The organism is Enterobacter cloacae complex sp. Mu1197, from assembly GCF_040059225.1.
Classification (GTDB): Bacteria; Pseudomonadota; Gammaproteobacteria; order Enterobacterales; family Enterobacteriaceae; genus Enterobacter; species Enterobacter quasiroggenkampii.
Window position 1 is genome coordinate 3,721,811 of the sequence record NZ_CP157375.1, and the last position, 115,343, is coordinate 3,837,153.

General features: G+C 56.1%; 100 protein-coding genes, 4 tRNA genes and 2 pseudogenes (2 of these 106 running past the window's edge). 36 read left to right on the forward strand and 70 right to left on the reverse strand.

Annotated features, from left to right (window positions below; all coding sequences use genetic code 11):
* The 4 genes in view from cysC to cysG are tightly spaced (at most 9 nt apart) and all read right to left on the reverse strand, a layout consistent with a single transcriptional unit that may run on beyond the window.
* Positions 1-374, reverse strand: the 5' portion of a protein-coding gene (cysC, locus tag ABFV38_RS17455; protein WP_021241908.1) for an adenylyl-sulfate kinase. It extends 232 nt beyond the left edge of the window; the window shows 374 of its 606 coding nt (coding positions 1-374); it begins with the start codon at positions 372-374; its stop codon lies beyond the left edge, outside the window.
* On the reverse strand, positions 374-1,798 hold the full coding sequence (cysN, locus tag ABFV38_RS17460; RefSeq protein ID WP_048029217.1) for a sulfate adenylyltransferase subunit CysN: 1,425 nt from the start codon (positions 1,796-1,798) through the stop codon (positions 374-376). Before cysN ends, cysC begins: the two co-directional genes overlap by 1 nt.
* Positions 1,799-1,807: 9 nt before the next feature.
* Positions 1,808-2,716: a sulfate adenylyltransferase subunit CysD gene (cysD, locus tag ABFV38_RS17465; RefSeq protein ID WP_006811770.1), complete on the reverse strand. Its 909-nt coding sequence runs from the start codon at positions 2,714-2,716 to the stop codon at positions 1,808-1,810.
* Positions 2,717-2,725: 9 nt separating this feature from the next.
* Positions 2,726-4,075: a siroheme synthase CysG gene (cysG, locus tag ABFV38_RS17470; RefSeq protein ID WP_348959431.1), complete on the reverse strand. Its 1,350-nt coding sequence runs from the start codon at positions 4,073-4,075 to the stop codon at positions 2,726-2,728.
* Between the two features lie 246 nt (positions 4,076-4,321).
* On the opposite strand from cysG, the gene ABFV38_RS17475 reads away from it, so the two are divergent.
* Entirely contained in the window at positions 4,322-5,365 is a 1,044-nt protein-coding gene (locus tag ABFV38_RS17475; protein WP_048029216.1) for an aminopeptidase, read from the forward strand.
* 98 nt (positions 5,366-5,463) lie between these two features.
* Here ABFV38_RS17475 and cysH read toward each other — a convergent pair whose 3' ends face one another.
* Genes cysH through cysJ form a run of 3 tightly spaced genes read right to left on the reverse strand, consistent with a single transcriptional unit; the run spans position 5,464 to position 9,731 of the window.
* Positions 5,464-6,198, reverse strand: a complete 735-nt coding sequence (gene cysH / locus ABFV38_RS17480; RefSeq protein ID WP_045908483.1) for a phosphoadenosine phosphosulfate reductase — start codon at positions 6,196-6,198, stop codon at positions 5,464-5,466.
* A gap of 15 nt (positions 6,199-6,213) precedes the next feature.
* Positions 6,214-7,926: an assimilatory sulfite reductase (NADPH) hemoprotein subunit gene (cysI, locus tag ABFV38_RS17485; protein ID WP_008499617.1), complete on the reverse strand. Its 1,713-nt coding sequence runs from the start codon at positions 7,924-7,926 to the stop codon at positions 6,214-6,216.
* Entirely contained in the window at positions 7,926-9,731 is a 1,806-nt protein-coding gene (cysJ, locus tag ABFV38_RS17490; protein WP_348957652.1) for an NADPH-dependent assimilatory sulfite reductase flavoprotein subunit, read from the reverse strand. Before cysJ ends, cysI begins: the two co-directional genes overlap by 1 nt.
* A 306-nt stretch (positions 9,732-10,037) precedes the next feature.
* On the opposite strand from cysJ, the gene queD reads away from it, so the two are divergent.
* A complete protein-coding gene (queD, locus tag ABFV38_RS17495) occupies positions 10,038-10,400 on the forward strand; it encodes a 6-carboxytetrahydropterin synthase QueD (RefSeq protein WP_023294450.1) in 363 nt (120 codons plus the stop codon).
* Between the two features lie 87 nt (positions 10,401-10,487).
* Here queD and queE read toward each other — a convergent pair whose 3' ends face one another.
* From queE to ABFV38_RS17510, 3 genes are all read right to left on the reverse strand, one after another.
* The gene (queE, locus tag ABFV38_RS17500) at positions 10,488-11,159 is read right to left on the reverse strand and encodes a 7-carboxy-7-deazaguanine synthase QueE (RefSeq protein ID WP_021241905.1); all 672 of its coding nucleotides are present in this window, start codon (positions 11,157-11,159) and stop codon (positions 10,488-10,490) included.
* 72 nt (positions 11,160-11,231) lie between these two features.
* Positions 11,232-11,921, reverse strand: a complete 690-nt coding sequence (locus tag ABFV38_RS17505; protein ID WP_348957653.1) for an N-acetylmannosamine-6-phosphate 2-epimerase — start codon at positions 11,919-11,921, stop codon at positions 11,232-11,234.
* A complete protein-coding gene (locus ABFV38_RS17510) occupies positions 11,921-13,480 on the reverse strand; it encodes a PTS transporter subunit EIIC (protein ID WP_048029207.1) in 1,560 nt (519 codons plus the stop codon). The genes ABFV38_RS17505 and ABFV38_RS17510 overlap by 1 nt, the downstream gene beginning before the upstream one ends.
* A gap of 165 nt (positions 13,481-13,645) precedes the next feature.
* Between ABFV38_RS17510 and ABFV38_RS17515 the strand changes: the two genes are divergently transcribed.
* Both ABFV38_RS17515 and ABFV38_RS17520 read left to right on the forward strand, forming a co-directional pair.
* Positions 13,646-14,470 carry a MurR/RpiR family transcriptional regulator gene (locus ABFV38_RS17515; RefSeq protein ID WP_032675434.1) on the forward strand — a complete coding sequence of 275 codons (825 nt, stop codon included), beginning with the start codon at positions 13,646-13,648 and terminating at the stop codon, positions 14,468-14,470.
* A 357-nt stretch (positions 14,471-14,827) separates the two neighbouring features.
* Positions 14,828-15,937, forward strand: a complete 1,110-nt coding sequence (locus ABFV38_RS17520; protein ID WP_348957654.1) for an SDR family oxidoreductase — start codon at positions 14,828-14,830, stop codon at positions 15,935-15,937.
* Between the two features lie 53 nt (positions 15,938-15,990).
* Here the strand turns inward: ABFV38_RS17520 and eno are convergent, their stop codons facing one another.
* From eno to rlmD, 5 genes are all read right to left on the reverse strand, one after another.
* Positions 15,991-17,289: a phosphopyruvate hydratase gene (gene eno, locus ABFV38_RS17525; RefSeq protein ID WP_024909267.1), complete on the reverse strand. Its 1,299-nt coding sequence runs from the start codon at positions 17,287-17,289 to the stop codon at positions 15,991-15,993.
* 82 nt (positions 17,290-17,371) lie between these two features.
* Positions 17,372-19,009 carry a glutamine hydrolyzing CTP synthase gene (gene pyrG, locus ABFV38_RS17530; protein ID WP_032648095.1) on the reverse strand — a complete coding sequence of 546 codons (1,638 nt, stop codon included), beginning with the start codon at positions 19,007-19,009 and terminating at the stop codon, positions 17,372-17,374.
* Between the two features lie 223 nt (positions 19,010-19,232).
* Entirely contained in the window at positions 19,233-20,024 is a 792-nt protein-coding gene (mazG, locus tag ABFV38_RS17535) for a nucleoside triphosphate pyrophosphohydrolase (protein ID WP_348957655.1), read from the reverse strand.
* A gap of 66 nt (positions 20,025-20,090) precedes the next feature.
* Positions 20,091-22,322, reverse strand: coding sequence for a GTP diphosphokinase (gene relA / locus ABFV38_RS17540; protein WP_008499628.1), 2,232 nt, complete (start codon positions 22,320-22,322; stop codon positions 20,091-20,093).
* Between the two features lie 51 nt (positions 22,323-22,373).
* Entirely contained in the window at positions 22,374-23,672 is a 1,299-nt protein-coding gene (rlmD, locus tag ABFV38_RS17545; protein WP_235400393.1) for a 23S rRNA (uracil(1939)-C(5))-methyltransferase RlmD, read from the reverse strand.
* Between the two features lie 57 nt (positions 23,673-23,729).
* On the opposite strand from rlmD, the gene barA reads away from it, so the two are divergent.
* A complete protein-coding gene (gene barA / locus ABFV38_RS17550) occupies positions 23,730-26,489 on the forward strand; it encodes a two-component sensor histidine kinase BarA (protein ID WP_048029196.1) in 2,760 nt (919 codons plus the stop codon).
* Positions 26,490-26,578: 89 nt separating this feature from the next.
* Here barA and ABFV38_RS17555 read toward each other — a convergent pair whose 3' ends face one another.
* The 8 genes from ABFV38_RS17555 to syd form a co-directional block, all read right to left on the reverse strand.
* Positions 26,579-27,718: a glycerate kinase gene (locus ABFV38_RS17555; RefSeq protein WP_348957656.1), complete on the reverse strand. Its 1,140-nt coding sequence runs from the start codon at positions 27,716-27,718 to the stop codon at positions 26,579-26,581.
* A gap of 77 nt (positions 27,719-27,795) precedes the next feature.
* A complete protein-coding gene (gudD, locus tag ABFV38_RS17560; protein WP_348957657.1) occupies positions 27,796-29,136 on the reverse strand; it encodes a glucarate dehydratase in 1,341 nt (446 codons plus the stop codon).
* Positions 29,137-29,148: 12 nt separating this feature from the next.
* Positions 29,149-30,489, reverse strand: coding sequence for an enolase C-terminal domain-like protein (locus ABFV38_RS17565; RefSeq protein WP_348957658.1), 1,341 nt, complete (start codon positions 30,487-30,489; stop codon positions 29,149-29,151).
* Complete coding sequence (gene gudP / locus ABFV38_RS17570; protein WP_032675441.1) at positions 30,489-31,844, reverse strand: galactarate/glucarate/glycerate transporter GudP; 1,356 nt, start codon at positions 31,842-31,844, stop codon at positions 30,489-30,491. The genes ABFV38_RS17565 and gudP overlap by 1 nt, the downstream gene beginning before the upstream one ends.
* Before the next feature lie 333 nt (positions 31,845-32,177).
* On the reverse strand, positions 32,178-32,627 hold the full coding sequence (locus ABFV38_RS17575) for a flavodoxin (RefSeq protein ID WP_023294459.1): 450 nt from the start codon (positions 32,625-32,627) through the stop codon (positions 32,178-32,180).
* Between the two features lie 24 nt (positions 32,628-32,651).
* Complete coding sequence (gene truC, locus ABFV38_RS17580) at positions 32,652-33,428, reverse strand: tRNA pseudouridine(65) synthase TruC (protein WP_045908468.1); 777 nt, start codon at positions 33,426-33,428, stop codon at positions 32,652-32,654.
* Entirely contained in the window at positions 33,425-33,754 is a 330-nt protein-coding gene (locus ABFV38_RS17585; RefSeq protein ID WP_023309024.1) for a YqcC family protein, read from the reverse strand. Before ABFV38_RS17585 ends, truC begins: the two co-directional genes overlap by 4 nt.
* Positions 33,755-34,386: 632 nt before the next feature.
* Positions 34,387-34,932 (reverse strand): SecY-interacting protein, encoded by a 546-nt coding sequence (syd, locus tag ABFV38_RS17590; protein WP_045908467.1) that lies wholly within the window; start codon positions 34,930-34,932, stop codon positions 34,387-34,389.
* A gap of 69 nt (positions 34,933-35,001) precedes the next feature.
* On the opposite strand from syd, the gene queF reads away from it, so the two are divergent.
* The 5 genes from queF (at position 35,002) to xni (ending at position 41,437) form a co-directional block, all read left to right on the forward strand.
* Positions 35,002-35,844 (forward strand): NADPH-dependent 7-cyano-7-deazaguanine reductase QueF, encoded by an 843-nt coding sequence (gene queF / locus ABFV38_RS17595; RefSeq protein ID WP_021241894.1) that lies wholly within the window; start codon positions 35,002-35,004, stop codon positions 35,842-35,844.
* A 116-nt stretch (positions 35,845-35,960) separates the two neighbouring features.
* A complete protein-coding gene (gene ppnN, locus ABFV38_RS17600; protein ID WP_008499641.1) occupies positions 35,961-37,325 on the forward strand; it encodes a nucleotide 5'-monophosphate nucleosidase PpnN in 1,365 nt (454 codons plus the stop codon).
* Between the two features lie 515 nt (positions 37,326-37,840).
* Positions 37,841-39,136 (forward strand): HAAAP family serine/threonine permease, encoded by a 1,296-nt coding sequence (locus tag ABFV38_RS17605; protein ID WP_045404160.1) that lies wholly within the window; start codon positions 37,841-37,843, stop codon positions 39,134-39,136.
* Positions 39,137-39,201: 65 nt separating this feature from the next.
* Positions 39,202-40,569, forward strand: a complete 1,368-nt coding sequence (gene sdaB, locus ABFV38_RS17610; protein WP_008499643.1) for an L-serine ammonia-lyase II — start codon at positions 39,202-39,204, stop codon at positions 40,567-40,569.
* Between the two features lie 112 nt (positions 40,570-40,681).
* Entirely contained in the window at positions 40,682-41,437 is a 756-nt protein-coding gene (xni, locus tag ABFV38_RS17615; protein WP_021241892.1) for a flap endonuclease Xni, read from the forward strand.
* Between the two features lie 62 nt (positions 41,438-41,499).
* Here xni and rlmM read toward each other — a convergent pair whose 3' ends face one another.
* The 4 genes from rlmM to ABFV38_RS17635 all read right to left on the reverse strand — a co-directional run bounded on the left by rlmM (position 41,500) and on the right by ABFV38_RS17635 (position 44,522).
* On the reverse strand, positions 41,500-42,600 hold the full coding sequence (gene rlmM / locus ABFV38_RS17620) for a 23S rRNA (cytidine(2498)-2'-O)-methyltransferase RlmM (protein WP_048029185.1): 1,101 nt from the start codon (positions 42,598-42,600) through the stop codon (positions 41,500-41,502).
* Positions 42,593-42,988, reverse strand: a complete 396-nt coding sequence (locus tag ABFV38_RS17625; protein ID WP_008499646.1) for a DUF423 domain-containing protein — start codon at positions 42,986-42,988, stop codon at positions 42,593-42,595. The genes rlmM and ABFV38_RS17625 overlap by 8 nt, the downstream gene beginning before the upstream one ends.
* A gap of 39 nt (positions 42,989-43,027) precedes the next feature.
* Positions 43,028-43,945 (reverse strand): glycine cleavage system transcriptional regulator GcvA, encoded by a 918-nt coding sequence (gene gcvA / locus ABFV38_RS17630; RefSeq protein WP_008499647.1) that lies wholly within the window; start codon positions 43,943-43,945, stop codon positions 43,028-43,030.
* Positions 43,946-44,294: 349 nt separating this feature from the next.
* Positions 44,295-44,522, reverse strand: coding sequence for a YgdI/YgdR family lipoprotein (locus ABFV38_RS17635; protein ID WP_008499648.1), 228 nt, complete (start codon positions 44,520-44,522; stop codon positions 44,295-44,297).
* A 192-nt stretch (positions 44,523-44,714) separates the two neighbouring features.
* Here ABFV38_RS17635 and csdA point away from each other — a divergent pair, with 192 nt between their 5' ends.
* Positions 44,715-45,920, forward strand: coding sequence for a cysteine desulfurase CsdA (gene csdA, locus ABFV38_RS17640; protein ID WP_348957659.1), 1,206 nt, complete (start codon positions 44,715-44,717; stop codon positions 45,918-45,920).
* On the forward strand, positions 45,920-46,366 hold the full coding sequence (gene csdE / locus ABFV38_RS17645) for a cysteine desulfurase sulfur acceptor subunit CsdE (protein WP_348957660.1): 447 nt from the start codon (positions 45,920-45,922) through the stop codon (positions 46,364-46,366). The genes csdA and csdE overlap by 1 nt, the downstream gene beginning before the upstream one ends.
* Here the strand turns inward: csdE and tcdA are convergent.
* Together tcdA and mltA are read right to left on the reverse strand one after the other, a co-directional pair.
* Positions 46,357-47,163 (reverse strand): tRNA cyclic N6-threonylcarbamoyladenosine(37) synthase TcdA, encoded by an 807-nt coding sequence (gene tcdA, locus ABFV38_RS17650; RefSeq protein ID WP_227442712.1) that lies wholly within the window; start codon positions 47,161-47,163, stop codon positions 46,357-46,359. The two genes, csdE and tcdA, sit on opposite strands and share 10 nt — an antisense overlap.
* Positions 47,164-47,238: 75 nt before the next feature.
* Entirely contained in the window at positions 47,239-48,336 is a 1,098-nt protein-coding gene (mltA, locus tag ABFV38_RS17655) for a murein transglycosylase A (protein WP_021241890.1), read from the reverse strand.
* A 208-nt stretch (positions 48,337-48,544) separates the two neighbouring features.
* Here mltA and ABFV38_RS17660 point away from each other — a divergent pair.
* The 3 genes from ABFV38_RS17660 (at position 48,545) to ABFV38_RS17670 (ending at position 48,863) form a co-directional block, all read left to right on the forward strand.
* A tRNA-Met gene (locus ABFV38_RS17660) sits at positions 48,545-48,621 on the forward strand.
* A gap of 44 nt (positions 48,622-48,665) precedes the next feature.
* Positions 48,666-48,742, forward strand: a tRNA-Met gene (locus ABFV38_RS17665).
* A 44-nt stretch (positions 48,743-48,786) separates the two neighbouring features.
* Positions 48,787-48,863 (forward strand) — tRNA-Met (locus ABFV38_RS17670).
* 87 nt (positions 48,864-48,950) lie between these two features.
* On the opposite strand, the gene amiC is transcribed toward ABFV38_RS17670, so the two are convergent.
* Positions 48,951-50,204, reverse strand: a complete 1,254-nt coding sequence (gene amiC / locus ABFV38_RS17675; protein ID WP_021242006.1) for an N-acetylmuramoyl-L-alanine amidase AmiC — start codon at positions 50,202-50,204, stop codon at positions 48,951-48,953.
* Positions 50,205-50,431: 227 nt separating this feature from the next.
* Here amiC and argA point away from each other — a divergent pair, with 227 nt between their 5' ends.
* Entirely contained in the window at positions 50,432-51,763 is a 1,332-nt protein-coding gene (argA, locus tag ABFV38_RS17680) for an amino-acid N-acetyltransferase (protein ID WP_069720011.1), read from the forward strand.
* A gap of 34 nt (positions 51,764-51,797) precedes the next feature.
* Here the strand turns inward: argA and recD are convergent, their stop codons facing one another.
* The 12 genes from recD to rppH form a co-directional block, all read right to left on the reverse strand.
* Entirely contained in the window at positions 51,798-53,618 is a 1,821-nt protein-coding gene (recD, locus tag ABFV38_RS17685; protein ID WP_348957661.1) for an exodeoxyribonuclease V subunit alpha, read from the reverse strand.
* On the reverse strand, positions 53,615-57,157 hold the full coding sequence (gene recB, locus ABFV38_RS17690; RefSeq protein ID WP_348957662.1) for an exodeoxyribonuclease V subunit beta: 3,543 nt from the start codon (positions 57,155-57,157) through the stop codon (positions 53,615-53,617). Before recB ends, recD begins: the two co-directional genes overlap by 4 nt.
* On the reverse strand, positions 57,154-60,036 hold the full coding sequence (gene ptrA, locus ABFV38_RS17695) for a pitrilysin (RefSeq protein ID WP_348957663.1): 2,883 nt from the start codon (positions 60,034-60,036) through the stop codon (positions 57,154-57,156). Before ptrA ends, recB begins: the two co-directional genes overlap by 4 nt.
* A 139-nt stretch (positions 60,037-60,175) precedes the next feature.
* Positions 60,176-63,550 carry an exodeoxyribonuclease V subunit gamma gene (gene recC, locus ABFV38_RS17700; protein ID WP_348957664.1) on the reverse strand — a complete coding sequence of 1,125 codons (3,375 nt, stop codon included), beginning with the start codon at positions 63,548-63,550 and terminating at the stop codon, positions 60,176-60,178.
* Between the two features lie 12 nt (positions 63,551-63,562).
* On the reverse strand, positions 63,563-63,886 hold the full coding sequence (locus ABFV38_RS17705; protein ID WP_045909886.1) for a prepilin-type N-terminal cleavage/methylation domain-containing protein: 324 nt from the start codon (positions 63,884-63,886) through the stop codon (positions 63,563-63,565).
* Entirely contained in the window at positions 63,871-64,272 is a 402-nt protein-coding gene (locus ABFV38_RS17710; RefSeq protein ID WP_348957665.1) for a DUF2509 family protein, read from the reverse strand. Before ABFV38_RS17710 ends, ABFV38_RS17705 begins: the two co-directional genes overlap by 16 nt.
* Positions 64,269-64,829 (reverse strand): prepilin peptidase-dependent protein, encoded by a 561-nt coding sequence (locus ABFV38_RS17715; RefSeq protein WP_333487651.1) that lies wholly within the window; start codon positions 64,827-64,829, stop codon positions 64,269-64,271. Before ABFV38_RS17715 ends, ABFV38_RS17710 begins: the two co-directional genes overlap by 4 nt.
* A complete protein-coding gene (locus ABFV38_RS17720) occupies positions 64,823-65,284 on the reverse strand; it encodes a prepilin peptidase-dependent protein (RefSeq protein ID WP_348959432.1) in 462 nt (153 codons plus the stop codon). The genes ABFV38_RS17715 and ABFV38_RS17720 overlap by 7 nt, the downstream gene beginning before the upstream one ends.
* Positions 65,285-65,468: 184 nt before the next feature.
* On the reverse strand, positions 65,469-66,263 hold the full coding sequence (gene thyA, locus ABFV38_RS17725) for a thymidylate synthase (protein WP_048224703.1): 795 nt from the start codon (positions 66,261-66,263) through the stop codon (positions 65,469-65,471).
* A 6-nt stretch (positions 66,264-66,269) separates the two neighbouring features.
* The gene (lgt, locus tag ABFV38_RS17730) at positions 66,270-67,145 is read right to left on the reverse strand and encodes a prolipoprotein diacylglyceryl transferase (protein WP_048224706.1); all 876 of its coding nucleotides are present in this window, start codon (positions 67,143-67,145) and stop codon (positions 66,270-66,272) included.
* 204 nt (positions 67,146-67,349) lie between these two features.
* Entirely contained in the window at positions 67,350-69,596 is a 2,247-nt protein-coding gene (ptsP, locus tag ABFV38_RS17735) for a phosphoenolpyruvate--protein phosphotransferase (RefSeq protein WP_032643187.1), read from the reverse strand.
* A 12-nt stretch (positions 69,597-69,608) separates the two neighbouring features.
* Entirely contained in the window at positions 69,609-70,139 is a 531-nt protein-coding gene (gene rppH, locus ABFV38_RS17740; protein ID WP_013098553.1) for an RNA pyrophosphohydrolase, read from the reverse strand.
* Between the two features lie 683 nt (positions 70,140-70,822).
* Between rppH and mutH the strand changes: the two genes are divergently transcribed.
* From mutH to ABFV38_RS17755, 3 genes are all read left to right on the forward strand, one after another.
* Positions 70,823-71,515, forward strand: coding sequence for a DNA mismatch repair endonuclease MutH (gene mutH, locus ABFV38_RS17745; RefSeq protein ID WP_348957666.1), 693 nt, complete (start codon positions 70,823-70,825; stop codon positions 71,513-71,515).
* A 128-nt stretch (positions 71,516-71,643) separates the two neighbouring features.
* Entirely contained in the window at positions 71,644-71,862 is a 219-nt protein-coding gene (locus ABFV38_RS17750) for a YgdI/YgdR family lipoprotein (protein WP_008499668.1), read from the forward strand.
* A 131-nt stretch (positions 71,863-71,993) separates the two neighbouring features.
* A complete protein-coding gene (locus ABFV38_RS17755; protein WP_023309049.1) occupies positions 71,994-73,034 on the forward strand; it encodes an NADP(H)-dependent aldo-keto reductase in 1,041 nt (346 codons plus the stop codon).
* Positions 73,035-73,126: 92 nt separating this feature from the next.
* Here ABFV38_RS17755 and lplT read toward each other — a convergent pair whose 3' ends face one another.
* Together lplT and aas are read right to left on the reverse strand one after the other, a co-directional pair.
* Positions 73,127-74,320 (reverse strand): lysophospholipid transporter LplT, encoded by a 1,194-nt coding sequence (gene lplT, locus ABFV38_RS17760; protein ID WP_348957667.1) that lies wholly within the window; start codon positions 74,318-74,320, stop codon positions 73,127-73,129.
* Positions 74,313-76,472: a bifunctional acyl-ACP--phospholipid O-acyltransferase/long-chain-fatty-acid--ACP ligase gene (gene aas, locus ABFV38_RS17765; RefSeq protein WP_348957668.1), complete on the reverse strand. Its 2,160-nt coding sequence runs from the start codon at positions 76,470-76,472 to the stop codon at positions 74,313-74,315. The genes lplT and aas overlap by 8 nt, the downstream gene beginning before the upstream one ends.
* Before the next feature lie 425 nt (positions 76,473-76,897).
* On the opposite strand from aas, the gene galR reads away from it, so the two are divergent.
* Positions 76,898-77,914 (forward strand): HTH-type transcriptional regulator GalR, encoded by a 1,017-nt coding sequence (gene galR / locus ABFV38_RS17770; protein WP_021242019.1) that lies wholly within the window; start codon positions 76,898-76,900, stop codon positions 77,912-77,914.
* Here galR and ABFV38_RS17775 read toward each other — a convergent pair.
* Positions 77,875-78,360, reverse strand: a complete 486-nt coding sequence (locus tag ABFV38_RS17775) for a GNAT family N-acetyltransferase (RefSeq protein ID WP_128301373.1) — start codon at positions 78,358-78,360, stop codon at positions 77,875-77,877. The genes galR and ABFV38_RS17775 overlap by 40 nt on opposite strands.
* A gap of 220 nt (positions 78,361-78,580) precedes the next feature.
* On the opposite strand from ABFV38_RS17775, the gene ABFV38_RS17780 reads away from it, so the two are divergent.
* On the forward strand, positions 78,581-79,618 hold the full coding sequence (locus ABFV38_RS17780) for a LacI family DNA-binding transcriptional regulator (RefSeq protein ID WP_167213621.1): 1,038 nt from the start codon (positions 78,581-78,583) through the stop codon (positions 79,616-79,618).
* Here the strand turns inward: ABFV38_RS17780 and lysA are convergent.
* The gene (gene lysA / locus ABFV38_RS17785; protein ID WP_348957669.1) at positions 79,588-80,850 is read right to left on the reverse strand and encodes a diaminopimelate decarboxylase; all 1,263 of its coding nucleotides are present in this window, start codon (positions 80,848-80,850) and stop codon (positions 79,588-79,590) included. The two genes, ABFV38_RS17780 and lysA, sit on opposite strands and share 31 nt — an antisense overlap.
* Before the next feature lie 121 nt (positions 80,851-80,971).
* On the opposite strand from lysA, the gene ABFV38_RS17790 reads away from it, so the two are divergent.
* Positions 80,972-81,898, forward strand: coding sequence for a LysR family transcriptional regulator (locus tag ABFV38_RS17790; protein ID WP_348957670.1), 927 nt, complete (start codon positions 80,972-80,974; stop codon positions 81,896-81,898).
* Here the strand turns inward: ABFV38_RS17790 and ABFV38_RS17795 are convergent.
* The 6 genes from ABFV38_RS17795 to ABFV38_RS17820 form a co-directional block, all read right to left on the reverse strand.
* The gene (locus ABFV38_RS17795) at positions 81,893-82,585 is read right to left on the reverse strand and encodes an aspartate/glutamate racemase (protein ID WP_235404742.1); all 693 of its coding nucleotides are present in this window, start codon (positions 82,583-82,585) and stop codon (positions 81,893-81,895) included. The two genes, ABFV38_RS17790 and ABFV38_RS17795, sit on opposite strands and share 6 nt — an antisense overlap.
* A gap of 133 nt (positions 82,586-82,718) precedes the next feature.
* Entirely contained in the window at positions 82,719-84,134 is a 1,416-nt protein-coding gene (locus ABFV38_RS17800) for a sugar porter family MFS transporter (protein ID WP_045909900.1), read from the reverse strand.
* Positions 84,135-84,448: 314 nt separating this feature from the next.
* Positions 84,449-85,210, reverse strand: a complete 762-nt coding sequence (gene kduD / locus ABFV38_RS17805) for a 2-dehydro-3-deoxy-D-gluconate 5-dehydrogenase KduD (RefSeq protein WP_048224726.1) — start codon at positions 85,208-85,210, stop codon at positions 84,449-84,451.
* A 63-nt stretch (positions 85,211-85,273) separates the two neighbouring features.
* Positions 85,274-86,110, reverse strand: coding sequence for a 5-dehydro-4-deoxy-D-glucuronate isomerase (kduI, locus tag ABFV38_RS17810; protein ID WP_045909902.1), 837 nt, complete (start codon positions 86,108-86,110; stop codon positions 85,274-85,276).
* Between the two features lie 235 nt (positions 86,111-86,345).
* On the reverse strand, positions 86,346-87,524 hold the full coding sequence (locus ABFV38_RS17815; RefSeq protein WP_235404737.1) for an acetyl-CoA C-acetyltransferase: 1,179 nt from the start codon (positions 87,522-87,524) through the stop codon (positions 86,346-86,348).
* Between the two features lie 93 nt (positions 87,525-87,617).
* Positions 87,618-88,484 (reverse strand): LysR family transcriptional regulator, encoded by an 867-nt coding sequence (locus tag ABFV38_RS17820; RefSeq protein WP_045909903.1) that lies wholly within the window; start codon positions 88,482-88,484, stop codon positions 87,618-87,620.
* Positions 88,485-88,589: 105 nt separating this feature from the next.
* On the opposite strand from ABFV38_RS17820, the gene ABFV38_RS17825 reads away from it, so the two are divergent.
* Both ABFV38_RS17825 and ABFV38_RS17830 read left to right on the forward strand, forming a co-directional pair.
* Positions 88,590-89,051, forward strand: a complete 462-nt coding sequence (locus ABFV38_RS17825; protein ID WP_023333288.1) for a multidrug/biocide efflux PACE transporter — start codon at positions 88,590-88,592, stop codon at positions 89,049-89,051.
* Between the two features lie 119 nt (positions 89,052-89,170).
* Positions 89,171-90,400, forward strand: a complete 1,230-nt coding sequence (locus ABFV38_RS17830; RefSeq protein ID WP_348957671.1) for an amino acid permease — start codon at positions 89,171-89,173, stop codon at positions 90,398-90,400.
* Between the two features lie 38 nt (positions 90,401-90,438).
* On the opposite strand, the gene ABFV38_RS17835 is transcribed toward ABFV38_RS17830, so the two are convergent.
* Entirely contained in the window at positions 90,439-90,909 is a 471-nt protein-coding gene (locus ABFV38_RS17835; RefSeq protein ID WP_008499685.1) for an Lrp/AsnC family transcriptional regulator, read from the reverse strand.
* A gap of 115 nt (positions 90,910-91,024) precedes the next feature.
* Here ABFV38_RS17835 and ABFV38_RS17840 point away from each other — a divergent pair, with 115 nt between their 5' ends.
* Positions 91,025-91,636, forward strand: a complete 612-nt coding sequence (locus ABFV38_RS17840; RefSeq protein WP_048029141.1) for a LysE family translocator — start codon at positions 91,025-91,027, stop codon at positions 91,634-91,636.
* A gap of 27 nt (positions 91,637-91,663) precedes the next feature.
* On the opposite strand, the gene ABFV38_RS17845 is transcribed toward ABFV38_RS17840, so the two are convergent.
* Positions 91,664-91,936, reverse strand: a complete 273-nt coding sequence (locus ABFV38_RS17845) for a GNAT family N-acetyltransferase (RefSeq protein ID WP_008499687.1) — start codon at positions 91,934-91,936, stop codon at positions 91,664-91,666.
* 10 nt (positions 91,937-91,946) lie between these two features.
* Positions 91,947-92,177 carry a 4Fe-4S mono-cluster protein YjdI gene (gene yjdI, locus ABFV38_RS17850; protein ID WP_008499689.1) on the reverse strand — a complete coding sequence of 77 codons (231 nt, stop codon included), beginning with the start codon at positions 92,175-92,177 and terminating at the stop codon, positions 91,947-91,949.
* A 176-nt stretch (positions 92,178-92,353) separates the two neighbouring features.
* Here yjdI and ABFV38_RS17855 point away from each other — a divergent pair, with 176 nt between their 5' ends.
* The 5 genes from ABFV38_RS17855 (at position 92,354) to ABFV38_RS17875 (ending at position 98,843) form a co-directional block, all read left to right on the forward strand.
* On the forward strand, positions 92,354-93,994 hold the full coding sequence (locus ABFV38_RS17855; protein ID WP_045909905.1) for a sensor histidine kinase: 1,641 nt from the start codon (positions 92,354-92,356) through the stop codon (positions 93,992-93,994).
* The gene (locus ABFV38_RS17860; protein ID WP_032638033.1) at positions 93,978-94,673 is read left to right on the forward strand and encodes a response regulator; all 696 of its coding nucleotides are present in this window, start codon (positions 93,978-93,980) and stop codon (positions 94,671-94,673) included. Before ABFV38_RS17855 ends, ABFV38_RS17860 begins: the two co-directional genes overlap by 17 nt.
* A 168-nt stretch (positions 94,674-94,841) precedes the next feature.
* Positions 94,842-95,930, forward strand: a complete 1,089-nt coding sequence (locus ABFV38_RS17865) for an ABC transporter substrate-binding protein (RefSeq protein ID WP_048224731.1) — start codon at positions 94,842-94,844, stop codon at positions 95,928-95,930.
* A gap of 80 nt (positions 95,931-96,010) precedes the next feature.
* A complete protein-coding gene (locus ABFV38_RS17870; RefSeq protein ID WP_023294491.1) occupies positions 96,011-97,780 on the forward strand; it encodes an iron ABC transporter permease in 1,770 nt (589 codons plus the stop codon).
* The gene (locus ABFV38_RS17875; protein WP_039265500.1) at positions 97,773-98,843 is read left to right on the forward strand and encodes an ABC transporter ATP-binding protein; all 1,071 of its coding nucleotides are present in this window, start codon (positions 97,773-97,775) and stop codon (positions 98,841-98,843) included. The genes ABFV38_RS17870 and ABFV38_RS17875 overlap by 8 nt, the downstream gene beginning before the upstream one ends.
* A 192-nt stretch (positions 98,844-99,035) precedes the next feature.
* Here ABFV38_RS17875 and ABFV38_RS17880 read toward each other — a convergent pair.
* The 4 genes and pseudogenes from ABFV38_RS17880 to ABFV38_RS17895 form a co-directional block, all read right to left on the reverse strand.
* Positions 99,036-99,217 (reverse strand): annotated as a pseudogene (locus ABFV38_RS17880) (integrase); the annotation flags it as partial.
* Positions 99,218-99,736: 519 nt separating this feature from the next.
* On the reverse strand, positions 99,737-100,111 hold the full coding sequence (locus tag ABFV38_RS17885) for a hypothetical protein (protein WP_348957672.1): 375 nt from the start codon (positions 100,109-100,111) through the stop codon (positions 99,737-99,739).
* 3 nt (positions 100,112-100,114) lie between these two features.
* Positions 100,115-100,480, reverse strand: coding sequence for a DUF6864 domain-containing function (locus ABFV38_RS17890; RefSeq protein ID WP_044597694.1), 366 nt, complete (start codon positions 100,478-100,480; stop codon positions 100,115-100,117).
* A 344-nt stretch (positions 100,481-100,824) separates the two neighbouring features.
* Positions 100,825-101,021 (reverse strand): annotated as a pseudogene (locus ABFV38_RS17895) (ISNCY family transposase); the annotation flags it as partial.
* A 407-nt stretch (positions 101,022-101,428) separates the two neighbouring features.
* On the opposite strand from ABFV38_RS17895, the gene ABFV38_RS17900 reads away from it, so the two are divergent.
* Positions 101,429-102,235, forward strand: a complete 807-nt coding sequence (locus ABFV38_RS17900) for a DUF4225 domain-containing protein (RefSeq protein ID WP_348957674.1) — start codon at positions 101,429-101,431, stop codon at positions 102,233-102,235.
* Here ABFV38_RS17900 and ABFV38_RS17905 read toward each other — a convergent pair.
* From ABFV38_RS17905 to actS, 3 genes are all read right to left on the reverse strand, one after another.
* Positions 102,232-102,546, reverse strand: coding sequence for a hypothetical protein (locus ABFV38_RS17905; RefSeq protein ID WP_047039252.1), 315 nt, complete (start codon positions 102,544-102,546; stop codon positions 102,232-102,234). The two genes, ABFV38_RS17900 and ABFV38_RS17905, sit on opposite strands and share 4 nt — an antisense overlap.
* A gap of 598 nt (positions 102,547-103,144) precedes the next feature.
* A tRNA-Gly gene (locus ABFV38_RS17910) sits at positions 103,145-103,218 on the reverse strand.
* 80 nt (positions 103,219-103,298) lie between these two features.
* On the reverse strand, positions 103,299-104,042 hold the full coding sequence (actS, locus tag ABFV38_RS17915; RefSeq protein WP_045335243.1) for an amidase activator ActS: 744 nt from the start codon (positions 104,040-104,042) through the stop codon (positions 103,299-103,301).
* Positions 104,043-104,205: 163 nt separating this feature from the next.
* On the opposite strand from actS, the gene idi reads away from it, so the two are divergent.
* On the forward strand, positions 104,206-104,748 hold the full coding sequence (gene idi, locus ABFV38_RS17920; RefSeq protein WP_069719995.1) for an isopentenyl-diphosphate Delta-isomerase: 543 nt from the start codon (positions 104,206-104,208) through the stop codon (positions 104,746-104,748).
* Between the two features lie 38 nt (positions 104,749-104,786).
* Here idi and lysS read toward each other — a convergent pair whose 3' ends face one another.
* The 5 genes from lysS to xerD form a co-directional block, all read right to left on the reverse strand.
* Positions 104,787-106,304, reverse strand: a complete 1,518-nt coding sequence (gene lysS / locus ABFV38_RS17925; protein WP_021242046.1) for a lysine--tRNA ligase — start codon at positions 106,302-106,304, stop codon at positions 104,787-104,789.
* Positions 106,305-106,313: 9 nt separating this feature from the next.
* A protein-coding gene (gene prfB, locus ABFV38_RS17930; RefSeq protein ID WP_095908218.1) for a peptide chain release factor 2 occupies positions 106,314-107,412 on the reverse strand; the annotation gives its coding sequence in 2 pieces (ribosomal slippage) (positions 106,314-107,336 and positions 107,338-107,412; 1,098 coding nt in all).
* A gap of 90 nt (positions 107,413-107,502) precedes the next feature.
* Positions 107,503-109,236, reverse strand: coding sequence for a single-stranded-DNA-specific exonuclease RecJ (gene recJ / locus ABFV38_RS17935; RefSeq protein ID WP_348957677.1), 1,734 nt, complete (start codon positions 109,234-109,236; stop codon positions 107,503-107,505).
* A 5-nt stretch (positions 109,237-109,241) separates the two neighbouring features.
* Positions 109,242-109,955 carry a bifunctional protein-disulfide isomerase/oxidoreductase DsbC gene (dsbC, locus tag ABFV38_RS17940; RefSeq protein ID WP_023333302.1) on the reverse strand — a complete coding sequence of 238 codons (714 nt, stop codon included), beginning with the start codon at positions 109,953-109,955 and terminating at the stop codon, positions 109,242-109,244.
* Between the two features lie 28 nt (positions 109,956-109,983).
* The gene (gene xerD, locus ABFV38_RS17945) at positions 109,984-110,880 is read right to left on the reverse strand and encodes a site-specific tyrosine recombinase XerD (RefSeq protein WP_008499709.1); all 897 of its coding nucleotides are present in this window, start codon (positions 110,878-110,880) and stop codon (positions 109,984-109,986) included.
* 101 nt (positions 110,881-110,981) lie between these two features.
* Between xerD and fldB the strand changes: the two genes are divergently transcribed.
* Complete coding sequence (gene fldB / locus ABFV38_RS17950; RefSeq protein WP_025757760.1) at positions 110,982-111,503, forward strand: flavodoxin FldB; 522 nt, start codon at positions 110,982-110,984, stop codon at positions 111,501-111,503.
* 6 nt (positions 111,504-111,509) lie between these two features.
* Here the strand turns inward: fldB and ABFV38_RS17955 are convergent, their stop codons facing one another.
* Positions 111,510-111,920 (reverse strand): protein YgfX, encoded by a 411-nt coding sequence (locus ABFV38_RS17955; RefSeq protein ID WP_021242050.1) that lies wholly within the window; start codon positions 111,918-111,920, stop codon positions 111,510-111,512.
* On the reverse strand, positions 111,901-112,167 hold the full coding sequence (sdhE, locus tag ABFV38_RS17960) for an FAD assembly factor SdhE (RefSeq protein ID WP_149367670.1): 267 nt from the start codon (positions 112,165-112,167) through the stop codon (positions 111,901-111,903). The genes ABFV38_RS17955 and sdhE overlap by 20 nt, the downstream gene beginning before the upstream one ends.
* Before the next feature lie 294 nt (positions 112,168-112,461).
* Between sdhE and ygfZ the strand changes: the two genes are divergently transcribed.
* Entirely contained in the window at positions 112,462-113,442 is a 981-nt protein-coding gene (ygfZ, locus tag ABFV38_RS17965) for a tRNA-modifying protein YgfZ (RefSeq protein ID WP_045909913.1), read from the forward strand.
* Between the two features lie 84 nt (positions 113,443-113,526).
* On the opposite strand, the gene ABFV38_RS17970 is transcribed toward ygfZ, so the two are convergent.
* On the reverse strand, positions 113,527-114,186 hold the full coding sequence (locus tag ABFV38_RS17970; protein WP_045335239.1) for a hemolysin III family protein: 660 nt from the start codon (positions 114,184-114,186) through the stop codon (positions 113,527-113,529).
* 265 nt (positions 114,187-114,451) lie between these two features.
* On the opposite strand from ABFV38_RS17970, the gene ABFV38_RS17975 reads away from it, so the two are divergent.
* Together ABFV38_RS17975 and bglA are read left to right on the forward strand one after the other, a co-directional pair.
* Positions 114,452-115,183, forward strand: a complete 732-nt coding sequence (locus tag ABFV38_RS17975; protein ID WP_235401181.1) for a MurR/RpiR family transcriptional regulator — start codon at positions 114,452-114,454, stop codon at positions 115,181-115,183.
* Between the two features lie 116 nt (positions 115,184-115,299).
* Positions 115,300-115,343, forward strand: partial view of a 6-phospho-beta-glucosidase BglA gene (gene bglA / locus ABFV38_RS17980; RefSeq protein ID WP_045329218.1) — the start only. Its footprint extends 1,390 nt past the window's final position; 44 of the gene's 1,434 nt are visible here — the first part of the coding sequence; its start codon is at positions 115,300-115,302; the stop codon falls past the right edge of the window.

The following is a 115,343-nucleotide window of genomic DNA, read 5'->3' on the forward strand; positions in this document are numbered from 1 at the left end:
TCCTGACCGACGCGTTCGCGCACCATCTGGCGCTCGGCGCGGTGGGGAGAGATAAACGCGGTCAGCACCACCAGCCCGGCGTCGGCCATCAGGCTGGCGACTTCCCCGACCCGGCGGATGTTCTCTTTGCGGTCGTCGTCGCTGAACCCTAAATCGCTACACAGGCCATGGCGCACGTTGTCGCCATCCAGCAGGTACGTGCTTACGCCCTGCTGATGCAATGCCTCTTCCAGCGCGCCCGCCACCGTCGATTTACCCGAGCCGGACAGCCCGGTAAACCACAGCACAACCCCACGGTGACCGTGGAGCTGTTCGCGCTGGGCGACGGTGACCGGATGAGGATGCCAGACGACGTTCTCATCATGCGCGGCCATTACTTGCCTCCCAGCAGATCGCGCGCGCCCCAGTGCGGGAAGTGTTTACGCACCAGCGCATTCAGTTCCAGCTCAAAAGCGCTGAATTCAGAGGCCACAGCAGCCTGTTTAATCGGTTCACGTACCATACCGGCACCGACGGTAACGTTGGTCAGCCTGTCGATAAAGATAAGCCCGCCCGTCACCGGGTTCTGCTGATACGGATCCAGCACCAGCGGTTCGTCGAAGGTCAGATCGACCAGACCAATACCGTTCAGCGGCAGCTCGGTAACTTCGCGCTGGGTCAGATTGTTGATGTCCACCTGGAACTGAATACCGTCCACGCGGGCGCGGGTCTTCTTGCCGGCAATTTTGATGTCGTAGCTCTGGCCCGGCGTCAGCGGTTGCTCCGCCATCCACACCACATCCACGGAAGCCCCCTGTACGGCGGCCAGGGTTTCCTGGGCATCCACCAGCAGATCGCCCCGGCTGATATCAATCTCGTCTTTCAGCACCAGCGTAACCGCTTCACCGGCGCCCGCCTCCTGCAGATCACCGTCGAAGGTGACGATACGGGCGATGGTCGATTCCACGCCGGATGGCAGCACCTTGACGCGCTGACCGACCTTCACGGAGCCTGACGCAAGGGTGCCGGAGAAACCGCGGAAGTCGAGGTTAGGACGGTTGACGTACTGCACCGGGAAGCGCATCGGCTGGGTGTCGACCACGCGCTGGATTTCAACCGTTTCCAGCACTTCCAGCAGCGTCGGGCCGCTGTACCACGGCATGTTCGCGCTCTGGGAGGCGACGTTATCCCCTTCCAGCGCCGAGAGCGGCACAAAGCGGATATCCAGGTTGCCCGGCAGCTGTTCGGCAAAGGTCAGATAGCTCTGGCGGATCTCCTCGAACTTCTCTTCGCTGAAGTTCACCAGATCCATCTTGTTGACCGCCACCACCAGGTGTTTGATCCCCAGCAGCGTGGAGATAAAGCTGTGGCGACGGGTCTGATCCAGCACGCCTTTACGCGCGTCGATCAGCAGGATCGCCAGGTCGCAGGTCGACGCGCCGGTCGCCATATTACGGGTGTACTGTTCGTGCCCCGGGGTGTCGGCGATAATAAATTTGCGTTTCTCGGTAGAGAAATAGCGGTAGGCCACGTCGATAGTGATGCCCTGCTCGCGCTCCGCCTGCAGGCCATCCACCAGCAGCGCCAGATCCAGCTTTTCACCCTGGGTACCGTGACGCTTACTGTCATTATGCAGGGAAGAGAGCTGATCTTCGTAAATCTGGCGCGTATCGTGCAGCAGGCGGCCAATCAGGGTGCTTTTCCCGTCATCCACGCTGCCGCAGGTCAGAAAACGCAGCAGACTTTTGTGTTGTTGCGCATGCAGATACGCTTCCACGCCACCTTCTTTGGCAATTTGTTGAGCAATAGTGGTGTTCATGGCGGCTCCTTAGAAATAACCCTGACGTTTCTTCAGCTCCATGGAGCCTGCCTGGTCGCGGTCAATCACGCGCCCCTGTCGCTCGCTGGTGGTCGATACCAGCATCTCTTCGATGATCTCCGGCAGCGTCTGCGCGCTGGATTCCACCGCGCCGGTCAGCGGCCAGCAGCCGAGGGTGCGGAAACGGACCATCTGTTTTTTGATCACTTCGCCCGGCTGCAGGTCGATGCGATCGTCGTCGATCATCATCAGCATGCCGTCGCGCTCCAGCACAGGGCGCTCGGCAGCCAGATACAGCGGAACGATTTCGATGTTTTCCAGATAGATGTACTGCCAGATATCCAGCTCGGTCCAGTTAGAGAGCGGGAAGACGCGAATGCTTTCGCCTTTGTTAATCTGACCGTTGTAGTTGTGCCACAGCTCCGGACGCTGGTTTTTGGGGTCCCAGCGGTGGAAGCGGTCGCGGAAGGAGTAGATACGCTCTTTAGCGCGTGATTTCTCTTCGTCACGACGCGCGCCGCCGAAGGCCGCATCAAAACCGTATTTGTTCAGCGCCTGCTTCAGCCCTTCGGTCTTCATGATATCGGTGTGTTTGGCGCTGCCGTGCACGAACGGGTTAATGCCCATCGCCACCCCTTCCGGGTTTTTATGCACCAGCAGCTCGCAGCCGTAGGCTTTCGCGGTACGATCGCGGAACTCGTACATCTCGCGGAATTTCCAGCCGGTATCCACGTGCAGCAGCGGGAACGGCAGCGTACCTGGATAAAACGCTTTACGCGCCAGATGCAGCATGACGCTGGAATCTTTACCGATGGAGTACATCATCACCGGGTTAGAAAACTCGGCGGCCACTTCGCGGATGATATGGATACTTTCCGCTTCGAGCTGCCGCAGGTGTGTAAGACGTTTTTGGTCCATAACCGTTCCTTAAGCCAAATTTACAACAGAAGAACCAAAGCCTTCTGTATCGGTTGTGTGCTGAAACCAGGCGAGCGTGCTGTGCAGCTGCACCACTTCCCCCACCACGATCAGGGCGGGCATAGGGGCGTCTTTCGCCAGGGTTGCAAGATGTTCCAGGGTGCCCGTCGCAACGTGCTGATCGACGCGCGTGCCGCGAGAAATGACGGCAACGGGCGTCGTCGCCTCGCGACCGTGCTGAATAAGCTGTTCGCTGATGTCCGCCGCCTTCATCGTGCCCATGTATATCGCCAGCGTCTGGCGGCTCTGGGCGAGATGCGACCAGTCAAACGGCGTGCTGTCCGCCTTATAGTGGCCGGTCACAAAGGTGACGCTCTGGGCGTAATCGCGGTGGGTCAACGGGATACCGGCGTAAGCCGTCACCGCAGAGGCCGCCGTGATGCCGGGCACCACCTGGAACGGTATGCCCGCTTCGGCCGCCGCCTGCAGCTCTTCGCCGCCGCGACCGAAGATAAACGGATCGCCCCCCTTCAGGCGCACCACGGTTTTGCCCGCTTTGGCGGCGTCAACCAGCATCTGGTTGGTATCGTGCTGCGGCACAGAGTGCTCGCCTGCCCGTTTGCCGACGCAGATTTGCTCCGCGTCACGACGGATCAGCTCGCGCACGCCGTCGGTGACCAGATGGTCGTAGAACACCACGTCCGCGTCCTGCAGCACCTGCAGGCCGCGCAGCGTCAGAAGCCCGGCATCGCCCGGCCCCGCGCCCACCAGAATGATCTCCCCGCCGGTGCTGCCGGGGTTATCCAGTTCGTCTTCAAGAATTTTCTGCGCCGCTGTCTCATTACCGGCATGCATCAGGCTGGCAAAGCGGCCGCGAAACACGCGCTCCCAGAAGCGACGGCGTTCCGTCACGCTGGTCAGGCGGGTTTTCAGATGGTTGCGCCAGTAGCTGGCTTTCTCAGCCATCCGCCCGAGGCTGGTCGGCAGTAGCGCTTCGATTTTTTCCCGCAGCACGCGCGCCAGCACCGGTGCGGTCCCGCCGGAGGAGATCGCCACCAGCAGCGGCGAGCGGTCAACGATCGACGGGAAAATAAACGAGCATAAAGGCTGGTCGTCCACCACGTTCACCAGGCGGTAACGGGCCTGAGCGGCGTCGGAGATCCGCCGGTTGAGGTCACGATCTTCGGTCGCCGCAATCACCAGCACGACGCTATCGATTTGTGACTCGCGAAAATCTGCCTCTGCAACGACCTGCACCTGCGCCCCTGCGCGCTGCAGAAACGCAATTTTGCGATCGGCGATTTCACCCGTGCCAACAACCAGCACCGGTTTCTCTTTAATCGCAGCAAATAAGGGCAGATAGTCCACAAGCAACAACTCACTAACAACGAGGAATAGAGGGACTATAGGGGGCGGCTTAGACCGAATGAAATTACGAATTGGAATGAGTAGTTACTCAATGGAATAACGCGATGAAAATGCTAATACCAAAAAGTGCTTAACACGCGATATTTCGGGCATTTAAGAGCAATTCAAATTGTGTATGGACGATCACAGTTTCATACTAGGCGGGTGACTATTTTGCTCTGTTTTTAAGGACTCACTATGTTTTCCGCAACGCGCCACCGTATTGCTGCCCTGGCGCTCGGCGTTTGCTTTATTCTTCCCGCTCAGGCAAAAAACCAACCTTATGGTGAAATCGCCAATATGCAGGCGCGGCATATTGCCACCGTTTTCCCCGGTCGCATGACCGGATCGCCTGCGGAAATGCTCTCTGCAGACTATCTTCGCCAGCAGTTTGCCGACATGGGTTATCAGAGCGATATCCGGTCGTTTCACAGCCGCTACGTCTATACCTCCCGAAATAAAACGAAAAACTGGCATAACGTGACCGGCAGTACGGTGATTGCGGCCCACGAAGGCACCGCAAAAGAGCAAATTATTATTATGGCGCACCTTGATACCTACGCCCCGATGAGTGACGCCGATACGGATAATAATCTTGGCGGGCTGACGCTGCAGGGCATGGACGACAATGCCGCAGGCCTCGGCGTGATGCTCGAACTGGCCGAGCGGATGAAAGATATTCCCACCCAATATGGCATTCGTTTTGTTGCCACCAGCGGCGAAGAAGAGGGCAAACTCGGCGCTGAGAATCTCCTTAAGCGCATGAGCGCTGAGGAGAAGAAAAATACGCTGCTGGTGATTAACCTCGACAACCTGATCGTCGGCGACAAGCTCTATTTCAACAGCGGGCAGAGTACGCCGGGTACCGTGCGGAAACTGACGCGCGACCGGGCCCTGGCGATAGCCCGCAGCCATGGTGTTTATGCCACCAGCAACCCTGGCGGTAACCCGGATTATCCACGAGGCACAGGCTGCTGCAACGACGGGGAAGTGTTCGATAAGGCGGGCATTCCGGTGCTGTACGTGGAAGCGACAAACTGGGCGCTGGGCAAAAAAGATGGCTACCAGCAGCGGGCTAAATCGAAGGCCTTCCCGGACGGGACGAGCTGGCACAACGTGATGCTGGACAATCAGCAGCACATCGATCGCGCGCTGCCGCAGCGGATTGAGCACCGCAGTCGTGATGTGGTGAAGGTGATGCTGCCGCTGGTGAAAGAGCTGGCGAAAGCGGGGAAAGCCTGAGGCCGTTAAGCCCGGTGGCGGCTACGCCTTACCGGGCCTACATAGGGAACGAGCCTTTGTTGGCCCGGTAAGCGCAGCGCCACCGGGCAAAAAGGTTATCACCCTTCGTGCAACCCGCACTCGCGCTTCAGCCCGAAGAATCGCGTCTCTTCTTCCGCCATTCCCGGTTCCCACTTACGCGTGGTGTGGGTATCGCCCACCGACAGATAGCCCTGGTCCCACAGCGGATGGTATTTCAGCCCGTGCTTTTGCAGGTACTGATACACCGTCCGGTTATCCCAGTCGATAATCGGCAGCACTTTAAAGACCCCGCGCTGGACCGCCAGTACCGGTAAGGTTGCCCGGCTACCGGACTGCTCGCGGCGCAGACCCGCAAACCACGTCTGCGCATTAAGCTCTTTCAGCGCCCGGTTCATCGGCTCAACTTTGTTAATCTCATTGTACTTCTCAATGCCCTCAACGCCCTGCTCCCACAGCTTGCCGTAGCGCGCCTCCTGCCAGGCCGCGCTCTCCGTCGCGCGGTAAACTTTGAGGTTCAGCCCGAGCTTGTCCGTCAGCTCATCAATGAACTGGTAGGTTTCCGGGAACAGGTAGCCGGTGTCGGTGAGGATCACCGGAATGTCCGGACGGATCTGATTCACCAGATGCAGACTGACCGCAGCCTGAATACCAAAGCTCGACGAGAGCACATACTCTCCCGGCAGGTTTTCCAGCGCCCATGCCACGCGCCCTTCGGCGTCCAGCTTTTCAAGGTGGGCATTGGTTTCTGCCAGCGCCAGAATGCGTTCGACTTTTGGCAGGTCATTTAGGGCGTTTAGATCGAGTACGGACATAATTACCTCTCGTGTTTACTCCCAGAAATCCCTGGCGGGATCGAGCACCGGGCGAATGATGCCCGCACGCACCGTAAAGTCGCCGAAGCCTTCACCCGCTTCGCGCTCTTTCGCCCAGCGCCCGACAAGCTCGTCGATGGAATCAAGAATTTCCGGCTCGGTGATGTTCTCGCGGAACATACGTGGGATGCGCGTACCGATACGGTTACCGCCCAGGTGCAGGTTGTAACGACCCGGCGCTTTCCCCACCAGTCCGAGCTCGGCCAGCATCGCGCGACCGCAGCCGTTCGGACACCCGGTGACGCGCATAACAATATGCTCGTCCGGAATGCCGTGTTTTTCCAGAATCGCTTCCACTTTGTCGGTAAACGACGGCAGGAAACGTTCCGCTTCCGCCATCGCCAGCGGACAGGTCGGGAACGACACGCAGGCCATTGAGTTTTCGCGCTGCGGCTTCACCGCATCCATCAACCCATGTTCGCGCGCCAGCTTCTCGATCTTCGCCTTCTGGCTTTCCGGCACGCCGGCAATGATCAGGTTCTGGTTAGCCGTAATGCGGAACTCGCCCTTATGGATCTTCGCAATTTCCAGCAGACCGGTTTTCAGCGGACGCCCCGGATAATCCAGAATACGGCCGTTTTCGATAAACAGCGTCAGGTGCCATTTGTTGTCGATACCCTTCACCCAGCCAATGCGATCGCCGCGCCCGGTGAATTCGTAAGGGCGGATCGGCTCAAACTTGATGCCCGCGCGACGCTCCACTTCCGCTTTGAACGTCTCCACGCCCACGCGCTCCAGGGTGTATTTGGTTTTCGCGTTTTTACGGTCGGTACGGTTACCCCAGTCGCGCTGGGTCGTCACCACCGCTTCCGCCACGGCCAGCGTATGCTCCAGCGGCAGGAAGCCGAACTCGCTGGCGGTACGGGCGTAGGTTTTCTTGTTACCGTGTTCGATGGACAGGCCGCCCCCCACCAGCAGGTTAAAGCCCACCAGCTTGCCGTTTTCGGCAATCGCCACGAAGTTCATGTCGTTGGCGTGCAGGTCGATATCGTTCTGCGGTGGAATAACGACCGTGGTTTTAAACTTACGCGGCAGGTAGGTCTGACCGAGGATCGGCTCTTCGTCGGTGGTCGCGACTTTTTCCTGATCGAGCCAGATCTCTGCATAGGCGCGCGTGCGCGGCAGGAGGTGCTCGGAGATCTTCTTCGCCCACTCGTACGCTTCGGCGTGCAGCTCGGACTCATAAGGATTCGAGGTGCAGAGCACGTTACGGTTCATATCGTTGGCGGTCGCCAGCGCGTCCAGCCCAACGGAGTGCAGCATCTGGTGCACCGGCTTGACGTTCTTCTTCAGAATGCCGTGGAACTGGAAGGTCTGACGGTTGGTCAGACGGATGCTGCCGTAGATCGTGTTTTCACCGGCAAACTTGTCGATCGCCTGCCACTGTTTGGTGGTAATCACCCCGCCCGGCAAACGGCAGCGCAGCAGCATCGCGTGACGCGGCTCCAGCTTCTGCTCTGCACGCTCGGCGCGGATGTCGCGGTCGTCCTGCTGGTACATGCCGTGGAAACGGATCAGCAGGAAGTTGTCGCCTTTGAAACCGCCGGTGAGACCGTCATTCAGATCTTCAGCAATGGTGCCACGCAGATAGTTGCTTTCCAGCTTCATGCGCTCGGCGTCTGTCAGTTTACCTTCGACCACCAGTGGCCCTGGATGTTTTTCGCTCATTAGTAGACATCTCGCTGATAACGGCGCTCAACGCGCAGCTCACTTAAAAATTCGTCCGCCGCTTCGGCATCCATACCGCCGAATTCGGCAATCACTTCCAGCAAAGTCTGCTCAACGTCTTTCGCCATGCGATTGGCGTCGCCGCAGACATAAATGTGGGCACCGTCATTGATCCAGCGCCACAGCTCTGCACCCTGTTCGCGCAGTTTGTCTTGTACGTATACTTTTTCTTTCTGGTCGCGAGACCAGGCCAGATCGATGCGGGTCAGTACGCCTTCTTTCACATAGCGCTGCCACTCGACCTGGTAGAGGAAATCTTCGGTAAAGTGCGGATTGCCAAAGAACAGCCAGTTTTTACCCGGCGCGCCGTCTGCCGCGCGCTGCTGCATAAAGGCGCGGAACGGCGCAATGCCGGTGCCCGGGCCAATCATAATGACCGGCGTTTCCGGGTTTGCCGGCAGGCGGAAGTTATCGTTGTGCTCGATAAAGACGCGCACTTCGCCCTCTTCTTCCACGCGATCCGCCAGGAAGCCTGATGCCCCACCCGTGCGGGCGCGGCCTTCGATATCGTAACGCACCACGCCGACGGTAATATGCACTTCACTCTCCACTTCAGCCTGCGAAGAGGCGATGGAGTACAGGCGCGGGGTGAGCGGGCGCAGCAGGCCGATCAGCGCATCGGCATCCAGCTGAGCCGGAGAGAAGCGCACCATATCGACAATCGGCGTCGTCGCGGCGTAATGCTGCAGCTTCGCCTTGTCGCCCACCAGCGGCAGCAGTGATTCGCTGCGCGTCAAGGTGGCATAATTTTCGACGATATTCGGGGTGTTCACCGTCAGCTCAAAATGCCCCTGCAACGCTTCAGAAAGTGGCTGCGTTTTACCGTCAACGGTGACAGGCTCGTCGCCTTTCAGCCACAGCAGCTCAACCAGCTCTTTCACCAGCGCCGGATCGTTCTGATACCAGACGCCCAGCGCATCGCCAGGCTGATAGCGCAGGCCCGAGTCGCCCAGATCGATTTCGATATGGCGCACATCTTTTTCTGAATCGCGGCCGGTAATTTTCTGGTTCACCGACAGGCTCGCCGTCAGCGGCGCCTCTTTGGTGTACGGGCTGGTGTGGATGTCGTTAACTGCACCCGTCGCGGTGAATGCGGCCTGCGCCGACGTCTCTTTCGGCACGCGCGCTTTTAGCACCTCAACGATGCGTTCACGCCATTCGGCGGCGGCGGCCTGGTATTCAACATCCGCGTCAACGCGGTCCAGCAGGCGCTCCGCGCCCAGCTCCGCCAGCTTGCTGTCGAAGTCTTTGCCGGACTGGCAGAAGAATTCATAGGAGGTATCGCCCAGGCCAAAGACGGCAAACGCCGTGCCATCCAGCTTCGGCGCTTTTTTCGAGAACAGGAACTTATGCAGCGCCACCGCTTCTTCAGCGGGTTCACCTTCACCCTGCGTAGAGGCAACCACCACCAGCAGTTTTTCTGACGCGATTTGCTTAAATTTGTAATCCCCGGCGTTGACCAGGTTCACGTTCAGTTTCGCGGCCAGCAGGTCGTCGCGCAGTGCTTCGGCCACGCGGCGGGCATTGCCCGTCTGCGAGGCGGAAATCAGGGTAATGGCCGGAATTTCAACGGCCGTGGCCGGAGCACCCGCCACAGCGCCAGGCTGCTGATTGAGCATTCCCCAGAAATAACCGGAGACCCAGGCAAGCTGAGTGGGAGAAAAATCAGAGGTGGCAGCCTGAAGGCGCGCCAGTTGCTCCGGGTTCAGGGGAAGCAAATTTGAAGGTGGGGCCTGTGTTGTCATGCGTCGTTATGTTCCAGTAGCCAAGCGGACTTTAAGCGAATAAATCCAAACTGAAGATAAGGTTAACGGCGAGGATAATAACAATTAAAGAAGGGATGGAAATAATAAATAACCAAATGGACTAACCTGTTTTGGTTGTCATGCTTAGCGATAAAACCGATTAAATAACCTTATGAAATAAAAGAACAAAAACCGATAAACACACTGAATACGAGGCGGTTGCCGCTCAGAGCCGTTTTAGTTAATGCTAAAAATTGTGCTTTCCGGTACTATGCGGCGGTTTTTTCCGCATTACTGAGAGCGATCATGTCCACCACACTGTTTAAAGATTTCACCTTCGAAGCCGCCCACCACCTTCCGCATGTCCCTGAAGGGCATAAATGTGGCCGTCTGCACGGGCATTCGTTCATGGTGCGTCTTGAGATCACCGGTGAAGTTGATCCGCATACCGGTTGGATCATGGATTTTGCCGAGCTGAAGGCGGCGTTTAAGCCGACCTACGATCGTCTGGATCACTACTACCTGAATGAGATCCCGGGCCTTGAAAACCCGACCAGCGAAGTGCTGGCAAAATGGATTTGGGATCAGATGAAACCGCGGGTACCGCTGCTGAGCGCGGTGATGATCAAAGAGACCTGCACCGCGGGCTGCATCTATCGCGGGGAGTGATGCTTGCCGGGTGGCGCTGACGCTTACCCGGCCTACAAGCGCCTCGAACCGTAGGCCCGGTAAGCGTTCGCGCCACCGGGCTTTTTTTCAGGCAATATTCAGATATTTGTGCGTCTGCATCGACAGGCGCCAGTTGCGCGCAATACAGGTTTCAATGCACAGGCGCGTTGCATCGTCTTTCTGGCTGATAGGCTGCAGGGCAATCACCCGCTGCTTTTCATCCGTCAGGGTGGCCAGCAGTTCATCCAGCGCTTCGATATCACGCACGCGCCCTACCGGGTGCTTAATCTCATCCGCGCGCTCCAGCGCCTGAGACAGCACGTCGTACCCGCCGCGCATATTCACTTTTGGCGATACCGTCACCCAGGTGGTGTGCGAGCAGCGCACTTCATGGGTACCGCTGGTTTCGATCTGGCAGCTGTAGCCGTTCTTTTCGAGCAGCTCGGTCAGCGGGGTCAGATCGTGGATGCAGGGTTCACCGCCGGTGATCACGACGTGGCGCGCCGTCCAGCCCTGACGGCCAATAATGGCCAGCAGATCTTCGGCACTGCCCGCGCCCCACTTATCGCTCTCTTTGGTTTTCGCCAGAATGCTAAACAGCGACACTTCCCGATCTGCGAGCTTATCCCACGTATGTTTGGTGTCACACCAGGCACAGCCAACCGGGCATCCCTGTAAACGAATGAAAATAGCGGGAACGCCGGTAAAGTAACCCTCGCCTTGCAGGGTCTGGAACATCTCGTTAATCGGGTACTGCATAGTCATCTCAGTAAAGGGGATAAACGATAAGTATCGCAGATCCCCGCCGGATGGTCATGCTCCATCGGTGCTTTACGCGCCAATCGCCGCCATAAACCGTTCCGTGATTTGCTGTGGACGGGTGATCGCGCCGCCGACCACCACCGTATGCGCGCCCAGCGCCAGGCACCTGGCCGCACGTTCAGGCGTATCCACGTTGCCTTCGGCAACCACGGGCACCGTCACGGCCGCCAGCACCGCTTTCAGGAACGCGCAGTCGTTGTCAGGCAACGTATGGCCCGCGGTTTCCGCCGTGTAGCCGTAAAGCGTGGTGCCGACGCAGTCGAAGCCCAGCGCCTGCGCCGTCACGGCTTCGTCCACGGAGGAGATATCCGCCATCAGCAGCACCGCGGGATAGCATGAGCGGATGCGCGAGACCAGTGTTTCCAGAGATTCGCCGCCAGGACGTTCCCGCGCCGTCGCATCAAGCGCAATGATGTCCGGCGAGACGCTCATGAGCTCATCCACCTCTTTCATTGTCGCAGTGATAAACACCTCGCTTTCGGGATAATCCCGTTTGATGATGCCGATGACCGGCAAAGACACCTGCTGCTTTATGGCCTCAATATCCGCCACGCTGTTGGCGCGAATAGCCGCGGCCCCGCCCTGTGCCGCCGCCAGCGCCATTCTCGACATAATAAACGGGCTGTGCAGCGGTTCATTTTCCAGCGCCTGACAGGAGACGACCAGTTTTCCCTTGAGGGTATCCAGTACAGTTTTCATTACGATAAGATCTCTTCCACTTCGTTTTTGATAATCGTGACGTGCGGGCCATAGATGACCTGAACGCCGTTGCCGCGCACGATAACGCCGCGCGCCCCGGTGGCTTTCAGCGCCGCGTCATTCACTTTGCTGCCGTCTTTAACCGTCACGCGAAGACGCGTGGCGCAGCAGTCCACCTCGTCCAGATTGTCTTTTCCGCCTAATCCGGCGATCACCGCAGCAGCGCGTTCGTTTTGCGGCAGACTGACTTCGTCAGCCATCGCCTCCTTTTCCCGACCCGGCGTCGCGAAATCAAAGCGGTTAATCAGATAGCGGAAGGTAAAGTAGTACAGGAAGAACCACGGTACGCCGACCAGCGGAACGAACATCCAGTTGGTTTTGGCCTCTCCCTGCAAAATGCCGAACAGCACGAAGTCGATGAAACCGCCGGAGAAGGTTTGCCCAATGGTGATATGCAGCATGTGCGCGAGCATGAATGCCAGCCCGTCAAACAGCGCATGGATGACGTAGAGCACCGGCGCAATAAACAGGAACGAGAATTCGATAGGCTCGGTAATCCCTGTCAGGAACGAGGTTAACGCCGCAGAAAGCAGCAGTCCGGCAACGCGTTTTTTGTTCTCGGGTTTTGCCGTGTGGTACATCGCCAGGCACGCCCCGAGCAGGCCAAACATCATCGTGATAAAGCGCCCGGACATGAAGCGTGACGTGCCTTCGTAAAACTGACGCGTGGTCGGATCGGCCAGCTGGGCGAAGAAGATCCGCTGCGTGCCTTCCACGAGGTGTCCGTTGACGATTTCACTCCCGCCAAGCGCGGTGGTCCAGAAAGGCAGATAGAAGATGTGGTGCAGACCGAACGGGCCCAGCATGCGAAGAATAAAGCCGTACAGCAGGGTGCCCAGATAGCCGGTCGCATCCACCAGCCCGCCCAGACCAAAAATCAGCTTCTGGAAATGCGGCCAGACCACGGTCATGAGCGCACCGACGAGTATCGCCGCCAGCGAGCTGATAATAGGAACAAAGCGCGAGCCGCCAAAAAAGCCCAGGAACTGCGGAAGCGCAATTTTATTAAACCGATGATGGAGCGCGCAGGTCACCAGTCCAATCACCACGCCGCCAAACACGCCGGTTTCCAGCGTCTGAATACCCAGCGTCATGCCCTGCCCCACGGCCCCCGGGTTCTCATGCGCCAGTTTGCCGGTGAGGATCAGCAGCGCGTTGATGGTGGCATTCATCACCAGAAACGCGAGTAACGCCGCCAGCCCGGCCGTGCCCTTATCGCTTTTTGCCAGCCCGACGGCCACCCCAACGGCAAACAGCACCGAGAGGTTCGCAAACACGATGGATCCTGCGCTGCTCATGATGGTGAAAATGGCCTGCAGCCAGCTCACGTCTAAAAACGGATAGGCTGCCAGCGTGTTGGGATTCGATAACGCGCCGCCTATCCCCAGCAGCAGACCCGCCGCAGGCAACACGGCAATCGGCAACATAAAGGATTTGCCAAAGCGCTGCGCTTTTTCAAACCATCCTCCTGAAGAAGCCCCACTGAATATTTGCATCATTTTTTCATCCCCTCATTAAACGATGAAAATTTTTACCATATAAATATTTAATAGTGAAAATTACCATCACAAACCAGGACGACGATCATACTTTTTCAAAATGACTGGCATCTTTCCCCCGCTTTCCGCCACACTAGTCGCAGAGAAACGCATTAAGGATCGAGCATGTCAGACCATGAAAACCTGCTGCTGAAGCTACGCCAGGAGGCTTCCGGGTACAGCCCAACACAACAAAAACTCGGTGAGTTTGTCCTCAGCGATCCAGCCCGGGTGCTCTACCTGACGATCACCGAGCTGGCGCGCGAGAGCCACACCAGCGAGGCCAGCGTAACGCGTCTTTGCCGGACGCTGGGCTGCAAGGGCTATAACGAATTTAAAATGGCGCTTGCGCTGGATATTCAGCAGGGCCAGCCCGCGCGTCAGGCGGGGGATGAGATTGATAACGTGGTGGATGAGTCGGTGCAGGCATTGCAGGATACCGCCAGGCTTCTTGACCGCGCGCTGCTTGAAAAGGCCGCGCTAGCGCTGCATCAGGCGCAGTCGGTGCAGATTTATGGCGTTGCGGCCAGCGCGATCCTCGGGGAGTATCTCCACTACAAGCTGTTGCGTCTGGGGAAACCCGCACAGCTGTTTAGCGATATGCACCGCGCGGCCATGAATGCGACAACGCTTTCAAAAGAGACCCTGGTGGTGGCTATCTCCAGCTCGGGTTCAACGCGGGATTTACTCCACGTGGTGAAGCTTGCCCGCAAACGTGGCGTTAAGGTACTGGCTCTCAGCAATACGCCCCGCAGCCCGCTGGCGTCCCTGAGCGACATGCAGCTGGTGGCCGCCAAGCCAGAGGGGCCGCTTAGCGCGGGCGCGCTCAATGCTAAGGTTGGGGTCATGCTGCTGGTCGAGCTGCTGACTACGTCCCTGATTGCGCTGGATGGTCATTACGGCGACGTTAGCCAGCAAACAGCCAGCGCCACGCTTCCCCTTTTGCTCTGAAAATCATTCGCAGGCTAAATAAAACAGCCTGCGTCTTGTGTCGTCTGATTTACGTTAAGGGGGGGTGAATCATTTATCCGGCAAATGTTTGGTGTAACAAAGTATTATATTTATTACATTTTGAATTAAGCTAATCATCTGGTGGTGCGGAAATAAAAAACATAAAAATCAAAATTTTAAAATATTAATTTTAATAAATTGAATTTTTATCCAACCTGTAATGTCCAATATCTCCACCTGATTTCCTTTCCTTAAAATAAGCTTAAGACGCCATTGATTTCGGCGTTTTATTATTTAAATGCCGTTTACTTTTGCCCGCCTACAATCCGCCTCATCAATCATAATGAGACGGTATTAATGAAGATGTTATTGATTACAGGCGTGACCGGATTTCTGGGCGGTGCAGTACTGGAAAAAATACTCACCAGCGATCAACCCGTAAAACTGCTTTTGCTCGCGCGTGCCAGCGATCCGCAGAGCGGGCTGAAGCGCGTGCTGGAGAACATGCGCAAGTTCAACGTTCCTGAGGACAAACTGGCCTCTCTGAATGTGGATAATATCCTGATTGGCGACCTCAGCCAGCCTGAAGCCTTCCTGAACGATCCCCGTCTGGATCGGGTCACGCATGTCGTGAACTGTGCGGCTGTCGCCTCATTTGGTAACAACCCGCTCATCTGGAAGGTCAACGTTGAAGGAACGCTGGCGCTGGCGCGCCGTATGGAGCAGGTCTCAGGACTTCAGCGTTTCCTCCACGTAGGCACGGCAATGTCATGCACACCGGAGCAGGATTCCCTGGTCGCCGAAAGCGCGGAATTCAGAGAGAATGCTGAACACCTGGTGGAATACACTTATTCGAAGTCAACCATCGAACAGCTGATGCGCCAGGAATGTCCGAACCTGCCGCTGCTCATCGCGCGTCCGTCCATCGTTGTCGGCCATACCCGCCACGGCTGCACACCGTCGAGCAGCATTTTCTGGGTCTTTAGCATGGGCCTGATGCTGCAGAAGTTTATGTGCTCCATGGAAGACAGGATCGACGTTGTTCCGGTGGATTATTGCGCCGACGCGCTGTTAATGCTGCTGGACAGCAACGCGCGTCCGGGGGAAGTGGTACACATTTCTGCCGGTGAAGAGAATAGCGTTCGCTTTGCGGATATCGATCAGGCGATGGCGCAGGCGCTGGAGAAAGCCCCCGTCGGGGATAAATATGCGCAGGTTAGCTACGAAACGCTGGTCAGAATGCGCCGCGAGTTGAAAACGATTTTTGGCCCGTGCAACGAACGTCTGATGCTAAAAGCCATGCGGTTATACGGTGCGTTTGCCACGCTTAACGTGCGCTTCAGCAACGATAAGCTGCTGAGCATGGGGATGCCGAAGCCACCCCGGTTTACGGATTATATCGCCCGCTGCGTGCAAACCACCCAGGGGCTGACGATCCCGGAGCAAATGGCGGTTGATTTTAAATAGCCAAAAAAAATGCCAGTCATGCGACTGGCATTTTCATTTTAAGGCTTAGGCGATTATGCCTGGCCTTTGATCTCTTTACGACCGTTGTATGGTGCTTTTTCGCCCAGCGCTTCTTCGATACGAATCAGCTGGTTGTATTTAGCAACACGGTCAGAACGGCTCATAGAACCGGTTTTGATCTGGCCTGCAGCGGTACCTACAGCCAGGTCGGCAATGGTAGCGTCTTCAGTTTCGCCAGAACGGTGAGAGATAACCGCGGTGTAGCCAGCGTCTTTCGCCATTTTGATCGCAGCCAGCGTTTCGGTCAGGGAACCGATCTGGTTGAATTTGATCAGGATGGAGTTAACGATGCCTTTCTCGATACCTTCTTTCAGGATCTTGGTGTTGGTTACGAACAGGTCGTCACCCACCAGCTGGATTTTGTCGCCCAGTACTTTAGTCTGGTATGCGAAGCCAGCCCAGTCAGACTCGTCCAGACCGTCTTCGATAGACACGATTGGGTACTGTTTGGTCAGGTCTTCCAGGAAGTGAGTGAACTCTTCGGAGGTGAACGCTTTGTTGCCTTCGCCAGCCAGAACGTATTTACCGTCTTTGTAGAATTCAGATGCTGCACAGTCCATCGCCAGGGTGATGTCTTTGCCCAGCTCGTAGCCAGCAGCTTTTACTGCTTCTGCGATAACAGCCAGAGCTTCTGCGTTAGAACCCAGGTTTGGCGCATAGCCACCTTCGTCACCAACAGCCGTGTTCATGCCTTTAGCTTTCAGAACTTTAGCCAGGTTGTGGAACACTTCAGAACCCATACGTACCGCTTCTTTCAGGGATTTCGCGCCAACTGGCTGAATCATGAATTCCTGAATATCAACGTTGTTGTCTGCGTGCTCACCACCGTTGATGATGTTCATCATTGGTACAGGCATGGAGTATTTGCCTGGGGTGCCGTTCAGTTCAGCGATGTGCTCGAACAGTGGCATACCTTTCGCAGCCGCAGCCGCTTTGGCGTTTGCCAGAGAAACAGCCAGGATTGCGTTCGCACCGAAGTTAGATTTGTTTTCAGTACCGTCCAGATCGATCATGATCTTGTCGATGCCAGCCTGGTCTTTGGCGTCTTTGCCAATGATTGCCTGAGCAATAGGACCGTTTACAGCGCCAACCGCTTTCAGTACGCCTTTACCCAGGAAGCGAGATTTGTCGCCATCGCGCAGTTCCAGCGCTTCGCGGGAACCGGTAGAAGCACCTGATGGAGCAGCAGCCATACCAACGAAACCACCTTCCAGGTGAACTTCGGCTTCAACGGTCGGGTTACCACGGGAGTCGATGATTTCACGACCGATGACTTTAACGATTTTGGACATTAGATTTTCCTCAGTACAAGTTAAACTAAAACTCCAGACAAACAACGCGTACCAAAGGTACGCGTTGCCGTTCTAACTTTTTTTACTTCGCCTGACGCTTCTGGTAGTCGCTGGCGGCCTTCACAAAGCCTGCAAACAGCGGATGCCCGTCACGTGGCGTTGAAGTAAATTCCGGGTGGAACTGGCAGGCGACAAACCACGGATGGTTTGGCACTTCAATGATCTCGACTAACTGATCATCCCCGGAGCGTCCCGCAACACGCAGGCCCGCGGCTTCAATAGGTTTCAACAACATGTTGTTGACTTCATAGCGGTGACGATGGCGCTCGGTGATGACCGGCTCGCCATACAGCTTGCGAACCACGCTATCGTCAGTCAGCTGGCAGGCCTGTGCGCCAAGACGCATGGTGCCACCCAGATCGCTCTTCTCGGTACGGACTTCGACGTTACCTTCTTCGTCACGCCATTCGGTGATAAGCGCCACAACAGGGTACTTACAGTCTGGCACAAATTCCGTAGAGTTCGCGTTTTCCATTCCCGCTACGTTGCGCGCAAATTCGATCAGCGCAACCTGCATACCCAGACAGATGCCGAGGTATGGAATATTGTTTTCACGCGCATAGCGCGCGGTGGCGATCTTGCCTTCTACACCACGGTAGCCGAAGCCGCCTGGGATAAGAATAGCATCCAGATCTTTCAGGATTTCAACGCCACGCGTTTCAACATCCTGCGAATCAATCAGCTTGATGTTCACGGAGACACGGTTCTTCAGACCACCGTGTTTCAGCGCTTCGATCACGGACTTATAGGCATCCGGCAGCTCGATGTACTTGCCGACCATACCGATAGTCACTTCGCCTGCCGGATTGGCTTCTTCGTAAATAACCTGTTCCCATTCAGACAGGTTAGCTTCCGGACAGTTCAAGCTGAATCGTTTACAAATATAATCGTCCAGGCCCTGAGATTTCAACAGGCCCGGGATTTTATAAATGGAATCGACATCTTTCATTGAAATAACGGCTTTTTCAGGCACGTTACAGAACAATGCAATTTTCGCACGTTCGTTCGCCGGCACCGCACGATCGGAACGGCAAACCAGGATGTCTGGCTGAATACCAATGGAGAGCAGCTCTTTAACAGAGTGCTGAGTCGGTTTGGTTTTCACTTCACCTGCAGCGGCCATGTACGGCACCAGCGTCAGGTGCATGAACAGCGCGTGTTCACGGCCAATGTCTACCGCCAGCTGACGAATCGCTTCCAGGAATGGCAGGGATTCGATATCACCCACGGTACCGCCGATTTCAACCAGCACCACGTCGTGGCCTTCGCCACCCGCAACAATGCGTTCTTTGATGGCGTTAGTGATGTGCGGGATAACCTGAACGGTGGCACCCAGATAATCACCACGGCGCTCTTTACGAAGAACGTCGGAGTAGATGCGGCCGGTCGTGAAGTTGTTACGACGGGTCATTTTGGTGCGGATGAAACGCTCGTAGTGGCCAAGATCCAGATCGGTTTCAGCGCCGTCTTCAGTAACGAACACTTCCCCGTGTTGGATTGGGCTCATGGTGCCCGGATCGACGTTGATGTACGGATCCAGTTTCATCATGGTCACATTGAGGCCACGGGCTTCAAGAATGGCTGCGAGGGAGGCTGCGGCAATGCCTTTACCCAGAGAGGATACGACCCCGCCGGTCACAAAAATATAGTTCGTTGTCATGCTGAACCTGAGAAGTTAGGGTGAAACGATGGAATAACCAGGACGGGAAAGTAGTATACCCGAACACGGCGAGCGCCACAAACTTTCATTCTCCGTCTCCATTCCAGGCCATGACAAACATAAGGAGTGAGAAAATAGCCCCTTTTGGGTAAATGTTTTTGACGCAAATCAAGCGCTTGTCATTTAAAAAATCACACAAATTGCGCTTGATCGCAAAATTTCGTTAGAGATCAGATTCCTGGCGCTTTACTTCCTGCCAGACTTCTTCCATTGCCTCGAGGTCAATACCGGTCATTTCCAGGCCTCGCGAGGCGACAATCCGCTCCACTTCGCGAAAGCGGCGTTCGAATTTCAGGTTGGCTTTTTGCAGTGCCGTTTCCGCTTTTACACCCAGGTGGCGAGAAAGGTTGACGGTCGCAAACAGCAGATCGCCCATCTCTTCCTCAAGCTTTGCTTCATCCACCACCGCCTGCTGCGCTTCGTGCATGACTTCGTCAATCTCTTCGTGCACTTTATCCAGCACCGGACCGAGGGAGGTCCAGTCAAACCCCACCGCGGAGCAACGTTTCTGGATTTTGTGCGCGCGCATCAGCGCGGGCAGGCTCAGCGGGATATCATCCAGCGCGGAGTGCAGGGATTTTTCTGCCCGCTCGGCGCTTTTGATCTGCTCCCAGCGGGCCAGCACTTCGGTGCTGTTTTCTGCGGTGGCGTCACCGAAAATATGGGGATGACGGCGCTCAAGCTTGTCGCTGATGGCAGCGCAAATATCGTCAAAGTTAAAGCGCCCTTCTTCCTGCGCCATCTGCGCGTAGAACACCACCTGGAACAGCAGATCGCCCAACTCGCCGCGCAGGTCGTCAAAATCTTCACGGGAAATGGCGTCCAGCACCTCGTAGGTCTCTTCAAGGGTGTACGGGGCGATGGTGGCGAAAGTCTGCTCTTTGTCCCACGGGCAGCCGTTTTCCGGGTCGCGCAGGCGTTTCATGATGCCGAGCAGGCGGTCGATTTGAGTCATAGTTCTGTCCTGATGATAAAATGCCGGGTGGCGGCGTTGCCTTACCCGGCCTACGGAAGAGGATGTTTAGCCGCCGTGCAGACGACGCGCGTCAATCACATCCGGCACCTGGTTCAGCTTGCCGAGCACGCGGCCCAGCACCTGCAGGTTGTAGATTTCGATAGTCATATCGATGGTGGCAAGCTGCTCGCGGGTATCGCTGCGGCTGGCGACGCCCAGCACGTTGACCTTCTCGTTGGCGAGAATGGTCGTAATGTCGCGCAGCAGGCCGCTGCGGTCGTTGGCGGTAACGCGCACCACCAGCGAGTAGCCAGCAGAATAGCTTTCCCCCCAGACCGCTTCCACGATGCGCTCCGGCGCATGGGACTGAAGCTCGGCAAGCTGGTCGCAGTCGGAACGGTGAATCGAAATTCCGCGCCCCTGGGTGATAAAGCCGACGATATCATCCCCTGGGATTGGCTGGCAGCAGCGGGCGATGTGGTGCATCAGGTTACCGACACCTTCGACCACCACGCGGCCGTTGTCCTTGCTGCGCTGCTGCGGCGCGTAGGTTTTCTGCTGCAGCTGCTTCAGCGCCGCCGCGTCCTGCTCTTCCGCGCTTGGCTTATTGAACTGCGCCTGCAGGAAGTTCACCATCTGATTCAGACGAATATCACCGCCGCCAATGGCCGCTAACAGCTCATCAAGCTCGTTGAAGTTGTAGCGCGGCAGCAGGAATTTCTCCGCCTCTTTCAGGCTGATTCCGATATGCTCCAGCTCGTCGTCGAGGATCTGACGACCGGCCAGGATATTCTTGTCACGATCCTGTTTACGGAACCAGGCGTGAATTTTCGAGCGTCCGCGGCTGGTGGTGACATACCCCAGGTTCGGGTTAAGCCAGTCCCGGCTCGGGTTCGGCTGCTTCTGGGTAATGATTTCAATCTGGTCACCCATCTGCAGCTGATAGGTGAACGGTACGATACGCCCGCCAATTTTCGCCCCGATGCAGCGGTGCCCCACATCGCTATGGATGTGGTAGGCAAAATCGAGCGGCGTAGAGCCGGCCGGCAGGTCAACAACGTCCCCTTTCGGCGTAAAGACATACACCCGATCGTCAAAGACCTGGCTGCGCACTTCGTCGAGCATCTCGCCGGAATCGGCCATCTCTTCCTGCCACGCAATCAGCTTACGCAGCCAGGCAATGCGGTCTTCGTGGCCTGAACGCGCCCCGCCGGACGTGCCTTCTTTGTATTTCCAGTGCGCGGCAACGCCCAGTTCGGCATCTTCATGCATCTGCTTGGTGCGGATCTGAATCTCGACCGTTTTACCGCCCGGGCCAAGCACCACGGTATGAATAGACTGATAGCCGTTCGGTTTGGGGTTGGCGACATAGTCATCGAACTCATCCGGCAGATGACGGAAGTGCGTGTGCACTATCCCCAGCGCAGCGTAGCAGTCCTGCAGACGCTCCGCCACGATACGCACGGCGCGCACGTCAAACAGCTCGTCAAAGGCGAGGTGTTTCTTCTGCATTTTGCGCCAGATGCTGTAGATGTGTTTTGGTCGACCGTAGACTTCGGCGCGCACGTTCTCTTCTTTCATCGCCTGACGCAGGCCACCGACAAACTCCTCGATGTAGTGCTCGCGATCGATACGGCGCTCGTGCAGGAGTTTGGCAATCCGTTTATATTCCGCCGGGTGCAGATAGCGGAAGCAGTAATCTTCCAGCTCCCATTTCAGCTGACCAATCCCCAAGCGGTTCGCCAGCGGCGCATAGATGTTTGTACACTCTTTGGCGGCCAGCACGCGCTCGTCTTCCGGCGCATCCTTCACCTCTCGCAGGTGGGCAATACGCTCGGCCAGCTTGATGACCACGCAGCGGAAATCATCCACCATGGCCAGCAGCATCCGGCGAACGTTATCGACCTGCTCTGAGGAGACGGAATCGGTGTGCGCGGCTTTAAGCTGACGGATGGCCGCCATATCGCGTACGCCGTGGATCAGCGCGACGACGGATTTCCCGACGCTGTCGCGCAGCACGTCTTCGCTGACCACGTCCGCATCCGCGAGGGGGAAGAGCAGCGCGGCCTGCAGCGTTTCGATGTCCATGTTCAGCATGGACAGGATTTCAACCATCTCCACGCCGCGCCACAGGAGAAGATCGGCGTCGGGATGCCCCTGCGTGGTGCGCAGACAATAGGCCCAGGTTTCGGTTAAGCGTTCACACGACTGCTGGCTGGAAATTCCCAGACTTGCGATCCATTTTTGTGGGTCAAACTCCCCAGCTTTATTGAGATGTGCACTTCTTACCGCAACCATTGTCCTCTCCTTTAGGGACCAGGGCCTGTCGAAGTCGACAAGCCAAACAAATTAGATGTGCTCGAACAACACCATCGATTCCAGATGCCCAGTGTGCGGGAACATGTCCAGCATTGCCAGACGCTGAATCTGGTAACCCGCGCTGAGTAATGCCTCGCTGTCCCGGGCAAGCGTTGCCGGGTTACAGGAAACATAGACCACACGCTTCGGCGCGAGTTTAATAATATGTGCCATCACGCCCGGGGCACCGGCACGTGCCGGGTCGAGCAAAATTTTATCGAAGCCCTGCTTTGCCCACGGCTGTTGGGTGACATCTTCCTCAAGATTTTGATGAAAGAATGTCACATTTTGCAAGCCGTTCTGCCGCGCGTTCTCCTGCCCTTTCGCCACCAGCGCCTCAACGCCTTCCACGCCGACGACGCTGGCCGCTTCTCGCGCCAGCGGCAGCGTGAAGTTGCCCATTCCGCAGAACAGATCGAGCACCCGGTCGCTTTTCTGAACATCCAGCCACGCCAGCGCTTTCGCCACCATCTGCTGGTTAACGCCATCATTGACCTGAATGAAATCTCGCGGACTGAACGTTAAGCGTAGCCCGTTTGACGCATACCAGGGCGCCTCACCGGTAACCTGTTCAAGTATCTCGCTTTGTGGTGCAAGGAAAAGCGCCAGGTCGTGGGAATGCGAAAAGCGTTCCAGTTTTTCGCGATCTTTTTTCGACAACGGCGCGGTATGGCGCAGCACCATCAGCGGGCCATTGTTTGCCATGACCAGTTCGACATGCCCAAGATGGCGAACGCCGTCCAGCCCGGAGAGGCAGATGCGCACTTCCGGAAGCAATGCCTCAAGATGGGGCACCAAAATGGGGCACTGCTTCACGTCAACGATGTCGCTGGAGCCGGCCTTGCGAAACCCCATCTCCAGCCGCTCCGTTTTTGGCTGATAGCTGAGGCTCAGGCGCGCGCGACGACGATAGCCCCAGGGCTCATCGGCAAGAATTTCGTTAACGTCATGTTTAAGCAGACGCGACAGCGCGCGGCTTTTGCTTTTTTGCTGTAATTCTGTGCTCGCGTGCTGTTGCTGGCAGCCGCCACACACGCCAAAATGAGGACAGCGGGGCGCCACACGCTCCGGGCTATCGTTGAGTCGACGCTTAACCTGCCCGCGCGCAAACTGGCGTTTATCTTCCGTCAGCGTAATTTCTGCTCGTTCTGCTGGCAGTAAACCTGTTATAAACAGAGCCTTACCATTGTGGCGTGCCACTCCCTGACCAAACGGATCAAGGTCCGTGGCCTCAACAGTGATGATTTGACGCGTCGTCACGCGTCGCTTTGCAGAGTAGAATTGCGCCATCGCCGAGATTTTTCTCACATAAACATAATTATCTTAATTGTCCCATAACGGAACGCCATGACCAACTACAGCCTGCGCGCGCGCATGATGATTTTGATCCTCGCCCCCACCGTTCTCATCGGTTTGCTGCTGAGTATCTTCTTTGTGGTGCACCGCTATAACGATTTGCAGCGACAGCTGGAGGATGCAGGCGCCAGCATTATCGAACCGCTTGCCGTCTCCAGCGAGTACGGCATGAACCTGCAAAACCGCGAATCCATTGGGCAGTTAATCAGCGTACTCCACCGCCGCCACTCGGACATCGTACGCGCCATTTCCGTTTACGACGAACATAACCGCCTGTTTGTCACCTCGAATTTTCATCTCGATCCGGCGGCCCTGAAGATCCCGGACGGTACGCCGTTCCCGCGCCACCTCACCGTATTGCGGCGCGGCGATATCATGATCCTGCGCACGCCGATCGTATCGGAAAGCTATTCCCCCGATGAGTCTGCGCAGTCCGACGCCAAATCCAGCAATAATATGCTGGGATATGTGGCGCTGGAGCTGGATCTCAAGTCGGTCCGGCTACAGCAGTACAAAGAGATTTTCATCTCCGGCGTGATGATGCTGTTCTGCATCGGCATTGCGCTGATCTTCGGCTGGCGCCTGATGCGCGACGTGACGGGTCCCATCCGCAACATGGTTAACACGGTTGACCGCATCCGCCGGGGACAGCTCGACAGCCGTGTGGAAGGGTTTATGCTGGGCGAGCTGGATATGCTGAAAAACGGCATCAACTCGATGGCGATGTCGCTGGCGGCCTATCACGAAGAGATGCAGCACAACGTTGACCAGGCGACGTCCGACCTGCGCGAAACGCTGGAGCAGATGGAGATCCAGAACGTTGAGCTGGATCTGGCGAAAAAGCGCGCTCAGGAAGCGGCACGTATCAAATCGGAATTCCTTGCCAATATGTCGCACGAGCTGCGCACGCCGCTCAATGGCGTGATCGGCTTTACCCGTCTGACCCTGAAAAGCGAGCTGAATCCTACTCAGCGCGATCACCTGCACACCATTGAACGCTCGGCCAACAACCTGCTGGCGATCATCAATGACGTGCTGGACTTCTCCAAGCTGGAAGCGGGCAAGCTGATCCTCGAGAGTATTCCCTTCCCGCTGCGCAGCACGCTCGATGAAGTGGTGACGCTGCTCGCGCACTCGTCGCACGACAAAGGCCTTGAGCTGACGCTTAATATTAAAAACGACGTGCCGGATAACGTCATTGGCGATCCGCTGCGCCTGCAGCAGGTCATTACCAACCTTGTCGGGAATGCCATTAAATTCACCGAAAGCGGTAATATCGACGTCCTGGTAGAGAAACGCTCGATCAGCAGCAATAAGGTCCAGATTGAAGTCCAGATCCGCGATACCGGCATCGGCATTCCGGAGCGCGACCAGTCGCGTCTGTTCCAGGCGTTCCGTCAGGCGGATGCCAGCATCTCCCGCCGTCATGGCGGCACCGGTCTGGGGCTGGTGATCACCCAGCGTCTGGTTAACGAGATGGGCGGCGATATCTCTTTCCACAGCCAGCCAAATCGCGGTTCGACTTTCTGGTTCCACATTAATCTGGACCTCAATCCGAACGTGCTGACCGATGGCCCAGTGACGGACTGCCTGAAAGGCAAGCGTCTGGCCTACGTTGAACCTAACGCTGCGGCGGCGCAGTGTGCGCTCGACATCTTAAGCACCACGCCGCTGGAGGTGGTCTATAGCCCAACCTTCTCCGCTCTGGCCGTTGAGCATTATGACATCCTGCTGATGGGGATCCCGGTCACCTTCACCGGCGAGCTGACCATGCAGCAGGAGCGGCTGGCGAAAGCCGCGTCGATGACCGACTACCTGCTGCTGGCGCTGCCTTGCCACGCGCAGCTGAATGCAGAAGAGTTGAAAAATGACGGGGCCGCCGCCTGCTTGCTTAAACCGCTCACTGCGACCCGCCTGCTGCCCGCGCTCACGGAATATTGCCGTCTTAGCCAGCATGCCCTTCCGCTGATTAACGATGAGCAAAAATTGCCGATGAGCGTGATGGCGGTGGATGATAATCCGGCCAACCTGAAGCTCATTGGCGCATTGCTTGAAGACCAGGTTCAGCATGTTGAGCTGTGCACCAGCGGCGCGCAGGCGGTTGAACAGGCTAAGCAGATGCAGTTCGATTTAATCCTGATGGATATTCAGATGCCGGGCATGGACGGCATTCGGGCCTGCGAGCTGATCCACCAGCTGCCGCATCAGCAGCAAACGCCGGTTATTGCTGTCACCGCGCACGCGATGGCAGGCCAGAAGGAGAAGCTGCTGAGCGCCGGGATGAACGATTACCTGGCAAAGCCCATCGATGAAGAGAAACTTCATAGCCTGCTGTTGCGCTACAAGCCGGGTCATATTGGCGGAACGTACACGGTTTCCAGCGAGCAGGCTGAGATAAGCGTTAATCAGAACGCCACCTTTGACTGGCAGCTTGCGCTGCGCCAGGCGGCAGGTAAACCCGATCTCGCCCGCGACATGCTGCAAATGCTGGTCGCGTTTCTGCCGGAAATTCGCAATAAGGTGGAAGAGCAGCTGGTGGGTGAAAATCCGGAAGATCTGCTGGACGCAATCCACAAGCTGCACGGCAGCTGCGGGTACAGCGGCGTACCGCGGCTGAAAAACCTCTGCCAGCTGCTGGAGCAGCAGCTGCGTGCGGGCACGCCGGAATCGGAGCTTGAACCGGAGTTCCTGGAGCTGCTGGATGAAATGGATAACGTGACGCGCGAAGCGATGAAGGTGTTGGGGAGCTGAGGTAGAAGCCCGGTGGCGCTACGCTTACCGGGCCTACAGGTGCACTAACGTAGGCCGGGTAAGGCGAAGCCGCCACCCGGCAATCACAGCTAAAATGCCTGCCCCACTTTCAGCACCGCCGCGATATTTCTTGCGGCCATCCTGACGTTCTCGCCGGCATTTTCCAGCGCGTCTTCCAGCGAGCAGATGGTGTAGATCACGCTAAACACCGCATCAATGCCGTGATCGTGTACCACGCCAACGTCCGCCGTCAGGCTGCCCGCAATGCCGATAACGGGTTTGTTAAAGCGTTTCGCCACCTTCGCCACGCCCACCGGGACTTTGCCGTGGATCGTCTGGCTGTCAATGCGGCCTTCACCGGTGATCACCAAATCCGCATCGGCCACCTGGTCGGCCAGGTGTAGCGCATCGGTCACGATCTCAATGCCCTGGCGCAGCTGCGCGCCGCAAAAGGCGTAGAGCGCCGCACCCATGCCCCCCGCCGCGCCGCCGCCAGCAAGGTTTAGCACATCAATATCCAGGTCCCGGGCAATCACGCTCGCATAGTGCGCAAGCGCGTTGTCCAGGGTGACGATCATCTCGGGTGTGGCCCCCTTCTGCGGGCCAAATACGGCTGACGCGCCGTCCTTCCCGGTAAGCGGATTGGTTACATCGCAGGCCACCTCAATCCGGCACTCCGCCAGACGTCTGTCCAGCCCGCTCAGGTCGATACGCGCGAGTTTTCCCAGCTCGCCCCCGCCCAGCCCAAGAGGCTGTTCATTGTCGTCCAGCAGCTTCGCCCCCAGCGCCTGCACCATGCCTGCGCCGCCGTCATTGGTGGCGCTGCCGCCAATGCCAATAATGATATGCTTAACGCCCGCATCCAGCGCGTGACGAATCAGTTCGCCCGTGCCCCATGAGGTAGTTTTCAGCGGATTACGCAGCGAAGGTGCAACCAACTCCAGGCCGCTTGCCGCCGCCATTTCAATAAAGGCGCTCTGCTTATCTCCGGACAAGCCATAGAACCCCTCAACGCGCTCGCCCAGCGGGCCGGTCACCGGAACATGCACAATGCTTCCCTGCGTTGCTGCGATCATCGCCTCAACCGTCCCTTCGCCACCGTCCGCGACCGGCAGTTTCACATAAACCGCCTCGGGAAAGATCTCGCGAAAACCACGTTCTATCGCTGTCGCAACCTCAAGCGCACTCAAACTTTCCTTATACGAGTCCGGTGCGATAACAATTTTCATAAGCCATCCTTACGCATAGTCGTTACGTTAAGCATACACCACGTAAAAGACCGCTCGTGGGAGCGGTCCCAATGCGTTTATCGTACCATGCACGGACGTTTATTGTCGAATGTCCAGTCCGGGATCAAATACTGCATCGCCATCGCATCGTCGCGCGCGCCCAGACCGTGTTTCTGATACAACTCATGGGCCTTCATGACCTGATCCATATCCAGCTCAACCCCCAACCCCGGCGTGGAAGGCACCTGCACCATGCCGCCTTTGATCTCAAACGGCTGCTTAGTCAGACGCTGATTACCTTCCTGCCAGATCCAGTGGGTGTCGATAGCGGTGATGGTGCCCGGCGCGGCGGCGGCGACGTGCGTGAACATCGCCAGAGAGATATCAAAGTGGTTGTTGGAGTGCGAACCCCAGGTCAGGCCAAACTCATGGCACATCTGCGCCACACGCACCGAGCCCTGCATCGTCCAAAAGTGCGGGTCAGCCAGCGGAATGTCGACTGACTGGAGGGATAAGGTATGCCCCATCTGACGCCAGTCGGTAGCAATCATATTGGTCGCGGTTGGCAGCCCCGTAGCACGACGGAATTCCGCCATCACTTCACGGCCAGAGAAGCCTTGTTCAGCGCCGCATGGATCTTCCGCATACGCCAGCACGCCTTTCAGCTGCTTGCCGATCGCGATCGCTTCATCAAGCGACCAGGCGCCGTTCGGATCCAGCGTCACGCGCGCCTGCGGGAAGCGTTTTGCCAGCGCGGTGATGGCTTCCGCCTCTTCTTCCCCGGCCAGCACGCCGCCCTTCAGTTTAAAATCGTTGAAGCCATATTTCTCGTAAGCGGCTTCCGCCAGGCGCACCACCGCATCCGGGGTCATTGCCTCGTCGTGGCGAAGCCGGTACCAGTCGCACTGTTCTTCGGGCTGGCTCTGGTACGGCAGTGGCGTCAGCTTGCGGTCGCCGACAAAGAACAGATAGCCCAGCATTTCCACTTCGCTGCGCTGCTGCCCCTCGCCCAGCAGCGACGCAACGTTAACGCCCAGATGCTGGCCCAGCAGATCCAGCATCGCGGCTTCAATTCCGGTCACCACGTGGATAGTGGTGCGCAGATCGAAGGTCTGCAGGCCCCGGCCCCCGGCATCGCGATCGGCAAAAGTATTGCGCACGGTGTTGAGGACATTTTTGTATTCGCCCAGCGTTTTGCCCACCACTAGCGGAATGGCCTCTTCCAGGGTTTTGCGGATCTTCTCCCCGCCCGGAATTTCGCCCACGCCGGTATGGCCAGCATTGTCTTTGATAATGACAATGTTGCGGGTAAAGAACGGCGCGTGCGCGCCGCTCAGGTTCAACAGCATGCTGTCATGGCCCGCAACCGGAACGATCTGCATGGCGGTGACGACAGGGGTAGAAAAAGTACTCATCATTCAATCCTTTTATCAGTGACGTCCGAAAACAGGGCGCTTACGGTCAAATGTCCAGCCGGGAATAAGGTACTGCATCGGGCCCGCGTCGTTACGCGCGCCGCCCGGCAATTTTTTATACGCCTCATGGGCTTTCTGGATCCGATCCCAGTCCAGCTCCACGCCCAGGCCCGGCGCATCCGGTACGGCAATTTTGCCCTCTGTGATTTCCAGCGGATTTTTCGTCAGGCGGGCTTCCCCTTCCTGCCAAATCCAGTGGGTGTCGATGGCGGTCGGGTTACCCGGCGCTGCGGCGCCAACGTGAGTAAACATCGCCAGCGAAATATCAAAGTGATTGTTCGAGTGACAGCCCCAGGTGAGCCCCCAGTCATCGCACAGCTGGGCCACGCGCACTGCGCCGGAGAGCGTCCAGAAGTGCGGGTCCGCCAGCGGTATGTCGACGGCGTTCAGCATCACCGCATGCCCCATTTCGCGCCAGTTCGTGGCGATCATATTGGTCGCCACCGGCAGCCCGGTGGCACGACGGAACTCGGCCATCACTTCGCGGCCCGAGAAGCCCTGCTCCGCGCCGCAGGGGTCTTCCGCATAGGTCAGGACATCCCCCAGCCCTTTGCACAGGCTAATGGCTTCATCCAGCAGCCATGCGCCGTTCGGATCGACGGTGATCCGTGCATCCGGGAAGCACCGTTTCAGCGCCCGGGCCGTCTCAATCTCCTGCTCGCCGGGCAGCACGCCGCCCTTCAGCTTGAAGTCCTTAAAGCCGTAGCGATCCTGCGCCGCCTCGGCCAGCCGCACCACCGCGTCGCTGGAGAGCGCTTCCTGGTGGCGCAACTGATACCAGTCGTGGTCGCCCGCGGTTCGGGCCAGATAGGGGAGGTCGGTTTTATTGCGATCGCCAACGTAGAACAGATAGCCCAGCACGGTGACTGCATCGCGCTGTTTGCCGGGCCCCAGCAGTTCGCAGACCGGGACATTGAGCGCCTTCCCCAGTAAATCAAGGAGAGCCGCTTCCAGGGCAGCAACCGCGTTGACGCGCAGTTCAAACGTCCAGGCACCTTTACCGAACGTCTCAAAGTCAGCCGACTGATTGCCCTTATGCACCCGCTGAACCACCTTGTTCAGGCGGGCAATCTCCTGCCCCACGACCTGCGGAATGGCATCGACCAGCGTCTGGTAAATCACCTCTCCGCCTGGCGCCTCGCCCACGCCGGTATTTCCTGCGCTGTCTTTCAGCACGACGATATTACGGGTAAACCAGGCGTTATGCGCACCGCCAATATTGAGCAGCATGCTGTCCTGCCCGGCCACCGGGATGACCTTCATCTCAGTGATGGTTGGGCTCGATTGCGTTGTCATCAGCCACGCTCCGCAACAGGTTTAAGTTCGACGCGTTTGATATCCCCCACCAGCACCAGGTAACTCAGCACCGCCACCAGCGCATGCACACCCACGTAGATTAGCGCACCGTTAAACGATCCGGTGGTGCCGACGATGTAGCCGATAGCGATGGGCGTAACAATCCCGGAGATATTGCCAAACATGTTGAACAGACCGCCGCTCAGGCCGCTGATCTCTTTCGGGGCCGTATCCGCCATCACCGCCCAGCCCAGCGCGCCAATGCCTTTGCCGAAGAAGGCCATCGCCATAAAGCCGATAATCATCCACTCGGCATTGACGTAGTTACAAAACACCATGGTCATGGAGAGCAGCATGCCGAGCACGATAGGCGTTTTACGCGCGATGTTCAGTGAACCCGTGCGGCGCATCAGCCAGTCGGAAATGACCCCGCCGAGCACGCCCCCCACGAAGCCGCAGATAGCCGGAACCGAGGCGACAAACCCCGCTTTCAGAATCGACATGCCGCGTGCCTGCACCAGGTAAACCGGGAACCAGGTGATGAAAAAGTAGGTCAAGGCGTTGATACAGTACTGGCCCAGATAGATCCCGATCATCATACGCGAACCGACGAGCTGCCTGATCTGCGCCCATTTCTGGCTGAACGGGACCTTCGCCGTCGAGGATTTCTGATCCATGTTGATCAGCGCACCGCCTTCTGCAATGTACTCCAGCTCTTTTTTGTTTACGCCAGGGTGCTGGTTGGGTTCGTGGATCACTTTCAGCCAGATAAAGCTGATGACGATCCCGAGTCCGCCCATAAAGAAGAACACGTGCGACCAGCCCACCTCATGAGTCAGCCAGCCCATAATGGGCGCAAAGATCACCGTCGCGAAGTACTGTGCGGAGTTAAAAATCGCCACCGCCGTTCCCCTCTCCTGCGCCGGGAACCAGGCCGCCACAATGCGGCTGTTGCCCGGGAAGGAAGGCGCTTCCGCTAACCCCACCAGGAAGCGCAGCGTGAAGAGCGCCACGATAATGCCGAAGCCGCTGAAGATATCGACGAAGCCCTGCAGCAGGGTAAAGGCAGACCAGATGAAGATGGACCAGAAATAGACCCGTTTAGAGCCAAAGCGGTCCAGCAGCCAGCCGCCAGGAATTTGCCCGATGACGTAGGCCCACGAGAAGGCGGAGAAAACGTAACCCATGCCCACGGGATCGAGGCCGATATCTTTTGCCATTTCCGAGCCGGCAATCGACAGCGTGGCGCGGTCACCATAGTTAAAGGACGTGACGATAAACAGCATCACCACTATCCAGTAGCGGGCATTGGTGCGCTTTTCAGCGCTGCTCGCTGCGTGGCTTAATGAACTCATTGTTGCACTCCTGAAACATAGCTTTCGCCTGGTTCATTCTGTACAGCACCGGTAGGGTAAGCAGAATGAGATTGATTTTGTCGTTTTGGTACGGCCTGAAGCCGTTTTATCGTGACCGGAAAAGTATATGAAGGAGTGCCTCTTCACCTCACCGTGCAAAAACACAGTATTAAAGGGTGTGAGGGAGGTTGTTTAGGGCATAAGCCCAGAGGAGTGGAAGGTGGTTCACGGAAATGGCGTTTGGGGCGGGGGGTAATGCCGGGTGGCGGCTACGCCTGACCCGGCCTGGAAAACCCGTAGGCCCGCGCAAGCGAAGCGCCGCCGGGCAGAGTGTTATTTGAGAAGTGAAGCCCAGTTCTCCACCCACGGGTTTGATTCGCTTTCTGGCTCCGGGTGCTCACCCGCATCAATCAGCAGCATCTCGCCCACGCGCTGGGCGCTCTGCTCCTGCAGGAGCGCATCGAACTGCTTGCCGCCTCCGCAGAAGTTTGCGTAAGAGCTATCGCCGAGGGCGATGATGCCGTAGTGAACATCTGGCTGATAGCCAAGCTGGTCTTTAATGCCCTGGAACAGCGGCACGATGCTGTCCGGCAGATCGCCCTGCCCGGTGGTGGAGGTCACCACCAGAATGTATTTATCTTTATACTTTTCCCAGTCCGCCAGTTCCGGATCTTCATAGACCGTGGCTTTATGGCCCTGGCTTGCCAGAATCGCCTCCGCCTCTTCCGCGACCAGCAGCGAGTTGCCGTACATTGTGCCGACAAAAATGCCTACTTCAGCCATGCTATTTTCCCATATTGAATGCGCTTACTCTTCATCCTGAACGTTGCCCGATACAAACTCAACCCTTTCATTTTCGGGGAGTTGTCCGAGCCAGCCAAACTGTGACAGCGCCTGCATCCAGACGTCGTCCAGCCCCGCGCGGATAGTCAGCGGCTCGCCGGTAAACGGGTGCGTCAGGCTGAGCTCGCTTGCGTGTAACATCAGACGATGGCAGCCAAAGTGCTCGGCCGCGCTGCGGTTCTGGCGCAAATCACCGTGTTTGCTGTCGCCAATAATCGGGTGGCGCAGATGCGCAAGATGGCGTCGCAGCTGGTGCTTACGCCCGGTTTTGGGCAGAAGCTCAACCAGGCTGTAGCGTGTGGTCGGAAATTTGCTGGTAGCCACCGGCATTTCCGTCGTCGCCATGCCGCGATAATCCGTCACGGCGGGCTGCGGTCCTTTGTCATCCCGGGCAAATTTATCGGCGATTTTGTCCAGTTCCTCCACCAGCGGGTAGTCCAGGGTGGCAGACTCGGTCAGCCAGCCACGCACGACCGCGTGGTAGCGCTTCTGGATCTGGTGCTGTTCGAACTGCTGCGCCAGCAGACGGCCAGCTTCGCTGGAAAGACCCATCAGCAGCACGCCGGAGGTCGGCCGGTCGAGGCGATGGGCGGTAAATACATGCTGACCAATCTGGTCGCGAACGGTCTGCATCACCACCACTTTCTCGTCGCGATCCAGCCAGCTGCGGTGCACCAGCCAGCCTGACGGTTTATTCACCGCCACCAGCCACTCGTCCTGATAGAGGATCTCAAGCGTCATGCATCTTCACCGGCAAACAGGGCATCCAGTTTTTCCAGTTCGACCAGCATGACGTCGCGCGCAGGGTGCGTCGCTTCGAGCGCCATTTCATAATAGGGAGAGACAGCAAACGCCTGCGGCAAGGGGTGCCCCCCCTCAAGCAGGGCGTGCATGCGCGGAATTAACACCCACTGCAGCCACTCGAAAGGCGCCAGCGTATCCAGGCAGAAGGGCTGGGTGCTGGCGAACGCTTCTGGCTGCGGCGCGGTCTCCTGCCACAGCTGATGTTGGCGCAAAAGGGCTTCGATGGCGTGCAACTGAGCACGAACGCTATCGTGTTGCGTCATAGTAACCTCAACTGAAAATGTGAACGGCGCGCAGCATAGCATTGCGAAAGGTAGAAATAAAAAAAGGGAGCACTGTAAAAACAGTGCTCCCGGTTCGTTCCGCAGCATTCCAGCTACAATTCGTGCTCCCTGCTCATCCGTGACAACTTTTCCTGAAGCCCGAAGGCCTGGTCATCCGTCTACCTTTCGCATCCTGCACACATCTTCCTGACGTGTTTGTTTCATCCTGAAACGTCCTGGCCTTCCTGACCCACCGACCATCCTGACCGGCTCTCGTTCTCCTTCCTGGAGGTGTCCCTTACGCATCCTGCGTTATCCACTTTGCTTCATCCTGAAGCCTTCCTGCAGCGCCATCCTGACGAGTCCTGTGTGAGAAACGCCATCATCCTGATGTTCGTTTCTCGTGTCGGCTTCCTGTCGACGGAGATAGAATCCGCTATTCCGCTTCGTCTTACAACCCACTCAGTCAGCGTTGTAAGACGCCGGGACTCCCTAAAAATAATAGGACGAACAACTAATTCATTGAAAAATAGAGTGATATTAATCTGAATTTAATGAGGTAATACTGAATGTTCCAGCGATCTCTCACAAACCTTGTAAGAGATCTCTCACACGCGCTGTAGCAGCATGGATTACAGAAGGGGCTCAAGTCGGGTGAGGAAATCCGCAAGAGAGGGGGCGAGAGTCTCGCGATTGCGGGTACCGATAGTCTCTTTAATCACTTCACCTGACAGGTTACAGACGGAGATTACGTCCAGCTCGCTGTCCAGCGTGGCGATAAAGAGCGTCGGAGAAAGCTTAAGGCGCTTTTGCGTGACCAGATGACCAATCAGGTTTTCCTGAACACGCTGCAGATCGTCTTCGCTCCAGGTCTGCAACAGCGTCAGCGTCATGTCCGCAAAGCGCGCAGGCATATCCCCTGCAAACTGCGTGGCATAAAACGCATGAACCGCTGGTTGTACCACAATGTCCATTGCCCGTTCAACCGCATTTACATTCTGCTCGCCGGTATTCGGCTTCGGCTGCCAGATCACGTAATCATCAAGCGAAGAGATAATGCACGGCGAAGGGACGCCATATAAATCAGCGCTTTGCGGCCACGTGCCCTGCTTTTCATGCCATGCGTCGCAGTAGCGGGTCGTAAAGGTAGTGAGGGCATTTGCAGTTTCGATGTCCACCGATTTCTCTCTTCTTGTCAGACAGGATAAACTCAGGCCATAAGTGTACCTGTAAAGTGGCTATGAAACATGTCTTACGAAAATCATCAGGCGTTAACCGGCTTAACGCTGGGTAAATCGACCGATTACCGCGATACCTACGATGCAAGCCTGCTGCAGGGCGTGCCGCGTAGCCTGAACCGCGATCCTCTGGGACTGCACGCGGACGCGCTGCCGTTCGTGGGTGGCGATATCTGGACGCTGTACGAACTCTCGTGGCTCAACGCGCGCGGCCTGCCGCAGGTGGCGGTGGGCCACGTTGAGCTGGACTACGCCAGCGTGAATCTCGTCGAGTCGAAAAGCTTTAAGCTCTATCTCAACAGTTTTAACCAGACCAAATTCAACAGCTGGGACGACGTTCAGCACACCCTGGAACGTGATTTAAGTGCCTGCGCGCAGGGCAAGGTGAGCGTCTCACTGTATCGCCTGCACGAGCTGGAAGGCCAGCCGGTCGCCCACTTCAACGGAACCTGCATCGACGATCAGGACATTGAGGTGGAGAATTATGAATTCAGCGCGGACTATCTCGAAAACGCGGCGAGCGGCAAGGTGGTCGAAGAGACGCTGGTCAGCCATCTGCTGAAATCCAACTGTCTGATCACGCATCAGCCGGACTGGGGCTCGGTGCAGATCCAGTACCGCGGCCCGAAAATTGACCGGGAGAAGCTGCTGCGCTATCTGGTGTCGTTCCGCCATCACAATGAATTCCACGAGCAGTGCGTGGAGCGCATTTTTAGCGATATTCAGCGCTTCTGCCAGCCAGAAAAATTGAGCGTTTACGCGCGCTACACCCGCCGCGGCGGTCTGGACATTAACCCGTGGCGCACCAATACCGATTTTGTGCCGGCGACGGGCCGGCTGGTGCGTCAGTAATATAAATATTTTCACAATATGCGCGGTATCTTCCGCGCTTTAGGTTGTGAAACGTCACGCGCCAGGGCTATTGTAATCAACAGGGAAAGACGATAATCGTCCCGTAAGGAGCTCACTTGATTACACATATTAGCCCGCTTGGCTCAATGGATATGTTGTCGCAGCTGGAAGTGGACATGCTTAAACGCACGGCCAGCAGCGATCTTTATCAACTGTTTCGTAACTGTTCACTTGCCGTTCTGAACTCCGGAAGCCTGACAGATAACAGTAAAGAACTGCTGTCCCGCTTCGAAAGCTTTGATATCAACGTGCTGCGCCGCGAGCGTGGCGTGAAGCTTGAAGTCATCAACCCGCCGGAAGAGGCGTTTGTCGACGGACGCATCATTCGATCACTTCAGGCTAACCTGTTTGCCGTGCTGCGTGACATCCTGTTTGTTAACGGGCAGATCCACAACGCAGGCCGTTTCCAGCATCTCGATCTGGAAAGCTCGGTCCATATCACCAACCTGGTGTTCTCCATTTTGCGCAACGCCCGTGCCCTGCACGTGGGTGAAGCGCCGAACATGGTTGTCTGCTGGGGCGGTCACTCCATTAACGAAACCGAATACCTTTATGCACGTCGGGTGGGCACCCAGCTTGGCCTGCGCGAGCTGAATATCTGTACCGGCTGTGGTCCGGGTGCGATGGAAGCGCCAATGAAAGGTGCCGCAGTGGGTCACGCGCAGCAGCGCTACAAAGAGGGACGGTTTATCGGTATGACCGAGCCGTCCATCATCGCCGCAGAGCCACCTAACCCGCTGGTTAATGAACTGATTATCATGCCGGATATCGAGAAACGTCTTGAAGCGTTTGTCCGTATCGCCCACGGCATCATCATCTTCCCGGGCGGCGTGGGGACAGCGGAAGAGCTGCTCTATCTGCTGGGTATTCTGATGAACCCGGCCAACAAAGATCAGGTTCTGCCGCTGATCCTGACCGGACCAAAAGAGAGCGCCGACTACTTCCGCGTGCTGGACGAGTTTATCGTGCACACGCTGGGTGAAGCCGCGCGTCGTCACTATCGCATCATCATCGACGATGCTGCGGAAGTGGCGCGCCAGATGAAAAAAGCGATGCCGCTGGTGAAAGAGAACCGTCGCGATACCGGGGATGCCTACAGCTTTAACTGGTCAATCCGCATTGCACCGGATCTGCAGATCCCGTTCGAGCCTTCACACGAGAACATGGCGAACCTGAAACTTTACCCGGATCAGCCGGTGGAAGTCCTGGCCGCCGATCTGCGTCGCGCCTTCTCCGGGATTGTGGCGGGCAACGTCAAAGAGGTCGGTATCCGCGCCATTGAGCAGTACGGTCCGTACAAGATCCACGGCGATCCGGAGATGATGCGCCGTATGGATGACATGCTTCAGGGCTTTGTCGCCCAGCACCGCATGAAGCTGCCGGGCTCTGCCTATATTCCTTGCTACGAAATCTGCACCTAACGCTTAGCGATATCTCATCAAAGCCGGGTCGCCCTGTTGCGCGTCCCGGCTTTTTTTATTCCTGATGTAATTCATAGGCATCACTTATATCTTTTACAAAATTGTCACATACGCAAACGATTACCTGCATTTTGCAACCGTAAATTATCAGCCTTAATCCAAATTACCTGCCAGAAAATACTAAAAACCCATTTCTTTACAGCGAAAGACACCTATATCACGGGGCGGTCTTTCAGCGCACATGTCGTTGGTGGTAGCCTTCGCGCCCGTAAATTCTCTTTGATGTTTTTTTAACAGATAAATGGTCTAAAGATGCCCACATCATAAGTGGATTATTGCATTTGGGATCACGATCACTGATAGATTCATAACTAGAATGTATCTTTCCGCCCGCCAATAGTTACGGGCAAAAATTATTAAAAAACCGTCACTGAACGAATTTCATATTACCGTCAGGCACTTTTTCATCGGATTTGACTAAAAACCTGACAATTCGCTTCCTCCAGGAGATACAGATGGAAACCACTCAAACCAGCACCGTTGCTTCGATTGAATCCCGAAGTGGTTGGCGCAAAACGGATACCATGTGGATGCTTGGCCTTTACGGCACGGCAATCGGCGCTGGTGTACTGTTCCTTCCTATCAACGCAGGCGTCGGCGGTCTGATCCCGCTGATCATTATGGCTATCATTGCTTTCCCGATGACCTTCTTTGCACACCGCGGTCTGACCCGCTTCGTGCTGTCCGGTAAAAACCCGGGTGAAGACATCACTGAAGTGGTTGAAGAGCATTTCGGCGTGGGCGCAGGTAAACTGATTACCCTGCTCTACTTCTTCGCGATTTACCCTATCCTGCTGGTTTACAGCGTGGCGATCACCAACACCGTTGAAAGCTTCATGCTGCACCAGCTGCACATGACGCCGCCACCGCGTGCCATCCTGTCTCTGATCCTGATTGTCGGCATGATGACCATCGTGCGCTTCGGTGAGCAGATGATTGTGAAAGCGATGAGCGTACTGGTGTTCCCGTTTGTGGCCGCACTGATGCTGCTGGCCTGCTACCTGATCCCACAGTGGAACGGTGCAGCGCTGGAAACCCTGTCCCTGAGCAGCGCGTCTGCGACCGGTAACGGCCTGCTGATGACCCTGTGGCTGGCGATCCCGGTTATGGTCTTCTCCTTCAACCACTCTCCTATCATCTCCTCTTTCGCCGTGGCGAAACGTGAAGAGTACGGCAATGGTGCAGAGAAGAAGTGCTCCAGCATTCTGGCACGCGCTCACGTCATGATGGTGCTGACCGTTATGTTCTTCGTCTTCAGCTGCGTACTGAGCCTCTCCCCGGCGGACCTGGCGGCAGCGAAAGAGCAGAACATCTCTATTCTGTCTTACCTGGCGAACCACTTTAACGCACCGCTGATTGCGTGGATGGCACCGATCATCGCGATGATCGCCATCACCAAATCCTTCCTGGGCCACTACCTGGGCGCACGTGAAGGCTTCAACGGTATGGTGATTAAATCTCTGCGCGGTAAAGGCAAGAGCATTGAAATCAACAAGCTGAACAAAATCACTGCACTGTTCATGCTGCTCACCACCTGGGCGGTAGCGACGCTGAACCCAAGCATCCTGGGCATGATTGAAACCCTGGGCGGCCCGGTCATCGCGATGATTCTGTTCCTGATGCCGATGTACGCGATTCAGAAAGTCCCGGCTATGCGTAAGTACAGCGGTCATGTCAGCAACGTCTTTGTGGTTATCATGGGGCTTATCGCTATCTCTGCGATCTTCTACTCCCTGTACACCATGTTCTGATTCTCACCCGCGCCGTCCCCGGACGGCGCACTCCCTCCTCTCTGACTGAAAGCAATGGACGCATCATGATTAGCGTATTCGATATTTTCAAAATCGGTATTGGTCCTTCCAGCTCTCACACCGTCGGACCGATGAAAGCCGGTAAGCAGTTCACGGATGACTTGATTGCACGCGGCATCTTGCACGACATCACCCGCGTGGTTGTCGATGTATACGGCTCGCTTTCCCTGACCGGGAAAGGCCACCACACCGATATCGCCATTATCATGGGCCTGGCGGGAAACCTGCCGGACACCGTTGATATTGATGCGATCCCTGGCTTTATCCAGGACGTGAACACCCACGGGCGCCTGCTGCTGGCGAACGGCGAGCACGAGGTTGAATTCCCGGTTGACCATTGCATGAATTTCCATGCGGACAACCTGTCGCTGCACGAAAACGGTATGCGCATCACCGCGCTGGCCGGCGACAAAGCGGTATACAGCCAGACTTATTACTCTATCGGCGGCGGTTTTATCGTCGACGAAGACCACTTTGGTCAAACCAGTACTTCCTCTGTCGAGGTGCCGTATCCGTACAAAACGGCGGCAGACCTCCAGCGCCACTGCCAGGAGACGGGCCTTTCCCTCTCCGGTCTGATGATGAAAAACGAGCTGGCGCTGCACAGCAAAGAGGAGCTGGAACAGCACTTCGCTAACGTCTGGGACGTGATGCGCGGCGGTATTGAGCGCGGGATCACCACCGAAGGCGTTCTGCCGGGCAAGCTTCGCGTACCGCGTCGTGCGGCAGCGCTACGCCGTATGCTGGTGAGCACCGACAAAACGACAACGGACCCGATGGCCGTGGTGGACTGGATCAACATGTTTGCCCTGGCGGTAAACGAAGAAAACGCCGCTGGGGGCCGTGTGGTCACCGCACCGACCAACGGTGCCTGCGGCATCGTTCCGGCGGTACTGGCGTACTACGACAAGTTTATCCGTGAAGTGAATGCGAACTCGCTGGCGCGCTACCTGCTGGTGGCCAGTGCGATTGGTTCTCTGTATAAGATGAACGCCTCCATTTCCGGTGCGGAAGTGGGCTGTCAGGGTGAAGTCGGCGTGGCGTGCTCCATGGCGGCAGCGGGTCTGGCGGAGCTCTTGGGCGCAAGCCCGGCGCAGGTGTGCATTGCTGCGGAAATCGGCATGGAACACAACCTGGGGCTGACCTGTGACCCGGTTGCCGGCCAGGTACAGGTTCCGTGTATCGAGCGTAACGCGATTGCCTCCGTGAAGGCGGTGAACGCGGCGCGTATGGCGCTGCGCCGCACCAGCGAACCGCGCGTCTGTCTCGATAAGGTTATCGAGACCATGTACGAAACCGGTAAAGATATGAATGCCAAATACCGCGAAACCTCTCGCGGCGGCCTGGCGATGAAGATCGTAACCTGCGATTAAGCCTCTCAGGAAGCCTCGTTTTGCGAGGCTTCTTCCTGTTTTCCCCACCATTCATAGTTTCATGCTGCCGACAGTGTTACCCTTCATGCATTAGATAGAAGGGAGATTATCTGTGGCCGTTCATTTACTTATCGTCGATGCACTTAACCTGATTCGCCGTATCCATGCGGTACAGGGGACGCCTTGTAAAGACACCTGCCTGCACGCGCTGGAACAGCTTATCCGCCACAGTGAACCCACCCATGCGGTCGCGGTATTTGATGACGAAGCCCGCAATACGGGCTGGCGGCACCAGCGTCTGCCCGACTACAAAGCCGGACGCGCACCGATGCCGGACGATCTTCACGCCGAATTGCCCATGCTGCGCGCCGCATTTGAACAGCGGGGCGTCCCCTGCTGGGGCGCACAGGGAAATGAAGCCGACGATCTCGCGGCCACCCTGGCCGTAAAGGTGGCGAGTGCCGGGCATCAGGCCACGATCGTTTCAACGGACAAAGGCTACTGCCAGCTGCTCTCCCCCACTATCCGCATTCGCGACTATTTTCAAAAACGCTGGCTGGATGCGCCGTTTATTGCCAGCGAGTTTGGCGTATCGCCTGAGCAACTGCCGGATTACTGGGGCCTGGCTGGCATCAGCAGTTCTAAAGTTCCGGGAGTGGCCGGGATTGGGCCGAAGAGCGCCGCGCAGTTGCTGACCGATTTTCAGAGTCTGGAAGGCATTTACGCCCGTCTGGACGAGGTGCCCGAAAAATGGCGCAAGAAGCTGGAGGCGCATAAAGAGATGGCGTTTATCTGCCGGGAAATCGCAACGCTACAGACGGATTTACAGCTGGACGGGAATTTACAGCAGTTAAGGTTAGAACGTTAAAACGACGACACGGTTTTGTAGGCCCGGTGAGCGCAGCGCCACCGGGCAAAACAAAGCACTTATTAGCGCTCGTCGCGACGCCCGCCTACGGCCGCCCACCAGCGACGAATATGCACCGTCACCTCTTCGCGGTCGTGATACAGCTGACGCGCCTGGATCTCCACGTTAATCCCGTGTTCGTCCATCTGCTCCTGAATGTAGGCCAGGTTCTGCGACACTTCCTCATAGCGCTTTTTCATCGGCAGCTTGAGGTTGAAAATGGTCTCGCGACACCAGCCGTTTACCAGCCAGGAGGCCATCAGCGCGGCCACTTTCGCCGGTTTCTCAACCATGTCGCACACCATCCATGAGATGTTGTTACGGTTCGGGCGATAGCGGAAGCCGTCTTCACGCAGCCAGGTGACCTGCCCGGTGTCCATCAGGCTTTGCGCCATCGGACCGTTATCGACGGACGATACCCACATATTGCGTTTCACCAGCTGATAGGTCCAGCCGCCCGGGCACGCGCCGAGATCGACGGCGTACATGCCGTTTGCCAGACGCTCATCCCACTCATCCGCCGGGATAAAGACGTGGAACGCCTCTTCCAGCTTGAGCGTGGAACGGCTTGGCGCATCGGCCGGGAAGCGCAGACGCGGGATGCCCATAAAGAAAGGAGAGTTGTTGGTGGTGTACGAATAGCCCGTATAGCAGCAGCCCGGTGCGATAAAGAAGATATGCACCACCGGACGCTTCGGCGTTTCGTAGTTCGTCAGCACGCCCGCATCACGCAGCGCCGCACGCAGCGGAACGGTGAACTTACGGCAGAACTTCATCAGCTCTTTACTTTCGTTGGTATCCGCCACTTCAACGCGCAGATCGCCGCCCTTCTCCACCACGCCCTGCAGCATGCCGACAATGGGGGTGATGCGGTCTTCCGGGGGAAGATCCTTCAGCAGCTCACCCGCGACAAACATCTGGCGCGCAAAGATCAGCGAGCTGAACGGCAGCTCGCGTGCCAGCTTATCCGCATCTTCAGGCTGATAGCATTCAAAAACCACGTAGCCCGCGTTTTCTTTTACGCGAGCAAAGCCGAAGATTTCGCGCTTCGCCGCTTTATCGGTAATTTCCGCGGCGCACTCTTTCTCAAACCCCGGGCGACAATATAAAACAACCTTATTCATGAACAACGCCCTTGCGTTTCAGACGGATAGCTCCGATAAACATTAATACCCAACCCGCCAGGAAGCTGACGCCGCCGACAGGTGTTACAAACGCCCACAGGCGTAAATGCGAAAGTGCCAGACAGTAGAGGCTGCCGCTAAAAAGCACCGTGCCCAGCGCCAGGAAGACGCTGCTCCAGTAAAACCAGATGCTGATACGGCGCTGCATCGCTACCGCCAGCCCAAAGATCGCCAGCGTATGGAACGCCTGATATTCAAGGCCGGTCTGGATCCAGCCCATCTCTACGGCGCCCAACGACTTGCTTAAGACATGTGCGCCGAAGGCGCCCAGTGCAACAAAAATAAAGCCACTCACCGCGGCAAAAATCAGCATGAATCGGCTGGTCATGTTTAAGTCCTGAATTAATGCGTGCCCGGCACACAAACGTTATTGTTCATACCTGAAGCGGAATTTTTCTTGCTCGCTTGCCGCTTTCGCCAGTATCCACTGCCGGAAGGCGGCTATTTTACCCAGTTCTGCCTGACTGTCATGACAAACCAGATAAAACGCATTCTTGCTGACCAGTACATCATTAAAAGGGCAGACCAGGCGACCTGCCTCAATTTCGGACTGCGCCATAACGTTGTTCGCCAACGCCACGCCCTGCCCGTGAATGGCAGCCTGTAACACCATCGCACTGTGGCTAAAGATGGGTCCCTGCTGCACGTTTATATGAGTAAGACCTAATTGACGGGTATAAGTTTGCCAGTCGCGTCGAGAGGCATCATGTAAAAGCGTATGCTGCGCCAGGTCAGCGGGAGATTTCAGCGCCTTGTCGCCCGTTAACAGCAGGGGAGAACAGACCGGCAGGAGATATTCTGCGTATAATTTCTCAACACGCAAGCCCGGCCAGTTACCGCGACCATAAAAAATCGCGACATCCACGTCATCGGCCAGCTTGTCTTCCTGACGATCCACGGCCTGGATTCGAACGTCTATCCCCGGATAAGCTGAGTTAAAGCTTGAGAGTCTTGGCACCAGCCACTGAATGGCAAAACTGGGCAATAAACTGACAGTCAGGGCACCTTTTGCACTGCGGGCCTGTAGCTTACGCGTGGCTTCAGTGAGCTGCGAAAAAATCTCTTTAATATCCTGAAAATAGCTCTGCCCCTCTTCGGTCAACAGCAACGAGCGGTTGCGTCGACGAAACAGCTTAAGGCCCAGAAAATCCTCCAGAGACTTGATTTGGTGACTTACTGCGGCCTGTGTCACAAAAAGCTCATCGGCTGCGCGGGTGAAGCTCAGGTGACGTGCTGCTGCATCAAAAACACGTAATGCGTTGAGGGGGGGCAATCGCTTTGACATGGTTATCTGGCTTAGATGTTAACGGAATTTAACAAATAGGAAACAACGTTTAACCTATTAGTTTTTTTTATCTGAGCCATTATAATTTGTCCGTTGAGGAACTACCAGCAAATACCTATAGTGGCGGCACTTCCTGAGCCGGAACGAAGAGCTTTTTTCGGAATGCGTGTTCTGAAGGGCTTTTGGCTTACGGTTGTGATGTTGTGTTGTTGTGTTTGCAATTGGTCTGCGATTCAGACCACGGTAGCAACGCTACCAATTTTTCACTTCCTGTACATTTACCCTGTCTGTCCATAGTGATTAATGTAGCACCGCCAATTTGCGGTGCTTTTTTTTCGCCTGCGATCGGTTAATGCTCGATCTCTTTCATCTCTTTCACGTCCGTGCGGTTGATCTGCTGCTTGTTCCCGTTAGCATCTTTGTACGAAATCATCCCGGTATCGTTATCGGTTGTCGGTTTCCCTTCCGAAACGATGGAACGACCATCGTTGGTGTGCATCACGTAGTTGTTACCGGAACAGGCGCTCAGGGCAAAAGTAAACGCACAGGCAGAGATGATTGCAGCTGTCTTATTCATGATTATTCTCCTTTAGCAATTAATGCTATTCAAACCTCGATTTATAACAGGCTAAAACATCCGCCTAACACTATTTAGCATAACCTGCTTTTTTGGGGTCATCAGGATAAGCAGACAATTCCGATAGATATCAACCTCCTTGCCCTGCCGCTGAAATTGCGCGACGATCGTGATATTGAAATGAGGAATCCCATGAACGCTTTCAGTCCTGCGCAGTTCCGCGCACAGTTTCCGGCGCTGGCCGATGCCGGTATTTATCTGGACAGTGCCGCCACCGCCCTCAAGCCACAGGCGGTCATTGACGCCACGCAGCAGTTCTACAGCCTGAGCGCCGGGAACGTGCATCGCAGCCAGTTTGCCGAAGCGCAGCGATTAACCGCGCGCTATGAAGCGGCGCGCGATCGGGTTGCGCACCTGATCAATGCCGAAAGCGGGAAGAGCATCGTCTGGACGCGCGGCACCACCGAGGCCATCAATATGGTGGCCCAGTGCTACGCGCGCCCGCTACTTCAACCGGGCGATGAGATCGTCGTCAGCGAGGCGGAACATCACGCCAACCTGGTGCCGTGGCTGATGATGGCCGAACAAACGGGTGCACGCGTGGTGAAGCTTCCGCTTGGCGCAGACCTTCTGCCCGATGTGGCCCGTCTCCCCGAGTTGATTACCCCCCGCAGCCGCATTCTGGCGCTCGGGCAGATGTCCAACGTTACCGGTGGTTGCCCGGACCTGGCTCAGGCTATTCGGATAGCCCATGCCAGCGGGATGGTGGTGATGGTCGACGGCGCGCAGGGCGTGGTGCACTTCCCCGCCGACGTGCAGGCGCTGGATATCGACTTCTATGCCTTCTCAGGGCACAAGCTCTACGGACCAACCGGTATAGGGGCGTTGTACGGCAAGCCGGAACTGCTGGCAAAAATGACGCCGTGGCTCGGGGGCGGCAAGATGATCACGGAAGTGACTTTTGACGGTTTCAAAACGCAGGATGTACCTTATCGCCTGGAAGCCGGTACGCCGAACGTGGCGGGTGTCATTGGCCTAAGCGCGGCGCTGGAGTGGCTGGCAGAAACAGACGTTGTTCAGGCTGAAAGCTGGAGCCGGGGACTGGCGACGCTGGCAGAGGAAGAACTGAAGAAGCGCCCGGGTTTCCGCTCGTTCCGCGTTCAGGACTCAAGCCTGCTCGCCTTTGATTTTACGGGCGTGCATCACAGCGACATGGTGACGCTGCTGGCCGGGTATGGCATCGCCCTGCGCGCCGGGCAGCACTGCGCGCAGCCGCTGCTGGCGGCGCTCGGCGTGAGCGGTACGCTGCGTGCCTCGTTCGCGCCCTATAACACACAAAGCGATGTTGACGCGCTGGTCGCTGCCGTTGACCGCGCGCTTGAAATACTGGTGGATTAATGACTCACGCTGCTTTAGCCGGACATCCGTTTGGCACCGTCATCACTGAAGAGACGTTAAAACAGACCTTTGCCCCGCTTTCACAGTGGGAAGATAAATATCGCCAGCTGATTCTTCTTGGTAAGCAATTACCGACCCTCTCTGACGATCTCAAGACGCAGGCGAAAGAGATCGCTGGCTGTGAAAACCGCGTCTGGCTGGGCGTAAGCGTGTCCGGCGAGAAGCTGCACTTCTTCGGCGACAGCGAAGGCCGCATCGTCCGGGGCCTGCTGGCCGTATTGTTGACGGCAGTGGAAGGGAAAAGCGCGGCGGAACTGCTGGCACATTCGCCGCTGGCGTTATTTGATGAGCTGGGGCTGCGCGCGCAGCTCAGCGCCTCGCGCGGTCAGGGGTTGATCGCGCTCAGCGACGCGGTACTGGACGCCGCCCGTCAGGCTCAGGCCTGACGTTCCGCCTTCGCCATCATCTTCTTCAGGGCGTGAGACACCGCCACAAAGCCGAAGGAAGCGGTCACCATGGTGGCCGCGCCAAAGCCTGAGGCACAATCCATTCTTTTTGGCCCTTCCGCCGTGCTTTTCATCGCACACACGGAGCCATCCGCCTGCGGATAGACCAGCGCTTCGGTCGAGAACACGCAGTCAACGCCCAGCTTGCCCTTGCTGTTCTTTACCACTTTAAAGTCGCTTTTCAGGCGTTCACGCAACTTGGCGGCAAGAGGATCCTGAATGGTTTTCGCCAGATCGGCCACCTGGATCTGCGTCGGATCGATTTGTCCGCCCGCGCCGCCGGTCGTCACCAGGGGGACCTTGTAACGACGACAGTAGGCGATCAGCGCGGCTTTTGGACGCACGCTGTCGATGGCGTCAATCACATAGCTGTAGCCTTTGCTCATGTACTCCGCGACGTTATCTGCCGTCACAAAGTCGTCGATCACCGTCACGCGGCACTCCGGGTTGATCAAACGGATGCGCTCCGCCATGACCTCAGATTTTGCCAGGCCGACGTTATCACGCAGGGCGTGGATTTGACGGTTGGTGTTGGTGACGCACACGTCATCCATATCAATCAGCGTGATTGCGCCAATACCGGTTCTCGCCAGCGCTTCTGCGGCCCACGACCCCACACCACCAATGCCCACGACGCAGACATGCGCATCCGCAAACAGCTGCAGGGCTTTTTCACCATAGAGACGTGCCGTGCCGCCAAAACGCTGGCGCCAGGCATCGCTGATTACCACAGACATAACACCTCAGATGTAAAAAGGGTGAGGTTCTCCTCACCCTGAACAGTAATCCGTATTGCGCTCAGAATACCACAATCAGCCGCTGAATACGTTTCCGGCACCCGGTGCGGCCTTCAGTACCCACACGCGTCCGTAGTGGTTATACCAGCCTGCACGGTGGCCTGCATCCGGGCCAATGCCCTGATAGATATCGAAGTGCTGACCTTTGATCGCGCCGCCGACGTCCAGCGCCACCATCAGACGCAGCTCATATTGGCCGTTGAACTTGCCGTTGTTGTCCAGCAGCGGGACCTCTGCCAGCAGCGTGGTGCCCGCAGGAATAATCGAACGATCCGATGCCACCGAAGCACGGCCAATCAGCGGTACCGCACTCGCCCCTTTCACCGGCGCGAAGTTTTGCGGTTTAAAGAAGACGAACGACGGGTTCTGCTCCAGCAGCTCACGCACCTCGGCCTCGCTGTGCTTTTCGCCCCACTCGCGGATCGCCTGCATCGACATGTCTTCTTTCTTTACTTCGCCGCGGTCGATCAGCACCTTGCCAATACTGCGATAGGCGTGGCCGTTTTTACCGGAATAGCTGAAGAAGTTAAGCGGTGAACCGTCGCCAAAATCAATGTAGCCGCTGCCCTGAACGTCCATGATGAAGTTATCCATCAGGGAGTTGCTGTAGGCCAGAACGTAATTTTCACTCAGCGCACCGGCGTAGATTTCGGCGCGCGACGGCAGACGACCGCGTTTTGGCGGCATACGGTAGATAGGGTACTGGAATTCGCCCTGACGCGTGTGTCGCGCCTGGATAACCGGGGTGTAGTAGCCGGTAAACTGAACGTTGCCGTAGTTATCGGCCCCTTCCATCTGCCAGGCGTCGATACCAAACTGGCGCATGTTGCGCGTATCGCCGCCCGCCCGCAGCCAGTCCTGTACCGCACTATAAACGTTATTCTGTGCGCTATATAAACGCGGTGACGCGTTGCGGATCTGGTAGACCTGCTCGGAGAAATCACCGGCATTAATCGGTGCGCCGACAGCATCAGGCTGATTAACTAAAGAGAAAGGCTGGGATAACTTCCCGTCTTTATACTGTTGACCGCGATCGGTCGGTTTGGAAGAACAGGCCGCAAGAATCGCTACCATTGCGCCCGCCATCAGATACTTCGCCCAACGTCCTTTCATTCTGTCTCGTCTTTAAGTTGCCCATTTCCGCGTGATGAAGATAACAAACCGCCAGGGCTAATGAAATGCGATCGCATGCCCTTTGGCAAATTTTGCGCAAAAAATAGTCCAAACAGCGCCATGTCGTTCAATTTGCATACAAAATCATGATAAATGTGAAAAAGGGGTTGCATCACAAACCTATCCGAGTATAGTGCGCATCCACGGACGCGGGGTGGAGCAGCCTGGTAGCTCGTCGGGCTCATAACCCGAAGGTCGTCGGTTCAAATCCGGCCCCCGCAACCAATTAAAATTTGATGAAGTATCTTCTACGACAGTAGAAAGACGGACGCGGGGTGGAGCAGCCTGGTAGCTCGTCGGGCTCATAACCCGAAGGTCGTCGGTTCAAATCCGGCCCCCGCAACCAATCAAATTTGAAGAAGTAAGCTTCTACAAGAGTAGAAAGACGGACGCGGGGTGGAGCAGCCTGGTAGCTCGTCGGGCTCATAACCCGAAGGTCGTCGGTTCAAATCCGGCCCCCGCAACCAACACTTCTAAAACAATAAACACCCTTAAGGGTGTTTTTTTGTATCTGTCGTTTGTGAATTTGCCGGGCGTAAACCCGGCCAAAAGATCTACCCGCGCCGCGCCAGCGTCGCCCCGTCAGAGAAATACGCACGAATCCCTGCCAGAATCGACTCCGCCACTTCCTGCTGGAATTTTGCCGTCTTGAGCTTACGCTCCTCTTCCACGTTACTGATAAACGCGGTTTCAACGAGGATGGACGGGATATCCGGCGCCTTGAGTACCGCAAATCCGGCCTGTTCAACGCTGTTCTTATGCAGCTTATTGATGTTGCCCAGCTTGCCCAGCACCGCTTTACCAAACTTCAGGCTGTCGTTAATGGTCAGCGACTGCACCATATCGAACATGGTGTGGTCGACGTAGCGATCGCCGCTTTTGCTCACGCCACCGATCAGATCCGAGGCGTTCTGAGTGTCCGCCAGGTATCGCGCGGCGGTACTGGTTGCGCCTTTGGTTGAGAGCGCAAACACCGACGAGCCGCTTGGCTGACGGCTGGTAAACGCATCCGCATGGATCGAGACGAACAAATCTGCACGCTGCTTCTGCGCTTTCGCCACCCGGACCTTCAGCGGGATAAAGACGTCTTCATTGCGCGTCATATAGGCGCGCATATTGCCTTCTTTATCAATCAGCGCCTTCAGACGACGGGCAATTTGCAGAACCACGTCTTTTTCACGCGTGCGGTATTTCCCCACCGCACCGGAGTCTTCGCCGCCGTGGCCTGGATCGAGCATGATCACAATCGGACGATCGCGCCCTGCTTTCCCCGGCTGCGGACCGCTTTGCGCTGGCGGAACCTGACGCTGCAGATCGCCCTTGTTGTAGTCCTCCAGCAGAGCGAGAAGCGGATCCTGAATATCCGTCGCATTGGCCGGGTAGAGATCCATGACCAGGCGCTCTTTGAACGTCGCGACAGGCGCCAGGGCAAACAGCTGCGGCTTCACGTTCTGCTTCAGTTCAAACACCATGCGCACGGTTTGCGGATCGAACTGCCCGACGCGTGCCGATTTAATAAACGGATCGTCGCCGCGGATCTGCGCCGCCATCCCTTTCAGCACGGAGTTGAGGTTAACGCCTTCGAGATCCACCACCACACGTTCCGGGTTGCTGAGGGCAAATTGCTTATATTTCAGCACGCGATTGGATTCGACCGTCACGCGCGTATAGGTCGACGATGGCCAGACGCGCACCGCCACGACCTGACTGGTGGCGGCAAGACCGACCTGACTGACGCTAAGCAACCACATTGCCCCGGCCCCTTTTAACAAACGGCGGCGGCTTATTGCTGAATTGGATCCCGACATGCTTCTCCCGAGCAAGAACACTGACTGATATACAAAATGTCCAGATTGACCGAAAACTTTAACGAATGACGCATAAACTGTCATCTATAAAAGGGTAAACAATCATACGCTAACGCACGGATTACTTATCATTTTCTGTGGGTCGTGGAAAATTTGCGCTTGCACACGCGACCACAATCGAATAAAAATACAGAAATTGCGAATAAACATTCATTAAGGGTTGTGCCATGGTGAAGGAACGTAGAACCGAACTGGTCCAGGGATTCCGCCATTCTGTTCCCTATATCAACGCCCATCGGGGAAAAACGTTTGTCATCATGCTTGGCGGCGAAGCCATTGAGCATGAAAATTTTTCCAGCATCGTCAATGACATTGGCCTGCTGCACAGCCTGGGGATCCGCCTGGTGGTGGTCTATGGCGCGCGCCCGCAGATCGACGCCAACCTGGCCGCTCACCAGCACGAGCCGATTTACCACAAACATACCCGCGTCACGGATGCCAAAACCCTTGAGCTGGTGAAGCAGGCGGCAGGTCTGCTGCAGCTGGATATTACCGCTCGCCTGTCCATGAGCCTGAACAACACGCCGCTGCAGGGCGCGCATATCAATGTCGTGAGCGGCAACTTCATCATTGCCCAGCCGCTCGGCGTGGACGATGGCGTGGATTACTGCCACAGCGGCCGCATTCGTCGTATTGATGAAGAAGCCATACACCGCCAGCTGGACAGCGGAGCCATCGTCCTGATGGGCCCGGTCGCCGTTTCGGTGACCGGCGAAAGCTTTAACCTCACCTCAGAAGAGATCGCCACGCAGCTGGCGATCAAGCTGAAGGCGGAAAAAATGATTGGGTTCTGCTCCTCCCAGGGCGTCGTGAACGATGAAGGAACGATCGTGCCGGAACTCTTCCCGAATGAAGCCCAGGCCCGCGTGGAGGCGCTGGAAGCCGAAGGCGATTACTACTCCGGCACCGTCCGCTTCCTGCGTGGTGCCGTGAAGGCCTGCCGCAGCGGCGTGCGCCGTAGCCACCTGATCAGCTATCAGGAAGATGGCGCCCTGCTGCAGGAGTTGTTCTCCCGCGACGGTATTGGTACGCAGATTGTCATGGAGAGCGCGGAGCAGATACGCCGCGCCACCATCAACGATATCGGCGGTATTCTGGAACTGATCCGCCCGCTGGAACAACAGGGTATTCTGGTGCGTCGTTCACGCGAGCAGCTGGAGATGGAGATCGACAAATTCACCATTATTCAGCGCGATAACCTGACCATCGCCTGCGCCGCGCTCTATCCGTTCCCGGAAGAGAAGATCGGTGAAATGGCCTGCGTGGCGGTGCACCCTGATTACCGTAGCTCTTCACGCGGTGAAATGCTGCTTGAGCGCGTGGCGGCACAGGCGCGCCAGATGGGGCTGAGCAAGCTGTTCGTCCTGACGACGCGCAGCATTCACTGGTTCCAGGAGCGCGGGTTCACGCCAGTGGATATCGACTCCCTGCCGGAAACGAAGAAAGAGATGTACAACTATCAGCGCCGTTCAAAAGTGCTGATGGCGGACCTGGGATGATACGACGCCCTCACCGTCCGGCGAGGGCGTTCGTTCAGAGGGACTCAAATATCGCGCCCAGCCCGCTTCGGCGTTCCGTGCGGGTGGCAATCGCCTGCACCAGCACGCGTTCATCGGTATACAACGACAGGCGCTGACGCGCGCGCGTAATGGCGGTATAGATCAGCTCGCGGGTAATGACGGGGGAAAGCTGCGTGGGCAGGACCAGCGCCGCGTGGTTAAACTCGGAGCCCTGGGATTTATGCACCGTCATCGCCCAGGCGGTTTCATGCTCGGGCAAACGGCTGGGCTGGAAAGACTTCACGTTCCCGTCCGGCATCTGGAACCAGACGCGCAGGCCCTGGCCGCAGTCGAGCGCAATCCCGATGTCCCCGTTAAAGAGCCCCAGCGCGCTGTCGTTGCGGGAAATCATCACCGGCCGCCCTTCATACCAGCGCGAGTGCGGGGTACGGTTAATTTTGCGTTTTTGCGCCAGCAGCTGTTCCAGCCTGTCGTTCAGGCCCCGGACGCCAAAGGGACCTTCCCTCAGCGCACAGAGCAGCTGATATTCACCAAACGCGGCAATGACCTGCTCCGGCGTACTTTGCTGTTGAACGCCCGTCAGAAAGTGCTGATACCCCTGCAGGGCGTCATCCAGCATCGCCTGATACGCCTCCACGCTTTCCAGCGATTTTTTTTCAATATCCGTAAAGGTTCCGGCAAACACCGCGGAGGTAGCGTGCCTGTCTCCCCGGTTTACGGCTGCCGCAAGCTGGCCGATGCCGGAATCACTGCCGAAACGGTAGCTTTTCTGCAGCAGACACAGGCTGTCGCGCAGCGCGCCCGCAAGCGAGTGGCTTTCAGAGGTGAGCGTACATCCGGTGAGACGGGCGAGCTCCTGGGCGCGTTCAGCGGTATACCCCAGGCTGGCATAGGTGCAGATATCGCCCAGTACGGCCCCCGCCTCCACGGAGGCAAGCTGGTCGCGATCGCCGAGAAAAATGACGCGCGCGTGCGGCGGTAGCGCATCAATCAAACGCGACATCATCGTCAGGTCAATCATCGACGCTTCATCCACCACCAGCACGTCAAGGTGCAGCGGATTACCGGCATGATAGCGCAGACGCTGGCTACCCGGCTGAGCGCCAAGCAAACGGTGTAGCGTGCTGGCTTCGTTGGGGAAAAGCGCAAGCTGCTCCCGGGTAAGCGGCAGCTTTTGCAGCGCGCCGCCTAACGACTCCGTCAGACGCGCCGCCGCTTTACCGGTGGGGGCCGCCAGGCGAATACGGCACTTTTGCTCGCCCGATAACTGAATCAGCGCGGCAAGCAGTTTTGCCACGGTGGTCGTTTTCCCGGTGCCCGGACCGCCAGAAATCACCGAGATCCGACGCGTTAAGGCCACTGCAGCCGCCACTTTTTGCCAGTCTGTCGCGTCGTCAGAGGTAAACAGCGCATCCAGCGTTTGCCGGAGCCGCGTTTCATCACAGGGAAGCGGGGCGTTGGTCTCGCTGAAGAAGCGCGCCACCGTCAGTTCGTTACGCCACAGCCGGTTAAGATACAAACGCTCGCCGACCAGAATCATTGGCGTCCCGGTATCGGCTCCGCTTACGGCAGGCGAACGGCGTAGTATCGCCTGCCAGTCCACGGCGTCACCCAGCAGCGCGAAACACGCCTGTAAAGCCGGAGGCATTTTCTCATCCACCGCCAGACGCGACAGCGGCAGACATACGTGCCCCTCCCCCGCGTCTTTGCTCAGAATGGCGGCGGCAAGCATGACGGCAGGCTCCTCGCCTGCCACCATCATGGCAAACTGCACGTCCAGGTGGCGCAGTAACCGTTGTTCAACCGCGTCCAGCAGTAGCGCCTGCATCGTCATGCCACCTCCTCCGTGCCTGCAGCAAACAGGTTATCCATTTTTTCAATCAGTTCCACAGCCGGACGCGTGCTAAAGACGCCGGAACGCGGGTCGTTGGCATCCACGCCGCGCAGGAACAGGTAAATCACGCCGCCAAAATGCGCGTCGTAACGGTAATCGGCAATACGATGGCGCAGGTAACGGTGCAGCGCCAGGGTATAAAGCTGGTACTGCAGATCGTAGCGATGCATTTGCATAGCCGACGCCATCGCCTGTTGGGTATAGGCTTCGCTGTTTTCGCCCAGCCAGTTCGATTTGTAATCCAGCAGGTAGTAGCGCCCTTCGTGGCGGAAAACAAGGTCGATAAAGCCTTTTAGCATCCCCTGCACCTGGCGGAAGTTCAGCGGCGGGCATCCGGCGGATAACGGATCGTACTCGCGGATCAACGCATCAAGCGCCTCGGCCCTGAGCGGGCTGGCGATGGGGAGGTAAAACTCCATCTCCACCTGCTTATCTTTGGCGGTCAACTGGCTAAGCGAGATCCCCTGCGCGGTGAGCGGAGTATGCAGAACCGCGCGGATCCAGTCGGTGAGAACCGGCTCCCATTGCGCGTCGTAACCACCGCTCTGTAACATCTTTAGCACCCACTCTTCGGAAACCGGCTGGGTAAAATCCAGTTCTTCATACAGGCTGTGCAAAAACGTGCCCGGCGAGGCGCCGCGCGGGAACTGGTGCGGCGTCAGCACCGGCTCAACGGGTACGCTACCGGCGCCTGCGGCATCCACGTCCAGTTTTGGCATCAGATCCTGCGCAATACTCTGCCCGTGCTGCTGTAAGCCAGAGTAGCTGGTCACGCGCCAGTCGTCGGCAATCGTGCGTACCACCCGACGGGCATGGAGATCTGACTCGTGCGGCTCCGGCATGTGCCAGCGGCTGTTGTCGGGCAGCGAAGGAATATGCAGGGCAACATGCTCAGAGCAAAGGGATTCGATGCACTGGCGCAGGCCCGCCGCGTCTTTGGGTTCACCCTGCTGAATAAGCCGCCCCAGCGCACTCAGATGAAAATCGCTCTCCCCGCTCTTTTCGCCCCGACGCCGGAACAGCGGCGCAACGCCCAGGCTGCAGTGCCAGACCGAGCGGGTTAGCGCCACGTAGAGCAGGCGTAAATCTTCCGCCAGACGTTCGGCCTCTGCCAGCTCAACGCTGGACTCCGCGTTGCTGAGATCGAGCACCGCCTCAAAAGACTCGCGATCGTGGTAAAAAGCCTGATCCTGCACACGGTAATTGGCGATAAACGGCAGCCAGACCAGCGGATATTCCAGGCCTTTCGACTTGTGGATGGTGACGATCTGCACCAGATGTTTATCACTCTCGAGGCGCATCTGCTGGCTGGAGGAATTGCTGTTCGGATCGGCAATCTGCTGCGCCAGCCAGCGCACCAGGGCATGCTCGCTCTCCAGTTGCGTACCCGCTTCCTGCAAGAGTTCGCTGATGTGTAAAATATCGGTCAAACGCCGCTCGCCACCCGCGGTAGCCAGCATATTCTCCGCAATGTGGCGCTGAGCCATGAGCTCGCGCACCATCGCCATCACGCCGCGCTTCTGCCATCTTTCCCGGTAGTGGACAAATTCCTCCACCACGGAATCCCACGCGGCTTCGTCATTGTTGAGGGTATCAATATCGCGCGCGTTCAGTCCGAGCATCGCGCTGGCTAATGCGCTGCGCAATGTACTTTCCCGCTCCGGGGCCAGCACGGCCTGCAGCAGCCATAACATCTCCTGCGCCTCAAGCGTTTCAAAGACGCTGTCACGGTTCGAGAGGTAGACGGAGGGGATATTCAGTAACGTCAGGGCGTCACGGATTAATGCGGCCTCCTGACGACTGCGTACCAGCACCGTAATATCCGATGCCTTTACCGGGGTGGGGTTATCCCCCTTCCACAGCAGCGCCTCGCCCCGCGCCCCGGCACTGAGCCAGTCACGGATTTGCGCGGCACAGTGCTGGGCCATGGCATTTTGATAGTCGGCAACGCCGCAGCCTTCCCCCTCCAGCAGCCAGAAGTTCATGGCAGGCTGCGTCACGCCGTTAAACTCGAAGCGCAACGAGGCATTTTTCGGGGCAAATTTTACCGGCTGAAACGGGATCTCCCGGAACATAAACGCCGTATCCATACGGCTAAACAACGCGTTGACGCTTTCCACCATGCCGGGAGAGGAGCGCCAGTTAGTATCGAGCGTGTAGTGCGCGTCAACTTCGCTGCGGGCTTTCATATAGGTGAAAATATCCGCGCCGCGGAAGGCGTAGATGGCCTGTTTCGGATCGCCGATTAACAGCAGCGCGGTGTCGGGCTGCTGGCGCCAGATACGGCGGAAAATGCGGTACTGCTGAGGGTCGGTGTCCTGAAATTCGTCAATCATCGCGACCGGGAAGCGGGTGCGAATCGCGGCGGCAAGCGCTTCGCCATTCTCACTGCACAGCGCCGCATCCAGGCGGCTCAGCATATCGTCGAAACCCAGCTCGCCACGGCGGCGCTTTTCGCGCGCCACGGCTTCACGAATTTCGGTCATGGCGCGGGTGATCATCAGATCGTTGAGCGTGAGGGGCTCCGCCAGCAGGGTTTCAATCGCCACAAACAGGGGATGCTCAGGCACAATGCCGTCGGCTTTGGTCCGCTCAGCCAGGAAACGTTGGGAGAATTTCTCCAGCGCATCCGGGAGTTGATAGCCCCGCGTCTCTTCCTGCGCCCAGGCGCTGACCTTGTCGATCCATTTTGCCTGATTGCCACGGTTGAACTTGCGACGGTCAATCCCGGAATTTTCGATAATGGCGTCAATCTCGCCGACTGACTCCATCCATTTTTGCTTGATGTCCGCAATTTTCGCGATGATTTTTTCATGCCGTGAGGCCAGAGTTTCATCTGCCGGCGGCGGGGATTTAATGACCGGCGCTTCCCCCTGCAGATAACGATCGATCGCGCGCAGCAGCGCTTCCGGGCCTTTCCATAACGCATGTACCGCTTCGGCGATATCACGCTGTAAGGGGTAGCAGTGGCGACGCCAGAAATCCGCGCAGGCCTGATAGCGAAGCACGGATTCATCTTCAATGAGCTGCTGTTCGAACAGCATACCGGACTCGAACGCATTCAGGCTCAGCATGCGCTGGCAAAAACCGTGAATGGTAAAGACGGACGCTTCATCCATCTGCCGTTCAGCGAGCAGCAGCCACTGGGCGGCCTGTTGCTTATCGGCAATCTCTTCCAGAAGGCTCGCGTAGAGGGGGTTATCCGTGCTCTGACGCAGACAGGCGATGCGCAGCTCGTGGATATTGGTACGAATACGGCCCCGCAGCTCCGCGGTAGCGGCCTCGGTGAAGGTGACCACCAGCAGCTCTTCCACGCTCAAAGGGCGTGGAAAAGCGGCGTTGCCGCCAAGCCCTAACAGCAGGCGCAGATAGAGGGCGGCAATGGTGAAGGTTTTTCCCGTTCCCGCTGAGGCTTCAATCAATCGTTCACCCTGCAGAGGTAAACGTAAGGGATCAAGGGACTCAGCGGTATCGGTCATTCTTTCTTACTCCAGGGCATAGATTGCTGCAGCGCGCTGACGCTCTTCCAGACTTTCCAGCCTTTCGGGTTTACGTACTCCGTTTTCCCGTTCTGGCTACCGGAAACCTGAGACAGGATGGTAATACCCTGCGGCTTAATGACCGCCTGATGGAAGAAGTCGGCAACCTTCTGCGGCGTCAGCTGTTTTATCTCGGCCACTACTTTATCACGCGAATCAAATTTCAGATTACCGCGATCGAAATCTTTGCTCAGCTGCGAGGCTTCTTCACCCAGCGTCTGCGGCGGCTGCATCACCTGCGCGATAACGGCCTGCTGGATCTGGGCAAACTCTTCCGGCTTCATGGCGCGCAGTTTTGCTTCCACCTGCGGGAAGAAGGCCTGGTAACGCTGCCAGAGATACGCCGGTTGTTTATCGCTGCTTTGCAGCAGGAAACCCAGCCCCCACTGACGACCGACGTTCATGGAGAAGGCAAACACCGCGTAGCCAAGCTGCTCCTCTGTGCGTAACTGGTTATAGAACCACGGCTGAATAATCTGTCCCAGCACGGCGCTTTGCGCTGAACTGGCGAATTCATCATAGCCCGTTGGCACAAAGACCGCGGCCAGCGCGGAATCCGTGCTGTTACCCGCCTTTTCAAAAATCACATTCTGTTTTTTCTCAACCAGCACGTCCTGGTTGCGGCACCACTCGTCGCCTTTAGAGCCGAGCTGAGTGCGAACATTCTCCGCCAGGGTTTTGGCCTGCTCCTCACTCATGTTGCCGACGATCAGGAACTCCGGACGCGTGTTGGTTTTCAGCGCATCGCGGTACGCCAGCACGTCTTTTAAGGAGATGGAAGGCAGCAGCGCGCGGCGATCCTCACGCTGGAAATAAGGAACCTGCGACAGCATTTGCGCCGGCATAAGCGCCAGATCGTAAGCCTTGCCCTTCTCGGCAGAATCCATCATCTGGGCATACCAGGATTTAGCCTGCTCAAGCTGCTCTTCCGTCGGCGTGTAGCTGAAGTAGCCCTCCAGCAGGGCCTGGAACAGCTGAGGCAAGCGCTGGGTATAGCCGTTTGCATTAAGCATCAAACCATTGTTGGCGTTGGTGGAGAAGCTGATCCCGCCCACGGCGGCCTGGTTGCTGAGCTGATCGAGCGCGATACCGGCGAGATAGTCATTGAGCGCGAACATCACCTGATTTTTGGCGCTGTTCATGGCTTTCGGGTTACGCAGCACCACGCTGACATCGGCTTTAGGCTCACTGGCGAAATAGCGGCTTGGGGTATACACGACGCGCAGCGTTGGCTCATCAATGATGAGTTCCGGGTGCGGGTAATCTTTCGTCGTTTTGATCAGCGAGAAGTCATCCGGAATATAGGGGTTCAGCTCCGGCAGCTTCAACGCAATCTCCCCGGCCTTTTTCTGCCAGTCGGCGAAGGTCTGAGCGCTGATTTTATCCACCTGATATGGGGCATCGACAAAATACGCCGTCTTGTTATGCGGTTCGTTCGGGCTGATGTACCAGATGCGGGCATTTTCCGGCGTCATCATCGCCAGGCGAGCTTTTACCGCCCCGGCATCGTACCGGTCGGCAATATTCACCGCGTCGAGAGTATGTTCCACCGGCACGCGGATCATGGTATCCGCCAGCCACTCCACATAATCCATGTCGCGGGTGATGGACGGGTAGCGGAAATCGAGATCCAGCACGTGCGCGAGTTCATCAAAATAGCGCTTATCGACGCCTTTCTCGCGCAGCAAAGCGAGGTAGCTAAAGATAGCCGCCACGACTTCATCGCGGTTGGCCTGTCCTTTGTCGGTCAGCGTCGCGGAGATCGCCAGCACGCCGCTATTGCCGTTCACAACCGGATCGGAGTCGGCGCGAATGCCTTCCGCCAGCCCCTGCTTTTGCAGCCAGTCAGACAGCGTACCCGGGCTACGATTACCGATCAGGTAGGTGACCAGCTCATCGGTTTTACTGCGAAACTGCGCTGTATTGTTATCAATGCGGAATTCCACGCGCAGCACTTTACGCGGCATGGCAGGAACGTAGTGGATCACGATGCCTTTTTGCGCATCCGTGACCACCGGAACGGTTATTTGTGGCAGGTCGATATTTTTATTCGGCACCCGGCCAAAGGTTTTGGCCGCCATGCCTGCCAGCTCTGGCAACGGTTTATTGCTGTAGATGACCGCTTTCATCAGGTTGGCGGAGTAGTATTTATCGCGAAACGCGTGCAGGGCATCCAGCACCGGGCTGTTCGGTTTGTCGCTCAAGGTTTCCAGGTTACCGCCGGAGAAGCGCGAACCCGGGTGCGCAGGGTTGATGGTTTCGGCGCTGACCTGCGCCATGCGCATACCGTCTCGCGTGCGGGCCATGGTCAGCTCGGCATTCACCGCATTGCGTTCACGCTCGGCGTATTTTTTATCCAGCAACGGCGCGGCGATGGAATCAGCGAGGCGATCGACCGCCCCTTCCAGCGCATCATTTTCGACTTCGAGATAAAAGGCGGTGCGGTACGGCGCCGTACTGGCATTGTGGCTGCCGCCATGCATCTTCAGAAATTCGGACAGGCTATCTGGCTGCGGGTATTTTTTTGACCCCATCAGCGTCATATGTTCCAGATAGTGTGCAAGCCCAGGATGAGCGTCAGGATCTTCCAGCGACCCAACCGGCACCACTAATGCCGACAGGGATTTCACCGCCTGCGGGTCGGAAACCAGCAGCACGGTCATCCCGTTATCAAGGCGAATAGCCTGATATTGACGGGTATCCTTTTCGCTCTTACGGATAGTTTCCTGAACGGGTTGCCAACCGGAGTCTGCGTGAGTGACGGGCGCCCAAAGGGCAATAAACAAAACAAACGCTTTAAACAAGGTGCTGCCTGGCATTACGACCTCTTTATCACGGCTACATCATTAACAAACTGCGTGCTGGACACGCCAACATCTCTTTCTTTGGGTACATCAGTCCGTGATAAGAAATGCATCATAAATGAACACCCTTATCTGCGCAATTTTTATACAGCGCTCAGGACTGATTAAATTTAAACAACGGCAGCAGGTAGCGCTGCGCCTCTTCCGTGATAGCCTCCAGGTATTCTGGCTCGAGCGTTCGCCACAAACGCTGATACCAGACATCATCCCCTTCGCCCCGCACCATCATGTTTCCTTCGTAGGCCTGCATAAATTTGCTGCGTGCTTTCTGCAGCGAAGCCTCATCCGTTAACATCGCATCATTCTGCGCGTCATAACAGGCTTTTATCCAGGCGCCGCCACTTTCCGGCAGTAACAGGAGCGGTTTGTTCATTCCCTGGCGGTAGCCCTCAATGTACAAAGAGAGATACCCTAACGCCTGCTCGGCTTCCATCGGCGGGAAGCGCCACTCGCCCTCTTTGCGCACGAAAATCCGGCTTTCGCCTTTATGCCCACCCGCACTGTAGACAAGATGTTCGAGCCAGAGTTGCAAACCCTGAGAAACGCTGAGCATAGAGGGCCGCCAGCGCAGCAGCCCATCCGGCTGAACCTGGGTTAACCAGCCCGTGAGCTGTACCCCGTTGCAGTCGAGATCGATTTCAATGCTTTTGCCTGGCTGTCGGCACGCTCGTACGCGCTCTGCCAGGGCGGTCATCTCCTGACACTGCGCCTCCCAGACGATCTCCCCAAACGCTCCGTAGGGCAGCTGACCTGCAGCACGGTAGCGGCGGTAAAGTTTGTCGGCATCCTCCTCTTCAACCAGCGCGTTCAGCAGCTGCAGATTTAACTGATAGCGCTCCAGACCTTCCAGCGTAAACGGCTCTGCCTCAGGAATTTCGCTCTCTTCAGAGCGGAAGTTGACCTGCAGTCGTTGCTGGAAAAAGGCGCGCACCGGATGCGCCCAAAACCGCTGAAGCTGCTCGAAGGTCAGAGTGTCGATAGGGCGCGGGTCAAGTTCCTGAATGAAATCGCTATGCGCATTCCCCTCCTTTTTCGCCGCCGGCAACCACTCAAGGGCGTAGCTCTGGCGCTCGCTGGCAATATAGTTCACCGGGTCAAACGGCATGCGGCTGTGGAAACAGGTGATATGGGCTTTCACCCTCTGCTCGCTCTCATCACAGTTGCGCTCCTCATCTCCCGGCAGGTAGTGGCTCTGGCCGATATAGTCCACCAGCTCCTGCACCAGTACGGAGGGGAAACGCTCGCTGTTGTCCTGAATGGAACGACCGATATAGCTGATATAGAGCTTACTCTGCGCGGAAATGAGCGCTTCCAGGAAGAGGTAGCGGTCATCATCACGGCGGCTACGATCGCCCCGTTTTGGGTTTGCGCTCATCAAATCGAACCCCAGCGGCGGCAGCGCGCGCGGATACACACCGTCGTTCATGCCAAGCAGGCAGACCACCCTGAACGGGATAGAACGCATGGGCATCAGGGTGCAGATATTGACAGGACCCGCCAGGAAACGCTGGCTGATTCGCTCCTGGTCAAGCCGCTGCGTCAGCTCATCCCGCAACAGCGAGAGCGGGATGGCCTCGTGGTAATGAGAATTCACGCCTTCGTCGATGATAGCCTGCCACTGGGTTTCAATGAGCGCCATCGCCGCTTCGGTGTCATTGTCCGGCAGGAAGAAATCATTGAGTAACGCTCTGCAGACCGGGAGCCATTCTTCAAGTGGACGCGGCTGCAACAGCGCATATCGCCAGCGGTTAAGCTGCATTAATAGCGATGCTAAATGCCCCACCAGTTCAGCAATTAACCCGCTGGACTCATCGTAAGGCAGCACCTCATTCCACTCGCCCTGGCTGCTTTCCATGGCATAGCCCAACAGCATACGCGTCAGGCCAAATCGCCAGGTGTGCTGCCCGGTAGGGGGAAGCTCGAATTCCTGAACGTTATCGTCATCGATCCCCCAGCGTACGCCAGACTCGTTAACCCACTGACGAAGGTAGCGCAGGCCCTCTTCATTGATGTTGAAGCGTGCAGCCAGCACGGGAACATCCAGCAACGCCAGGACATCTTCGGAGATAAACCGGCTATCCGGCAGTGACAGGAGAGTGATAAACGCCTGCAATACCGGATGCGACTGGCGGGCACGACGGTCAGATATCGCGTAAGGCAGGTATCGCTCGCCCGTCGCACTGCCAAAAACGGCCTGAATAAAGGGACTGTAGCTGTCGATATCCGCCACCATCACCACGATATCGCGTGGCGTCAGGTCGGGATCTTCCTGCAGCATCGCCAGCAGCTGGTCGTGAAGCACTTCGACCTCACGCTGCGGGCTGTGACAAACGTGGATCGTGACGCTGCGATCGTCAGGATCGAGTTTTCGCTTATTGTCGCTGCGTTCGAACTCGTTCGCCGTCACGCCCATGACGGCACGGTTTTCCAGATCCAGAATATCTAGCTGGATATTATGCAGCAGGCTGTCCGGGGCGATCTCAACAAAGGCATCCACGTCACCTTCGCCTGAGGAAGTGATGTCTGAAAGCATGTGGATGTAGTCACGCCCCAGCTTCCCCCATGAGGCAAGCAGCGGATTGGGCAGGTTCTGAATACCGTCTTCATCGAAAAGCTGCCCGGCAGTCGTGCCGTCTTTAAACAGCGGGATGGATCGTTCTTCAAAAAGGCGTTTTCGTTGGCGGGTCACCAGCCGCGCCAGCCAGCGTTCGTCGAGGATATCCCCCCAGTACTGTCGGCAAGGGTTGGTAAACAAAATATGGATATCAATATGTTTACCCAGCGCATTCAACGCTTTCAGATAGACAGGGGGCAATGCGGATATTCCGCAGATAAACACGCGTGACGGCAGTCGGGCCGGGCGCTCCGACGCATTTTCAAGTATCGAGATAAACCGATCGTAGAGATTGGCACGGTGCCACTTAGGCTGGCCCAGTTTCTCCGTATGCTCTACCAGCGCTTTCCACAGCGGGGCCTGCCATATTTGCGCCTCCGGCAGGCCTTCAACCAACTCGCCCGCTTCCCAACGAATTAACCAGTCAGAGCGATAAACAAGGTATTGGTCGTAGAGATCGGCGGTGCGCGACGCCAGCTGGAACAGCTTACGCTTGTCGGTATCGTCATTGAGGTAGTGACGCAGCATGGCAAATTCATCGTGCTGCAGCATTTCCGGCAGCAGCGCCATCAGCTTCCAGCTCATGGCCTGCTTGTTGAACGCGCTCTGCTCGGGGATATCCGGCAACACGCGGACAAACATCTCCCAGATAAAGCTCGCAGGCAGCGGAAAATCAATATTCGCGGCAATGCCAAACTTGCGGGAAAGCGACATTTGCAGCCACTGTGCCATACCGGTGCTCTGCACCAGCACCATTTCAGGCTCAAAAGGATCGTCAAGCCGCTCGCGCTCAACGATAAACTCCATCAGTGCTTCCAGCACATCCAGACGATTTGAGTGGTAGACCCTTAACATAGACGCTCCCGACTACTGGCTAACCGGGCAATGCAGACGCGTTAACTCACCGCGCCGCCCCAGAGGAGAAATAAGTGTAACCGTGATGCTGACACATCCTGCGAGCGTTGTCTGCCCCCGACGGGCCTGCCAGCCTGCAGGAAGAACATTTGTTGAGAGCTGAGACTGGTTCCAGGCATGGTGCCAGAGCTGGCGATACTGATTAAATGCGGTGAACCGCGCCGCCAGTGCCCGGTGATACCCCGACAGTGCGGTCACGACCACCACCAGTAGCATCATCGCCAGCAGGACCTCAACCATGCTAAATCCTTTTTCTCTGCTCACGGCAGCTGACATAACGCGCTCTCCTTAAGGGGACAAAAATCGCTCCAGCCGTGAGGCGAAAAGCGAACGTTCCCGTCGACGATCTCTCCTGCACGCCAGAGCAGCAGGTCGTTGCCGCTGGCTATCAGTAGTAAACGCGCCTCACTCAGTTGACGCAAACACACTCGCCATGTCGATGTCGTTTTGCACTGGATTTGTAGCTCTGGCGCCCAGCGCTGAACACGTCCCCACTCAAGCGCGGACTGCGCCGTCGCCTGCTGCTGAAGCGAGCGGCTCTCACCGCCAACGAGCGCACTGAACGTTGTGACCTGCTGATTGAGCCCCGTCAGGATCAGGGTACCGAGCACCAGTAAAAGCAGAACCAGCGCCAGCGAAGACATCCCGCGTTGACGGCTCACAGGTTATACCCCGTGACCGTATACAACGCCTGCCAGGGTTCCCCTTTATCGCCTTTACGCCTCGCGGCCAGTTCGATCTTCAGCTCTGGCGCAAAACCGGCATGTTCTACTTTCCTCACGACAAAATGCGCGATCGCAAGCCTGTCCGGGTCCGTGAGCTTTTCCCACCCTTTTCCTTCACACGACGTCGCGCCACGCAGGGTTTCCAGCGCCCCCGATTCCAGACGAAAACCGGTGCTGTCATTTTCTGATGCGCTGCTATCCCAGCGACCGTTACTGTTGGCATCCCACCGCACAATGATGCAGCTCCCCTGCCTGCCGATCGCCAGCGCCTGTCCCTGGCAATTTCCCGCGCAGTACCCCGCACGCTGAAGCTGTTTGCCGAGTGCGAACAGGTGTTGCCAGACCTCTTCTTCCAGCTCTCGCTGGCCGGATTGCAGTAATACGGCCCGCTGTAGCCCGGGTAAAAAACGCGATGCGCTTATCAGCAAAAGGCTGCTCATCGCCGTGGCAATCAGCACTTCTGTCAGTGAGAAACCGCGCTGCCTCATCAACATGAACCTCCCTCAGAGATCTGACACATCCTGATGCGTCCTCCATTTGAGACCATAATCAACCATTCTCCAGCGCGGCTTTGAATGCGTATCCGCCCCGCCCATGCCGTATCCCGTAGTCCATAGAACCCGAGGGACGGCGTGACCTCACCGATCGTGACCTCAGGCCAGAGTGGAATCAGCACAAAGGGACTGTCCTTCTCACAGCCTTGCACGGCAGAGCTCGCCAGACAGTGCCGGTCCCCCGTCCGCTGACGGGTAATTTGATGGTCGCGGTTGTGGCGGTTGGCATGGTTGCGCAGAAACAGCAGGTAATCTCGCACCTGGCTGGCGGTTTGCCACAGCCGCTGCTGCCGTTGCCAGCTGTCCCAGCCGTACAGACCGGAGGCGCTAAGGATGACGACAAGCGAAACGGCGACCAGCGTTTCGATAAGCGTAAAACCGTTCTCTTTTTTCATACCGGGAGTGTGGCGAAGCGCCGTGGACATGACGAGTATCGGATCCTCGTTTTACGAGACGTCATCCGGAGAAGTGGGAGAGTTGCAGCGCGTTGCAGGCTTTCTGGATAACGCTTCGGGAAACGGGAGAAAGGCGAAAAAAAACCGGCGCTAAACAGCACCGGTTGTGTCAGGCTTTACCGCATCAGATCGCGACGGGCGCTTTGATGCCCGGGTGCGGGTCGTAGCCCTCAATCTCGAAATCATCAAAGCGGTAGTCGAATATTGATGCCGGTTTGCGTTTGATAATCAGCTTCGGCAGCGCACGCGGTTCGCGGGTCAGCTGGAGATGCGTCTGTTCCATATGGTTGCTGTAGAGATGGGTATCCCCACCGGTCCAGACGAAATCGCCCACTTCCAGGTCACACTGCTGCGCCATCATGTGAACTAACAGCGCATAGCTGGCAATGTTAAACGGCAGGCCGAGGAACACGTCACAGGAGCGCTGATAGAGCTGGCAGGAGAGCTTTCCATCCGCCACATAGAACTGGAAGAACGCGTGGCACGGTGCCAGCGCCATTTTATCCAGCTCGCCGACGTTCCAGGCGGAAACGATGATGCGGCGCGAGTCCGGATCGTTTTTCAGCTGGTTCATCACGGTGGTGATCTGGTCAATATGGCGGCCATCAGGCGTGGGCCATGCGCGCCACTGCTTGCCGTAAACCGGGCCCAGATTGCCGTTTTCGTCTGCCCATTCGTCCCAGATTGAGACGTTATTGTCGTGCAGATACGCAACGTTAGTATCGCCTTGCAGGAACCAGAGCAGTTCATGAATGATCGAGCGCAGATGGCAGCGCTTTGTCGTCACCAGCGGGAAACCTTCTTGCAGGTTGAAGCGCATCTGGTGGCCAAAAATGGAGAGCGTACCGGTGCCGGTGCGGTCGTTTTTCGGCGTGCCCTCATCGAGCACTTTTTTCATCAGTTCAAGATACTGTTTCATGGTTCCTCAGGAAATCTGTTGCTGTGGACGACGACGATACGCCCAAATCATCATAATGGCACCCGCGACAATCATCGGAATGGAGAGGATCTGCCCCATGCTGATGTACTGTACCCACTCGCCGGTAAACTGTGCGTCCGGCTGGCGGAAGAATTCGACGATGATGCGGAATGCACCGTAGCCAATCAGGAACAGGCCGGAGACAGCTCCCATCGGGCGCGGTTTGCGGATAAACAGGTTGAGGATGATAAACAGCACCACGCCTTCCAGCGCCAGCTCGTACAGCTGAGACATATGGCGCGGCAGCACGCCGTAGGTATCGAAAATGGACTGCCACTCAGGATGCGACGGCAGCAGCGCCATGTCTTCCGCGCGCGAGCCCGGGAACAGCATGGTAAAGGAAACGCTCGGGTCGACGCGGCCCCACAGCTCACCGTTGATGAAGTTGCCCAGACGGCCTGCCCCGAGACCAAACGGGATCAGCGGCGCGATAAAATCGGACACCTGGAAGAAGTTGCGTTTGGTGCGTTTGGCAAAAATCACCATCACCAGGATCACCCCAATCAGGCCGCCGTGGAAGGACATGCCGCCGTCCCAGACGCGGAACAGATAGAGCGGATCGTTCAGGAATACCGGGAAGTTATAGAACAGCACATACCCAATACGGCCACCGAGGAATACGCCGAGGAAGCCCGCATACAGCAGGTTTTCAACTTCGTTTTTGGTCCAGCCGCTGCCAGGACGGCTGGCGCGACGGCCAGCGAGCCACATGGCAAAAATAAAGCCCACCAGGTACATCAGACCGTACCAGTGAAGCGAAACAGGTCCTACTGAGAAAATAACCGGATCAAACTCCGGAAAATGCAGATAACCACTGTTCATCTGTCACCACAAGATGTTGTTATTCCGCTGAAAGTGGACAGCGGTAGAAATGCGATTCTGCCGTAAGCAGAGGCTCCAAAGTTGCGAATCATAGCATAAGGCGGGCGCGGAGGATGCGCCAGAGATGTAAAAGATGTGTATAGGGTTTTATGTACGCTGGTGCCCTCACCTCGCCCCTCTCCCTGTGGGAGAGGGAGAAAGGCTTTAGCGGCCGCCGCGGATCAGACCACCCATACCGCGTCGTTCCATAAACGCCGCGACCTGATGACGGACCTCCGCTGCCAGCTGCGCCTCAAGGCTGCGTTCTGCTAGCTCGCGGGCATCATCGATGTCGATATGCCGCAACAGGTATTTCACGCGAGCAACAGCGCGACCGTTCATCGACAGATGGCGGTATCCCAGACCAATCAGGATCGCAACGCACATGGAATCCCCGGCCATTTCACCGCACAGGCGTAAATCAATGCCGTACTGCTCCGCTTCTCGGGCAATCATCGCTAAGGCGCGAATAATCGCCGGATGCAGGCTATCGTAGATACTGGCGACGCGGGTATTGTTACGGTCGACGGCCAGAATATATTGCGTCAGGTCATTGGTGCCGACCGAGATAAAATCAACGCGGTTTGCCAGCTGCGGCAGCATAAAGACCATGGAGGGCACTTCAAGCATGACCCCAATCCGCGGTTTCGGGATCGCATAGCCGATCATCTCTTCCACTTCACGGCCAGCACGTTCGATCAGTCGCCGGGACTCGTCGATCTCATCAATGCTGGTGACCATCGGCAGTAAGATGCTGAGATTGCCCGTCGCCGCGTTGGCGCGCAGCATCGCGCGCACCTGGATCAGGAAGATCTCTGGCTGATCGAGCGTAATGCGGATCCCACGCCAGCCCAGGCACGGGTTTTCTTCGCTGATCGGCATATAGGGCAGTTGTTTATCCGCCCCGACGTCCAGGGTTCGCAGGGTGACAGGTTTGTCGTTAAACATCTGCAGCATCCCCTGATACTGCGCCACCTGCTCCTCTTCAGAGGGGAAACCGCTCTGCAGCATGAACGGGATTTCTGTTCGGTACAGGCCAATGCCGTCGATGCGGCTGCCCAACTTCTCTTCGTGCTCGGGGCTTAAACCGGCATTGAGCATGACTTTGATCCGCTCACCGCTCTTAAGCTGGGCGGGCAGGTTAACGTCATCTTCCGCCAGCTTGCTTAATTCATTCTCTTCGCTGATAAGACGCTGGTATTCCTGGAGCAGAACCGGCTCAGGATCGACCAGCAGCTCACCGCGATAGCCGTCGACCACCAGCGTACGTCGGTGCAGCACCGACGGCTGAATGTCCGCCCCCATAACGGTAGGGATGCCCAGCGCGCGCACCATAATAGCGGCGTGTGAGTTGGCGGCACCATCGCGCACCACCACACCGGCCAGTCTGTCCTGCGGCAGTTCAGCCAGCGTCGTTGCCGAGAGTTCGTCGGCGACCAGAACAAACCGTTTTGGCCAGGCATTCGGGCCCTGAATGGTGTCATCAAGATGGAACAGCAGGCGCTGCCCCAGAGCGCGCAGATCCCCTGCCCGCTCTTTCAGGTAACCGTCGGTCAGCGCCGCAAACTGGTCGGCAAATTTTTCGATGACCTTCTTAACCGCCCACTCTGCGACCGAGCCTTTATCCACTTCCGCAAAAAGCTCACGGCGCAGGCGCGCATCGGAGAGCAGGTGCGAATAGAGGTCGAATATGGCCGCCGTCTCTTTTTGCGCGCCTGCAGCAAAACGCTTGCTGTAACGACGAAATTCATTCGCCGCCTCTTCCAGCGCGGCGGTGAGACGCTCGCGCTCAAGCGCTTCATCAAGCGTTGAGGCTTCGTAAACCTGCTCCATTAACGGCAGCGTGGCGTCCATCCAGCCTTCAGCAATCGCCACACCTGGCGATGCCGGAAGGGCACGAATGCGCGTATGGCGATACTGACCAAAGAGCGCGGCAAGCTGAGACTGAGAGAGGATCGCCGCCATCTGCGTGGCCAGCGTGACGAGGAAAGACTCCTCGCTTTCGTCGTACTGACGTAGCTCACGCTGCTGGACAACCAGCACGCCGAGCAACTGGCGACGCTGGATAATCGGCACGCCAAGGAAAGCGCGGAAGCGCTCTTCTTTTACGGAGGGGATGTATTTAAAGCTGGGGTGTTTTTGCGCGTCAGCAAGGTTAATGGGTTCAGCCAGTCGCCCAACCAGACCCACGATACCTTCATCAAATGCGAGCGTAACGGTGCGTCCACGTGGTTTTTTCAAACCACGGGTCGCCATCAGGTAATAGCAGCGCCGATCGTGGTCGGCCAGATACACCGAACAGACCTCGGTCTCCATCGCAAGACAGATGTCGGTGACCAGTATATTCAACGCCTCGTTCAGACGCGGCGCGCTGGCCACCTTCTCGACTATTTCTCGCAAGCGGGTGAGCATGATTTGCGTAGCTTAACCTCTTTTACGTCGCCAGGCAGGTGCGCTCTGCGGCTTAGGCGGGATCTCCTGAAGCTGCATCACCACACTTGCAAACTCTTTCATCACCCTACGGTAAACATCGCGCTTAAATGACACGACCTGACGAACAGGATACCAATAGCTCACCCAGCGCCAGCCATCAAACTCCGGCGTACTGCTGGTTTGCATATTGATGTCTGAATCGTTGCCCACCAACTGCAACAGAAACCACTTCTGTTTCTGGCCGATACAAACCGGCTTTGTGTCCCAACGCACCAAACGTTTCGGTAACTTGTAACGCAACCAGTTGCGGGTCGAAGCCAGGATGCGAACATCTTTTCGGCTCAAACCGACCTCTTCAAAAAGCTCCCGGTACATCGCTTGTTCTGGGGACTCTCCCGGATTGATCCCGCCTTGCGGGAACTGCCAGGAGTGTTGACCATATCGACGGGCCCACATCACCTGGCCCTGACGATTACAAATTACTATTCCTACGTTCGGGCGGTAGCCATCGTCATCAATCACCGGACTACCCCAAACTAAACCTTATATATGAATGATTGTTTCACACTACAGGGAGGCGGTAAACCACTCTCTTACAGGCCTGCAACCTAATAACAATTGAATAACTCACAAATAAGTGCTGAGTTATAAACAGATGAGCGACATTGAAGGGAATTTTATTCACCTTTTCTGTGGATATAGTTGTGAAGAAGTGTCTGATTACCGATGAACAACCTCAACGACCGCCGCACACCCTCTTTTGCTCGCATTCATTAAAATGATTATATTCATATAGTTAGATGCATTTACGTAAACAAAAAACTGAATAGCGTGACGATCGTCACACCAGGGATCGTCGTGCTGATGAAAGATCGAACAGCGTCGGTTTTATCCACAGATTGTGCCAATAAGTTAGTCACAATTTGTGTGAAAATTCGATTTTCATCGCACGTCAAGGCTGTAAATGGAAACAGTAGTCAGGGTTATGCCCAGTTATCCCATTTTTCTGTGGATAACATGGTGTAAGATCCTGTTCATTGTCAGTGACCAGATTTGAACAACCGCTTTTTCCGCCCATGCGAAACGATTTCATACCAATAAAAAAACATATAAATCATAGAGATGTCATATTGGTACAGAAAAAGTTAAACTCTATCCACAGGGGACAATTTCTTCGTTTATTTTTTAATCAAAAGGTTACCGTCATGCATCCGCTTACACCCTTGAGCTCACCACCGTCCAGCGAGAGCCAGTTGCTACTGCAGGCACAGCGTCTGGCCGGTTTTTCGCTTGGCGAGCTGGCAGCAATGGCCAGGCTTCCGATCCCGAAGGATCTGAAACGGGATAAAGGCTGGATCGGCATGCTGCTGGAGCTGTGGCTGGGTGCCAGCGCAGGGAGCAAACCTGAGCAAGATTTTGCAGCCCTTGGCGTGGAGCTAAAAACCATTCCTGTAGACCGCCAGGGCAAGCCGCTTGAGACCACCTTTGTCTGCGTTGCGCCATTAACCGGCAATACCGGCGTAACGTGGGAAACCAGCCACGTTCGTCACAAGCTAAAGCGCGTATTGTGGGTACCGGTTGAGGGTGAACGTCAGATTCCCCTGGCCGACCGTCGCGTTGGCGCGCCGCTGCTCTGGAGCCCGGACGAGAATGAGGAGCATCAGCTGCGTCTGGACTGGGAAGAGCTGATGGACATGATTGTTCTTGGGCAGGTTGAGCGCATCACCGCCCGACACGGAGAGGTATTACAGCTGCGCCCAAAAGCCGCCAACAGTAAAGCCCTTACCGAGGCGATCGGCGCGCAGGGTGAGCCGATACTGACGTTGCCGCGCGGTTTTTATCTCAAAAAGAATTTCACCGGCGCACTACTCGCACGTCATTTCCTGTTGAAAACATAGTTTTTTACTTATTTTGAGAGCTCTCAAACATAATCGACTGCTTTTTAAGATTTTACCGCTTCCTCAAGTCGCCATATCGGGTTAATACTAGATTATGATTTGATGCAAGCCAGATGAGGACGATAACGATGAAAAAATGGGCAGTATTAGTGTCAGCAGTCGGTTTAGCGTTTGCCGTATCGGGCTGTAGCAGCGATTACGTCATGGCGACAAAAGATGGTCGAATGATCCTGACCGACGGTAAACCCGAAGTCGACGATGATACCGGTCTGGTCAGCTACCGCGACCAGGAAGGCAATAAAATGCAGATCAATCGCGACGAAGTATCGCAAATTATCGAGCGATAATCAGAGAGAGGTCAGTCGCTTGCTGGCCTTTTTGATTTTTTTCTTCCCCTTTTGCTTCCCCTCTGCCATGTTTATATTCCTTTGTCGGGTACGCCCTGACGCGGTTTATATGTCTACTGAGGAAGCCGGCTATGCATTATCACCGTATCCCCCACAGCGCTCTGGAAATTAGCCAACTGGGGTTGGGCACGATGACATTTGGTGAACAAAACAGCGAAGCCGATGCCCATGCACAACTCGATTATGCCGTCAGCCAGGGCATTAACCTGATTGATGTCGCAGAGATGTACCCTGTTCCGCCACGTCCTGAGACGCAGGGACTTACCGAAACCTACGTCGGTAACTGGCTGGCAAAACGCGGCAACCGTGAAAAGCTGGTGATTGCCTCCAAAGTCAGCGGCCCCGCGCGCAACAACGATACCGGGATCCGCCCGAACCAGATCCTCGATCGCAAAAATATCCGCGCCGCGCTGGACGCCAGCCTCAAGCGCCTGCAAACCGACTATCTCGACCTGTACCAGGTACACTGGCCGCAGCGGCCAACCAACTGCTTTGGCAAGCTCGGGTACAGCTGGAATGAGAGCGCCCCCGCGGTGACGCTGCTGGAAACACTGGAAGCGCTGACCGAATGCCAGCGTGCGGGAAAAATCCGCTACATTGGCGTGTCTAACGAAACGGCCTTTGGGGTCATGCGCTATCTGCACCTGGCGGATAAGCACGATCTGCCGCGTATCGTGACTATTCAGAACCCGTACAGCCTGCTTAACCGCAGCTATGAAGTGGGTCTGGCCGAAGTGACGCAGTATGAAGAAGTGGAACTGCTTGCTTACTCCTGTCTCGGCTTCGGCACCCTGACGGGGAAATACCTGAACGGCGCGAAACCGGCCGGGGCGCGTAACACCCTCTTTAGCCGCTTTACCCGCTACAGCGGCGAGCAGACGCAGAAAGCCGTTGCCGCTTATGTGGATATCGCGAAGCGTCACGGTCTTGACCCTGCGCAGATGGCGCTGGCCTTCGTGCGTCGTCAGCCGTTTGTTGCCAGTACCCTGCTGGGCGCAACCACGATGGAACAGCTGAAAACCAATATTGAGAGTTTCCACCTGAACCTGAGTGAAGAGGTGTTAGCGGAGATTGAAGCGGTGCATCAGGTTTATACTTATCCTGCACCATAGCCTGACGCTTTTGCCCGGTGGCGCGACGCTTACCGGGCCTACAGGTGCTCAAACCCAGGCCGGGTAAGGCGAAGCCGTCACCCGTCTATATATCAACGGCGACGTTGCCAGAGCCATAATGCAGCAATCGCAATCGCAAACAGCCCGCCAAACCCGACGCCAATCCCGACCACCGGCACACCCACTTTTACCGCCAGCGAGTAGAGCCCCAGCATTAACAGCATTGCCAGGTTTTCACCCAGGTTTTGTACCGCAATGGCATTGCCTGCCCCGACGGTCTGCTTGCCCCGTTCCTGCAGTAACGCGTTCAGCGGCACCACGAAGAAGCCCCCCAGAATACCAATCAGGATGAGGAGGGCATACGCGGGCAATAATGCATGCTGCAGCGAGAAGATAAGCACCACGACGCCAATCAGGATCCCGGCGGGCATACAGCGTGCGACCGTCTCCAGCGTGACCAGCTTCGCCGCCGCGCCCGCCCCAACCACAATGCCGATGGCCACCATCGCATTAAGATAGGTTGGCGTCGCATTGTCAGTAATGCCCAGCGCCACCGGCACCCACAGAACCAGCAGGAAGCGCAGCGTGACGCCCGCGCCCCAGAACATGCTGGTCCCCATCAGGGAGAAACGCGTTTCACCCTTACGCCACAGCACGCGGCAGGCGGTAAAGAAACTGCCGGTCATCGGTTTAAATCGCCAGGATTGACCCGGGCGAGCCGCAGGCAGCTTCGGAATAAACAGGTTCGCCACGACAGCCCCGCCATATACCACCGCACACACGCCCAGTGCCGCCAGCACATGCCAGTCGGCCAGCACGCCGCCCGCAACGGAGCCAATCAGGATAGCGGCAATAGTAGATGACTCCATCAGACCATTGGCTTTCACCAGCTTATCCCCGGTGGTCAGCTCGCCGAGAATGCCGTACTTCGCCGGGGAGTAGGCGGCGGCGCCAATGCCCACCAGCGTGTAGCCAATAAACGGATTGAAGCCAAAGCAAATGCTGGCGGCACCCAGCAGCTTGAGGCCGTTGGCAAACATCATCACCCGGCCTTTCGGGAAACTGTCCGCCACCTGCCCCACAAACGGGGCAAAGATAATGTAAGCGCCCACAAACACCATCTGCAGGATCGGCTGACTCCAGTCGGGGTAAAACTCGGCTTTCAGCAGCGCCAGCGTGGCAAACAGCAGCGCGTTATCACCGAACGCAGAGAGAAACTGCGCGGCAATGACGGCCATCATGCCTTTCGACCTGAGTGAAGTGTTAGTGTGTACTGACTCACGCATTTTGCTGTTCCGCCTCTTCAACCATGCCTTTCAGGGTTACGAAATCTGGCTTCCCGCTCCCCAGCACCGGGAGCTGTTTCAGGTAGCGAATATCGCGCGGCACGGCCAGTTCAGGAATACCGTGTTCGCGTGCATAGTTCAGTAATCTGTCGCGCTTAAGCTCACCGTCGGTCGTAAACAGTACCAGCGCCTCACCTTTGCTGGCATCGCTCTTCACCACCGTGGCGTGCATCTTCTCGGCGGACACGGCCGTCGCCAGTTGCTCCACCATTTCCAGAGAGACCATTTCGCCGGCAATTTTGGCGAAGCGTTTCGCGCGTCCCTGAATCTGTACAAAGCCCTGCTCATCGAAACGGACAATATCCCCGGTGTCGTACCAGCCGGTTTCAATCTCGCCGTTGACGTTTTCCGCCGTCGGCGCTTCCAGCACGCCCGGATTTTCCACGCGCAGATACCCGTTCATCACGTTTGGCCCTTTCAGCTGCAGGCGGCCACCGTCCTCAATGCCCGGCACCGCCAGCAGACGCGCGTCCATCCCCGGCAGAATTCGGCCAACCGTACCCGGTTTCGCCGCCATCGGCACGTTAATCGAGACCACGGGCGCACACTCGGTAACGCCATAGCCTTCGAGAATGCGCAGGCCAAACTTGTCCTGCCAGATCTGGCGAGTACTCTCCTGCAGTTTTTCCGCGCCGGCCACCACATACCGCACGCGATAAAAATCATACGGATTGGCGAAGCGCGCATAGTTCCCCAGGAAGGTTGAGGTCCCAAACAGAACGGTACAGTTACGGTCATACACAAGCTCCGGCACAATGCGGTAATGCAGCGGGCTCGGGTAGAGGAACACTTCTGCGCCGGTCAGGAGCGGCGTGAACAGCCCCACCGTCAGGCCAAAGGAGTGGAACAGCGGCAGCGCCGACATAAAGCGGTCGTTCGCGGTAAAGTCGGCGATGCTTTTAATCTGCTCAACGTTCGCCAGAATGCTCTTGTGGCTGTGGACGACGCCTTTCGGGTTGCCCTCTGAGCCTGACGTGAAGAGGATAATGGCGTCATCTTCCGGCTGCTGTTTGACCTGCGCCAGACGCGGCACCAGCAGATGCGCAAATATCCACAGCTTGTCGCCGGTGGTCACGTCCGCTTTCAGATCCTCCAGGAAGACCCAGCGCACCTGGGTGAGCTGCTCGGGAAGGTGCCAGAGCTTGCCTTTGTCCAGAAACTGACGGGAGGTAAAGACGGTATTAATCTGAGCGGCAGTAATGGCGCTGGTCAGCCCCTTCACGCCCGCCGTGTAGTTCATCATCGCCGGGATCCGGCCTCGGGAAACCGCGCCGAAAATCACCGCCGCGCTGATGCCCGCGTTAGGCAGCATCAGGCCAATCTTTTCGCCCTTTTTGCTGTACTTCTCCAGAATACGGCCCACAAACAGGGTCTTGGTCAGCAGTTTGCGATAGGTATCCGGGGTAAAGTTGATGTCTTCGATGCAGTTTTTCTTCGCGCCATAGCGGTACTGCGCGGAAAGCAGGGATTCGTACAGCGTTTCGCGCGGGCGCACGGCCATACGCGCTTCCATCATAATCTGATGCAGCATTTCCCCGGCGATTTTACGGCGATCGCGGGCACGCGGCGCGTCGGGCATCGGTAACGACGTTGGCGGCAGGATATGCAGCGTGATTTTGGGGAACAGACGCTGCTTCACCAGCCCCTTGAGACGGCTGAAATGGGTCAGCTCCGCGCCTTCAATACGCAGCGGCACCACGGTCGCTTTTGACTTCGCCGCGACAAACCCCGCGCCGTCGTAGATTTTCATCAGCGAACCGGTCACGGAGATACGCCCTTCCGGGAAAATGACCACCGGGCGCCCCTGCTCGACCAGGCGTACCAGATGTTTAATCATCATCGGTTTTGTCGGGTCGAGCGGGACAAAATCAATCAACGGCGTGAGCCAGCGCATGTACCACTGCTGGCTGATGGAGGTATACACCGCAAACACCGGGCGCACGGGCAAAAACAGCGCCAGCAGAATGCCGTCTATAAAGGAAACATGGTTTGGTGTGATGAGAACGCGTTCGCCGCGAAGCGCCCGGGCATCGCCGGTGATGCGGATGCGAAACAGAATACGGAAAAGCGTACGGAAGAACCCAAATAGCATCTCAACTCCCTTTGCCAGCCAGTGTGGAGGGTCGATAGTAAATGGTGGCAGATTACACGAGAAGTGGTAAGGGAGCGATAGCAAAAGTGGAGGCGAAAAAAAACCTGCGCATCCGCGCAGGTTGGTGCAAGAGATGAGTACGAAACCGTACTAAGAATTCTCACCAATCAATACCTCTGGGATCTCAACTGTATCAACCTCTTTAACACCCTTGCTATCGGACAATCGCAACAGCCTGAGGCAAAGTGTAACTAAAGGTTCAGATTCACATTCTTCAGACATGACTGGGCGTGTAACGATTACACCGCCAGGGGTGTGCTGCGTCACGTTTGTGGAGCGCGAAAATCCGCTCCCCTTGAATGCACGCCGCTTTTCCGCAACACTATTTGGTGTGTAAACGCTTACCCCCAATAAGAAGGTAATGAATGGCGACAATAAAGGATGTGGCCCGTCTGGCAGGCGTGTCGGTGGCAACCGTCTCGCGCGTAATTAATGATTCACCAAAAGCCAGTGACGCATCACGTCAGGCGGTACAAAGCGCCATGGAATCCCTGAATTATCATCCCAATGCCAATGCCCGCGCGCTCGCCCAGCAGTCTACAGAAACCATCGGGCTGGTGGTGGGCGATGTTTCCGATCCCTTTTTCGGCGCCATGGTGAAAGCGGTTGAACAGGTTTCTTATCAGACAGGCAATTTTTTGCTGATCGGCAATGGCTATCATAACGAACAAAAGGAACGCCAGGCCATTGAGCAGCTGATCCGCCACCGCTGCGCGGCGCTGGTAGTACACGCCAAAATGATCCCGGATGCCGAACTGATTCATCTGATGAAGCAGATGCCGGGCATGGTGATTATCAACCGTATCATTCCCGGTTTTGAGAAACGCTGTGTGGCGCTCGACGACCGCTACGGTGCCTGGCTTGCCACGCGGCACCTGATTCAGCAGGGCCATACCCGAATTGGCTATCTCTGTTCCAATCACCCGATTTCCGATGCGGAGGATCGCCTGCAGGGCTACTACGACGCCCTGCGTGAAAACGGGCTGCCGTGTAATGACCGTCTGGTGGCCTACGGCGAACCGGATGAGAGCGGCGGTGAACAGGCCATGACCGAGCTGCTGGGTCGCGGACGGAATTTCACGGCGGTTGCCAGCTATAACGACTCCATGGCCGCAGGGGCGATGGGGGTGTTGAATGACAACGGGATTGAGGTACCGGCCGAAATTTCACTGATTGGCTTCGACGACGTGCTGGTCTCCCGCTACGTTCGCCCGCGGCTGACCACCGTGCGCTATCCTATCATCACCATGGCAACGCAGGCCGCCGAGCTGGCACTCGCACTGGCTGAACAGCGTCAGCCGCCGGAAATAACGCATCTGTTTAGCCCGACGCTGGTCCGTCGTCACTCCGTTGCGTCGCCTGCAGAAGCGCAGAGCGAATAACGGTAGAGGTGAACCCGCGTGTTGGGGTATTCCAGCCCATCACCGATATACTGCCAGCCGTAACGTTCGTAGAAGTCGCGGCAGGCAGACCAGAGATGGAGTTCCTCATACCCGGACTGCGCGGCGTAAGCGATAACATGCCGCTGAAGTTCTCCCGCCAGCCCCTTGCCTCGCGCCGCGTCGTCAACGTACAGTGCCGCCAGCCACGGAAAGAGATCCTGACGGGTGATCAAATCGCAGCGCCAGAGCCCCACCGTACCAAGAAGCTTTTCGTCCTCAACGGCAATAAACGTCAGCGGTAATGCCCCCGGCGTCTGGCTGTGCTCAACAATACTGTGGAAAAATTCCCGGGGAAGCCCTTCGCCAAAGGCCTGCCAGATCCAGTCGGTAACCTGCTCAGCATACTGCGGTGCATCGTAGAGCGGGAGGATAACTGTCTTTTTCACGTTTCACCTGCGTATTCTCATTAATGGGCTGGCCTGACGTCTCCAGCTCGATTGGCGATTATTTTACCAGAGTCAGACTATTTAGTTTGACTTCAGGCAGGCCTGACGAATCGTTACCAAAAAGCGTGATCGTGGCGGAATTTTTGCGCTTCCCGCATCGCTTATACGGCGTAAGCTCTGTGTTAAACTGCAGATCATTACGTGGAAGCAGGAATGTAGAATGGCAACAATGCTGGATGTCTCACTGCGCGCGGGCGTGTCGAAGGCCACGGTATCGCGCGTGCTGAACGGCACGGGTCAGGTTAAAGAGAGTACGCGTCAGCAGGTGTTTGCTGCGATGGAAGAGCTGGGCTATCGGCCGAACTTTCTCGCACGCTCGCTGGCTAACCAGACCAGCAACAGCATTGGTCTGGTCGTCTCGACCTTCGACGGCTTTTACTTTGGCCGCCTTCTCCAGCAGGCGTCGCGGCAGACTGAAACCCACGGGAAACAGCTGATCGTCACCGACGGTCACGACGCGCCGGAACAGGAAGAGCAGGCGGTGCAGATGCTGGCCGATCGCCAGTGCGATGCCATCGTGCTTTATACGCGCTATATGAGCGAAAAAGCGATCATCAAACTGATGAACACCGTAAAAACACCGCTGGTGGTCATTAACCGTGAAGTGAGCCAGGCGCCGGATCGCTGCGTGTTCTTCGAACAGCAGGATGCCGCATTTAAGGCTGTGGATTATCTGATCGAACAGGGGCATCGGGAGATCGCCTGTATCACCGTCCCGATCCATACCCCAACCGGGAAAGCGAGGCTGATGGGCTATCGCAAGGCGCTGGAAAAGCACGGCATCCGTCTGGACGAGCGTCGGATTAAGTACGGCGATGCGGGAATGACCGGGGGATATGAGCTGTGCAAGGAATTGATTGCCGACGGTGTATCGTTTAGCGCCCTGTTTGCCTGTAACGACGATATGGCGCTGGGCGCGTCCAAAGCGTTACACCAGGCGGGGCTTAAAATCCCGCAGGATATTTCACTGTTCGGCTTTGACGATGCCCCTAGCGCGAAATGGCTGGAGCCTGCGCTCTCATCGGTTTATCTGCCCATCGACAATATGATTGTCACCGCCATCGATCAGGCGATCCGGCTGGCAAGAAACCAGCCGGTCGATGCCATCCCGCCGTTTACCGGCACGCTGGTCTTACGCGATTCGGTCACCACCGGGCCGTACTTTCATCAGATGAGTTCTAAAGCCAGCAGTTCCTGAATGGTCTGGCGACGGCGGATCAGCCGCGCCTTGCCGTTATCAAACAGCACTTCCGGCAGCAGCGGGCGGCTATTGTAGTTAGATGACATAGACGCCCCGTACGCGCCGGTGTCGTGCAGTACAAGGTAATCCCCCGGCTTGACCTCTGGCAGCGAGCGGGTCTCCACTTTGCCGCCTTCCTGCTGGGTAAACACGTCACCCGATTCGCACAGCGGCCCCGCAACGACCGTCTCAACGCGCGGCGCCTGCGTTAAATCGCGGCCGTCGGCAGCCAGGGCGGTAATGTGGTGATAGCTACCGTACATGGACGGACGCATCAGGTCGTTAAAGCCCGCGTCAATCAGTACGAAGTGGCGAGACCCCATCTCCTTCACGCTGCGCACCTGCGAAACCAGCACACCGGCTTCCGCCACCAGGAAACGGCCCGGCTCAATTTCCAGTTTTACCGCGTGGCCAAGATGCGCGGCGATTTGATCGCGCGCGGCGCTCCACAAACCGTAATAGTGATCGGTATCGATCGCCTCTTCCCCTTCGCGATAAGGAATGGAGAGACCGCCGCCCGCAGAGATCGCCTCCAGATCCTGACCGAAGTCGACAACCTGACGCACCATCGCGCCGCACACCTGCTCCAGGTGGCCGTAATCCACCCCTGAGCCAATGTGCATATGAATGCCCACCAGCTTCAGGCTGTAGCGCTGTAACACCTCCAGCGCGGCAGGCATATCGGCATACCAGATCCCGTGCTTGCTGTTTTCGCCGCCGGTATTGGTTTTTTGGCTGTGGCCATGACCAAAGCCCGGGTTCACGCGCAGCCAGACGCGATGGCCGGGAGAAACCTGACCCAGCTGTTCCAGCATATCCACAGAACCGGCATTCACCGGGATCTGCAGCTCATGAACGCGCTCCAGCGTCGCATCGTCGATCACATCGGCGGTAAAGACGATCGCGTCGCTGTCGGCTTTCGGATCGTATCCGGCCGCCAGCGCGCGCTCGATTTCGCCGAGTGAAACGGAGTCCACCTTCACGCCCTGCTCGTGCATCAGTCGCAGAATATGAATATTGGAGCAGGCCTTCTGGGCAAAACGCACCACGTCGAACTGATGCAGGGCGGCGATCTTCTCGCGGACGATCTGTGCGTCGTAGACCCACACCGGGCAGCCAAACTCGGCAGGCAGGCGCAGAAGGTTGTCGGCGTTCAAATCGGTATCAGTCTGGTTCAGCGGGCGTGGCATGGTCTTCTCCGGATAAATGCGTTTTGATGATTACGCCACAGCGCAAAGAGAATAAAAAATATCGTTTTATCGCGAGTCTATGCAAAAATGATATGGACAGTTCTCTGCTTTCAGGTGCCCTATGCCCGCCGTCAATTTACGCCATATCGAGATTTTCCACGCCGTGATGACCACCGGTAATCTCACCGAAGCCGCACAGATGCTGCATACCTCGCAGCCGACGGTAAGCCGCGAGCTGGCCCGCTTCGAGAAAGTGCTGGGGCTGAAGCTGTTCGAACGCACCCGGGGCAGGCTTCACCCGACGGTACAGGGGTTACGTCTGTTTGAGGAAGTCCAGCGCTCCTGGTACGGGCTGGACAGAATAGTGAGTGCCGCGGAAAGCCTGCGCGAGTTTCGCCAGGGCGAGCTGTCGATTGTCTGCCTGCCCGTCTTCTCCCAATCCTTTTTGCCGATGCTGCTCCAGCCCTTTCTGGCGCGCTATCCGGAGGTCAGCCTCACCATCGTACCGCAGGAGTCTCCCCTGCTTGAAGAGTGGCTTTCGGCTCAGCGTCATGATTTAGGGATAACCGAGACACTCTCCTCCCCAGCGGGCACGGCGCGCACGGAGTTGCTCTCATTAGATGAAGTGTGCGTTCTGCCCGCCGGACATCGGCTTACCGGTAAGGCGGTGCTCACGCCGGAAGATTTCCATGGGGAAAACTACATTAGCCTGTCGCAGACCGACAGTTATCGACAACTGCTGGATACCCTGTTTGCCGAGCATCAGGTAAAACGGCGAATGGTGGTAGAAACGCACAGCGCGGCCTCGATTTGTGCGATGGTGCGCGCAGGCGTCGGCGTCGCGGTGGTGAATCCGCTTACGGCGCTGGACTATGCCGGAAGCGGGATCGTCGTGCGCCGTTTTAGCGTTTCCGTCCCGTTTACCGTGAGCCTGATCCGCCCGCTACACCGTCCGGCTTCCGCGCTGGTGGACGCTTTCACCGAACACGTCATGGATCACGCGCGTCAGCTGGCGCTTCGCTTACCTGACCTGCAGGATCCATTATGACAGCATAAACGCCACGGCATCCGCAGCATGGATAGCGGTGGTATCAAATACCGGGAGAGGGCTTCGCTCAACGGGTACCAGCAAACCGATCTCCGTGCAGCCAAAGATCACCCCTTCGGCCCCCTGCTGCGCAAGTTTCTCGATGACGCTGACATAGAAGGCGCGGGAGGTTTCACTGAAGGTTCCAAGGCAGAGCTCGTCAAAGATAATCTGATTGATGCGCGCCCGGTCTTCTTCTTCCGGGATCAGACTTTCGATCCCAAACTCGCTGTGTAAGCGCCCGCGGTAGAAATCCTGCTCCATGGTGTAGCGTGTGCCCAGCAGCGCTACGCGGCGCATCCCGGATGCCGCAATTGCACGCCCGGTCGCGTCAGCGATATGCAGGAACGGCAGCGAGCAGCGGTTCTCAATATGCGATGCCACTTTGTGCATGGTATTGGTACACAGCACTATCCCCTCGGCGCCGGCCCGCTCAAGCCCGAGCGCCGCCTGGGCCAGGATCTCCCCGGCTTTATCCCACTCGCCGCTCGACTGGCAGGCTTCGATTTCATGGAAATCCACGCTGTGCAGGAGCAGGCTTGCGGAGTGCAGACCACCCAGACGCTGCTTCACCCCTTCGTTAATCAGGCGATAATAAGGGATTGTCGATTCCCAGCTCATTCCACCTAACAGGCCGATCGTTTTCATCATCCCTCCTTTTCGTTGATTTCTTCTTTTAACATAACCGATGCCAATAAAAAAAGGCGCTCTGTTCAGCGCCTTGTTAAACCAATATCGGTTATCGCCTGCATACGCTGGAATACGTAGACAGGCAATACGATCACACGCCGATGTTCCGCAGCTTCTCCCCGGCCATCAGCTTGCGCTCGATGTGTTCCAGCGTCACGCCTTTAGTCTCCGGGATCAGCCAGAACGTGATGCCAATAAACGCCACGTTCAGCACCGTATAGAGCCAGAACGTTCCCGCTGCGCCAATCGCGTCCAGCAGCGTCAGGAAGGTCGCGCCGATGATCATGTTCGATACCCAGTTGGTGGTCGTGGAGCAGGTGATGCCAAAGTCACGGCATTTAAGCGGCTGGATTTCGGAGCACAGGATCCACACTACGGGCGCGGCGCTCATCGCGTAGCCTGCGATACACATCATGGTCATCCCGACAGAAAGCCAGGAAAGTCCACTGGAGGCCGTGCCGTTATCAAACTGCATCAGGCAGTAGCCGAGGATCAGCGTGCCGAGCGCCATCACGCTGAAGCCAATTTTGAGCGCCGGTTTGCGGCCCGCCTTGTCCACGGTGAATACGGCAATAAAGGTGGCGAACATGAAGGTCAGCCCGACCACCAGGGTGGCGATCATCTGCTGTTCCGTGGTGGTGAACCCGGCCATTTTGAATATGCGCGGCGCGTAGTACATGATGATGTTCATGCCGGTGAACTGCTGCATCGCCTGCAGCAGCATGCCGAGGAAGACCGCCCGGCGCACGTTGCGGTTGATTTTAAACAGCGCCCAGCCCCCCTGCTTGAGCTTCAGGCTTTCACGGATCTCGTTCAGCTCTTCGCGGGCTTTTTCGGAGGTATCGCGCAGCATGCGCAGCACCTCTTCTGCCTCCACGTGGCGCCCTTTTTGCGCCAGCCAGCGCGGGCTGTTCGGCAGGAAGATCACTAAGACAATCAGCACCACCGCTGGCAGCGCCAGCACGCCGAGCATTGCGCGCCAGTTGCCGCTGTAGCTGAAGTACGTGTCAGACAGGAACGCCAGCACAATACCCAACGTGACCATAAGCTGATACATGCTGATCATCTTCCCGCGCACGTTCTCACTCGCCATTTCGGAAAGATAAAGCGGTGCCGTATAGGAGGCAATCCCCACCGCCACGCCCAGCAGTACGCGGGAAAGCAGCAGAACCTCAACGTTTGCGGCAAACGCGGAGCCAATGGAGCCGGCGACAAACAGAATCGCCCCGGCCATCAGGCTGTATTTGCGCCCCAGACGAAACGAGAGCCAGCCGTTGAACAGCGCGCCGATGGCCGCGCCCAGCATCATGCTGCTCACCACCCACTCCTGCAGGCGGCTGCTCAGGGTAAAGTGATCGGTAATAAACGGTAATGCACCGGCAATGACGCCAATATCCAGTCCAAATAACAGGCCCGCCACGGCAGCGGCAATGGAGACAAACTGATTCATGCGCCGGGTATCGCGCAGCGCAGCGGGCATAAGGGTAGAGTCATTTATAGATGTCATATTTTTCCTGCCTCAACAGCAAAATTCGTTAAATGAAATTACGAGATAGTGAAGAAAAGTGTCAGGCGGGAATTCGTGAAGATATGGATTATTTCGCTATGGCATCACGATCTGTGATGGACATTACAATTTCAACTAATGCTGAAATCGCACCGTTTTTTATTAATTACCTAATATTTAAGCAATAAAACTGTGATACGCGTCATTTATGAATTTTCAGTATGGATTTTTCATCTTATGTCATATGGATAATGGCAATTTTTAGCCAAAAAAAAACCTCCACCCGAGGGCAGAGGTTCGTTATGCAGGTGGAATTAACGTGCCAGCCAGCCGCCATCAACCGCCACGGTGTAGCCGTTGATATAGTCCGATGCCGACGAGGCCAGAAAGACCACCGGCCCCATCAGATCGCGCGGAAGACCCCAGCGCCCCGCCGGAATACGGTCGAGGATTTCCGCGCTGCGCTGCTCGTCTGCACGCAGCTGCTGGGTGTTGTTGGTCGCCATGTAGCCCGGCGCAATGGCATTCACATTGATGTTGTGTTTCGCCCACTCGTTTGCCAGCAGGCGGGTCACGCCCATCACGGCGCTTTTAGACGCGGTGTAAGACGGCACGCGGATACCGCCCTGGAACGAGAGCATGGAGGCAATATTCACGATCTTGCCGCCGTTCCCCTGCGCGATAAAGTGCTTTGCCGCCGCCTGGGACATGAAAAATACGCTCTTGATGTTCAAATCCATCACGTCATCCCAGTCGCGTTCGCTGAAGTTGATCGCATCTTCACGGCGAATCAGCCCGGCGTTGTTGACCAGAATGTCGATATGGCCGAATTCCGCCACCGCGCGATCCAGCAGTTCAGGAATGGCATCGATTTTACGCAGGTCGGCGGTCAGGCTCAGGAAACGGCGACCCAGCGCCGTCACGCGTTCGATGGTTTCCGTCGGTTCAACGATATTAATCCCGACGATATCGCAGCCCGCTTCCGCCAGGCCTAACGCCATCCCCTGACCCAGTCCGGTATCACATCCGGAAACCACCGCCACTTTCCCCTGCAGAGAGAATGCATCCAGAATCATGTTTATTCCTTACTCTTTCAGAGCCTGTCACTCACAGGCAGGTTTATGCTTCACTGCCCGCGACTAGCGCAGATCGCTGACCGCAACATGGTCCATATCATCAAAGACCTGGTTTTCGCCAACCATTCCCCAGATAAAGGTGTAGGCTTTTGTCCCAACGCCGGAGTGAATAGACCAGCTCGGTGAAATCACCGCCTGCTCGTTGTGCATCACGATATGGCGCGTTTCCTGCGGCTGTCCCATCATGTGGAACACACAGGCGTCCTCATCCATGTTGAAGTAGAAGTAGACTTCCATGCGGCGCTCGTGGGTATGGCACGGCATGGTGTTCCACAGGTTCCCTGGCGCAAGCTCGGTCAACCCCATGCTGAGCTGACAGGTCTCCAGCACGTCCGGCACGAAGTATTTATTGATGGTGCGGCGGTTGCTGGTGAGGTTGTCGCCCAGCGTCACGGGCGCGACGTCTGCCGTGGTCACTTTTTTGGTTGGACAGGTGGTGTGAGCCGGCGCGCAGTTGTAGTAAAACTTCGCAGGCTTGCTGGCGTCGATGCTGGCAAAGACCACGTCTTTCGCCCCTTTACCTACGTACAGTGCCTCGCGATGGCCAATCTCATAGCACTGTCCGTCCACGGTGATGGTGCCCGGCCCACCGATGTTGATCACCCCCAGCTCGCGACGCTCGAGGAAATAATTCACGCCCAGCTGTTTACCGACCTCGCCGCCCACGGAGACGGTTTTCGTGACGGGCATAATGCCGCCCACAATAATGCGGTCGATATGGCTGTAAACCATGGTGTACCTGTCGGCCTCGAATATCTGCTCGACTAAAAATGCCTTGCGCAGCCCCTGAGTATCCAGCGTTTTGGCGTGCGCGCTGTGGATGCTTTCTCTGACGTCCACGGTAACCTCCAGATGTGGTCATGCCCGAAGGCGGGAAGTAAAACGAAACAGCGTTCCGTTTTTCATAATAAGCACATACTATCGGCATAAAGTGAGCTTTTCAATTACATTTAAAACAACGTTTCATTTTTTATTTTTGTTTATAACGGAAATGATGTTCGGATCACAATTAAACCGACGGGAGAAAAAGGGCACAAAAAAACCTCCCGGAGGAGGTCTTTTCAATAAGGAAAGGTTAGCGTTCGATGGCTAGTGCCACCCCTTGCCCGCCGCCGATACAGAGCGTGGCAATCCCTTTGCGGACATTGCGCTTTTTCATTTCGTGGACCAGCGAAACCAGGATGCGGCAGCCGGACGCCCCAATCGGGTGCCCCAGCGCGATCGCCCCACCGTTCACGTTAACCCGCAGCGGATCCCACTCCAGCATTTTTCCGACGGAGATCGCCTGTGCGGCATAGGCTTCGTTCACTTCGATCAGATCCACATCAGAAAGCTGCCACCCCGCACGCTCCAGACAGCGACGGGTGGCGTAGACCGGCGCGATCCCCATTAGCGCAGGATCAACCCCCACGCTGGCGAATGCCTTAATGCGGGCCAGCACGGGTAGATCGAGTTCGAGGGCTTTGCTTTCGCTCATCATCATGACGGCGGCAGCGCCGTCGTTGATGGAAGAGGCGTTTCCCGCCGTCACCGAGCCCTGCATTTCAAAAGCAGGATTCAGCCTGGCCAGCCCTTCAGCGCTGGCGTCGGTGCGCGGCTGTTCATCGGTATCCACAACCATCACCTCGCCGTTCTGACGCAGCGCGCTAACCGGGACAATTTCGTCGCGAAAACGACCGGAATCAATCGCCGCACGCGCTTTTTGCTGCGAGCTCAGCGCATAGGCGTCCTGCACCTCACGGCTGATACCGTACTCGCGCGCCAGATTTTCCGCCGTCACGCCCATATGATAGTCATTGAAGGCATCCCACAGGCCGTCATGCACCAGGCTGTCGAGCAGCTGACTGTTGCCCAGCTGTGCGCCGGTGCGGCTGTCGGTCAACACGTGCGGCGCGCGGCTCATATTCTCCTGCCCGCCCGCAATGATCACGTCCGCCTCACCACACTGAATGGCCTGCGTCGCGAGATGCAGCGCTTTTAATCCTGAACCACAGACGTCGTTAATGGTGATAGCGGAGACGGTATTGGGCAGCCCGCCCTTCAGCGCCGCCTGACGCGCAGGGTTTTGCCCGGCACCGGCCGTGAGGACCTGTCCCAGAATCACCTCGTCAACTTCATGTGCTGCGATCCCGCTACGTTCCACGAGCGCTTTCACCACCACGCTCCCCAGGTCAACCGCCGAGTGACGCGCAAGCGCTCCCTGAAAACAGCCGATAGCTGTACGCAACGCACCCACTATTACGACATCTTTCATCACGACCTCTGTGTTAAATGACATGACGATAGTAGAGGATTGTTACTGGCAATTATCTTAATTGTTTAAAAATAGTGAGTTTAATCACAAGGATCAGCGTGCATCCTGCAGATACTGCCGCAGCCAGCTTCCGGCAACGCCGGGAGGGGATCGTTTATTCCACAGCAGATCGATGCCGATCGCCCGCGGCCAACCGGGAACATTGAGCTGTACCAGGGATTTCGCGGCGGCAAACTCATCCACCAGCGCGCACGGCAAGACGCACCAGCCAAATCCCTGTACCGCCATACTCAAGAGTAACAGGTAATTCGGGGCTGACCAGACGGGCCCGCGCGCGATCTCCGCCTCGCGCTCAAGATAGGTGCTCAGCCGCAGCTCTCGCCAGCCGTGCAGCTCGTCACGCTGAACGTCATGTTGTCCGGCGAGCGGATGCGTGGTCGCGACATAGATCGCCATGCGGGTCTGCATCGGCAGCCGGATGGCGCCGATATCCGTAGGATAACCGTCTCGCGCTTCGGTGAGGCCAATCTGCGCGCGCTCCTTTTGCAGCAGATCGATCACGTCCTCCTCCTCGCCAATCAGACATTCGAATTCCGTATGGGGAAAGCGCGCGTCAAACTGTTTCATCATCTCTTCCAGCACGTCCGGGTTGAGGGTATCGGAAAGGACAAACGTCAGACGCGCCTCCGTTTGCGCCGATAGCGACACCGCCAGCTCATCCAGCCGCGTGCTGGCGGCGAGTATAGCCTGCACATAGCCCAGCACCTGTTCTCCCTGGGCCGTTAACACCGGCTGGCGTGCCGAGCGGTCAAACAGCTCGAAGCCCAGGTCGGCTTCAAGATGGGCAATGGACGTGCTGACCGTCGACTGGCTTTTACGCAGCCGGCGTGCGGCCGCAGAGAAAGAGCCTGCCGCAACGGTCTCGACAAACGCGGTAAGGGCTTCGGGTGAATAGCGCATAACCTATCTACTTTAGCGATGGATACTATCTTTAATATATCAGCTTTAGCGATGAAAATAGGCCACATCAACGCCCATACCGGCGAATTAACGAGGTCTATCGCTATGCAACATCAGGATGCACTCCAACGTAAACTGCCGGAGCGGATCTTTCATGCTGTCTGTTTTGAAGGGATTGCGACGGCGATCCTCGCCCCTACGGCGGCGTGGCTCATGCAGCGTTCCGTGGTGGAAATGGGTGGGTTGACCATTATTCTGGCGACCACCGCCATGCTGTGGAACATTATTTATAACTTCGGCTTCGACCGTTTCTGGCCCGTTCAGCGCGTAAAACGTACGGCAAAAGTGCGTGCGTTGCATGCGCTGGGGTTCGAATGCGGGTTTATTGTGATTGGCGTGTCGATTGTCGCCGCCGTGCTGGGCGTCACCCTGCTGCAGGCATTCACACTGGAAATAGGTTTCTTCCTGTTCTTCCTGCCGTACACCATGTTCTATAACTGGGCGTACGATTGCCTCCGCGAGAAATTTCTTAAGCGCCGCCAGCAACGACGCGCCCTGGCAGGCTAAACGCCTTCTGGCCGGACGTCCGTTCCGGCCAAACGCCTTCGAAGCAACTGCGCTCTCCGTGCATAACTATGGTAAATTGCACTCCATTCTGATGGTTTGATAGTTGATACGTTGCTCTAATGTCGAAAATTTGGTCAAAAGATGAGGCTCTCTGGAGTTTCGCTCTCTACGGCACGGCCGTGGGCGCAGGAACGCTCTTCCTGCCCATTCAGCTGGGCTCCGCAGGCGCAATCGTCCTGTTTATTACCGCCCTCGTGGCCTATCCCTTAACCTACTGGCCGCACAAAGCGCTGGCGCAATTTATCCTCTCGTCGAAAACGAAAGGCAACGAAGGGATCACCGGCGCCGTTTCGCACTATTACGGCCGGAAGATCGGCAACCTAATCACCACGCTCTATTTCATCGCCTTCTTTGTGGTGGTGCAGATTTATGCGGTGGCCATCACCAACTCGTTAACCGAGCAACTGGGAAAACACCTGACGGTGGATACCGCCGTTCGCGTGCTGGTCAGCCTTGGCGTGGTGCTGGTCCTGAATCTGATCTTCCTGATGGGACGGCATATCACGATAAAAGTGATGGGCTTCCTGGTGTTTCCGCTGATTGCCTATTTCCTGTTTGTCTCGCTCTATCTGATCGGCAGCTGGCAGCCCTCGCTGCTGACCAGCCAGATGGCCGTCGATCGCCACACGCTGCACCAGGTCTGGATTTCGATTCCGGTGATGGTGTTTGCGTTCAGCCATACGCCGATTATCTCCACGTTTGCCGTTGATCGTCGCGAGAAATTTGGCGACGGCGCCATGGATAAATGCAAGAAAATCATGAAGGTGGCGTACCTGATTATCTGCCTGAGCGTGCTGTTCTTTGTCTTCAGCTGCCTGCTCTCTATTCCGCCGTCGTACATTGTGGCCGCCAAAGAGGAAGGGGTGACGATCCTGTCCGCGCTGTCGATGATGCCCTCTTCACCGGCGTGGCTGGGAATTTCCGGGATTGTCGTGGCGATAATTGCGATGTCGAAATCGTTCCTCGGCACCTATTTTGGGGTGATTGAAGGGGCGACGGAGATCGTGAAGTCGTCGCTCAATCAGGTAGGCGTGAAAAAGAGCCGCGCCTTTAACCGCGCGATTTCCATTATGGGGGTGTCGTTAATCACCTTTGCCGTCTGCTGCATTAACCCGAACGCCATTTCGATGATTTACGCCATCAGCGGCCCGCTTATCGCCATGATCCTGTTTATCATGCCGACGCTGTCGACGTATCTCATCCCCTCCCTGAAACCGTACCGCTCCATTGGCAACCTGCTGACGCTGATCGTCGGGGTGCTGTGCGTGTCGGTAATGTTCGTCGGCTAACCCCTCTTTGATGCCCGGCGCTCTGCCGGGCATGTCATTCAGTCTCGTCCCGTAACGTCCAGCGGAAAAGGTCTGTCCTGCACCACCGTTTTCATGACAAGCGTTGAGCGAAGATGCTGCACGCCAGGCATGGCGGAAAGCTTCTCGTCATAGAGCTTCTGGAAAGCGGAGAGGTCGCGGGTCACAACGTGCATCAGATAATCGGGATCGCCAAACAGACGCTGCGCCAGCACGATCTGCGGGATCTCCTCCACCGCCTCTTCAAACGCGCTAACCGCCTTTCGGTCCCCCTCTTTCAGCGTCGCAAAGACGATTGCCAGGAAGTTAAATCCCATTTTGGCGGGGTCGAGGCTGGCACGGTAACCCGTTATGGCCCCGCTTTGCTCCAGCGCCCGCACGCGACGATGACAGGGCGAGAGGCTCAGATTGACCCGCTCAGCCAGCTCGGTAAGCGACAGGCGTCCATCAGACTGGAGCGCCGCAAGAATTTTTCGATCGATGCTGTCCATTTGGAAGATTTTCTCAATTTCACCGTGTTATGAGCATAACATTGAAAGCCTATTTCGCAGGGTTAACGATATTCTTTTTCGCAACGTTTAACGCACTGCGGGAGTTTTCAGAACGATGGAAATGAGTATTGTGGCCGGCTTTTGGGTGGTTTCGTTTCTGCTCATCATGACGCCAGGCGCCGACTGGGCCTACGCCATTAGCGCCGGGATTAACGGGCGACGCGTGGTACCGGCGGTGCTGGGGCTGATGTCAGGGCATCTGTTAGCCACGCTCATTGTCGTGGCTGGCGTGGGGGTCGTGATTGCTCAACATCCGCTGGCGTTAACCGGGCTGACCCTCGCGGGGGCCGCGTATCTCCTGTGGCTCGGCATCGGACTGTTGCGTCACCCTGCCGCCCCGGAAAAGGCGAGCCACCACGCGGGAAACTGGCGACAGTGGGCGGTGAAAGGGCTCTGTATTAGCGGCCTAAACCCGAAAGTGTTTTTGCTGTTCCTGGCCCTGCTCCCGCAGTTTACAGACCCGACCGGGAGCTGGTCGTTAGCAATGCAAATGTCCACGCTTGGGATGATGCACCTTATCACCTGTACGCTGGTCTATCTGCTGGTGGGGTATGGTTCGAAAGCGGTGCTGGCGACCCGGCCACAGGCGGCGCGTCGGGTGAGCATGGCATCTGGAGGGATAATGGTGCTGATCGCGATGGTATTGCTGCTTGAGCAGGTAAGATAAAAAAACACCGGCCATCGCCGGTGTTATTTACGCCCGAATATCGTCATATTCCCGCGTTTTATCAAACTCATGTTTCGCGAACGGGCACAGCGGAATAATTTTGCGGTTCTCACCGCGCATCTTCTCCACCACTTTCGCCACCAGCTGTTTACCGACACCCTGTCCTTTCAGGCTCTCATCCACATCGGTGTGCTCGATAATGCTCAGGTGCTCGCCGGTCGGCACGAAGACAATCTCCGCGACCTGGTTGCCGTTCGCATCATTCACGTAAAACTTGTTATGGCCTTCCAGAATATCCATGGTTCCTCGCTTATTTTTGGCGATACTTGAGCGCACCGCTCGGGCAGGTATCAATCACGCGGACAACCGTTTCAACGTCCACTTCATCGGGAATAATCCACGGTTTACGTTTCAGATTAAACAGCTTTGCGCTGCCACGCACGCAGTTACCGGAGTGTTTACAGATCCCGGTGTTGAAGTAAACGTCAATTTTCTCGCCGGTATAGGCCCGGTAACCCGCATCCAGTAGCTCTTTATCCATGACATTGCCTCTGTAATTATTATCGTGCTGAATGAAGAATAGCCTGACGGGATCCTGATGGCTATCACGCCGAAAACGAAAAGCCAGGTCACAACTCTTTTCTTGCCAGATTGCGTCCGCTATTTGCCCATGTCAGGCTCGGCAAATGTCACTTTTACATAACATCCGCAGGTTGAATGAAACGCAGACTCTCTTTTCAGGTAAAGCTGTTTTTAGCGCTGGTGTGCTTCTCCTGCCTGCTGTTAGTTCTGCTGGGAACGATTCTGTTTCATTTTATTGACCGGCAGCTCCATCACGATCTCGGCCAGCGTGCCCGGGTTCAGGCCAGCCAGATCGCGCTGATGCCGGGTCTGGCGGCAATGGTTGCGGCCAGAGATATCCCCGGCATCGCCCGGTTAATCCAGCCGCTGCGCGCCGAAAGCGATGCCAGCTACATTGTGATTGGCGATACCGAGGAACAGCACCTCTATCATTCGGAATCCCCGGAGCGGATTAATTTACCGATGATCGGCGGAGATAATGCGGAGGTATTAAAGGGCAAAACCATTATTTCCGTGCGCCAGGGCGGGATTGGGGTTTCACTGCGCAGCAAAGCGCCGATCTTTAACGCGCAGCACCAGGTGATTGGTATTGTCTCGGTCGGCTATCTGACCTCCTATATTGCCAATATTAATGCCCGCATTCTCTGGCAGTCCGGGCTGTACGGCGCGGCTCTTCTGCTGCTGCTGTTTATGTTCTCCTGGCTGTTTACCCGCAATCTCAAAAAACAGATGTTCCGACTGGAGCCGAAAGATATCGCTCAGCTGGTTTTGCAGCAGCGCGCGCTATTAGAAGCCATGTATGAGGGGGTATTTGCCGTCAATGAAGAGAAGCAGCTGATTTTAATTAACCGCGCCGCACGAGAAATGCTGGATATTCGGCAAAGTGAGAAAGCGCTTATCGGCAAACCGCTGGAAGACGTTCTGCAGACATCGCCGGGCTTTTTATCCCAGCGCTACGCCTCGGTGAGCGCTGGCCGCCACGACCAGATTGCCGTGCTGAACCAGCGCGAGGTGATCGTCAACCGTGTCGCGATTGAGGTCGAACCCGGCGTTGAAAGCGGCTGGGTCTACAGCTTTCGCGACAAAAATGACATCAACACCCTCAGCAGCCAGCTCAGTCAGATCAAGCGCTATGCCGATAACCTGCGCATTATGCGCCACGAGCAGCTGAACTGGACCGCCACGCTGGTGGGCTTGCTGCAGATGAAACACTATGACGAAGCGATTCGTTACATCCAGGTGCAGTCCGAAGGCGCGCAGCGGGTGCTGGACTTTGTCTCCGCCCGTTTTTCCTCTCCCGCGCTGTGTGGTCTGCTGTTAGGAAAATACGTCAGCGCGCGCGAAAAAGGCATCGAATTGCTGTTTGATCCCGCCTGCCAGCTCACCCGCATGCCCGCCACGCTCAACGAAACGGAGCTGATGTCCATTATTGGTAACCTGCTGGATAACGCGGTGGACGCGACCCTTAAGGCACCGGTCCCCGCGCCGGTGGAACTCTACATTTCTGACCGTAACCAGGAGCTACTGATCGAGGTGGCCGACCGGGGCTGTGGGGTGGAGGATGCGATGAAGCCGCATATTTTCCGCCAGGGATTCAGCAGCAAACCGGAACGTGAAAACGACATTGTGGGCACCGAGCACGGTATTGGCCTGTATCTGGTGGCAGGATATATCGATAAGGCTGGCGGCAGTATTGAGATTGCCGACAACACGCCACAAGGGACTATTTTTTCTGTGTTTATTCCGAATGGGCTAAAGCATGACCCGAGCACTTGATGTTGTGATCGTTGAAGATGAGCCGCATCTGGCGGAGCTGCATCGCGAGTATATCGAGCAGAATTTTCATTTACGCGTGGTGGGTATCGCCGCGTCGATTGAGCAGGCATGCCGCCTGATTCGTCAGCATCAGCCGCGGCTTATCCTGCTGGACAACTATCTTCCGGACGGTAAAGGCGTGGAGCTCATCGATAACCCGCTGCTGAAAAGCTATGAGTGTTCGGTGATCTTCATCACCGCCGCCAGCGATATGCAGACCTGCAGCCACGCCATGCGCAGCGGCGCGTTTGATTACCTCATCAAGCCCGTCTTTTTCCAGCGCCTGCACGCTTCGCTGGAGCGGTTTATGCGCTTCATCCACACCGTGCAGCAGGTGAAGGTGGTCGACCAGCATGCGCTGGATCGCCTGTTTCATCTGCCTGCCGCGGAAGCCTCCGTTACGCCGTCCACAAAGGGTATTGAGCCCCAGACGCTGGAACGCATTAAACGCCTGTTCGCCGAGCATCCCGACAGCGCGATGTCGGTTGAGGAGGTGGTGGAAAACGTGGGGATCAGCAAAACCACGGGGCGCCGCTATCTTGAATACTGCGTGGAGAGCGGGTTAATCAGCGTTGAAATGCTGTACGGCAATATTGGTCATCCTCGCCGGTTATACCGTAAAGCCCCCGATAAACCGTAATCCGCAACCGTTCGTTGGCTAACGTTCGCGGATTTTATGGTGTTAATTGCTGAAACGACGGCGACAATCACACTTCGGAATCATTGCCCTCGCCTCCCTATTGTCGGAGGCGCGCTTTACGCTATGTTGACAATTAGTTCCTCAAATGTAACTAAAAGGTTAACTATAATGTCGAACACGTTCCGAATTTCTCTGCTTACCGCTACCGTACTGTTCTCTGCTTCTGCACTGTCTGCCCTGCCGCAGGGTTATCCTGCTGAGTATCAAAAAGTGGTTGATGCCGCCACGAAAGAGGGCAAGGTTGTCATCTATTCCACCACCGACATCAAAGCTGCCGGGCCGCTGATCCAGGGCTTCGAAAAAACCTACCCGGGCATTAAAGTCGAATACAACGACATGAACAGCACCGAGCTGTACAACCGTTTCATCAGCGAACAGGCTTCCGGCGGCGTGAGCGGCGACGTGGTCTGGAGCTCCTCGATGGACACCGGCCTGAAGCTCGCCACCGACTACGCCATGGAGTACAAATCTCCGGAGCAAAGCCAGCTGCCGAAATGGGCGGTCTGGAAAGATAAGGCCTACGGCACTACCTATGAGCCGGTGGTCTTTATCTACAACAAGCGTCTGATCCCGGCTGGCGACGTGCCGGATTCTCACGCCGCGCTGGCGAAGCTGATTGCCAGCCAGACGGACAAATTCAAGAACAAAGTCACCACCTACGATATCGAAAAATCGGGTCTGGGCTTTATGCTCTCGGTGCAGGATCACAACGCCGATCCAAACTACTTTAAGACCCTGGCCGACGTCGCCAAAGGAGGCCTGTCGGTGCAGTCGTCTACCGGCACCATGATGGAGCGCGTCTCCTCCGGTGAAAACCTGATCGGCTTCAACATCCTCGGTTCCTATGCGGAAGCGCGTGCGAAGAACGATCCGTCGCTCGGCATCTCCTATCCAAAAGATTACACCCTGGTACTGTCGCGCGTGTCGTTCATCAGTCAGCAATCGCAAAACAGCAACGCCGCGAAGCTGTGGCTGGACTACGTGCTGTCTGAACAAGGGCAAAACATTCTGGCCAATCAGGCGGACATCCCCTCCATTCGTAACGATATCGAAGGCAAGAATGATATCGACGGCCTGACCAAAATCCTCGGCAACGCGCTGAAGCCAATTCCGGTTGATGAAACGCTGCTGGAATACCTGCAGCCGAAAAAACGCCTCGAGTACATCAAAGAGTGGCGTACCGCCGCCGGTAAATAAGCGTCTGAGCGCGGCGCTGGCCGCCGCGCTCCCTTATCGACTGAGTTCGTTTTTCTGGGCTGCAATACCAGGGATACCCCATGAATACATTACGCAGAAAGTGGCAAAGCCTGCCGCGAGGCATCGTCGTGCTGATAACCGCCCTGGTTATCTACACGCCGCTGTCGTTTATCGTGATCCAGAGCTTCCTGTCCGCGCCGTTCTTTTCGCCGTCAAAAGAGTGGAGCTTTGAATCATTTGATTTTATTTTCACCGACCCCGATTTTTATAAGGCCCTGAAAAGCGGGTTTATTCTCGCTTTCGGGCTGGTCTTTATCTCTATCCCGCTGGGCGGCGTGCTGGCGTTTCTGATGGTGCGTACCGACCTGCCCGGTCGCCGGCTGATTGAGCCGCTGATCCTGGTCCCGATTTTCGTTTCACCGATGGTGCTGGGCTTCGGCTACGTGGTGGCCGCCGGTCCGGTGGGTTTTCTCTCCCAGTGGGCTGAGGCGCTGATTGGCTTTGTGCCGTGGAACATCTACGACATGTCGAGCATTGTGGTCATAGCCGGCCTGACGCACGTCCCGCACGCCTATCTGTATATCTCGTCAGCGCTGCGCAGCGTGGGCTCCGACGTGGAAGAAGCCGCGCGCACCGCGGGCGCGTCGCCCTGGCAGGTGATGACCTCCGTCAGCCTGCCGATGGTGCGCCCGTCCATTCTCTACGCCACCGTGCTGCTGTTCTTCCTCGGGCTGGAAGTGTTCGGCCTGATGCTGGTCCTCGGCGACCCGGAAGGCAACATGGTGCTGGCGACCTATCTCTATAAGCTGACGAACAAGATGGGTACCCCATCCTATAACCTGATGGCGGCGGTTGCCGTGGTGCTAATCTGCATCACAATCCCGCTGGTGATGCTCCAGCGTCGCCTGATGCGTACTGCCAACCGCTTCGTCACCATGAAGGGCAAGGCCTCGCAGGCCCGCGCGCTACCGCTGGGTAAATGGCGCTGGGTGGCTGGCGCGGTGATTGCCTTCTGGCTCACCGTTACCATCGGCGTTCCGCTGCTCGGCGTGGTACTGCGCGCGTTTATCTCCAACTGGGGCGTGGGCGTTTCGCTGTGGGACGAGCTTTCTCTGAACACCTTCCGCACCATCTGGGCGCAGCCCAACCTGCTGCGCGCCATCGTCAACTCCATGGCGATTGGCGTCATTGGCGGCGCGCTGGCCGTGGTGTGCTACCTGTTTGTCGGCATTGCCATGCACCGTAAGCCGGACAACACCACGCGTTTCCTGGACTACAGCGTGCTGGTGCCGCGCGCCGTGCCTGGCCTGCTGGCGGGTCTGGCCTTCCTGTGGGTGTTCCTGTTCCTGCCGATGTGGCTGGATAACTCGCTGAAATCCGGCTGGCTTTCCGGGTTTGCCTGGACCGACTGGATGCGTGAGAACGTCATCGTCTGGCTGCGCTCGCTGCGCAGCACCATTTTCAGCGTCTGGCTGGCCTATACCGTGGTGTGGATGGCTTACGGGCTGAGGCTTATCTCTTCCACGCTGCTGCAGGTAGGGCCGGAGCTTGAAGAAGCCGCTCGCAGCACCGGGGCGACGCGCGGGCAGATCACCCGCCACGTCACCATTCCGCTCTCCCGCTACGGTCTGATCGGTTCGTGGCTGCTGATGTTCCTGATCTTTGAACGCGAATACTCAACGGGTGTGTATCTGCTTTCGCCCGGCACGGAGACCATCGGCTCGATGCTGGTTTCCCTCTGGGCCGCGGGTGCCATTGATATCGTGGCGGCGCTCTCTTTCATTAACATCCTGCTTGTCGTGGTAGGTCTGGGCATTGCCCTTCGTTTCGGAGTGAAAATACATGATTGAATTAGCGGTTGACGATCTGCACTTAACCTACGGCGACAATCCTGTTTTAAAAGGTGTCTCCATGAACCTGAAGCGCGGCGAAGTGGTCTCCCTGTTAGGCCCCTCCGGCAGCGGCAAAACCACCCTGCTCCGCGCCGTCGCGGGTCTGGAAAAACCGACCCAGGGCTCGATTGTGATTGGCAACAATAAAGTTTACGACGGCACGCCGCGCAGTGAGGTCCCGGCGGAAGAGCGTAACCTGGGGCTGGTATTCCAGTCTTATGCCCTGTGGCCGCACAAAACCGTGTTTGAGAACGTGGCCTATCCGCTCAAGCTGCGCAAAGTCCCGGCCAAAGAGATCCAGCAGCGCGTGCAGGACGTGCTGGACCAGCTTGGTCTGGGCCATCTTGGCAAACGTCACCCGCACCAGCTCTCCGGTGGGCAGCAGCAGCGCGTGGCGATTGGCCGCGCGCTGGTGTACAACCCGCCGGTGATTTTGCTGGACGAGCCGCTTTCCAACCTCGACGCCAAGCTGCGCGAAGAGGCCCGCGTGTTCCTGCGCGAGCTGATTATCAAGCTCGGGCTGTCCGCGTTGATGGTGACGCACGACCAGAACGAAGCGATGTCCATTTCCGACCGTATCCTGCTGCTCAACAACGGCAAAATTGAGCAACAGGGCACGCCGCAGGAGATGTACGGCTCGCCGAAGACGCTATTTACCGCCGAGTTTATGGGCAGCAACAACCGCCTGCACGGCAAGGTCACTGAAGTGCGCGACGGCAGAGCGCGTATCGAAGGCAAAGGCTGGGTGCTGTGGGGCCAGGCGGGCGAAGGGGTACAGAGCGGTAATGACGCCACGGCGGTGATCCGCGTCGAGCGCGTCGCGGTGGTTGAGGGGCCAGGGGAAAATCAGCTTGAGCTGCCGCTGCTCACCAGCATGTATCTCGGCGACCGCTGGGAATACCTGTTCCGCACGGTGGGAGATGATTTTGTGATCCGTGCGTATGGGCATGAGGTGCGGGATCCACAGCACTGCCATCTTTCGCTGCCGGAGAAGCATGTTTGGGTGTTCCCGAAAGGGTGAATTTAAGAGGAAAAGGCTGCGGGATGCGGCCTTTTTTGCTTTGACAGGGTGAGAGCATGCAATCTACCTCTCAAATGTTACTTTTCCGTTTTCAACAACGTCTGCACTTGCCTGGTTTACTGAGATTGCGGAATGCCTAGGCTGCCGCAGATAGTGGCAGTGGCACGGCCATGTCGCACAGGAGTTCCATGCGCCCATTACGTGATGGCGCCGCAGGCTGTCCCTGCTGCAGAACTCAGGGAAGCGGCCCCGAGCATGCCGGCGACAATGCCAAGGAACGAGGCCCTGGTCAGCCAACTACGGGCAAAGTTGAGGGAAAGCAGGTAGGACCGGTCAGGATTAACCGGGTCTTTACCTCCGGGCAGCATCGGCATGAAATTCTCATTGGGCAGAATGACATCCAGCGACAGGTTAAGCGCAGGATCATCATCGGGTATCAGAACATTCAGGGCCCGTCCGGGGCGGAAGTCCTCCGGCGCGCTGCGTGAAAAATCGAGGTGAATGATTCCTAAAAGCGTACCGCAGAGAGTCTACTTTTCAAAGGTACATTTTAATAAGTAGAAAACAAAATTTTCCGTTATACTAGTTCGCTTGAAGTTTTACGTGGGGAAGCTTGAGTCCCAAGATTATTTATGGGTTGTCAGTACCAATGATTAGGTCTTTGTTTGGATAGTTTTAAGAGTGGCAATCGATCAAAACATACAATACTTCGACTCTAGATTAATGATTTAGAAAAATATGCAGCATATCAAAATTAATAATTAAGAGCAGTTCGAACTTTTAGATTCGCAACTCTTAAAGCCGCATACTTTAAATATTTAACCTAGAGGCTTAATAATTTAGGATGCATTAGATTACAGTCTTATTGACAAATATTTAGTAGCTGCACTGGATTATCCATCATGTTTCCCGCCATCCTTCGTTGTTTCAGATTGTTTGCCAAACATGTAACCAAGTGACAAGGTTATTATTGGGGTAAATACTGCCCAAGACTCCTTTAAATTTGAAAGAATATTCACACCTTTATTATTTAAAATGTCTACTATTATCATGGCTGCGATAACACAACCATATAATGTTAACGTAAAAGTTATTACGAACCAAACGACACTACTTTTTGCATCTTCCCCTTTACCAATTTTGTCAGAGTAAGGCCTGTCATTGGTAGTTTGTTGAGTTTCCGGTAATGGTTCTTTATTATATACAATTCCCTTCTTTCCATTTCCTGAAAGATCATCATTTATTTCGCTTTGAGTATTGAATTCCATAGTCTATTTTTTATCTTCTTTAAAAAAAGTTATGGTCAAGTTTCTTACATTTTCATTAAAAATATATGTTGAAAACATTAAGCTGTGTATGGCCTTACTGTTTTCATAAAGTTTATACCTTTTAGGAAAGACACCTTCACCATCATCACTTTTAAAGTTATATAATTTAAGTGTTATTCCTTTATTGTCAGGATCAACAATGGAGCTGGATGTCCTTTCCCCATTGTTTTTTTGTTCATCAAAAATAAATTCCAGTGTAACTTTTGCTGCGTCTGAGTCCTCAGTAAAATTGAAGGATATGGATGTTTCCTTTTCAATTATGTATACACCAGAGTGAGTAATCTCTCTATTTTCATTAATAACTTTCATTTTATCTGCTCTTATATACGAGAAATGTTAATATGGAGAATGTTAATATAACAAAACCTGGGGTAACAATCAATTTTGTTAGAAAATAGAAGAATTTGTCAAGCATGTTAATTACGCTTGCTTTGTTTGTTTTTTTATCAACAGCGGCACATATGAACGTTACGAGGCCGAAGATACAAAAAAAAATGATACTGGAAACCAACAGTGCTACACCCACTATGAATCCCTCTGTTAAAATTTAAAAAAAATTATACCATTCAAAAAATTGAACTCCAGCGCTATGTGAAGATTAAAGTGATGTCAGGGTTTAGCCGACACTTCTAGTCCGCCATAAACTCTTCGGCAAAGGCGTTTGCGGCCTCTGGTGTACTGATACCACTGAGCCGCAGCTCTTTGACCAGGCGGTCCTGTAACGAGAGGTGAGCTCGTTCATGGCACGGCCAAACTGAGTCTGGCCGTCTCCGCCGGTGTTCTGCTTGTTGTTGATCCTGAAGACACTGGCCTTGTAGAACTCCAGAGGCTTATCGTAACGCTCCAGATAGCCCCAAGACGGACATCTCAATTTAGCTACTACAGCACATGTACGCATAACAAAGAATATGTTAAAAAGCCGTACAATTAGTGAACAGGTCCACTTCAAAACATCAAGTTATCTCCCTTGCGTCAGCCCAAAGCAGCATTGTGTAACTGCACTGCTTGTTGCAGTGAGGCGTGTCGCTGAAGGCATCACGTAGCGATATTTGGCGAAGAAAAGCGCTTTTCGCCGAGGGCCTGGGCTGACGGTCTAGCAGATCACCAACAGAGCCGGGGATATTTTGAACAGGAGAATGTAAACTGGAAGGATAAAGCAACGGGACACCCACGGGGGCGGGTTGTGAAAGTGTTTCCTGTTGTCTTCGACCTTATTGCACGTAAAATGACCAGACACATTTTGGGAAGGAGTCTTTAATGGATATTGCGCTGCTCAACAGGGGGTGGAACAGAACATGGTCAGATACCATGGTAAATCTGGAAGCCCGGAAACTCGTCGAAACTGCAAATCGGCTATCAGCATTCTATTTGCAAGATGGGATAACACGTATCAAGTTTGTCGAAGAGATAAGGCAGGTCGTAGAGAAAGAATTTGAAACTGCACGACGGGCCAAAACCGATGAAGAATGCATTGCATGCATCAAAAATCTGCGTGCCGAAACAGATAATCTGCAAGAACAAGAACGCTTGTTAAGAACCAGAGCCGCCCAACTTTATGCAAAGGTCGAGTTTGTCAGGGAAAACAATAAAATCGTCGGATACGTGATTTCGGCAATTCATATAGTGGTATCTGGAGCAGCATTATTTGGTGGGATGGTTATGATGTCCACTATGACCCCTGTTGGAGTTCTTGCAGGAGCAGTTTTATTTGTTGATGGTATTAACGGTATAACAAAAGAAGCAAGCCATCTTCGCTATGGTGAACAATCCAAATCGGAAGGAATTTTTGCTGATGGCGCAATGGAGACCGCACAATTCATAGGGTTTAGCCCAAAAAGTGGATTAGCTCTTTATAATACGGTGACTCTAGGGGCGAGTGTCTATAGTATCTTCGGCTTAGCAAGGAAACCCGGAGCTTGGCGATTATTCCGTTGGCTGCCGCGTGATTACTACCGAAAAGTTGACACAATGAGCAAGCCTAAGCTAACGATGAAAATCGCTGGATATGGTGTCAAAGCGAAAGTCATTTTTGATCTTCTGGCTACTGATAACAGTACTAATTAAGATTTGTTCACTCTACAGAATCGCCAAGATTTATAAGCAAGTACAGGCGGTTGTATAAAAATTGCAACCGCTGCGCCACAAGAAAGGCCAATAGCACCAGAGAAAACACTCTGCTCAGATGCGAACATCACAAGAAAAATGAATACAGCAAGGCAACCGGATACAACCCACACGGCAAGAATAAATCGCCTGGCCAGGTCCCTGATTGCATTCCCCAACGTTCCACCATAGCTTTCAACGTTGTTCTTTATCTTCTTCAAATCCGATGGTGTAAAGCCAGAACTCAACAAAGCCTCATCAGTAACATCCATATTGTCCTCTCCGCATTTCTTAACTGGCAATGGCACACATAATCATAGAGATGAACTTTACAGTAATCCACATGATGTTTGTGCAATGTATCAGATTTCAGACAATAGAAGCCATAAAGCCCCGTTAGTGGTACAAGCAACAAGCGGAGCATAGCGACTGCACAGGCCAACCTGGTTGGTTTCACTTTGCGAAAGTCACCAGTGACCTAATCAGATTGTCAGAGGGATCACACCTTATGAGGGTGCTCGTGTACCTTTCGGAGCGTGAGCGAAGCGCTGGAAGGGCCTGCATATCGTATGCAGGTACGTTTCGTTTACCACGATACACCTGTTTACGCAGCCACAAGGCCGCACATCGGGCTTAAATGCGTATGATCAATCTGTTGGGAGTTATGCCAGGTATGAGGCTTTTTGTTCGTTGTTTTGCTGTCGCGGTAAGAACCTGAACCACCGCCAGCGTGATGATATGCTCCCTTGTACCACAGACCAATCACGCGACAGGTGCGGGCGTAGAACAATGGGTAGTTTAAGTTGTACCTGCTAAAGCGGGGCAACGTAACTAACTGCTAAATCATAACTTATTGATTTATCAGGAGATTGGAGCGGGCGAAGGGAATCGAACCCTCGTATAGAGCTTGGGAAGCTCTCGTTCTACCATTGAACTACGCCCGCTTTGAGGTGCGTAAGGCATTATAGACCTTACGCACCTTCATACAAGCCTCTTCACAACTAACCGGCGATAAAATAATCACTTAGCACTTCGGTTTGCTGCCGGGCGCAGGAAGATAACGCTGCGGATCGATGGCCGTCGCCTTATAGCGAATCTGGAAATGCAGCTTCACCGAATCCGTACCGGTACTGCCCATGGTGGCAATCTTCTGTCCGGCTTTGACGTTCTGCCCGTTGTTGACCAGCATCGTGTCGTTGTGCGCATAGGCCGTGATGTAGTCTTCGCCATGCTTAATCATGATCAGGTTACCATAGCCGCGCAGCTGGTTACCGACGTAAACCACCTTCCCGGCCCCAGAGGCATAAACCGGCGTACCGCGCGCAGCGGCGATATCAATCCCCTTGTTACCACCTTCAGAGAGTGAGTAAGGGGCGACCACTTTACCGCTGGCAGGCCAAATCCAGCAGCGCTGTCCAACCGGCGGCCATGACGATTGCGGCACCTGATAGGACGGCGTCACTTTGGCGGTTTTGCCTTTCGAAGAGGACTTTTTGCCCGCGGACGATCCGCCGCTAACCTTCAGCTGCTGCCCCACCTCGATGGTGTAGGGCGGAGAGAGGTTATTCAGCCGCGCCAGATCCTTCACGCTGGTCCCCGTTGCGCGCGAAATCCGGTACAGGGTGTCCCCGCGTTTGACGGTGTAGACCGAACCGGAATAGCTTCCCGTATCCGAAGATTTGCTCCCTGAACAGCCCGCCAGTAATAGCGTCAGCGTCAGGCAAAAAATAGCGGTAAGGGGTTTTCTCGTCAGGCTTCCTGCAAACAAAACAGATCCTCGGTCAGCGTGAATGGCGCACTATGATAACAGCCAAAACGAACAGGGGTCATGCCCTTTTCCGCTCTACGAGCCAAACCGTTCGTATAAGAATGCAGTATAATGCTTCGGCTGATGGTGCTGAACCACTCGGCATTTTGGCACTGGAGCATCAATGAGTATTCAAGAACACGTTATTTTGGTAAACGACCAGGGAATGGTGATTGGCACTCAGGAAAAATATGCCGCGCACACGTTACATACCCCGCTGCATCTGGCGTTCTCTTCCTGGCTTTTTAACGCAAAAGGCGAATGTCTGATCACCCGACGCGCCTTAAGCAAAAAAGCCTGGCCCGGCGTCTGGACCAACTCCGTGTGCGGCCACCCGCAGTCGGGTGAAGAGACAGTCCAGGCGATAATCCGCCGCTGCCGCTTTGAAGTGGGCGCGGAGCTGACCGATATCACCGCCGTCGCCCCTGAATTTCGCTATCGGGAAACCGACCCGTCCGGGATCGTGGAAAACGAAATTTGCCCGGTATTCGCCGCCCGCATCACCAATGACGTGACGATAAACGAAGATGAAGTGATGGACTATCAGTGGGTTGAGCTGGACGCGCTATTCCGCGCGCTGGACGCGACGCCCTGGGCCTTTAGCCCGTGGATGGTCATGGAAGCGACAACCGCCCGCGAAAAACTCAAAGCCTTCGCAGAGCAATAAAAAAGCCCCTTTCGGGGCTTTTTTTACATCTTAACGCCTTACTTCACCGGGCGCATCGCCGGGAACAGGATCACGTCACGGATGGTGTGGCTGTTGGTGAACAGCATCACCATACGGTCGATACCAATCCCCAGACCCGCCGTTGGTGGCAGGCCGTGCTCCAGCGCGGTCACGTAGTCTTCGTCGAAGAACATCGCTTCGTCGTCGCCTGCCGCCTTCGCGTCAACCTGATCCTGGAAGCGCTGAGCCTGGTCTTCCGCATCGTTCAGCTCGCTAAAGCCGTTGCCGATTTCACGGCCGCCGATGAAGAATTCGAAGCGGTCAGTGATTTCAGGGTTCTGGTCATTACGACGCGCCAGCGGAGAGACTTCAGCCGGGTACTCGGTAATGAAGGTCGGCTGAATCAGGTGCGCTTCGGCCACTTCTTCGAAGATCTCGGTCACGATACGGCCCAGACCCCAGCTCTTCTCAACCTTGATACCGATGCTTTCGGCGATCGCTTTCGCAGAATCGAAGTTATCCAGATCGGCCATGTTGGTTTCCGGACGGTACTTCTTGATCGCTTCGCGCATGGTCAGTTTTTCGAACGGCTTGCCGAAGTCGAAGACTTCTTCACCGTAAGGAACCTGCGTGGTGCCCAGAATATCCTGCGCCAGCGTACGGAACAGGGATTCGGTCAGCTCGATCAGATCTTTGTAATCCGCATACGCCATATAGAGTTCCATCATGGTGAACTCTGGGTTATGACGAACGGAGATCCCTTCGTTACGGAAGTTACGGTTGATTTCGAACACGCGATCAAAACCACCAACCACCAGACGCTTCAGGTACAGTTCCGGCGCGATACGCAGGTACATGTCCAGGTCCAGGGCGTTGTGATGGGTGATGAACGGACGCGCAGACGCGCCGCCAGGGATCACCTGCATCATCGGGGTTTCCACTTCCATAAAGTCGCGGTTCACCATGAACTGGCGGATACCGGCCATGATCTGGGAGCGAATTTTGAAGGTCTTGCGGGATTCATCGTTAGAGATGAGATCCAGGTAGCGCTGACGGTAGCGCGCTTCCTGATCCTGCAGGCCGTGGAATTTGTCCGGCAGCGGGCGCAGTGCTTTGGTCAGCAGACGCAGCTCGGTGCAGTGGATAGACAGTTCACCGGTTTTGGTTTTGAACAGTTTACCTTTCGCGCCCAGGATATCGCCCAGGTCCCACTTCTTGAACTGCTCGTTGTAGATGCCTTCCGGCAGATCGTCACGGGAAACGTACAGCTGAATACGGCCGCCAACGTCCTGCAGGGTCACGAAGGAGGCTTTACCCATGATACGACGGGTCATCATGCGGCCCGCAACGGCTACTTCAACGTTCAGCGCTTCCAGCTCTTCGTTCTCTTTCGCGTCGAAGTCAGCGTGCAGTTGGTCTGAGGTGTGGTCACGACGAAAATCGTTCGGGAACGGCACGCCCTGCTCGCGCAGCGCTGCCAGCTTCTCGCGGCGGGTTTTCAGTTCGTTGTTAAGATCGACTACCGCGTCAGCGCCCTGTGCTTGTTGTTCAGACATGTTGGTTCCTCATAACCCTGCTTTCAAACTTGCTTCGATAAATTGGTCCAGGCTGCCGTCCAGCACCGCCTGCGTGTTACGGGTTTCAACCCCGGTACGCAGGTCTTTGATGCGGGAGTCATCAAGGACGTAAGAACGGATCTGGCTGCCCCAGCCGATGTCAGACTTGTTGTCTTCCATCGCCTGTTTCTCAGCATTTTTCTTCTGCATCTCCAGCTCATAAAGCTTCGCTTTCATCTGCTTCATGGCCTGGTCTTTGTTCTTATGCTGGGAACGGTCGTTCTGGCATTGCGTTACCAGCCCGGTTGGAATGTGGGTAATACGCACCGCCGATTCCGTACGGTTAACGTGCTGGCCGCCCGCGCCGGATGCGCGATAAACGTCGATACGCAGGTCCGCCGGGTTAATTTCGATATCGATATCTTCATCAACTTCCGGGTAAACAAACGCGGAGCTGAAGGAGGTATGACGACGGCCGCCGGAGTCGAACGGGCTCTTACGCACCAGGCGGTGAACGCCGGTTTCAGTGCGCAGCCAGCCGTAGGCGTAATCACCGATGATCTTGATGGTGACGGATTTAATACCGGCCACTTCACCTTCAGACTCTTCGATAATTTCGGTTTTGAAGCCGCGCGCTTCGGCCCAGCGCAGATACATGCGCATCAGCATGCTGGCCCAGTCCTGCGCTTCGGTACCGCCGGAACCTGCCTGAATATCGAGATAGCAGTCAGCGCTGTCGTATTCGCCGGAGAACATGCGACGGAATTCAAGCTGCGCCAGCTTCTCTTCCAGCACGTCGAGTTCTGCTACGGCTTCGTTAAAGGTTTCTTCGTCGTCGGCTTCGACGGCCAGCTCCAGCAAACCGGAAACATCTTCCAGCCCCTGGGCCATTTGATCCAGCGTATCTACGATAGCTTCGAGAGAGGAACGCTCTTTACCCAGCGCCTGTGCGCGTTCAGGTTCGTTCCAGACGTCCGGCTGTTCCAGCTCGGCGTTTACTTCTTCAAGACGCTCTTTCTTGGCATCGTAGTCAAAGATACCCCCTAAGAACGTCAGAGCGCTCCGTGAGGTCCTGAATACGGTTTTTTACCGGATTAATTTCAAACATGGTCTGTTTTCTTTTATGGACTTGTCAAAATGCGGTGATAAGAGCGGGATTGTACCGAATCCACGCCCTTTTTTATAGAGATTACTGCCGCTAAATTGGCCAGATATTGTCGATGATGATCTGAAGGGTGCGGTTACCGCGAAACTCGTTGATGTCCAGTTTGTACGCCAGCTCGACCTCGCGTACGCCGTTGTCCGGCCATACCGCCGTGTCAACGTTAAAGGCAATACCGTCCAGCAGCGGGCCGCCGCCGACCGGCTCAACCATCACCTTCAGATGACGTTCGCCGACGATGCGTTGCTGCAGCAGGCGGAAACGGCCGTCGAACAGCGGCTCCGGGAACATCTGCCCCCATGGACCGGCATCGCGGAGCATTTGCGCCACGTCCATCGTCATCTCAAGCGGTGAAAGCTCGCCATCGGACACCACTTCACCCTGCAGCAGGGCCGGGTCAATCCAGTCGGTGACCAGCTCGCCGAACAGGCGCTGAAACTCGTCGAATTTCGCCTCTTCCAGCGACAGGCCTGCCGCCATAGCATGGCCGCCGAACTTGATCATCAGGCCCGGATACAGCGTATCGAGACGCTCCAGTGCGTCGCGCATATGCAGGCCCTGAATCGAGCGGCCAGAGCCTTTCAGCGTGCCGTCGCCCGCGGGGGCGAAGGCGATCACCGGGCGGTGGAAGCGCTCTTTGATGCGCGACGCCAGAATGCCGACCACGCCCTGATGCCACTCGGGATGGTACATCGCCAGGCCGCCCGGCAGCGTATCGCCGCTGCGCTCCAGTTTTTCACACAGGGTCAGCGCTTCGGCCTGCATCCCCTGCTCAATCTCTTTACGCGTCTGGTTCAGGGCGTCCAGCTCGTTGGCCAGCACGCGCGCTTCACCGATGTTGTCACACAGCAGCAGCGCGACGCCAACGGACATATCGTCCAGTCTTCCGGCCGCGTTCAAGCGTGGCCCAAGGGCAAAGCCCAAATCGCTTGCCGCCAGCTTGAGCTGGTCGCGGTTGGCGATTTCCAGCAGCGCCTTGATCCCCGGGCGGCACTTGCCTGCCCGGATACGGCTTAAGCCCTGCCAGGTCAAAATACGGTTATTGGTATCGAGCGGGACCACGTCAGCGACGGTACCCAGTGCCACCAGATCGAGATATTCGGCCAGGTTCGGTACGGCAATACCGCGGGATTCGAACCAGCCCTTGTCGCGTAACAGGGTACGCAGCGCCAGCATCAGATAAAACGCCACGCCTACGCCCGCAAGGGATTTCGACGGAAAATCGCAGTCGCGCAGATTGGGGTTAATAATCGCCTCGGCGGCAGGGAGCGTTTCACCGGGGAGATGGTGATCGGTAACCAGCACCGGGATCCCCAGCGCGTGGGCATGATCGACCCCCGCATGGGAAGAGATCCCGTTATCGACGGTCATGATCATCTGCGCACCGCGAGCGTGGGCCTGATCGACCACTTCCGGGCTGAGTCCGTAGCCGTCTTCAAAACGGTTCGGCACCAGATACGTGACGTTATCGCAGCCCAGCGCGCGCAGGCTGAGCACGCTCAGCGCGGTGCTGGTGGCGCCGTCGGCGTCGAAATCCCCTACCACCACGATGCGCGTGCCCTCACGCAGGGCGTGGTAGAGCATTTCAGTGGCTTTTTCGATGCCGTTCAGCTGCTGCCAGGGCAGCATCCCTTTCACGCTGCGTTCCAGATCTTCAGCGCGACGCACGCCGCGGCTGGCGTAGAGGCGCTTCAGCAGCGGCGGGAGATCGTCCGGTAAATCAACCGGTTCAACCGCCTCGCGGCGGCGCAATTTTATCGGGGCTTTCACGCGGATTATTTACCACTAACCTGTTTCTGGTGCGCGTCGAGGAACTCTTTCATCTCTTTTGGTCCCTGATAGCCCGGAACGACATACCCGTTGCTCAGGACAATCGCTGGCGTACCGCTCACGCCAAACTGCACGCCCAGCGCGTAGTGGTTAGCAATGTCGATATCGCAGGAGGCTGGCTTAACCTCTTTTCCGCTCATCGCATCATCAAAGGCTTTGTTGCGGTCTTTCGCACACCAGATGGCCTTCATGTCCTGCTCTGGCTGGCTCTGTACGCCCGCGCGCGGGAAGGCCAGATAGCGCACGGTAATACCCAGCGCGTTGTAGTCTTTCATCTCTTCATGCAGCTTATGGCAGTAGCCGCAGGTGATATCGGTGAAGACGGTAATGACGTGTTTTTCCTGCGCCGCCTTATAGACGATCATCTCTTTTTCGAGCGCGTTCAGGTTTTTCATCAGCAGCTGGTTGGTCACGTTGACCGGCTGCGCGCCGCTCACGTCGTACATTGGCCCCTGAATAATGTGTTTTCCGTCTTCGGTGACGTACAGCACGCCGCTGTTGGTCAGTACCGTTTTCATCCCAGCGACCGGTGCTGGCTGAATATCGCTGCCGGTGACGCCAAGCTTAGCGAGCGACTGTTTGATAGCGGCGTCGTCAGCATGGGCGAAACCGGTAAAGGAGGCTGCCAGCAGGGTGAACAGCGCGAAACTCTTTTTCATAGTTGATCCTGTTACATTTCGTCGGCACTCACGCACGAGGGTGGTGCTGTTGGTGTAGCTGCCGCAGGCGTTCCGTCGCGACATGGGTGTAAATTTGCGTCGTGGAAAGATCGCTATGTCCCAGCAGCATCTGCACCACGCGTAAATCCGCGCCGTGGTTGAGCAGATGCGTCGCGAAGGCATGACGCAATACGTGCGGCGAAAGCTTTTCACTGTCGATACCGGCCAGTGTGGCGTAATGCTTGATGCGATGCCAGAACGTTTGCCGCGTCATCTGCTGTGCGCGCTGGCTCGGAAACAGAACGTCGATAGACGCGCCGTTGAGCAGCCACGGGCGACCGTGCTCCAGATACGTTTCCAGCCAGTAAACCGCCTCTTCGCCCAGCGGAACCAGCCTTTCCTTGTTTCCTTTACCGATGACGCGCACCACGCCCTGACGCAGGCTGATGTCGCTCATCGTCAGGCCAACCAGTTCCGAAACGCGCAGGCCGGTAGCATACAATAGCTCAAGCATGGCTTTATCGCGTAACTCCAGCGGCAGGTCAACTGCCGGTGACTGTAATAATCTCTCAACTTGTGCTTCGCTGAGATCTTTCGGCAGCCGCTGCGGAAGTTTTGGGGATGCCAGCAGCGCGCTGGGATCGTCTTCGCGGATCTTCTCACGGTAGAGATGCTGGAACAACCGACGCATGGCGCTGAGCAAGCGCGCAGAACTGGTCGCTTTGTAGCCCCCTTCTACACGTTCACCGAGCAGTGCCTGCAGGTCGTCGCTTTGCGCGCTCGCCAGCGAGAGCTGCCGACGGGCCAGCCACTCCACCAGCATGGTAAGATCGCGCCGATAGGCGCTGAGCGTATTCTCGGCCAGATTTTTTTCCAGCCACAGCGCGTCGAGAAACTGTTCAACGAGTGCGAGATCCTTTTCCACATCAGCCCCTTTGATTCTGCAGTCAGGTCATTATGCCTGATTGTGACCGGTTTCTGGTACACTACGCGCAAAGTCAACGCAAGAATTGAGATAGTTACGCGATGAATATTGGTCTGTTCTATGGTTCCAGCACCTGCTACACCGAAATGGCGGCAGAGAAAATTCGCGACATCATTGGCCCGGAACTGGTGACGTTGCATAACCTGAAAGATGACGCGGTGGCGCTGATGGAACAGTACGATGTGCTGATCCTGGGCATCCCAACCTGGGATTTTGGCGAGATACAGGAAGACTGGGAAGCCATCTGGGATCAACTCGATTCAGTCAATCTCGACGGCAAGATTGTTGCCATGTACGGGATGGGAGATCAGCTGGGTTACGGGGAGTGGTTCCTGGACGCGCTCGGCATGCTGCACGACAAGCTGGCGCCGAAAGGGGTGTCGTTCATCGGCTACTGGCCAACCGAAGGTTACGAGTTCACCAGTAAAAAGCCGATTATTGCCGACGGCGAGCTGTTTGTTGGGCTCGCTCTGGATGAAACCAACCAGTACGATCTTAGCGATGAACGCCTGCAAACCTGGTGCGAGCAGATTCTGGGCGAAATGGCAGAAAAGTTTAGCTAACGCCTATTACCCCTGCGTCGTCTGTTGCAACAGCATCCGGCGCAGGTCTCGCCACTCGGCAGCATCCATACTGTCAGCCGCCAGCCAAAGATGCTGGCAACGACCGCCGTCCACCTTGCGTAACCGTAACATCATGCCGCAGTTGAGCATCCAGGGCATACCGAGAATATCCCACTCTTTTCCCTGCCAGCGCAGGCGGGAATCCATCAGTAGCTTGATCTCTCCCTGACGGGCATTAATGCGACGCTGGCTGCGTACGCTGTCAAACACGACAAACGAGAGTAACAGCAGCCACAGCGGCGTATAGCTCAGCGGCCACGGCATCAGTAACACAAAGGCCGCAACCAGGCCGTGGAGCAACAAAGACATCCACTGCGAGCGCCACGAGACGCGAAGATCAGATTGCCACAGGACCACGTTCCCGATTCCGTGTTTGAATTAATTGCACCATCCGTTGCAACTCGGTGTCGGCGGGTTTGCCGTGGTTCATCAGCCAGTTGAATAAATCCGGATCGTCAGACTCAAGCAAGCGAACAAACAGATGCTTATCATCATCGCTTAAGGTGTCATACTCATATTCGAAGAAAGGCATGATGGAAATATCAAGTTCACGCATGCCGCGACGGCACGCCCAGTGAATACGGGCCTTGTTGTTAATATCCATGTTCAGTTTCCTGCATTACGTTTGGCACAGTCGGTACCCCATTCAGTGTTCTTTATTTCTCTACGGGGACACCAGCTAGTGTAACGTGTTTTTGAGCGTTTCATTACTGGAATATTGCGATCGACGAACAGGCTTCCAGAATAATCCCTACAAAGACAGCGGATTACATTATTTTGCGTGCTGTTACGCACAACCGGTTTATGGCACAAATGGCCTGTTGAAAGCGCTTGCATTGCCTGCAGGCTCTTTTACCATTAGGCATTATCAAAGCGTTAAGCAATTCAGGATATCGTTATGGCCTTTACACCATTTTCTCCTCGCCAGCCCGCCGCCTCTGCGCGTCTGCCGCTGACGCTTATTTCTCTTGATGACTGGGCGCTGGCGACGCTCACCGGTGCCGACGCCGAAAAATATCTGCAGGGCCAGGTGACCGCCGACGTCAGTCAGATGACCGAACACCAGCACCTGCTGGCCGCCCATTGCGACCCAAAAGGCAAAATGTGGAGCAACCTGCGTCTGTTCCGCCGTCAGGACGGTTTTGCCTTTATTGAGCGCCGCAGCCTGCGTGACGCCCAGCTCAAAGAGCTGAAAAAATACGCGGTCTTCTCCAAAGTCACTATCGCCCCGGACGACGAACATGTCCTGCTGGGTGTGGCCGGCTTCCAGGCGCGTGCGGCGCTGAAAAATCTGTTCAGCGAACTGCCGGATGCCGAAAAGCAGCTCGTCAGCGAAGGCGCTACCTCTATCCTGTGGTTTGAACACCCGGCAGAGCGTTTTCTGTTAGTCACCGATGCTGAAACCGCCGAGCGCGTCACCGAGGCGCTGCGCGGCGAAGCGCAGCTTAACAACAGTCAGCAGTGGCTGGCGCTGAACATCGAAGCGGGTCTGCCGATCATTGACGCCGCAAACAGCGCGCAGTTTATTCCTCAGGCAACGAACCTGCAGGCGCTGGGCGGCATCAGCTTTAAAAAAGGCTGCTACACCGGCCAGGAGATGGTCGCACGTGCGAAATTCCGCGGGGCAAACAAACGCGCGCTATGGACACTCGCGGGCCATGCCAGCCGCGTACCTGAAGCAGGTGAAGATTTAGAGCTGAAGATGGGTGAAAACTGGCGCCGTACCGGCACCGTATTAGCCGCCGTACAGCTGGATGATGGACGTCTTCTGGTGCAGGCCGTTATGAACAACGACATGGAAGCGGACAGCGTGTTCCGCGTGCGCGACGATGTGAACACACTGAGCATCGAGCCTCTGCCCTATTCACTGGAAGAGTGATGCTGTATCGCCCGGTGGCACTGCGCTTACCGGGCCTACTTATCCCGTACGTCGGGTAAGGCGAAGCCGCCACCCGACAAAAAACTACGCCTGCCCCACATACAAATAAATCGCTAAAAAGTGGCACACGCTGCCGCCCAGCACAAAGCCGTGCCAGATGGCATGGTTGTACGGAATACGCTTGCAGACGTAGAAAATGACGCCGAGCGAATACACCACGCCGCCTAAGGCCAGAAGCGTGACGCCCCCTATCGACAGTTTGATTGCCAGCTGGTACACCACGATCAGCGACAGCCAGCCCATGGTCAGATAGGTGACCAGCGACAGCACCTTAAACCGGTGCGCGATGGTGAGCTTAAACAGGATCCCGAGCAGCGCCAGGCTCCAGATAACAATCATCAGGCCGCGCGACAGCGGCGAGTTGAGCCCCACCAGCAGAAACGGCGTGTAGGTGCCTGCAATAAGAAGGTAGATAGCGCAGTGGTCAAACTTCTTGAGCCACATCTTGGCCCGCTGATGCGGGATCGCGTGATACAGCGTCGAGGCCAGGAACAGCAGGATCATGCTCCCGCCATACAGGCTGTAGCTGGTAATAGCCATTGCGCTGGCATTGGCATCGACCGCCTGCACCAGCAATAACACTAAACCGACAATCCCAAACACCAGGCCAATGCCGTGGCTGATGCTGTTGGCTATTTCCTCAGCCAGCGAATATCCCTGCGCGATTAATGGTCTACTCACCATACAAAACTCCAGGAAAACAAAAGATGATTATTCATCGCATCACTATGCTAACTGAGAATGATTCCAGTGAACACATGTTAGCTAAAATAATTTCATTTCAGGATTTATACCTAAAAATCATAGACATAAATGAATTCTTCACCTAACACTTGTTCACATTAAAATTTAACCATTAAGAATCAAGAGCATAAAAATGGATCCTGCCGTCTGGCCGCATGTTATGATGGATACATGAGGTCTGAATAAGAGTTATGCCATTGTGAGTATGTTTACCCACTCCGCCATTGCCAGTCTCAATAACCTGGAGATGATGGTCTACAACTATGTCATTAAAAACCGTGACAAAGTCATGTACATGACCATCCGCGAGCTGGCGGATGCGGCGGGTGTCTCGACGACCACTATCCTGCGCTTTTGCCGCAAGCTTAACTGCGAAGGCTACTCGGAGTTTCGCGTACGCTTTAAGCTTTATCTTGAACAAAACGAGCCCCAGCAGGCGAATTTCGGTGCCAGCGAAATTATCAGCTTCTTTAAAAGCGTAAATAATGAAGAGTTCGACGCGTTACTAGATGATGCGGTCGATATTATTTTATCGTCGGAACGCATTATATTTGTCGGCGCAGGAACGTCAGGCTCGCTGGCAAAATATGGCGCACGTTTCTTTTCTAATATCGGAAAATTCAGTAACCATATTGATGACCCTTATTTTCCGGTCACCAATGACATGGCGAAAAATGCGCTGGCGATTGTGCTCTCCGTCTCGGGTGAGACCGAGGAGATCCTGCGCTTCGCCAGCCAGTTTAGCCTGCATCATTGCAAGGTGCTCTCGATTACCAGCCACGAGCACTCGCGTCTCGCAAAGCTGGCGGACTTTAATCTCTCCTGGCATGTTCCCCAGACGCGTATTGCGGGCGTCTACGATATCACCACGCAAATTCCCGTCATCTATATTCTGGAATCTCTCGGCCGTAAACTGGCGAAGAAACTTGCAGAATAAAACACCCTGTTTTTTTGATGTGACAAATCACATTTACCGTAAATTGTTATATCGTGACATTTAATTTCGCTTTGCTAGACTCGATGCCAATAAGTCATTTATTGAGAATAGCAGCGATGAAAAAACTGACCTTACCAAAAGATTTTTTATGGGGTGGCGC

Bases quoted from the DNA above. Each gene is read 5' to 3' on its own strand.
- gudD (WP_348957657.1), bottom strand. From the start codon at position 29,136: ATGATGAGTACTTTTTCTACCCCTGTCGTCACCGCCATGCAGATCGTT.
- mltA (WP_021241890.1), bottom strand. From the start codon at position 48,336: ATGAAAGGACGTTGGGCGAAGTATCTGATGGCGGGCGCAATGGTAGCG.
- ABFV38_RS17970 (WP_045335239.1), bottom strand. From the start codon at position 114,186: ATGGTGAGTAGACCATTAATCGCGCAGGGATATTCGCTGGCTGAGGAA.
- ABFV38_RS17755 (WP_023309049.1), top strand. From the start codon at position 71,994: ATGCATTATCACCGTATCCCCCACAGCGCTCTGGAAATTAGCCAACTG.
- csdA (WP_348957659.1), top strand. From the start codon at position 44,715: ATGAACGCTTTCAGTCCTGCGCAGTTCCGCGCACAGTTTCCGGCGCTG.
- ABFV38_RS17870 (WP_023294491.1), top strand. From the start codon at position 96,011: ATGAATACATTACGCAGAAAGTGGCAAAGCCTGCCGCGAGGCATCGTC.
- ABFV38_RS17705 (WP_045909886.1), bottom strand. From the start codon at position 63,886: ATGTCAGCTGCCGTGAGCAGAGAAAAAGGATTTAGCATGGTTGAGGTC.
- ygfZ (WP_045909913.1), top strand. From the start codon at position 112,462: ATGGCCTTTACACCATTTTCTCCTCGCCAGCCCGCCGCCTCTGCGCGT.
- rlmD (WP_235400393.1), bottom strand. From the start codon at position 23,672: ATGGCGCAATTCTACTCTGCAAAGCGACGCGTGACGACGCGTCAAATC.
- ABFV38_RS17475 (WP_048029216.1), top strand. From the start codon at position 4,322: ATGTTTTCCGCAACGCGCCACCGTATTGCTGCCCTGGCGCTCGGCGTT.
- cysJ (WP_348957652.1), bottom strand. From the start codon at position 9,731: ATGACAACACAGGCCCCACCTTCAAATTTGCTTCCCCTGAACCCGGAG.
- recB (WP_348957662.1), bottom strand. From the start codon at position 57,157: ATGACCGATACCGCTGAGTCCCTTGATCCCTTACGTTTACCTCTGCAG.
- ABFV38_RS17790 (WP_348957670.1), top strand. From the start codon at position 80,972: ATGCCCGCCGTCAATTTACGCCATATCGAGATTTTCCACGCCGTGATG.
- amiC (WP_021242006.1), bottom strand. From the start codon at position 50,204: ATGTCGGGATCCAATTCAGCAATAAGCCGCCGCCGTTTGTTAAAAGGG.
- cysD (WP_006811770.1), bottom strand. From the start codon at position 2,716: ATGGACCAAAAACGTCTTACACACCTGCGGCAGCTCGAAGCGGAAAGT.
- queD (WP_023294450.1), top strand. From the start codon at position 10,038: ATGTCCACCACACTGTTTAAAGATTTCACCTTCGAAGCCGCCCACCAC.
- thyA (WP_048224703.1), bottom strand. From the start codon at position 66,263: ATGAAACAGTATCTTGAACTGATGAAAAAAGTGCTCGATGAGGGCACG.
- ABFV38_RS17625 (WP_008499646.1), bottom strand. From the start codon at position 42,988: ATGACCAGCCGATTCATGCTGATTTTTGCCGCGGTGAGTGGCTTTATT.
- ABFV38_RS17845 (WP_008499687.1), bottom strand. From the start codon at position 91,936: ATGGATATTCTGGAAGGCCATAACAAGTTTTACGTGAATGATGCGAAC.
- ABFV38_RS17835 (WP_008499685.1), bottom strand. From the start codon at position 90,909: ATGGACAGCATCGATCGAAAAATTCTTGCGGCGCTCCAGTCTGATGGA.
- yjdI (WP_008499689.1), bottom strand. From the start codon at position 92,177: ATGGATAAAGAGCTACTGGATGCGGGTTACCGGGCCTATACCGGCGAG.
- ABFV38_RS17860 (WP_032638033.1), top strand. From the start codon at position 93,978: ATGACCCGAGCACTTGATGTTGTGATCGTTGAAGATGAGCCGCATCTG.
- queE (WP_021241905.1), bottom strand. From the start codon at position 11,159: ATGCAGTACCCGATTAACGAGATGTTCCAGACCCTGCAAGGCGAGGGT.
- ABFV38_RS17890 (WP_044597694.1), bottom strand. From the start codon at position 100,480: ATGAAAGTTATTAATGAAAATAGAGAGATTACTCACTCTGGTGTATAC.
- ABFV38_RS17825 (WP_023333288.1), top strand. From the start codon at position 88,590: ATGCAACATCAGGATGCACTCCAACGTAAACTGCCGGAGCGGATCTTT.
- sdhE (WP_149367670.1), bottom strand. From the start codon at position 112,167: ATGGATATTAACAACAAGGCCCGTATTCACTGGGCGTGCCGTCGCGGC.
- mazG (WP_348957655.1), bottom strand. From the start codon at position 20,024: ATGACTCAAATCGACCGCCTGCTCGGCATCATGAAACGCCTGCGCGAC.
- ABFV38_RS17505 (WP_348957653.1), bottom strand. From the start codon at position 11,921: ATGAAAACTGTACTGGATACCCTCAAGGGAAAACTGGTCGTCTCCTGT.
- galR (WP_021242019.1), top strand. From the start codon at position 76,898: ATGGCGACAATAAAGGATGTGGCCCGTCTGGCAGGCGTGTCGGTGGCA.
- ptrA (WP_348957663.1), bottom strand. From the start codon at position 60,036: ATGCCAGGCAGCACCTTGTTTAAAGCGTTTGTTTTGTTTATTGCCCTT.
- ABFV38_RS17885 (WP_348957672.1), bottom strand. From the start codon at position 100,111: ATGGAATTCAATACTCAAAGCGAAATAAATGATGATCTTTCAGGAAAT.
- gcvA (WP_008499647.1), bottom strand. From the start codon at position 43,945: ATGTCAAAGCGATTGCCCCCCCTCAACGCATTACGTGTTTTTGATGCA.
- ABFV38_RS17840 (WP_048029141.1), top strand. From the start codon at position 91,025: ATGGAAATGAGTATTGTGGCCGGCTTTTGGGTGGTTTCGTTTCTGCTC.
- ABFV38_RS17510 (WP_048029207.1), bottom strand. From the start codon at position 13,480: ATGATGCAAATATTCAGTGGGGCTTCTTCAGGAGGATGGTTTGAAAAA.
- ABFV38_RS17565 (WP_348957658.1), bottom strand. From the start codon at position 30,489: ATGACAACGCAATCGAGCCCAACCATCACTGAGATGAAGGTCATCCCG.
- eno (WP_024909267.1), bottom strand. From the start codon at position 17,289: ATGTCCAAAATCGTTAAAGTCATCGGTCGTGAAATCATCGACTCCCGT.
- cysH (WP_045908483.1), bottom strand. From the start codon at position 6,198: ATGTCCGTACTCGATCTAAACGCCCTAAATGACCTGCCAAAAGTCGAA.
- argA (WP_069720011.1), top strand. From the start codon at position 50,432: ATGGTGAAGGAACGTAGAACCGAACTGGTCCAGGGATTCCGCCATTCT.
- ABFV38_RS17605 (WP_045404160.1), top strand. From the start codon at position 37,841: ATGGAAACCACTCAAACCAGCACCGTTGCTTCGATTGAATCCCGAAGT.
- csdE (WP_348957660.1), top strand. From the start codon at position 45,920: ATGACTCACGCTGCTTTAGCCGGACATCCGTTTGGCACCGTCATCACT.
- ABFV38_RS17750 (WP_008499668.1), top strand. From the start codon at position 71,644: ATGAAAAAATGGGCAGTATTAGTGTCAGCAGTCGGTTTAGCGTTTGCC.
- mutH (WP_348957666.1), top strand. From the start codon at position 70,823: ATGCATCCGCTTACACCCTTGAGCTCACCACCGTCCAGCGAGAGCCAG.
- recC (WP_348957664.1), bottom strand. From the start codon at position 63,550: ATGTTAAGGGTCTACCACTCAAATCGTCTGGATGTGCTGGAAGCACTG.
- recD (WP_348957661.1), bottom strand. From the start codon at position 53,618: ATGACGATGCAGGCGCTACTGCTGGACGCGGTTGAACAACGGTTACTG.
- cysN (WP_048029217.1), bottom strand. From the start codon at position 1,798: ATGAACACCACTATTGCTCAACAAATTGCCAAAGAAGGTGGCGTGGAA.
- dsbC (WP_023333302.1), bottom strand. From the start codon at position 109,955: ATGAAAAAGAGTTTCGCGCTGTTCACCCTGCTGGCAGCCTCCTTTACC.
- sdaB (WP_008499643.1), top strand. From the start codon at position 39,202: ATGATTAGCGTATTCGATATTTTCAAAATCGGTATTGGTCCTTCCAGC.
- ABFV38_RS17715 (WP_333487651.1), bottom strand. From the start codon at position 64,829: ATGTTGATGAGGCAGCGCGGTTTCTCACTGACAGAAGTGCTGATTGCC.
- ABFV38_RS17815 (WP_235404737.1), bottom strand. From the start codon at position 87,524: ATGAAAGATGTCGTAATAGTGGGTGCGTTGCGTACAGCTATCGGCTGT.
- ABFV38_RS17900 (WP_348957674.1), top strand. From the start codon at position 101,429: ATGGATATTGCGCTGCTCAACAGGGGGTGGAACAGAACATGGTCAGAT.
- ABFV38_RS17635 (WP_008499648.1), bottom strand. From the start codon at position 44,522: ATGAATAAGACAGCTGCAATCATCTCTGCCTGTGCGTTTACTTTTGCC.
- cysI (WP_008499617.1), bottom strand. From the start codon at position 7,926: ATGAGCGAAAAACATCCAGGGCCACTGGTGGTCGAAGGTAAACTGACA.
- ptsP (WP_032643187.1), bottom strand. From the start codon at position 69,596: ATGCTCACCCGCTTGCGAGAAATAGTCGAGAAGGTGGCCAGCGCGCCG.
- barA (WP_048029196.1), top strand. From the start codon at position 23,730: ATGACCAACTACAGCCTGCGCGCGCGCATGATGATTTTGATCCTCGCC.
- ABFV38_RS17520 (WP_348957654.1), top strand. From the start codon at position 14,828: ATGAAGATGTTATTGATTACAGGCGTGACCGGATTTCTGGGCGGTGCA.
- fldB (WP_025757760.1), top strand. From the start codon at position 110,982: ATGAATATTGGTCTGTTCTATGGTTCCAGCACCTGCTACACCGAAATG.
- ABFV38_RS17820 (WP_045909903.1), bottom strand. From the start codon at position 88,484: ATGCGCTATTCACCCGAAGCCCTTACCGCGTTTGTCGAGACCGTTGCG.
- idi (WP_069719995.1), top strand. From the start codon at position 104,206: ATGAGTATTCAAGAACACGTTATTTTGGTAAACGACCAGGGAATGGTG.
- lplT (WP_348957667.1), bottom strand. From the start codon at position 74,320: ATGCGTGAGTCAGTACACACTAACACTTCACTCAGGTCGAAAGGCATG.
- ABFV38_RS17780 (WP_167213621.1), top strand. From the start codon at position 78,581: ATGGCAACAATGCTGGATGTCTCACTGCGCGCGGGCGTGTCGAAGGCC.
- ABFV38_RS17905 (WP_047039252.1), bottom strand. From the start codon at position 102,546: ATGGATGTTACTGATGAGGCTTTGTTGAGTTCTGGCTTTACACCATCG.
- ABFV38_RS17830 (WP_348957671.1), top strand. From the start codon at position 89,171: ATGTCGAAAATTTGGTCAAAAGATGAGGCTCTCTGGAGTTTCGCTCTC.
- tcdA (WP_227442712.1), bottom strand. From the start codon at position 47,163: ATGTCTGTGGTAATCAGCGATGCCTGGCGCCAGCGTTTTGGCGGCACG.
- ABFV38_RS17720 (WP_348959432.1), bottom strand. From the start codon at position 65,284: ATGAAAAAAGAGAACGGTTTTACGCTTATCGAAACGCTGGTCGCCGTT.
- ABFV38_RS17865 (WP_048224731.1), top strand. From the start codon at position 94,842: ATGTCGAACACGTTCCGAATTTCTCTGCTTACCGCTACCGTACTGTTC.
- lysS (WP_021242046.1), bottom strand. From the start codon at position 106,304: ATGTCTGAACAACAAGCACAGGGCGCTGACGCGGTAGTCGATCTTAAC.
- lysA (WP_348957669.1), bottom strand. From the start codon at position 80,850: ATGCCACGCCCGCTGAACCAGACTGATACCGATTTGAACGCCGACAAC.
- gudP (WP_032675441.1), bottom strand. From the start codon at position 31,844: ATGAGTTCATTAAGCCACGCAGCGAGCAGCGCTGAAAAGCGCACCAAT.
- ABFV38_RS17875 (WP_039265500.1), top strand. From the start codon at position 97,773: ATGATTGAATTAGCGGTTGACGATCTGCACTTAACCTACGGCGACAAT.
- rlmM (WP_048029185.1), bottom strand. From the start codon at position 42,600: ATGAATAAGGTTGTTTTATATTGTCGCCCGGGGTTTGAGAAAGAGTGC.
- relA (WP_008499628.1), bottom strand. From the start codon at position 22,322: ATGGTTGCGGTAAGAAGTGCACATCTCAATAAAGCTGGGGAGTTTGAC.
- truC (WP_045908468.1), bottom strand. From the start codon at position 33,428: ATGACGCTTGAGATCCTCTATCAGGACGAGTGGCTGGTGGCGGTGAAT.
- queF (WP_021241894.1), top strand. From the start codon at position 35,002: ATGTCTTACGAAAATCATCAGGCGTTAACCGGCTTAACGCTGGGTAAA.
- ABFV38_RS17795 (WP_235404742.1), bottom strand. From the start codon at position 82,585: ATGAAAACGATCGGCCTGTTAGGTGGAATGAGCTGGGAATCGACAATC.
- ABFV38_RS17855 (WP_045909905.1), top strand. From the start codon at position 92,354: ATGAAACGCAGACTCTCTTTTCAGGTAAAGCTGTTTTTAGCGCTGGTG.
- ABFV38_RS17555 (WP_348957656.1), bottom strand. From the start codon at position 27,718: ATGAAAATTGTTATCGCACCGGACTCGTATAAGGAAAGTTTGAGTGCG.
- kduD (WP_048224726.1), bottom strand. From the start codon at position 85,210: ATGATTCTGGATGCATTCTCTCTGCAGGGGAAAGTGGCGGTGGTTTCC.
- pyrG (WP_032648095.1), bottom strand. From the start codon at position 19,009: ATGACAACGAACTATATTTTTGTGACCGGCGGGGTCGTATCCTCTCTG.
- aas (WP_348957668.1), bottom strand. From the start codon at position 76,472: ATGCTATTTGGGTTCTTCCGTACGCTTTTCCGTATTCTGTTTCGCATC.
- ABFV38_RS17800 (WP_045909900.1), bottom strand. From the start codon at position 84,134: ATGACATCTATAAATGACTCTACCCTTATGCCCGCTGCGCTGCGCGAT.
- ABFV38_RS17975 (WP_235401181.1), top strand. From the start codon at position 114,452: ATGTTTACCCACTCCGCCATTGCCAGTCTCAATAACCTGGAGATGATG.
- ABFV38_RS17585 (WP_023309024.1), bottom strand. From the start codon at position 33,754: ATGACGCAACACGATAGCGTTCGTGCTCAGTTGCACGCCATCGAAGCC.
- ABFV38_RS17575 (WP_023294459.1), bottom strand. From the start codon at position 32,627: ATGGCTGAAGTAGGCATTTTTGTCGGCACAATGTACGGCAACTCGCTG.
- lgt (WP_048224706.1), bottom strand. From the start codon at position 67,145: ATGAACAGTGGTTATCTGCATTTTCCGGAGTTTGATCCGGTTATTTTC.
- ABFV38_RS17515 (WP_032675434.1), top strand. From the start codon at position 13,646: ATGTCAGACCATGAAAACCTGCTGCTGAAGCTACGCCAGGAGGCTTCC.